73 protein-coding genes are annotated in these 85,969 nt (G+C 71.1%); 33 read left to right on the top strand and 40 right to left on the bottom strand.

All coding sequences use genetic code 11. The features are described from left to right. Window positions 1-123 precede the first annotated feature (123 nt). The 4 genes from IM770_RS17515 to IM770_RS17500 all read left to right on the top strand — a co-directional run bounded on the left by IM770_RS17515 (window position 124) and on the right by IM770_RS17500 (window position 4,470). Window positions 124-918 carry a sugar phosphate isomerase/epimerase family protein gene (locus IM770_RS17515; protein ID WP_203582433.1) on the top strand — a complete coding sequence of 265 codons (795 nt, stop codon included), beginning with the start codon at window positions 124-126 and terminating at the stop codon, window positions 916-918. Next, entirely contained in the window at window positions 915-1,781 is an 867-nt protein-coding gene (locus IM770_RS17510) for a phosphogluconate dehydrogenase C-terminal domain-containing protein (protein ID WP_203582432.1), read from the top strand. Before IM770_RS17515 ends, IM770_RS17510 begins: the two co-directional genes overlap by 4 nt. Window positions 1,782-1,809: 28 nt before the next feature. Then, on the top strand, window positions 1,810-2,565 hold the full coding sequence (locus IM770_RS17505) for an SDR family NAD(P)-dependent oxidoreductase (protein ID WP_203582431.1): 756 nt from the start codon (window positions 1,810-1,812) through the stop codon (window positions 2,563-2,565). Window positions 2,566-2,709: 144 nt separating this feature from the next. Next, the gene (locus IM770_RS17500; RefSeq protein ID WP_203582430.1) at window positions 2,710-4,470 is read left to right on the top strand and encodes a D-apionate lactonase family protein; all 1,761 of its coding nucleotides are present in this window, start codon (window positions 2,710-2,712) and stop codon (window positions 4,468-4,470) included. A gap of 65 nt (window positions 4,471-4,535) precedes the next feature. On the opposite strand, the gene IM770_RS17495 is transcribed toward IM770_RS17500, so the two are convergent. Genes IM770_RS17495 through IM770_RS17485 form a run of 3 tightly spaced genes read right to left on the bottom strand, consistent with a single transcriptional unit; the run spans window position 4,536 to window position 7,998 of the window. Continuing rightward, the gene (locus IM770_RS17495) at window positions 4,536-6,062 is read right to left on the bottom strand and encodes an apiosidase-like domain-containing protein (RefSeq protein ID WP_203582429.1); all 1,527 of its coding nucleotides are present in this window, start codon (window positions 6,060-6,062) and stop codon (window positions 4,536-4,538) included. A gap of 39 nt (window positions 6,063-6,101) precedes the next feature. Next, on the bottom strand, window positions 6,102-7,127 hold the full coding sequence (locus tag IM770_RS17490; RefSeq protein ID WP_203582428.1) for a LacI family DNA-binding transcriptional regulator: 1,026 nt from the start codon (window positions 7,125-7,127) through the stop codon (window positions 6,102-6,104). A gap of 1 nt (window position 7,128) precedes the next feature. After that, window positions 7,129-7,998: an NAD-dependent epimerase/dehydratase family protein gene (locus IM770_RS17485; protein WP_203582427.1), complete on the bottom strand. Its 870-nt coding sequence runs from the start codon at window positions 7,996-7,998 to the stop codon at window positions 7,129-7,131. Between the two features lie 125 nt (window positions 7,999-8,123). Between IM770_RS17485 and IM770_RS17480 the strand changes: the two genes are divergently transcribed. Together IM770_RS17480 and IM770_RS17475 are read left to right on the top strand one after the other, a co-directional pair. Beyond that, the gene (locus tag IM770_RS17480; protein WP_203582426.1) at window positions 8,124-10,736 is read left to right on the top strand and encodes a family 78 glycoside hydrolase catalytic domain; all 2,613 of its coding nucleotides are present in this window, start codon (window positions 8,124-8,126) and stop codon (window positions 10,734-10,736) included. A gap of 175 nt (window positions 10,737-10,911) precedes the next feature. Further along, window positions 10,912-13,317 (top strand): transglycosylase domain-containing protein, encoded by a 2,406-nt coding sequence (locus tag IM770_RS17475; protein WP_203582425.1) that lies wholly within the window; start codon window positions 10,912-10,914, stop codon window positions 13,315-13,317. A 110-nt stretch (window positions 13,318-13,427) separates the two neighbouring features. Here IM770_RS17475 and IM770_RS17470 read toward each other — a convergent pair whose 3' ends face one another. Both IM770_RS17470 and IM770_RS17465 read right to left on the bottom strand, forming a co-directional pair. Beyond that, complete coding sequence (locus IM770_RS17470; RefSeq protein ID WP_203582424.1) at window positions 13,428-14,435, bottom strand: LacI family DNA-binding transcriptional regulator; 1,008 nt, start codon at window positions 14,433-14,435, stop codon at window positions 13,428-13,430. 78 nt (window positions 14,436-14,513) lie between these two features. Beyond that, window positions 14,514-17,339 (bottom strand): alpha-L-rhamnosidase, encoded by a 2,826-nt coding sequence (locus IM770_RS17465; protein WP_203582423.1) that lies wholly within the window; start codon window positions 17,337-17,339, stop codon window positions 14,514-14,516. Window positions 17,340-17,605: 266 nt separating this feature from the next. Between IM770_RS17465 and IM770_RS17460 the strand changes: the two genes are divergently transcribed. From IM770_RS17460 to IM770_RS17450, 3 genes are all read left to right on the top strand, one after another. Beyond that, a complete protein-coding gene (locus IM770_RS17460) occupies window positions 17,606-18,919 on the top strand; it encodes an ABC transporter substrate-binding protein (RefSeq protein ID WP_203582422.1) in 1,314 nt (437 codons plus the stop codon). An 84-nt stretch (window positions 18,920-19,003) separates the two neighbouring features. Beyond that, window positions 19,004-19,924 carry a carbohydrate ABC transporter permease gene (locus tag IM770_RS17455; protein ID WP_203582421.1) on the top strand — a complete coding sequence of 307 codons (921 nt, stop codon included), beginning with the start codon at window positions 19,004-19,006 and terminating at the stop codon, window positions 19,922-19,924. Continuing rightward, entirely contained in the window at window positions 19,921-20,829 is a 909-nt protein-coding gene (locus IM770_RS17450; protein WP_239066397.1) for a carbohydrate ABC transporter permease, read from the top strand. The genes IM770_RS17455 and IM770_RS17450 overlap by 4 nt, the downstream gene beginning before the upstream one ends. A 12-nt stretch (window positions 20,830-20,841) precedes the next feature. Here IM770_RS17450 and IM770_RS17445 read toward each other — a convergent pair whose 3' ends face one another. Then, the gene (locus IM770_RS17445) at window positions 20,842-21,624 is read right to left on the bottom strand and encodes a nucleotidyltransferase domain-containing protein (RefSeq protein WP_203582420.1); all 783 of its coding nucleotides are present in this window, start codon (window positions 21,622-21,624) and stop codon (window positions 20,842-20,844) included. A gap of 182 nt (window positions 21,625-21,806) precedes the next feature. On the opposite strand from IM770_RS17445, the gene IM770_RS17440 reads away from it, so the two are divergent. The 6 genes from IM770_RS17440 to IM770_RS17415 all read left to right on the top strand — a co-directional run bounded on the left by IM770_RS17440 (window position 21,807) and on the right by IM770_RS17415 (window position 29,024). Further along, window positions 21,807-22,220: an L-rhamnose mutarotase gene (locus IM770_RS17440; protein WP_203582419.1), complete on the top strand. Its 414-nt coding sequence runs from the start codon at window positions 21,807-21,809 to the stop codon at window positions 22,218-22,220. Then, a complete protein-coding gene (gene rhaI, locus IM770_RS17435) occupies window positions 22,217-23,383 on the top strand; it encodes an L-rhamnose isomerase (protein WP_203582418.1) in 1,167 nt (388 codons plus the stop codon). The genes IM770_RS17440 and rhaI overlap by 4 nt, the downstream gene beginning before the upstream one ends. Before the next feature lie 106 nt (window positions 23,384-23,489). Further along, window positions 23,490-24,335: an alpha/beta hydrolase gene (locus IM770_RS17430; protein WP_307785498.1), complete on the top strand. Its 846-nt coding sequence runs from the start codon at window positions 23,490-23,492 to the stop codon at window positions 24,333-24,335. Continuing rightward, window positions 24,332-26,368, top strand: coding sequence for a bifunctional aldolase/short-chain dehydrogenase (locus IM770_RS17425; protein ID WP_203582417.1), 2,037 nt, complete (start codon window positions 24,332-24,334; stop codon window positions 26,366-26,368). The genes IM770_RS17430 and IM770_RS17425 overlap by 4 nt, the downstream gene beginning before the upstream one ends. Window positions 26,369-26,504: 136 nt before the next feature. After that, complete coding sequence (locus IM770_RS17420; RefSeq protein ID WP_203582416.1) at window positions 26,505-27,929, top strand: rhamnulokinase; 1,425 nt, start codon at window positions 26,505-26,507, stop codon at window positions 27,927-27,929. Window positions 27,930-28,034: 105 nt separating this feature from the next. Then, on the top strand, window positions 28,035-29,024 hold the full coding sequence (locus IM770_RS17415; protein WP_203582415.1) for a serine hydrolase domain-containing protein: 990 nt from the start codon (window positions 28,035-28,037) through the stop codon (window positions 29,022-29,024). Window positions 29,025-29,141: 117 nt separating this feature from the next. Here the strand turns inward: IM770_RS17415 and IM770_RS17410 are convergent, their stop codons facing one another. The 6 genes from IM770_RS17410 to IM770_RS17385 all read right to left on the bottom strand — a co-directional run bounded on the left by IM770_RS17410 (window position 29,142) and on the right by IM770_RS17385 (window position 36,879). Continuing rightward, window positions 29,142-30,146, bottom strand: coding sequence for a LacI family DNA-binding transcriptional regulator (locus IM770_RS17410; protein ID WP_203582414.1), 1,005 nt, complete (start codon window positions 30,144-30,146; stop codon window positions 29,142-29,144). 77 nt (window positions 30,147-30,223) lie between these two features. Further along, window positions 30,224-32,485 carry a beta-glucosidase gene (locus IM770_RS17405; RefSeq protein ID WP_203582413.1) on the bottom strand — a complete coding sequence of 754 codons (2,262 nt, stop codon included), beginning with the start codon at window positions 32,483-32,485 and terminating at the stop codon, window positions 30,224-30,226. Between the two features lie 153 nt (window positions 32,486-32,638). Continuing rightward, window positions 32,639-33,724: a LacI family DNA-binding transcriptional regulator gene (locus tag IM770_RS17400; protein ID WP_203582412.1), complete on the bottom strand. Its 1,086-nt coding sequence runs from the start codon at window positions 33,722-33,724 to the stop codon at window positions 32,639-32,641. Then, window positions 33,721-34,560, bottom strand: a complete 840-nt coding sequence (locus tag IM770_RS17395; RefSeq protein WP_203582411.1) for a carbohydrate ABC transporter permease — start codon at window positions 34,558-34,560, stop codon at window positions 33,721-33,723. The genes IM770_RS17400 and IM770_RS17395 overlap by 4 nt, the downstream gene beginning before the upstream one ends. After that, entirely contained in the window at window positions 34,557-35,507 is a 951-nt protein-coding gene (locus tag IM770_RS17390) for a carbohydrate ABC transporter permease (RefSeq protein WP_203582410.1), read from the bottom strand. Before IM770_RS17390 ends, IM770_RS17395 begins: the two co-directional genes overlap by 4 nt. A gap of 64 nt (window positions 35,508-35,571) precedes the next feature. Next, a complete protein-coding gene (locus tag IM770_RS17385; RefSeq protein ID WP_203582409.1) occupies window positions 35,572-36,879 on the bottom strand; it encodes an ABC transporter substrate-binding protein in 1,308 nt (435 codons plus the stop codon). 294 nt (window positions 36,880-37,173) lie between these two features. Here IM770_RS17385 and IM770_RS17380 point away from each other — a divergent pair, with 294 nt between their 5' ends. The 4 genes from IM770_RS17380 (at window position 37,174) to IM770_RS17365 (ending at window position 42,530) form a co-directional block, all read left to right on the top strand. Beyond that, window positions 37,174-39,828 (top strand): alpha-L-rhamnosidase, encoded by a 2,655-nt coding sequence (locus IM770_RS17380; RefSeq protein WP_203582408.1) that lies wholly within the window; start codon window positions 37,174-37,176, stop codon window positions 39,826-39,828. After that, window positions 39,825-41,942, top strand: coding sequence for an alpha-L-rhamnosidase-related protein (locus IM770_RS17375; RefSeq protein ID WP_203582407.1), 2,118 nt, complete (start codon window positions 39,825-39,827; stop codon window positions 41,940-41,942). The genes IM770_RS17380 and IM770_RS17375 overlap by 4 nt, the downstream gene beginning before the upstream one ends. Beyond that, window positions 41,939-42,244 carry a Dabb family protein gene (locus IM770_RS17370; protein ID WP_203582406.1) on the top strand — a complete coding sequence of 102 codons (306 nt, stop codon included), beginning with the start codon at window positions 41,939-41,941 and terminating at the stop codon, window positions 42,242-42,244. The genes IM770_RS17375 and IM770_RS17370 overlap by 4 nt, the downstream gene beginning before the upstream one ends. Before the next feature lie 124 nt (window positions 42,245-42,368). Then, window positions 42,369-42,530 carry a hypothetical protein gene (locus IM770_RS17365; protein WP_203582405.1) on the top strand — a complete coding sequence of 54 codons (162 nt, stop codon included), beginning with the start codon at window positions 42,369-42,371 and terminating at the stop codon, window positions 42,528-42,530. 31 nt (window positions 42,531-42,561) lie between these two features. Here IM770_RS17365 and IM770_RS17360 read toward each other — a convergent pair whose 3' ends face one another. The 3 genes from IM770_RS17360 to IM770_RS17350 are packed head-to-tail and all read right to left on the bottom strand — an operon-like array spanning window position 42,562 to window position 46,135. After that, window positions 42,562-43,407, bottom strand: a complete 846-nt coding sequence (locus IM770_RS17360) for a transglutaminase family protein (protein ID WP_203582404.1) — start codon at window positions 43,405-43,407, stop codon at window positions 42,562-42,564. Then, complete coding sequence (locus tag IM770_RS17355) at window positions 43,404-44,336, bottom strand: alpha-E domain-containing protein (protein WP_203582403.1); 933 nt, start codon at window positions 44,334-44,336, stop codon at window positions 43,404-43,406. Before IM770_RS17355 ends, IM770_RS17360 begins: the two co-directional genes overlap by 4 nt. After that, the gene (locus tag IM770_RS17350) at window positions 44,330-46,135 is read right to left on the bottom strand and encodes a circularly permuted type 2 ATP-grasp protein (protein WP_239066395.1); all 1,806 of its coding nucleotides are present in this window, start codon (window positions 46,133-46,135) and stop codon (window positions 44,330-44,332) included. The genes IM770_RS17355 and IM770_RS17350 overlap by 7 nt, the downstream gene beginning before the upstream one ends. A gap of 84 nt (window positions 46,136-46,219) precedes the next feature. Here IM770_RS17350 and IM770_RS17345 point away from each other — a divergent pair, with 84 nt between their 5' ends. Then, window positions 46,220-47,836, top strand: a complete 1,617-nt coding sequence (locus IM770_RS17345; protein ID WP_203582402.1) for a molybdopterin-dependent oxidoreductase — start codon at window positions 46,220-46,222, stop codon at window positions 47,834-47,836. Window positions 47,837-47,901: 65 nt separating this feature from the next. Here IM770_RS17345 and rocD read toward each other — a convergent pair whose 3' ends face one another. The 5 genes from rocD to IM770_RS17320 all read right to left on the bottom strand — a co-directional run bounded on the left by rocD (window position 47,902) and on the right by IM770_RS17320 (window position 51,960). Further along, window positions 47,902-49,128, bottom strand: a complete 1,227-nt coding sequence (gene rocD / locus IM770_RS17340) for an ornithine--oxo-acid transaminase (RefSeq protein ID WP_203582401.1) — start codon at window positions 49,126-49,128, stop codon at window positions 47,902-47,904. An 18-nt stretch (window positions 49,129-49,146) separates the two neighbouring features. Then, on the bottom strand, window positions 49,147-50,031 hold the full coding sequence (gene ddaH / locus IM770_RS17335) for a dimethylargininase (RefSeq protein WP_203582400.1): 885 nt from the start codon (window positions 50,029-50,031) through the stop codon (window positions 49,147-49,149). Between the two features lie 246 nt (window positions 50,032-50,277). Then, a complete protein-coding gene (locus IM770_RS17330; protein WP_203582399.1) occupies window positions 50,278-51,309 on the bottom strand; it encodes an NAD(P)-dependent alcohol dehydrogenase in 1,032 nt (343 codons plus the stop codon). A 1-nt stretch (window position 51,310) separates the two neighbouring features. Next, entirely contained in the window at window positions 51,311-51,526 is a 216-nt protein-coding gene (locus IM770_RS17325; RefSeq protein ID WP_203582398.1) for a helix-turn-helix transcriptional regulator, read from the bottom strand. Further along, window positions 51,526-51,960 carry a hypothetical protein gene (locus IM770_RS17320; RefSeq protein WP_203582397.1) on the bottom strand — a complete coding sequence of 145 codons (435 nt, stop codon included), beginning with the start codon at window positions 51,958-51,960 and terminating at the stop codon, window positions 51,526-51,528. The genes IM770_RS17325 and IM770_RS17320 overlap by 1 nt, the downstream gene beginning before the upstream one ends. Before the next feature lie 212 nt (window positions 51,961-52,172). On the opposite strand from IM770_RS17320, the gene IM770_RS17315 reads away from it, so the two are divergent. Continuing rightward, window positions 52,173-53,189 carry a LacI family DNA-binding transcriptional regulator gene (locus tag IM770_RS17315; protein ID WP_203582396.1) on the top strand — a complete coding sequence of 339 codons (1,017 nt, stop codon included), beginning with the start codon at window positions 52,173-52,175 and terminating at the stop codon, window positions 53,187-53,189. A gap of 133 nt (window positions 53,190-53,322) precedes the next feature. On the opposite strand, the gene IM770_RS17310 is transcribed toward IM770_RS17315, so the two are convergent. The 8 genes from IM770_RS17310 to IM770_RS17275 all read right to left on the bottom strand — a co-directional run bounded on the left by IM770_RS17310 (window position 53,323) and on the right by IM770_RS17275 (window position 65,338). Then, the gene (locus IM770_RS17310) at window positions 53,323-54,330 is read right to left on the bottom strand and encodes an arabinan endo-1,5-alpha-L-arabinosidase (protein WP_307785497.1); all 1,008 of its coding nucleotides are present in this window, start codon (window positions 54,328-54,330) and stop codon (window positions 53,323-53,325) included. Beyond that, a complete protein-coding gene (arfA, locus tag IM770_RS17305) occupies window positions 54,327-55,838 on the bottom strand; it encodes an arabinosylfuranosidase ArfA (protein ID WP_203582394.1) in 1,512 nt (503 codons plus the stop codon). The genes IM770_RS17310 and arfA overlap by 4 nt, the downstream gene beginning before the upstream one ends. Before the next feature lie 89 nt (window positions 55,839-55,927). Continuing rightward, complete coding sequence (locus tag IM770_RS17300; protein WP_203582393.1) at window positions 55,928-56,608, bottom strand: YesL family protein; 681 nt, start codon at window positions 56,606-56,608, stop codon at window positions 55,928-55,930. After that, the gene (locus tag IM770_RS17295) at window positions 56,605-57,915 is read right to left on the bottom strand and encodes an arabinan endo-1,5-alpha-L-arabinosidase (protein WP_203582392.1); all 1,311 of its coding nucleotides are present in this window, start codon (window positions 57,913-57,915) and stop codon (window positions 56,605-56,607) included. The genes IM770_RS17300 and IM770_RS17295 overlap by 4 nt, the downstream gene beginning before the upstream one ends. A 1-nt stretch (window position 57,916) precedes the next feature. Beyond that, the gene (locus tag IM770_RS17290) at window positions 57,917-58,876 is read right to left on the bottom strand and encodes a carbohydrate ABC transporter permease (RefSeq protein ID WP_203582391.1); all 960 of its coding nucleotides are present in this window, start codon (window positions 58,874-58,876) and stop codon (window positions 57,917-57,919) included. Between the two features lie 9 nt (window positions 58,877-58,885). Continuing rightward, entirely contained in the window at window positions 58,886-59,791 is a 906-nt protein-coding gene (locus tag IM770_RS17285) for a carbohydrate ABC transporter permease (RefSeq protein ID WP_203582390.1), read from the bottom strand. A gap of 125 nt (window positions 59,792-59,916) precedes the next feature. Continuing rightward, window positions 59,917-61,251 (bottom strand): ABC transporter substrate-binding protein, encoded by a 1,335-nt coding sequence (locus IM770_RS17280; protein WP_203582389.1) that lies wholly within the window; start codon window positions 61,249-61,251, stop codon window positions 59,917-59,919. Window positions 61,252-61,585: 334 nt separating this feature from the next. Continuing rightward, window positions 61,586-65,338 (bottom strand): proline dehydrogenase family protein, encoded by a 3,753-nt coding sequence (locus tag IM770_RS17275; RefSeq protein ID WP_239066394.1) that lies wholly within the window; start codon window positions 65,336-65,338, stop codon window positions 61,586-61,588. 185 nt (window positions 65,339-65,523) lie between these two features. Here IM770_RS17275 and IM770_RS17270 point away from each other — a divergent pair, with 185 nt between their 5' ends. From IM770_RS17270 to IM770_RS17255, 4 genes are read left to right on the top strand one after another with little or no spacing between them, the layout of a single operon-like run. Next, the gene (locus IM770_RS17270; protein WP_203582434.1) at window positions 65,524-66,432 is read left to right on the top strand and encodes a LysR substrate-binding domain-containing protein; all 909 of its coding nucleotides are present in this window, start codon (window positions 65,524-65,526) and stop codon (window positions 66,430-66,432) included. Window positions 66,433-66,441: 9 nt separating this feature from the next. Further along, window positions 66,442-67,110, top strand: coding sequence for a hypothetical protein (locus IM770_RS17265; RefSeq protein ID WP_203582387.1), 669 nt, complete (start codon window positions 66,442-66,444; stop codon window positions 67,108-67,110). After that, the gene (locus IM770_RS17260; RefSeq protein ID WP_239066392.1) at window positions 67,100-67,663 is read left to right on the top strand and encodes a DUF4352 domain-containing protein; all 564 of its coding nucleotides are present in this window, start codon (window positions 67,100-67,102) and stop codon (window positions 67,661-67,663) included. Before IM770_RS17265 ends, IM770_RS17260 begins: the two co-directional genes overlap by 11 nt. After that, entirely contained in the window at window positions 67,660-68,172 is a 513-nt protein-coding gene (locus tag IM770_RS17255) for a hypothetical protein (RefSeq protein ID WP_203582385.1), read from the top strand. Before IM770_RS17260 ends, IM770_RS17255 begins: the two co-directional genes overlap by 4 nt. On the opposite strand, the gene IM770_RS17250 is transcribed toward IM770_RS17255, so the two are convergent. Both IM770_RS17250 and IM770_RS17245 read right to left on the bottom strand, forming a co-directional pair. Next, on the bottom strand, window positions 68,076-69,446 hold the full coding sequence (locus IM770_RS17250; RefSeq protein WP_203582384.1) for a hypothetical protein: 1,371 nt from the start codon (window positions 69,444-69,446) through the stop codon (window positions 68,076-68,078). The two genes, IM770_RS17255 and IM770_RS17250, sit on opposite strands and share 97 nt — an antisense overlap. Window positions 69,447-69,517: 71 nt before the next feature. Further along, window positions 69,518-70,150, bottom strand: a complete 633-nt coding sequence (locus IM770_RS17245) for a hypothetical protein (protein WP_203582383.1) — start codon at window positions 70,148-70,150, stop codon at window positions 69,518-69,520. Between the two features lie 227 nt (window positions 70,151-70,377). Between IM770_RS17245 and IM770_RS17240 the strand changes: the two genes are divergently transcribed. After that, window positions 70,378-72,330: a diguanylate cyclase domain-containing protein gene (locus IM770_RS17240; protein ID WP_203582382.1), complete on the top strand. Its 1,953-nt coding sequence runs from the start codon at window positions 70,378-70,380 to the stop codon at window positions 72,328-72,330. Between the two features lie 37 nt (window positions 72,331-72,367). Here IM770_RS17240 and IM770_RS17235 read toward each other — a convergent pair whose 3' ends face one another. After that, window positions 72,368-72,670 carry a DUF7882 family protein gene (locus IM770_RS17235; protein ID WP_203582381.1) on the bottom strand — a complete coding sequence of 101 codons (303 nt, stop codon included), beginning with the start codon at window positions 72,668-72,670 and terminating at the stop codon, window positions 72,368-72,370. Between the two features lie 43 nt (window positions 72,671-72,713). Between IM770_RS17235 and IM770_RS17230 the strand changes: the two genes are divergently transcribed. Next, window positions 72,714-72,974 carry a hypothetical protein gene (locus tag IM770_RS17230; RefSeq protein ID WP_203582380.1) on the top strand — a complete coding sequence of 87 codons (261 nt, stop codon included), beginning with the start codon at window positions 72,714-72,716 and terminating at the stop codon, window positions 72,972-72,974. A 96-nt stretch (window positions 72,975-73,070) separates the two neighbouring features. On the opposite strand, the gene IM770_RS17225 is transcribed toward IM770_RS17230, so the two are convergent. Continuing rightward, window positions 73,071-73,853, bottom strand: a complete 783-nt coding sequence (locus tag IM770_RS17225; RefSeq protein ID WP_203582379.1) for an EAL domain-containing protein — start codon at window positions 73,851-73,853, stop codon at window positions 73,071-73,073. A gap of 144 nt (window positions 73,854-73,997) precedes the next feature. On the opposite strand from IM770_RS17225, the gene IM770_RS17220 reads away from it, so the two are divergent. Both IM770_RS17220 and IM770_RS17215 read left to right on the top strand, forming a co-directional pair. Then, a complete protein-coding gene (locus tag IM770_RS17220; protein WP_203582378.1) occupies window positions 73,998-74,312 on the top strand; it encodes a DUF7882 family protein in 315 nt (104 codons plus the stop codon). Window positions 74,313-74,374: 62 nt separating this feature from the next. Further along, window positions 74,375-74,686 (top strand): hypothetical protein, encoded by a 312-nt coding sequence (locus tag IM770_RS17215; protein WP_203582377.1) that lies wholly within the window; start codon window positions 74,375-74,377, stop codon window positions 74,684-74,686. 1 nt (window position 74,687) lies between these two features. On the opposite strand, the gene IM770_RS17210 is transcribed toward IM770_RS17215, so the two are convergent. Continuing rightward, window positions 74,688-75,248: a thioesterase family protein gene (locus tag IM770_RS17210; protein ID WP_203582376.1), complete on the bottom strand. Its 561-nt coding sequence runs from the start codon at window positions 75,246-75,248 to the stop codon at window positions 74,688-74,690. A 236-nt stretch (window positions 75,249-75,484) separates the two neighbouring features. On the opposite strand from IM770_RS17210, the gene IM770_RS17205 reads away from it, so the two are divergent. Together IM770_RS17205 and cofE are read left to right on the top strand one after the other, a co-directional pair. Then, the gene (locus tag IM770_RS17205) at window positions 75,485-75,991 is read left to right on the top strand and encodes a GNAT family N-acetyltransferase (protein ID WP_203582375.1); all 507 of its coding nucleotides are present in this window, start codon (window positions 75,485-75,487) and stop codon (window positions 75,989-75,991) included. Window positions 75,992-76,100: 109 nt separating this feature from the next. Then, window positions 76,101-76,907: a coenzyme F420-0:L-glutamate ligase gene (gene cofE, locus IM770_RS17200; protein ID WP_203582374.1), complete on the top strand. Its 807-nt coding sequence runs from the start codon at window positions 76,101-76,103 to the stop codon at window positions 76,905-76,907. Window positions 76,908-76,920: 13 nt separating this feature from the next. Here the strand turns inward: cofE and IM770_RS17195 are convergent, their stop codons facing one another. The 3 genes from IM770_RS17195 to IM770_RS17185 are packed head-to-tail and all read right to left on the bottom strand — an operon-like array spanning window position 76,921 to window position 79,747. After that, entirely contained in the window at window positions 76,921-77,778 is an 858-nt protein-coding gene (locus tag IM770_RS17195) for a DUF4097 family beta strand repeat-containing protein (protein ID WP_203582373.1), read from the bottom strand. Further along, window positions 77,775-78,494, bottom strand: coding sequence for a response regulator (locus IM770_RS17190; RefSeq protein ID WP_203582372.1), 720 nt, complete (start codon window positions 78,492-78,494; stop codon window positions 77,775-77,777). The genes IM770_RS17195 and IM770_RS17190 overlap by 4 nt, the downstream gene beginning before the upstream one ends. Next, window positions 78,482-79,747, bottom strand: a complete 1,266-nt coding sequence (locus IM770_RS17185; RefSeq protein ID WP_203582371.1) for a sensor histidine kinase — start codon at window positions 79,745-79,747, stop codon at window positions 78,482-78,484. The genes IM770_RS17190 and IM770_RS17185 overlap by 13 nt, the downstream gene beginning before the upstream one ends. A gap of 259 nt (window positions 79,748-80,006) precedes the next feature. On the opposite strand from IM770_RS17185, the gene IM770_RS17180 reads away from it, so the two are divergent. Beyond that, a complete protein-coding gene (locus tag IM770_RS17180; RefSeq protein WP_203582370.1) occupies window positions 80,007-80,690 on the top strand; it encodes a pentapeptide repeat-containing protein in 684 nt (227 codons plus the stop codon). A 22-nt stretch (window positions 80,691-80,712) separates the two neighbouring features. On the opposite strand, the gene IM770_RS17175 is transcribed toward IM770_RS17180, so the two are convergent. From IM770_RS17175 to IM770_RS17165, 3 genes are all read right to left on the bottom strand, one after another. Then, window positions 80,713-82,014 (bottom strand): cytochrome b/b6 domain-containing protein, encoded by a 1,302-nt coding sequence (locus IM770_RS17175; RefSeq protein ID WP_307785496.1) that lies wholly within the window; start codon window positions 82,012-82,014, stop codon window positions 80,713-80,715. Between the two features lie 470 nt (window positions 82,015-82,484). After that, a complete protein-coding gene (locus IM770_RS17170) occupies window positions 82,485-83,450 on the bottom strand; it encodes an electron transfer flavoprotein subunit alpha/FixB family protein (protein WP_203582368.1) in 966 nt (321 codons plus the stop codon). A gap of 13 nt (window positions 83,451-83,463) precedes the next feature. Further along, on the bottom strand, window positions 83,464-84,240 hold the full coding sequence (locus IM770_RS17165; protein WP_203582367.1) for an electron transfer flavoprotein subunit beta/FixA family protein: 777 nt from the start codon (window positions 84,238-84,240) through the stop codon (window positions 83,464-83,466). A 179-nt stretch (window positions 84,241-84,419) separates the two neighbouring features. Between IM770_RS17165 and IM770_RS17160 the strand changes: the two genes are divergently transcribed. Continuing rightward, window positions 84,420-84,956 (top strand): MarR family winged helix-turn-helix transcriptional regulator, encoded by a 537-nt coding sequence (locus IM770_RS17160; protein ID WP_203582366.1) that lies wholly within the window; start codon window positions 84,420-84,422, stop codon window positions 84,954-84,956. An 85-nt stretch (window positions 84,957-85,041) separates the two neighbouring features. Here IM770_RS17160 and IM770_RS17155 read toward each other — a convergent pair whose 3' ends face one another. After that, window positions 85,042-85,818 carry an enoyl-CoA hydratase gene (locus IM770_RS17155; RefSeq protein ID WP_203582365.1) on the bottom strand — a complete coding sequence of 259 codons (777 nt, stop codon included), beginning with the start codon at window positions 85,816-85,818 and terminating at the stop codon, window positions 85,042-85,044. Window positions 85,819-85,969: the final 151 nt, after the last annotated feature.

Below are 85,969 nucleotides of genomic sequence, written 5' to 3'. Positions count from 1 at the left end.
CCTCGCCACCGCCCGCCCCGAGCACCCCACCCCGAGAATCCATCCGAAGGACCAGACCACGGGCACGACCCAGCGTCTCGGCCTCCCGATGGATTCTCGCGAAAACCCCACCGGGGTCGACGCATGATCGGGCTCGGCACGTACGCCTTCTTCTGGCAGCACTCCGACCAGGTTCCGCAGCCGCTGTCGCTCGTCGGCGCGTTCGCGGCGACCAGGGAGCTCGGCGTCGACCTGTTCCAGATCTGCGACTACGCGCCGCTCGAGACCATGACGGAGGAGGAGCTGGCGGATGCCGCGGCCGCCGCCCGCGATCTCGGCCTCACCATCGAGCTCGGCACGAAGGGCATCGAGCCCGACCGCCTCGCCCGATTCCTCGAGCTCGCCGGCGTCTTCGACGCCAAGCTCGTCCGGAGCATGCTGTACTCCCCCGACAACCGGCCCACGCTCGCCCTGGCCGAGGACTGGCTGCGAGCCGTCCTGCCGGCGTACGAGGCATCCGGAGTCGACCTCGCGCTCGAGACCTACGAGCAGGTCTCGACTGCCGACCTCGTCGGGCTCGTCGACCGCCTCGGCAGCGAGCGCCTCGGCATCTGCCTCGACCCCGCCAATGTGGTGGCGCGCCTCGAGCTGCCCCGTGACTGCATCGACGCGGCGGCGCCGCACGTCAAGAACGTGCACGTCAAGGATTTCGCCTTCGCCCGCCAGCCCGGCTGGGTCGGCTTCACCTACGGCGGTGCGCCGATGGGCGAAGGTCTGCACGACTACCCCCACCTGCTCGAGACCGTGCGCCCGCGCGAGCGCGGCGTCAACGAGGTCGTCGAGCACTGGCTCTCCTGGCAGGGAGACGCCGAGACCACCATCCGCACGGAGCGGGAATGGACCCGCGCCACCATCGAATATCTGAGGAGCACGACATGAGCACCACCTCGACCGACACGTACAAGATCGCCGTCGTCGGCGCCGGCGGCAAGATGGGCATGCGCGTGTCCAACAACCTCGTCAAGACCGACCACACCGTCTGGTACGTCGAGAACTCGCCGGCCGGCCAGCAGCGCACGCTCGACGCCGGTCGTGAGCTGACGGATGCCGCGACCGCCGTCGCCGACGCCGACATCGTCGTGCTCGCGGTGCCCGACCTGGCCCTGGGCCCGGTCACCGCCGACCTCGTTCCGCAGCTGAAGTCGGGCGCGATCGTGCTGACGCTCGACCCGGCCGCCGCGTACGCGGGTCTGCTCACCACGCGCGAGGACGTCGTCCAGGCCGTGGCGCACCCCTGCCACCCCTCGGTGTTCCTCGAGCGCACCACCAAGGAGGAGTGGGCCGACACGTTCGGCGGCATCGCCGCCCCGCAGGACGCGATCGCAGCCGTCGAGAGCGACGACCCGGTGCACAAGCAGATCGTCGAGGCCACGGTCCGCGCGATCTACGCCCCCGTCATCGATGTGCACTTCGTCACGGTCAAGCAGCTCGCCCAGCTCGAGCCGACCCTCGTCGAGACCGTCGCCTGCATGATCGGCGCACTCCTGAACGAGGCCCTCGACGAGGCGATCAACACGATGGGGGTTCCCGAGGCCGCTGCCCGCAGCATCCTGTATGGCCACACGCAGGTGGCCCTCGCCAACGGCCTGCGCGGCGACAACCCGTTCTCGGACGCGTGCCTCATCGCGATGGACTACGGCCGCGAGTCGATCATCAAGGACGACTGGAAGAAGATCTTCCGCGACGACGAGCTCGACAAGAACCTCGCGCGCATGCTCCACCTCGACCACATCGAGCGCTGAGCCGCGCCCACGGCCGAAGGGACGAGACATGGGACAGCTCGAGGGCAAGACCGCGCTCATCACCGGCGGGGCACTGGGCATCGGCCTGGCGGTCGCCCAGCGCTTCGCCCGCGAGGGCGCGCGGGTGATCCTCGCCGACCGCAACGGCGAGGGGGCGGCGGCAGCGGCCGCCGAGATCGGTGCGAAAGCCCGCGCCGTCACGATGGACATCTCGGACGAAGCCGCGGTCGAAGCGGCGTTCGCCGAGGTCGAGGCGGACGGCTGGGCGCCCGACGTGGTCGTCGCGAACGCCGGCGTGCAGCTGTTCGGGCAGGACGCCCCGGCGGCCGACCTCGACCTGGACGTGTGGCGCCGCACGATCGACATCAACCTCACGGGCGCGTTCCTGACGGTCAAGCACGCTGTGCGCTCGATGCTCACGCGTGGAGGTGGGTCGATCATCCTCACCGGCAGCCCGACGGCGGTCAACGGCGAGGGCAAGGACTTCACCGCCTACAGCGCGTCGAAGGCCGGCATGCACGGCCTCGCCCGCACGGTGGCGGCGGCCTACGCCGATCGTGGGATCCGGGTGAACACCGTGCAGCCCGCCTACACCGAGACGCCGCTGGTGGCCGCGATCAGCGAGGACCCCGAGTCGCGCGCCGCGATCATCAGCCGCATCCCCATCGGCCGCGCCGGCACGCCGGACGACGTCGCGGGCATCATGGTGTACCTCGCCAGCGACGACGGCGCGTTCGCCACGGGTGCGACGTTCCAGGTCGACGGCGGGATGACCTCGCTCTGACCGCCCCGCTCACCTGTCACGATCGGCCGCCGCCCGTGGCCCGTCGTGACAGGTGAGCAGAGCCCCCGATGCGCACGAACAGTGCGCGAGCCACGAACGCCGGCATGCGTGGCACATCATGACCGGCCGGGCGAGGATGGGACGATGACGGACGTCTGGAACGGTGAGCCCGCACGGCAGTGGCGCAGCGGCCCCTGGTCGCTGGAGCTGCGGGACGACGAATTCGCCGATCTCGCGTACGAGGACCGGGTCGTGCTTCGCTCGGTGCGGGCGGTCGTGCGCGACCGCAACTGGGACACCGCGCGCCTTGTCGTCGACCGCGTCGACGCGTCGGGCATCGCGCTGACCCTGCACGTGCACTCCGAGGGGCTCGGCGCAGACCTGCGCGGCGTCGTGCGCGCCGAGGTGCGCGGCCCGGGGCGCCTGCGTGTGCTGACCGACCTCGAATCCGCTGCCGAGTTCTCGACCAACCGCACCGGACTCGTCGTGCTGCACCCGCCGGGACTCGCGGGGTGCGAGCTGCGCGTGCGGCACTCCGACGGCGGCGTCGAGCAGTCGAGGTTCCCCGAGCGCATCAGCCCGCATCAGCCGGCATTCGACATCGCGGGACTCGCCTGGTCGCACGAGGGTCTCGACGTCGACGTGCGCTTCGCGGGCGACGTGTTCGAGATGGAGGACCAGCGGAACTGGACGGATGCCTCGTACAAGACGTACAGCCGGCCGCTCGCGTCGCCCTTCCCCTACACGCTGCGCGCCGGCGAGCGCGTGGTGCAGTCGGTCGACCTCGCCGTCACGGGAACGCCCGCTGCGGTGCCGCACACGGAGGTCACCCGCATCCGTCTCGAGGAGGGTCCTGCGCTGCCCGCGATCGCGGTGTCGGCCTCGACGGCGCCGGGTCCCGCGCCGGCGGCGGACGCCGATCCCGCAGACCGCCCTCCCGCAGCGGTACTGGTCGAGCTCGATCTGGCGACCCGCAACTGGCGGGCGGCCCTCGCACGCGCCGCGACAACCGGCGTGCCGCTCGACGTGCGGTTCGTCCTCGACGAGGCCGACCCGGAGAGGATCCACGCCGGTGCTGCGGCACTGCGCACCCTGCCGGTCGCGCGTGCGACCGCTTTCTGGCCGACCGGCCCCGCGCGGCACGTCTCGGACCTCGAGGCCATCGCCCTCCTGCGTCACGCGCTCTCGGAGGCGGGAGTCGAGACCGACGTGGTGGGCGGCGCGCGCTCCCACTTCACGGAGCTCAACCGCGAGCAGCACCGCCTGCCGAAAGGGCTGGACGGCGTCGTGTTCAGCTGCACCCCGCTCTTCCACAGCCTTTCGACGGCGCAGCTCGTGGAGTCGCTGTCGATGCAGCGTCTCGTCGCGGCGCAGGCGGTGCAGATCGCGCACGGGGCAGCCGTGCACATCGGCCCGATCTCGCTGCGCCCGCACTTCAACAACGTCGCCACGACCGCGCCGCCGATGCCCGAACACGACGACCTGCGCGACGGCTACGGGCCGGCGCTGATCGACGCCGCCGACGCGCGGCAGCAGGCGCCCGAGCTGGCCGCATGGACCGTCGCGAGCGCAGCCGCGCTCGCGGTGCCTGGCGTCGCGACGCTCGCCTACTTCGAGGAGTGGGGCCCGCGCGGCGCGCGTGCGGCCGACGGGTCACCCCGCCCGGCTCTCGCGGCGGTGTCGGCGCTCCGCGGCCTCGCGGGCCGCACCGGCCTGCGCGGCGACTCGGCGGACGGCCTCGTGTGGGCGCTCGGCGCCCGCGACGGCGACGGCGACGGCGACGGCGACGGCGACATCGTGCTCGTGGCCAATCTCGACCGGTCGGCCCGACAGGTCGAGATCGAGCTCCCCGGCGGCACCCGCCGAAGCGCCGACGTGCCCGCCGGCGCCTTCGTGCGCCTCTGACCCGGCGCGCCGGAGTCCCGCTCTCCGCAGCCTCGGCGCCGGGTCCGCCCCGACGAACCCGCTGCTCAGCCCTCGATCCGCGTGATGCGCAGCGCGACGGCCTCTCCCGCGGGCAGTTCCACCGGCGCGGACGCGCGGTCGTACGCCTCGTTGCGCTGCACGTCGTCGAGCGTGAAGCGACGCCCGACCGGGGTGACCGTCATGTTCCAGGTGTCGATGACGTCGACCTCGAACGCATCGCCCGGCTCGGGGCGCTCGCCGGGGAAGCCGATCGGGAGGCGGAACGACCACGTCGCGGGCGCCGCGCTGCCGAGGTACTGCAGGTACGTGCGGCGAGGGATGCCGGCGACATAGGCAGGATCGTCCCACTTGTCGATGGGGTCGAGGCCCGGGCCGTCGACCTCATCGAGGATCCGGCGCAGGAAGCCGAGGCGCTCCGGCGACTCGCCCCGGAGCGGGCCACCCTCGACCATGTGGAGGCTTCCCGACTCCGTCAGGAAGCTCTCGCCGTGCGAGGCGTAGCAGCCGGCGACCGCCGACACCCAGAACTGGTGCACGAGCTGCTCCGCGTCCAGGTGCCCCCACCGGTCGGGGATGTCGCCCTCGTACTTGATCTCGTCGAGCACGACGGGCTTGCCCCACACGTCGCGGTACAGGTTGGCGCGGCCGAACTCCGTCGTGACCGAGCCGTTCTGCACCGACGCGTGCGTGACCCACGGCTGATTGTTGTCATAGAGCTCGATCCAGTTGTGGATCGAGCGCAGGTGGTCGTAGGGGTCGATCTCGGCCAGCAGGGCGCCGGTGCGGTGCCAGCGGTCGTCGGGACGCTCGAGCTGGTCGAACTCGTTGCACAGCGACCACCACACCTGCGGATAGGCGGCCAGGCGCGCGACGAGGTATCGCAGGTAGATCGCGTCCTCCTCCTCGCTGAGCTCGTTCAGCCCGAACTGGCCGCGGTCGTAGGCGTTGTAGATGAGCACGTCGGCCTGGATGCCCCGGTCGCCGAGGAGCTCGACGGCACGGTCGAGCCGCCGGAAGAACTCCGGCACGGGCCGGGTCACGTCCCAGCGTCCCTCGGTCTTCTCGAACGGCCAAAGCGCGGGGATGTGCTCGATGTACCCGCCGCCCTGCGGGAACACCATGAAGCGGAACTTGTTGAAGCCGGCCTCGGCGATCGCGTCGATGGTCGACGAGAACAGCGGCTCCTCCTGGTGCAGCCAGTTGTAGGCCGTCGCGCCGACGGGCCGGAACGGCGTGCCGTCGGCGTGGGCGAAGTGGAAGCGGTGCGCCACGCGCACGGGCCCGTGCTCGCCGCCCCGGACGACCTCGAACGTGCCCGTGTGAGCGGCGAGTGCGGCATCGGCGCTCTCGCTCGACCAGGTCCACTCGCCCTCGAGGTCGGGACCGAACCGGACGCGGTACGTCGTGCCGCCGTCCCAGAAGCCGGGAACGATGCGCTCGGCACCGGACTCGTCGTGCCGGGCCCGCAGCGTGAGCGGCGTGCGGTCGGCCGGGATCGCCTCGGTGCCCTCGAACGTCAGCTCGATCGGGCGGTACAGCTCGCGGGGCGGCGCGGGGGCCTCAGGGGACACGGGAGTTCTCCTTCGATGTCGTATCCATGGGGGTCAGGTTCAGCGGGCGGCGCGGCGCGAGCTCTCGCGCACGATCAGCTCGGGCTCGTAGACGCGCTGCGCGACGGTGCCGCGCTCGATGGCCTCGAACAGCAGGTCGACGGCGGTCGCGCCGAAGTCCTCGTGACGCGCACGCACGCTCGTGAGCGGGATGAGGGAGGCCTCGGCGAACTCGTTGTCGTCGTAACCGACGAGCGCCAGGTCGTGCGGCACAGAGACGCCGCCCGCGACGAGCGCCTGCAGCACGCCGAGCGCGAGCACGTCGTTGGCGGCGAAGACGCCGTCGGGACGCTCCCCGGGAGGACGGGCGGCGAGCGCGGCTCCGACGGCCCGACCCGCGGCGATCGAGCGCTCGGCGACTTCCACGACCTCAATGCCGGCGGATCCACCCGCCGCGGCCCGGCGGGCGCCCGCCAGCCGGTCCGCCACCTGCTCCACGGGCAGCGGGCCGCCGACGAAGGCCAGGCGGCGGCATCCGTTCGCCACCAGGTGCTCCGCCGCCTGCCGGCCACCCGAGACGTCGTCGATCGAGACGGACGGCTGGCTCGCCTCGCGCGCGCGGCGCCCGACGAGCACGGAAGGGGTGCCGCGCTCGCGCATGGCCGCGAGGCGGCTCTCGATCGGCTCGAACGACGACACCAGCAGGCCGCGCACCTGCCGCTGCTCGAAGGCTTCGAGGTACGCGTCCTCGCGCTCGCGGTCGCCGTGGGAGTGCGCGAAGAACACCGTCATGCCGAGCCGTTCGGCGCGGTACTCGACCTCCTGCGCGATCTCGCTGAAGTGGGGGTTGCTCACGTCGGGCGACAGGTAGCCGATGAGGCTGCTGACCCCCAGACGCAGCTGGCGTCCGGCGCTGCTGGGCACGAACCCCAGTCGGTCGATCGCCTCGCCGATGCGACGCGCGCGCTCGGCCGAGACGCGGTCGGGATGATTGAGGTAGGCCGACACCGTGCCGACGGCGACGCCCGCCAGGGCGGCCACCTGGCGGATCCCCGGGCGCCCCGGCGCAGTGCCCTGTCGTGTCATCTCAGGCCTGTCGTGCCATATCTGCGCCGGTCGCGTCACGTCGGCGCCAGTCGTGCTCGGCGGCGAACCCGAGCCGCTCGCGGATCTTGCGGGTCGACATGAGCGACTCGAACTCTCCGAGGTCGTCGGCGACGGGCGTGCCGGGGAACCAGCGCCCCGCCACCCGGCGTGAGGGTTCGGCGTTGCCCGACCCGGGAGCGGCGACGTTGTACAACTCGAATCCCGGAGCGGCCGCATCGAGGGCGAGCGCGACGGCCAGCGCGCCGTCGCGGGCGTCGACCCACGAGCCGACGAGGTCGCGGCGGTAGCCGGGTTCACCCGCCCGCTCGAACGTCGAGTACTCGTCGGGGGCGACGACGTTCGTGAAGCGGAGCGCGGTGATGGATGTCTCGGGGTGCCACCGCACGAGTTGAGCGGCGATCGCCTCTTCGGCCACCTTGCCCAGGCCGTAGGTGTTGTTCGCGGCGGTGTACGCCTCGTCGACGGGCAGCGCGGGCGGCGCCTCGTCGAAGGGGAACCCCATCGCGGTGATGCTCGATGCCAGCACGATGGTCCTGATGCCCGCGCGGTGCGCAGCGAAGAGAGCGTTGAACGAGACGGTGACGTTGTTGTGGAACGTGGCGGCGTCGGGCACGAGCCCGTTGACCGGGATCGCGGCGAGGTGGACGAGGGCGTCCAGGCCGTCGTGGCGGGCGGTGATGGAGAGGAACGCGTCGAGCGTCTGCCCGAAGTCGGTGAGGTCGACGCGCGTGAAGCCGGAACCGGCGGTGCCCGCGATGTCGAAGCCCATGACGTCGTGGCCGTCGGCGAGCAGCCGCTCGACGCTGGCGCGGCCGAGCTTTCCGCCGCTGCCGGTGACGCCGATCCGCATGCCGTACCTCCTCGTGCCGCACTCTTCGCCCTCGTGGCTGCGAAACTTGAAACGTTTCGAGTTCGATGCGACACTCACTGTACACGTCGAAACTGAAACGTTTCGTTTTCTCAGAGAGGACGCCGATGTCCGTCATCGTCGAGGCACCCCGCATCGAACACCACCGTGAGCCGCTCGGGATCGGAGAGCGGATGCCGCGCCTCTCGTGGCGCGTCACCTCGGCGCCGACGGGCTGGCGTCAGCACGCGTACTCCGTGGAGGTCGCCCGCGACGGCGGCGTCACGACGTACATCGTCGACTCCCCCGACCAGGTGCTCGTGGCGTGGCCCGGCGAGCCGCTGCGCTCCCGTGACGTCGTTGCGGTACGGATCGCGGTCCGGGGGAACGACGGCGCGTGGTCCGAGGCATCCGCCCCCACCGTCCTCGAAGCGGGACTGCTCGAGCCCTCGGACTGGAAAGCACGGCCGGTCGGCGCGATCCGCAACGAGAACCCGCACTCCGACGAGCGCCGGCCCTCGCTCGTGCGCCGCGGCTTCGAGGTGCGCGACGGGCTCGTCCGCGCCCGCCTCTACGCCACCGCACACGGCGTCTACGAGGCCGAGCTCAACGGGCAGCGCGTCGGCGACGACACCCTCTCCCCCGGCTGGACCGTGTACGGCACCCGCCTGCGCTACTACACGTACGACGTGACCGACCTCGTGCGTCCGGGCGCCAACGCGCTCGGCGCCTGGCTCGGCGACGGCTGGTACCGCGGCCGCCTCGGCTGGCGCGGCGGCTTCCGCAACCTGTACGGCGACGACCAGTCCTTCCTCGGCCAGCTCGAGCTCACCTATGCCGACGGCACGCGCGACGTCGTCGCGACCGGCTGGTCGTGGCGCTCGGCGCCGAGCCCCATCATCGCGAGCGGCCTCTACGACGGCGAGGACTACGACGCCCGCGAGGAGCAGCCCGGCTGGTCGACCGCCGACTTCGACGACTCGGGCTGGGAGGGCGTGCAGGAGCGGCACCGCGACCCCGCCACCCTCGTCGCGCCGACCGCGCCGCCCGTGCGCGCGACCCAGGAGCTGCTCCCGGTCGAGGTGCTCACGGGGCCGAGCGGCTCGCGCATCCTCGACTTCGGCCAGAACCTGGTGGGCCGCGTGCGCATCCGGGTGTCGGGCGACGCCGGCACGACCGTGAGCCTGCGCACCGCGGAGGTGATGCAGGACGGCGAGCTCTATACGCGACCGCTGCGCGGTGCGCGGTCGACCGATAACTACACCCTCGCCGGTCGCGAGGTGGAGGAGTGGGAGCCGCGTTTCACCTTCCACGGCTTCCGCTACGTCGAGGTGACCGGCTGGCCCGGCGACCTCGACGCCGATGCGGCCGCGGGTGCGCTGGTCGCGCTGGTCTACCACACGGATCTCGAGCGGAACGGCTGGTTCGAGTCGTCGGATCCGGCGCTGAACCGCCTGCACGAGAACGTCGTGTGGGGCATGCGCGGCAACTTCGTCGACATCCCCACCGACTGCCCGCAGCGCGACGAGCGCATCGGCTGGACCGGCGACATCCAGATCTTCGGGCCCACCGCCTCGACCCTCTTCGACGTCTCGGGGATGCTCTCGGGCTGGCTGCGCGACGTCGCGATCGAGCAGCTCCCCGACGGCACGGTGCCCTGGTACGTGCCGGTGATCCCGGCCGACAAGATGTGGACGCCGATGCGCCCGGGTGCCGCGTGGGGAGACGTGGCGACCCTGCTCCCCTGGACGCTGTACGAGCGCTTCGGCGACATCGGCGTGCTGCAGGCGCAGTTCGACAGCGCCCGGCGGTGGGTCGACCTGATCGAGCGGCTCTCCGGGCCGTCGCGACTGTGGGACACGGGCTTCCAGCTGGGCGACTGGCTCGACCCGGCGGCCCCGCCGGACGACCCTGCCGACGCCCTCACCGACCGTTACCTCGTCGCGACGGCGTACTTCGCGAAGTCCGCCCGCACGGTGGCGCGGATGGCCGAGGCGCTGGGCCTCGACGATGAGAAGGCGCACTACGACGCCCTCGCCGACGAGGTGGTGACCGCGTTCGGCGCGGCGTACGTGAACGACGACGGCACCATGACCAGCGACGCGCAGACGGCGTATGCGCTGGGCCTGCAGTTCGACCTCATCACGGATCCGGTCAGGCGGGATGCCGCTGCCGCACGCCTGGCGCACCTCGTGCGCGACGCGGGCAACCGCATCGCGACGGGCTTCGTGGGCACGCCGCTGGTCTCCGACGCGCTGAGCGCGGGCGGCCACGTGTCGACGGCGTACGACCTCATCCTCGAGCGCGAGTGCCCCTCGTGGCTGTACCAGGTCGAGCAGGGAGCCACGACGGTCTGGGAGCGCTGGGACTCGCTGCTGCCCGACGGCACCGTGAACCCCGGGCAGATGACCTCGTTCAACCACTACGCCCTCGGAGCCGTGGCCGATTGGATGCACAGGGTCATCGCCGGCCTCGCGCCCGACGCCCCGGGCTACCGGCGCATCCGCTTCGCCCCGCGCCCCGGCGGCGGACTCACCTCGGCGTCGGCGCGCCAGCTCACCGCCTACGGCGAGGCGGCGATCGCGTGGCGCGTCGAGGACGGACGGCTGCACGTCCAAGCGACCGTCCCGGTCGGTGCCGAGGCTGTCCTCGACCTCGAAGGCCTCGACGAGGAGACGCTCGCCCCCGGCACGCACGCACGAGCGGTCGACCTCCCGGCCGCCGTCTCCGCCCTGCGCTGAGGCTCGGCCGCGCCCCCGGGGGGCGCGGCCGGGATCCGTCCCGGAGGTCTCGCGGATTGCGGAGTGGTCTGTCATGATTTCTCCCACCGCACAATTGGAAGCTGTCGTGAAAGCGTCATCAGGGGTTTCTCCGGAGGTCGCGCAAATTCCGCCCTACGCGCGAACTCTCGCCGGGGTGCTCGGCGGTCTGGTGGGGCTCCTGGCGCTCAGCGTGATCGCCGGCGTGCTGGTCGTGGCCCCGCTCGCACCGGTCCTGACGGTCTCGGGCCACGCCGCGCGCAGGGCCGTGTCGCTGTTCGACGGGATGCCCAGTTACCTCGAGATCGACCGCCTGATGCTGCCGACGACCATCTACGCACGCGACCCGGCGACCGGCGCGGACGTCGAGCTGACCTCGTTCTACGACCAGAACCGGGTGCCTGTCGAGTTCGAGCAGGTGGCGCTGGTCATGTACGACGCGATCCTTGCCTCGGAAGACCCGCGCTACTACCAGCACGGCGGCATCGACATCCTCGGCACGACGCGCGCGCTCATCAAGAACGCGCAGGGCGGCGCGACGCAGGGCGGGTCGTCGATCAGCCAGCAGTACGTCAAGAACGTGCTGATCCAGAAGTGCGAGAAGAGCGCAGAGACGGTCTACGAGACGGACGAAGCCGGTGAACAGATCCCCGGGCCGGACGGTCAGCCCATCATCAAGATGACGCGCGACGACGTGCTCCTGAAGTGCTGGACGGACGCGACCACGGCCGAGGGCAACGAGGGCTACACCCGCAAGCTGCAGGAGATGCGCTACGCGGTCGCGCTCGAGCAGAAGTACTCCAAGAACGACATCCTGCTCGGCTACCTCAACATCGCAAACTTCGGCGGCACGACCTACGGGATCGAGGCGGCGGCCCGGTATTACTTCAGCACCACGGCGGCGGCCCTCACCCTCGGCCAGGCCGCGACGCTGGCGGGGATCGTGCAGAATCCCAACACGTTCCGCATCGACCGCCCGCAGGGCTCGATCTTCGGCGACGACGGACAGCGGTACAACAAGGCGGCCGACGGCACCGTCGACGATGTCACCCCGGGAACCCTCGAGGGGCTCGACACCCTTCTCGCCGAGGGCGCGATCACGCCGGAGCAGCACCTCGCGGCCGGCGACGCCTACAGCGCGACCAAGGGGCGACAGCTCTACGTGCTCGACCGCATGCGCGAAGACGGCCGCATCACCGCCGACCAGTACGTCGCGGCGGCGATCGAGCCGATCGTCCCCGCGCTGCAACTGCCGCCGACCCGGTGCGCGGCCACGGCGGCGCCCTTCTTCTGCCAGTACGTCGTCAACACCGTGAGTCTGGACCCGGACTACGCGCAGGCGTTCGGCGAGACGCCGGACGAGAGGCGCAAGTCGCTGACGCGCGAGGGCCTCAAGATCTACACCACGCTGGACTGGCGGCTGCAGAATGCCTCGCAGGACGCCATGCGGCGCTACGCCCCCGAGGTCGCACCGGGCATGAACTTCGGATCCGCCTCCGTCAGCATCGACGCCACGACGGGCCGGATTCTCGCGGTCAGCCAGAACAACCGGTTCACGGAGGACCGCGATCTCTCCGCCGCAGATCCGGCGTACACCTCGCTGGTCTACGCGGGCGACTGGGCGCACGGCGTATCGGACGGCTTCGCGACCGGATCGACGTTCAAGCTCTTCACGCTGATCGACTGGCTGGAGAAGGGACACACGCTCACCGAGAGCGTCAACGGCGGTCTCCGCCCCATCCCCCGCATCGCGGACCGCTGCGAGGGCACTTGGGTCAACCGCGAGAACCACGTCGTCCGCAACTTCGGCGGCGCCCGCGGCTACACGGGAACCCCGCTGCAGTTCACGGCCCAGTCGCTCAACAGCGGCTTCCTGGCCATGGCCGAGAAGCTCGATCTCTGCGACATCGAAGAGGTCGCGGCGCGGATGGGAGTCACGCGCGGCACGGGCACGCCGATCGACATCGAGGGCGGCGCGGGCATCATCGGCACCAACAACATCGCGCCGGTCGCCATGGCCGCCGCGTTCGCCACGGTGGCGAACAACGGCGTCTACTGCGTGCCGCGCGCGATCGAGCGAGTGGTGAACGCGGACGGAAAAGAGCTCACCGTTCCCGGCGACCGGTGCTCGCAGGTGCTCAGCCCCGAGGTGGCCGCCGCCACCGCCTTCGCACTGCAAGGCGTCATGGTGCCGGGCGGCACGGGATCGGGCGGCAACCCGAACGACGGCACCCCGATGCTCGGCAAGACGGGGACGCATCAGCAGATCCACACCTGGCTGGTCGAGTCGAGCACGCGGGTGACGACCGCCGTGTGGGCAGGCAACGCCGTCGGCGAGGGCGACGTGTTCCGCACCTTCCACAACGGTCGCGCGCTCTCGACGATCCGCCTGCCCATGGCCCGCGACATCCAGGCCACGGCCAACCAGCTCTATCCGGGCGGCGCGTTCCCCGCCCCTCCGCCCCAGCTGCTGCGGCGCAGCCCCGCGCCCGCCCCTCGCGACCCGGCACCCGAGCCCGAACCGGCACCGCCGCCCGCGCCCGCCGCACCCGCGCCCGGGTGAGGCTCCCGGGCGATGGAGCCCGCCGTGCTGTCGCCCGGCCGCGGACTCAGCAGCCGACGATCCCGGCCACCGGGCGACGGCTCTGATCGCCGGGCCACCCCACCGCGGTCTCAGCCCCCGGTCGACTCCCGCACCACGAGCTCCGGCCGGAACCGGACCGTGCGCTCGTGCTCGCCCTCGGGCTGCTCGAGGTCCTTGAGGAGCAGGTCGACGGCGGTGTAGCCGATGAGATGCGCCGGCTGGCGGATCGAGCTCAACGGCACCACCGTCGCAGAGGCGAAGTCGATGTCGTCGTAGCCGATCAGCGCGATGTCGCGCGGCACCTTGAGGTCGGCCATCAGGGTGAAGGCCTGCAACGCGCCCACGGCGAGGAGGTCGTTGGCCGCGAACACGGCGTCGGGACGCTCGGCTACCGGTCGCCCGCGAAGGAGCTCGCCGGCCTCGCGCCCCTGCAGCACCGACAGCGCCGACATCTCGACGACCTCGAGGCTGGCCCCGACGACCTCGTCGACCGCGCGTCGCGCGCCCTCGAGGCGATCGGCGACCTGCCGGATCGTGTGGGGCCCGCCGATGAACGCGATGCGCCGGCGGCCCGTGGCCAGCAGGTGCGACACGGCGAGGTAGCCGCCTTCGACGTCGTCGACCGAGACCGACCCGAACGACCGCTCGGCGTCTTCGTGGTCGACCAGCACCACCGGCACGCCGCCGCCGTGCAGCCTCTCGAGCCGGGTGAGATCCCCGCCGACGGGGGTGACGAGCACGCCGTTGACCCGCTGCTCGCGGAACAGCTCCAGGTACGCGTCCTCCCGGTCGGGGCGCTCGTCACTGTTGCCCAGCAGCACGCTCATGCCGGCCTCGGCCGCGCGATCCTCGGCACCGCGCGCGACCTCGGCGAAGAAGGGGTTGCCGGCGTCGAGGACGATCAGCGCGATGCTCCGGCTGCGCCCGGCGCGAAGCTGCCGGGCCGCGTCGTTGCGCACGAACCCGAGCTCCTCGATCGCCTGCGTGACCCGCTCGACGGTGGCCGGCGACACCTTCTCCGGCCTGTTCAGCACGTTCGAGACGGTGCCCACCGAGACGGATGCCGCGGCCGCGACATCCCGCACGCTCACCACCATGACACCCCCAGTGCCTCTCTCTGCCTTTCGCGAGTGTAGGGCACCGGGGAAGCGTTGCCCCGCTTCCCCGGTGCGGGATCAGGCATCCGCGGGCGCCTCCTCGCGCCGTGCGGACAGCTCGGCCAGACGTTCGGCGATCTGCCGCTTCGTGTCGGGACCGGCGTGCATGGACAGCGCCTCTTCGAGCTCGCGCCCGGCGGACCACTTCGTGTCGGCGCGGAAGGCGTGCGCCTTGGCGGGGTCGACCGCCTCAAGAACGCTGCCGATGGCCTCGTACGCCTCCAAGTCGTCGATGACCGCAGCGAGGGTCGAGTCCATGCCGATGCGGGACGCCGCGACCACGGGTGCGGCATCCGTCACCTCCCATCCGTGGGTTCCCGAGCCGACCTCCAGCTCGCGGCCGTCCGGCAGCACGACCACGGCCGTGGTGTTCGGCGGCACGACGGCTTCGACGCGGAGGACGCCATCCGGTCGCGTCCACCCGGCGCGGGCCGTGCCGTAGGGCGTCAGGTGCTCGGCCCAGGCGTGATCGAACTCCGCGAGCGGATGGGGCTGGATGCGGATCCGCTCGTACCCGGGCGCATCCGGAGCGAGCCCCGCCACCACGCGGTGGAGCCAGTCGCCGATCGCGCCGAGGGCGTAGTGGTTGAACGAGGTCATCTCGCCCGGGTTGATCGAGCCGTCGGGCAGCATCGAGTCCCAGCGCTCCCAGATCGTCGTCGCGCCCATGGTGACCGGGTACAGCCACGACGGATTCTCGGTCTGCACGAGCAGGCGCCGCGCGATCTCGAGGTGGCCGGTGCGGGTGAGGGCGTCCTGGATGATGGGCGTTCCCACGAACCCCGTGCCGATGCGATAGCCCGACAGACGTGTGAGCTCGGCGAGCCGCGTGCCCAGCGCCTCCTGCTGCTCGGCGGGGGCGATGTCGAAGACGATCGCCATCGCGTACGCGGTCTGCGCGTCCGACATCATGCGCCCGGCCGGAGTGACGTACTCGGCGAGGAACGCGGCCCGCACCTCTTCGGCGATCGCGGCGTACTGCCGCGCCTCGTCGTCCTTGCCGAGGAGGGCGGCGGCCCGGGCCACGGCATCCGTCGACCGGAAGAGGTACGCGCTCGCGACGACGTCGGCGTCGGTCTTGGCGTTGGCGGGCAGGTGCGGCGGCGCATCGGGGTCGAGCCAGTCACCGAACTGGAACATGCCCTCCCAGAGTCGCCGCGGACCGGCGAGCTCGATGAGCGCGTCGGCCCATCCCTTCATGCTGTCGTACTGCCGCTCGACCGTGGCGGTGTCGGCGTAGCGCTCGTGCAGCACCCACGGCACGATGGTCGCGGCGTCACCCCACGCGGCCGCCGGGCGGGCGGCGCCGAGCGCGTTGGGAACCACGAACGGCACGACGCCGTCGACCTGCTCGAGCGCGAGGTCGCGCAGCCACGAGTCGAGGAATCCGCGCACGTCGTAGAGGAACGCCGCGGTCGGCGCGAAGACCTGGATGTCACCCGTCCATCCCAGGCGCTCGTCGCGCTGCGGGCAGTCGGTCGGCAGATACAGGAAGTTGCCGCGCAGGCCCCACACGATGTTCTCGTGCAGCTGGTTGACGAGGGGGTGGGATGCCTCGAACCAGCCGGTGCGCTCCATGTCGCTGTGGATCACGACCGCCGTGACAGCCGAGGGGTCGAACTCGCCGGGCCAGCCGTCGATCTCGGCGTAGCGGAAGCCGTGGAACGTGAACTCGGGCTCCCACTCCTCCACACCGTGCCCCGACAGCGTGTAGTGGTCGGTCGCGGCGGCCGCGCGGAGGGGGCGTGTGCCGAGCTCGCCGAGCTCGAGCACCTCGGCGTGGCGCAGCGTCAACTTGGTTCCCGCCGGCCCCGAGACGCGCAGCCGCAGCCTGCCCACGAGGTTCTGGCCGAAGTCGAGCACGGTGCGGCCGCCGGGGGTCGTGATGACTTCGCGGACGGCGAGCTCCTCGACGCGCCGCACGAACGGCGACACGCGTGCTTCCGGCGGGTGGACCTCCTCGAGCTCGGCCGCAGGCTCCCAGCCGTCGGCGCTGTAGCCGGCCTGCGCGAATCCGCGGCCGGCCGCGTCGACGAGCGCGCGGCGGGCGTCGTAGTCCTCGCCGGCGTAGAGCCCGCTGGCCGTGATGGGTCCGGTCGACGCCTGCCACGAGGCATCCGTCCTGATCCACTCGCTCGAACCGTCCGCGTACTCGATGAGTAGCTGTCCTGCGAAGCGAGGCTGCTCCGCGTAGAGCGGACGCGCGTTGTCGCGGAACCCGTAGCGCTCGGTCGCCCACGCGCCCGCGAGGCGCACGCCGATCGCGTTCCGGCCCGGGGTGAGAAGCGCGGTGACGTCGGTGGTCTCGTGGATCGTGCGCTGCGCATACGGCGTCCACCCGGGCTTCATCACCTGGTCGTCGACGTCGACGCCGTCGATCGCCACCTGGTAGACGCCGAGCGCCGTCGCGTAGAGGGTGGCGCGCGCCACCGGGCCGGTGACGTCGAACTCGGTGCGCAGGTACGCCGGCTGGGCGGTCCCGGCCGGCGACGCCAGGCCGATCGCCGCGGCCTGCCATTCGCGCTCGCCGAGGAAGCCGGCGACGACGCGGCGCGGTTCGCTCCACTCCCCCGTGACGCCGTCGGTGCCGGTCACGCGGACGCGCAGCGTCGCCTCTTCGCGCGGCGCCAGCGCGGCGAACGGCCACGCGATCCGGGTCGAGGGGGCACCGTCGATGCGGTACGTCGACGTCTCTCCGCTGCGCACAACCTCCACCTCGGCGGCGGCCTGGCGCCAGTCCGGGGTGTCGGTCTCGGTGCGCCACCCGAACTCGGGCGACGGCGAGGCGACGACGTCGCTGCGGTACGGCGCGTCGATGACGATGTGAGGGACGGGGCTGCTCATGCCTGATCCTTTCGGCGATCGGCATCCTCGCCGGATCGCTCGACCATCGTGAAACGATTCATGGCTCCCTGTCAACCAGCGTGTAGAGCGTTACACGATCGTGACGCGACGTTGTGGAATCGACTGTTGACCTGCAACGCGGAAGAGTCGTACCTTACGAGGGTTGAATGGTTTCAATGCCCGACGCGGCGAACACCATCGGCAGAAGCACCAGGGAATCCGGCAGCGTGGGCGGATCATCCGCTCGGCTTTACAAGGAGGTAAAGATGAAGAGCTCCCCGACCAGGAGAGTGCTCGTCGCAGGCGCAGGCGTACTCGCTCTCGCCCTGCCGCTGGCTGCGTGCAGCGGCGACGGCGGCGGGTCCGCCGACGGCACGACCGAGATCTCGTTCCTGACGCAGAACACCGGCACGAACGTCGAGGTCGCCGAGGCGCTGATCGAGGCGTTCGAGGCGGAGCACGACGACATCACGGTGCGACTGGAGACCCAGCCGGCGGGCACCGAAGGCGACAACCTCATCAAGACCAAGCTCGCCACCGGCGAGATGGAAGACGTGTTCTACTACAACTCCGGCTCGCTGTTCCAGGCCATGAACCCCGACCAGAACCTCGTGCCGCTCGACGACGAGCCGTGGGTCGGCGACCTGATCGACACGATGACGGCCGTCGTCTCCACCGACAACGGCATCTACGGCGCTCCCTTCGGTGCCACCCAGGCGGGCGCTGTCGTGTACAACAAGCAGGTCTACGCAGACCTGGGCCTCGAGGTCCCGACGACGTGGGACGAGTTCGCCGCCAACAACGAGGCGATCAAGGCGGCCGGGATCACACCGGTGATCCAGACCTACGGCGACACGTGGACCAGCCAGCTGTTCGTTCTGGGTGACTTCGGCAACGTCCTCGCGCAGGACCCGGACTGGGCCGAGGCCTACACCGAGGGCGACCGCAAGTACGTCGACGAACCGGCGCTGGCCGGGTTCGAGAACCAGCAGGCCGGCTTCGACGCGGGCTGGTGGAACGAGGACTTCGCCTCCGCCCTGTACGACGACGGCGCACGGATGGTCGCGACGGGCGAGGGCGCGCACTACCCGATCCTGACGGGCATCGTCTCGACCTTCCAGCAGAACTACCCCGACGAGCTCGAGAACATCGGCGTCTTCCCCCTGCCCGCACAGAATGCGGAGGACACCAAGCTCACGGTCTGGCTGCCGAACGCCGTCTACATCCCGAAGACGACCGAGGGCGACAAGCTCGAGGCCGCGAAGACGTTCATCGAGTTCCTCAACTCCCCAGGTGGCTGTGAGATCCAGACCACGGTCATGACGCCGAGCGGCCCGTTCGCCACCAGCGCCTGCACGCTGCCCGACGACGTGCCCGGCCTGCTGAAGGACATGCAGCCGTATTTCGACGAGGGCAACACCAACCCGGCGCTCGAGTTCCTCTCCCCCATCAAGGGGCCGAACCTCGAGAACATCACGGTGGAGGTGGGCTCCGGCATCCGCGGCGCCGAGGAAGGCGCCGCCCTGTACGACGAGGACGTCGTCAAGCAGGCCCAGCAGCTCGGGCTAGAGGGCTGGTGAGCCCCGCAGCCTGATCCGGCTCGAAACTGATGGGGGCCGCGTCGTCCACGGCGCGGCCCCCGACTCACATCAACGGAGATGAACATGACGAGCACCGCGGCACGCCCGCTCGAGAAGACCGCCTCACCGCCGACCAGCAAGCGCCGGCCCATCAAGAGCATGTACCCGACGTGGTTCTACATCCCGTCCGCGGTGCTCTACATCGTGCTGTTCGCGATCCCGACGTTCGCGTCGTTCTACTTCTCGCTGACCCGGTGGACGCTGTTCGACTCCACCTTCATCGGTCTCGACAACTTCGTGACGTTCTTCACCGAACCCATGATGTTCCAGAGCCTCATCAACACCTTCATCTACGCCTTCCTCACCTCGGGTGCGAAGGTGGTGCTCGGGCTCGCGCTCGGCGTCCTCCTCACCGGGACGATCCTCGGCCGCGGGTACCTGCGTTCCACGATCTTCTTCCCCGTGCTCGTCTCGACCATCGGCGTCGGCGTCACATTCAAGGTGCTGATGGATCCGTTCGACGGACTCATCAACAAGTCCCTGGCGGCGTTCGGCATCGACGGGCCTGACTGGCTGACCGACCCGTCGCTGGCGCTCTACTCGATCGCACTCGTCGACATCTGGAAGGGCGTCGGCATCGCCACCCTCATCTACATCGCGGGCATCGTCGCGATCCCGTCGGAGTACTACGAGGCGGCCAAGGTCGACGGCGCCGGGGCGTGGAAGAACTTCTGGCACATCACTCTGCCCCTCGTCCGCCCGGCCACCGCCACCGTCGTCCTGCTGTCGCTCATCGGCGGACTGCGCTCCTTCGAGCTCATCTGGGCGATGACCCGAGGTGGCCCGGGATTCTCCAGCGACGTGCTCGCCTCGGTCGTGTACAAGCAGTACCAGGCCGGGTTCTACGGCCTGTCCACCGCCGGCAACGTCGTCCTCTTCCTCGTCGTCGCCGCGATCATCATCCCCGTCCAGTACATCCTCACTCGCCGGCAGGTGGAATCATGACCCTCACCCGCGCCATCACCACCGCCGACGCCGGCCGGCGCGCACCCCGCCAGGACCGCCGGCCGATGACGGTCAAGCGGTTCCTCCGCAAGTACCTGCTCGGCATCATCGCCATCCTCGCGTCGATCGTCGTGTTCATCGTGCCGTTCGTGTTCATCTTCCTCACGGCCGCGAAGAACTCGCAGGAGTCGTCGCTCCTCGAGTTCTCGCTCCCCCAGCAGGGGTGGTACCTGTGGGAGAACCTGATCACGGTGCTCGAGACGCGGGACTTCATCCTCGTCCGCGCCTTCATCAACAGCACGATCCTGACGGTGGCGAGCGTCGCCATCATGGTGATCCTGGCGGCGATGGTCGGCTACGTGCTGCAGCGGCGCAAGTCGCGGTGGAACCACCTCATCAACTTCTTCGTGCTGGCGGGCCTCATCGTCCCGCCCGCGGTCGTGCCGACGATCTGGGTGATGCAGGGCCTGGGACTGTTCAAGACGATGCCCGGCATGATCCTCATCGAGGTCACCTTCGGCCTGTCGTTCTGCATCCTGCTGTTCCGGGCGTTCGTGGCCACGATCCCGCGTGAATTGGACGAGGCGGCGACGATCGACGGAGCAGGTCCCATCCGGCTGTTCTTCCAGGTCGTGCTTCCGCTGCTCAAGCCCGTGGTGATCACCGTGATCGTCGTACAGGCGGTCAACGTGTTCAACGACTTCACGAACCCGCTGTACTTCCTGCCGGGCGATGCCAATGCCACCGTGCAGCTGACGCTCTACAACTTCTCGAGTCAGAACCTGAGCCAGTGGAACCTGCTGTTCATGGACATCCTGCTCATCACGATCCCGCCATTGATCATGTACATCTTCTTCAACCGGCAGATCGTCGCGGGCATGACCAGCGGAGCGGTCAAGGGGTGATGCCGGGTGCGTTCACCAGAACTCCGCGGGGACGGTCCCCCGGAGCCAGGCGAGTTCGTTGTCGCGGATGAACGTCGACAGCGTCTCGTCGGGGGTGAGCTCGCCCGCCAGCCACTCGTCGAGGATGCGCAGCAGGTCGCGGCCGGAGCCGGTGTCGGGGTCGTCCACGACCCGGCTCCAGGCCTCGACGAATCCTTCCGGCGTCGCCACCGTCCGCACCAGCTTCGAGATGTACTTGGGCCCCGGCAGCATCACGCGGTTCGCGGCCAGCGCCGCCCGCGCCGCCGCCAGGGCGAGGTGCAGTCCGGCGTGCCGGCGGAGGAACTCGTCGCCGCGCTCGTCCGCCTGCCGCAGGAAGTAGCCGCCGTACAGGCGAGCCTGCGCCACGTGCGATCTCACCCGCTCGTCCCACACGCCGTCGGAGAGCTCAGCGATGCGGGCGACCGTCTCGTCGAGGCCCTCGAGCACGCTCCAGGCGACGCGGGCGCCGAGGAACGATGCCCGCGTGGGGTCGTCGGCCCTGTCGACGGCAGCGGCGAGGTACGCAGGGCTGGCGAGCTTGATGTCGATGTAGGAGCCCGGGTAGTCCTCGTCGCGGCGCTCGATCCAGGCGAACCGGCCGGCCGCCGTCTCGGCGGCGAACCGCGCGTCGTCGACGACGAGGTAGACGTCGACGTCGGAGTCGTCGCGCTCCCGCCCCTGCGCGACCGAGCCGACCAGGACGACGGCAAGCGCGCCCGGCTGGTCCCGCACCGAATCCACATAGGCGGCAAGCGCCCGCTCCTGCTGCTCCATCCGTGCTCCCTCGCGTCGAATCGGCTTCCACGCTATCGACACCCCGGAGCGCAGCGCGTACGATTCGATGGGAAGCGCTTTCCGATTTGCATAAAACGACTCGAAGCTCTAGCGTTGAAACGATTCACGATTGCGGTAGCCGCGCCCTCCGCATCCCCCGAGCACAAAGGACCATCCGCCACATGACGAGCACCACCGCGACGACGCGGGTCTGCTTCCAGCTGCTGATCCGACCCGAGCTGCTCGACGAGTACGTCGCCCGGCACACCCCGGTGTGGCCCGAGATGCTGGCCGAGATCGAGGCCGCGGGTCGCCGCAACTACTCGCTGTTCCTCGGCGAGGGCGGACGCCTCATCGGCTACTACGAGACCGACGACGACGAGGCCGCCCAGGCGTACCTCGCCGGTTCGGAGGTGGCCGCCCGCTGGGAGGCCGAGATGGGCCGCTTCTTCGTCGGACTCGACGGGCGGCCCGACCAGGCCGCGACCCCCCTCGCCGAGATCTTCAATCTTCACGACCAGCTCACCGCCGCACGGGGCGCGGCCGAGCCCACCTCCCCGACAGACCCCGCCCACGAAGAAGGCAACGCATCATGACGACGCTGTCACCAGACATCCTCACCGCTCTCGAAGGCCAGGGCATCGAACTGCCCTCGTGGGCGTTCGGCAACTCGGGCACGCGCTTCCGCGTGTTCACGACGCCCGGCACACCTCGCGACCCCTTCGAGAAGATCGCCGACGCCGCGCAGGTCAACGCGTACACGAAGCTCGCGCCGAGCGTCGCGCTGCACATCCCGTGGGACAAGGTCGACGACTACGCGGGTCTTCGCCGCCACGCCGAAGACCTCGGTGTGAGCCTCGGCACGATCAACTCGAACACCTTCCAGGACGAGGACTACAAGTTCGGGGCGCTCACGCACCACGACGACCGCATCCGCCAGAAGGCGATCGACCACCACTTCGAGTGCATCGACATCATGGGTGCGACCGGCTCGCGCGACCTGAAGATCTGGCTCGCCGAGGGCTCGAACTACCCGGGCCAGGCCGACATCCGTGCCCGCCAGGACCGCCTGCAGGACTCGCTGCAGAAGATCTACGACCGCCTGAGCGACGAACAGCGCCTCGTGCTCGAGTACAAGTTCTTCGAGCCGGCGTTCTACCACACCGATGTTCCGGACTGGGGCACGTCCTACGCCCAGGTCGTGAGCCTCGGCGACAAGGCGATGGTGTGCCTCGACACCGGTCACCACGCTCCGGGCACGAACATCGAGTTCATCGTGATGCAGCTGCTGCGCCTCGGAAAGCTCGGCTCGTTCGACTTCAACTCGCGCTTCTACGCCGACGACGACCTCATCGTGGGCGCGGCCGACCCGTTCCAGCTGTTCCGCATCATCTTCGAGGTGGTGCGCGGCGGTGGCCTCAACAACCCCGATGTGGCGTTCATGCTCGACCAGTGCCACAACGTCGAGGACAAGATCCCCGGCCAGATCCGCTCGGTGCTCAACGTCCAGGAGATGACGGCGCGCGCCCTGCTCGTCGACCGCGACGCCCTCGCGGCGGCTCAGCAGGCGAACGACGTGCTCGGTGCGAACGCGGTTTTCATGGACGCGTTCTACACCGACGTGCGCCCGGCGCTGGCCGAGTGGCGCGAGTCGCGCGGACTCGCTGCCGACCCGATGGCCGCGTACGCGGCATCCGGCTACCAGCAGCAGATCGCCGCAGACCGCGTCGGCGGCACGCAGGCCGGCTGGGGCGCGTAGGCACCCGCCACCAAGCCCACCGGGGGCGTGGGATGCCGATCCCCGCGCCCCCGGTGCACCACTTCGATCCCGGCACCGCTGCCGGCCCGATCCCCCGAGGACCCAGATGAGCGAGCCCTACTCCGCCGCAGACGGACTCGTCCGCGTCTACCCGGCGCGCGAGCCGAACGGCACCGGACTGGTGTGGGCCCACGGCGGCGGCTTCGCCGGTGGCGACCTCGACATGCCCGAGGCCGACTGGGTCGCGCGCGAGCTGGCGTGGCGCGGAACGACCGTGGTCTCGGTCGACTACCGGCTCGTCGGTGACGGATGCCGCTACCCGGCGCCCTCCGACGACATCCTGTCGGCGTGGGCCTGGGCCCAGGACAGCGCCGCGCGGCTGCGCGTCGACCGCGGCCGCCTCGCGATCGGCGGCGCGAGTGCGGGGGCGAATCTCGTCACCGGCGCCACGCTGCGCCTGATCGAGGCCGGCGCCGCCACGGTGCCGGCGCTCGTGCTGCTGGCGTACCCCACCCTGCTCGCGGTGCAGCCCGCCCCGGATGCCGCCCTGCGCGCCGCGCTCGACGCGACGCCCGCCTTCGACCGCTTCGGTCCCGACGTGGTACGCGCGATGTACGAGAACTTCCTCGGCGGCCCGGTCGACGTGGCACCGCTGCCCGCGGTTCCGGGACTCGCCACCGCCGGCGACCTCGCCGAGTTCCCGCCGACGCTCATCGTCAACGGCGACGTCGACGAGCTCCGCGTCTCGGGCGAGCTCTTCGCCCGCACGCTGCGCGCGGCCGGACGCGACGTCGAGGCCGTGGTCGAGACCGGCACCGACCACGGACACCTGAACCGCCCGCATGCCGGGCCCGCGGCATCCGTCACCATCGACCGATTCGCGAGCCGCCTCGCCGCCCTCCGCACCCCCGACCTTGCTTCTGTGACCCTCGACGAAGGAACCGCATCATGACCAACCCGGCCGTCACCGACCTGATCACGCGGTCGAACCGCCTCGGCGCCGACCCGAAGAACACGAACTACGCCGGCGGCAACACGTCGGCCAAGGGCACCGAGACCGACCCGGTCACCGGCGAGCCCGTCGAGCTGCTGTGGGTGAAGGGCTCGGGCGGCGACCTCGGCACGCTGAAGGAGCAGGGCCTCGCGGTGCTGCGCCTGGACCGCATGCGCGCGCTCGTGAACGTCTACCCCGGCGTCGAGCGCGAGGACGAGATGGTCGCCGCGTTCGACTACTGCCTGCACGGCAAGGGCGGCGCCGCGCCGTCGATCGACACCGCGATGCACGGCCTCGTCGACGCCGCGCACGTCGACCACCTGCACCCCGACTCGGGCATCGCCATCGCGACCGCCGCCGACGGCGAGGAGCTCACGGCGAAGATCTTCGGCGACAAGGTCGTCTGGGTGCCGTGGCGCCGACCCGGCTTCCAGCTGGGCCTCGACATCGCGGCGATCAAGGAGAAGAACCCGCAGGCGATCGGCACGATCCTCGGCGGCCACGGCATCACTGCGTGGGGCGACACCTCCGACGAGGCCGAGCAGAACTCGCTCTTGATCATCGAGACCGCCGCGGCCTACATCTCCGAGAACGGCAAGGCCGACCCGTTCGGCGGCGAGCGCGCCGGCTTCGAGGCGCTGCCCGAGGCCGAGCGTCGCGCGAAGGCGGCCGCCCTGGCGCCGACCATCCGCGGCCTCGCCTCGACCGACAAGCCGCAGGTGGGCCACTTCACCGACGCCGACGTCGTGCTCGAGTTCCTGGCCTCCGAGAAGGCGCCGGCCCTCGCCGCGCTCGGCACGAGCTGCCCCGACCACTTCCTGCGCACCAAGGTCAAGCCGCTGATCCTCGACCTGCCGGCGTCGGCGTCCGTCGAAGAGAGCATCGCGCGCCTGCACGAGCTGCACGAGGCGTACCGTGCCGACTACCAGGCGTACTACGACGCGCACGCGACCGCCGAGTCCCCCGCGATCCGCGGCGCCGACCCGCTCATCGTGCTCATCCCCGGCGTCGGCATGTTCTCGTACGGCGCGAACAAGCAGACCGCGCGCGTAGCCGGCGAGTTCTACGTCAACGCGATCAACGTGATGCGCGGCGCCGAGGCGCTGTCGACGTACACGCCGATCTCCGACGCCGAGAAGTTCCGCATCGAGTACTGGGCGCTCGAAGAGGCCAAGCTCCAGCGCATGCCCAAGCCCAAGACCCACCAGGGCCGCATCGCACTGGTCACGGGCGCGGCATCCGGCATCGGCAAGGCCATCGCCGTCCGTCTGGCGGCCGAGGGCGCGTGCGTGGTCGTCGCCGACCTCGACCTCGAGAAGGCGCAGGCCGCGGCGGCCGAGCTCGGCAACACGGATGTCGCGATCGGCGTGGCGGCGAACGTCGCCGACGCCGATGCGATCCAGGCCGCCTTCGACGCCGCGGTGCTGGCGTTCGGCGGCGTCGACCTCGTCGTCAACAACGCCGGCCTGTCGCTGTCGAAGCCGCTGCTCGAGACCACCGAGAAGGACTGGGACCTGCAGCACGACGTGATGGCGAAGGGCTCGTTCCTGGTGTCGAAGGCCGCCGCGAAGATCCTCATCGAGCAGAAGCTCGGCGGCGACGTGATCTACATCTCGTCGAAGAACTCCGTCTTCGCCGGCCCGAACAACATCGCGTACTCGGCGACCAAGGCCGACCAGGCCCACCAGGTGCGCCTGCTCGCGGTCGAGCTCGGCGAGCACGGCGTGCGCGTCAACGGCATCAACCCCGACGGCGTCGTGCGCGGCTCGGGCATCTTCGCCTCCGGCTGGGGCGCCAACCGCGCCGCGACCTACGGCGTCAAGGAAGAGGACCTCGGTCAGTTCTACGCCAACCGCACGATCCTCAAGCGCGAGGTCGTGCCCGAGAACGTCGCCGACGCGGTGTTCGTGCTGACCGGCCCCGAGCTCTCGCGCACCACGGGCCTGCACATCCCCGTCGACTCCGGCGTCGCGGCCGCCTTCCTGCGATGACGGCCTCCACATCCACACCTCGTCGAGAAACCGCGATCTCGTCGAGACAGCACGTTGTGGGCGCCGACGGCGTGGTCGCTCGACGAGAAACCGCGATCTCGACGACCGACCGGCGTCGCACGACCGGGGTCGCACGATGACCTCCGGCGGCGTCGTCGCGGCGGTCGACCTCGGCGCGACCAGCGGGCGCGTCATGCTCGGCTACGTGGACGACGGGATGCTGCGCCTCGAGCAGGTCGCGCGCTTCCCGAACGGCCCGGTGCCCGGGCCGGACGGCGGGCTGCACTGGGACTTCACCGCGCTGTACCGGCACATCGTGGAGGGCCTCACCGAGGCGCTGCGCCGCGAGCCCGGCATCGCGAGCATCGGGATCGACTCGTGGGCGGTCGACTACGGTCTCGTCCACGGCGGCGAGCTGCTCGACGAGCCCTTCCACTACCGCGACGAGCGCACCGCGCGCGGCGTCGAGGCCGTGCACGGCGAGGCGCCGTTCGAGGAGCTCTACCGCCGCAACGGCCTGCAGTTCCTGCCGTTCAACACGCTGTACCAGTACGCCGTCGAGGAGCGCCTGAGCGACGCCGAGGTGTCGCTCCTCGTCCCCGATCTGGTCGCGTTCCTCCTCACCGGCGCCCGGTTCGCCGAGCGCACGAACGCCTCGACGACCGGGCTCGTCGACGTCCGCACGGGCGAGTGGGACCTCGAGCTCGCCGCGCGGCTCGGCATCCCGGCATCCGTCCTCCCCCCGCTCGTCGACCCGGGAGCCGTGCTCGGCTCGCTGCACGGCGAGGCGCGCGAGCGCATCGGCGCCCCGCTCGAGGTGATCGCGGTCGGCTCGCACGACACGGCCTCGGCCGTCGTCGCCGTGCCGCTCAGCACTCCCGACGCGGCGTACATCTCGTGCGGCACGTGGGGCCTCGTCGGCGTCGAGCTCGACGGCCCCGTGGTCAGCGACGCTGCCCGCGAGGCGAACTTCACGAACGAGGGCGGCGTCGACGGGCGCGTGCGCTTCCTCCACAACGTGACGGGCCTGTGGCTGCTGAGCGAGGCCGTGCGCACGTGGGAGGCGGAGGACGGCGCGGCGATCGATCTGCCCGGATTGCTGGATGCCGCAGCCGCCGTAACCGGAGACATCCCGCTGTTCGACGCCAACGACCCGCGCCTGTCGGCGCCGGGCGACATGCCCGCCCGCATCGCGGCGGTGCTGAGCGAGACGGGCGCGCGGGTACCCGCGACGCGCGAGGCCTTCGCGCGGACCATCGTGGAGAGCATCGCGCAGGCGTTCGCCGGCGCGGTCGCGACCGCCGGACGTCTCACCGACCGCGACATCGACGTGATCCACATCGTCGGCGGCGGCGCGCTCAACCGGCTGCTCTGCCAGGCGACCGCCGACCGCTCGGGTCTTCCGGTGCTGGCCGGCCCCGTCGAGGCGACGGCGCTCGGCAACGTGCTGGTGCAGGCGCGCGCCCACGGCTGGTTCGGCCCCGAAGCGACCCTGGAGGACCTCCGGCGCGTGGTCGCGGCATCCGTGTCTCCCGAACGCTACGAGCCGCGCGCCGAGTGAACACCTGCGCTACGAGTGCACGGCATCGCTTCGCGGCGACGCCGTGCACTCGGTGCGACGCCGCATGTTCGGGGCCGGACGGCCCCACGATGAAGGAGTGACGACATGACCGGGTACTCGGCGGCGTTCGACTGGGCGCGCCGGCACGTCGAGGCGGGGCGCCTGCCCACCGCGGTGCTCGGCGTCGCGACGGCCGACGGCGTCGCCGCGCTCGACGCGTTCGGCGCGACCGACGGCCGACCGGCGCGCGTCGAAGACCCGTACTGGCTGTTCTCGATCACCAAGGTGCTGACCGGACTCACCGCGGCGCGCGCCATCGAGCGCGGGCACCTCACCACCGAGACGCCGCTCGCCGACGCGGTCCCCGGCTTCGGCCGCGACCGTGACGACGTCGTGCGCCTTCGCCACCTCGTGAGCCACACCGCCGGCATCCCCGAGCCGAGCCTGGACCCGGCCGGCGGGCTGCGCGCCGCACTGCTCGCGCCGGGCCGCGACTTCGCCGCGGGCACGGTGTCGCGCTACTCGACCGTCGCCTTCGACGGCATCGCCGAGCTCGTGCGTGCCAAGAGCGGACGGGAGTGGGACGCCGACATCGCCGCGTGGGCGGCGACCATCGGCGCCGGCGGATTCACGCTCGACCCCGACGCCGATCCGCACACGGTCGTCGATGCGGAGCGACTGGGTCTCGACATGCGCGGGTTCGCGAGCCACCGCAATCCCGGCGCGGGGATGATCGGCACCGCGCACGACCTGCTCGCAATGGGCTCGGCGCTCCTCCGCATCACGGGCGGCGAGCGCGGCGGAGTCGTGCAGCCCGAGACCCTGGCGATGATGCGGCGCCCGCTCACCGTCGGGCTCCCCCGCCTCGAGCCCTACCCCGCCGAGCGCGGCAACGACTGGGGCTTCACCTGGAACCTCCGCACGCACGCGCCGGGCCTCGTCGACCGCGACGTCTTCGGCCACGGCGGCTGGGCGGGCACAGAGTTCTGGGTGCACCCGTCCGCCGGCGTGGCGTTCGTACTGCTCACGAACCAGGCCGAGCGGCCCGGCGTCGACCTCGACGAGCTCGACAACGCGGTGGTCGCAGCGGTCTGAACCGCCGACCGGAGCGCCGCGTCACCGCACCGACCGCTTGCTGCGTCACCGCGGGGCTCGCGTGCTGCGTCACCGCGCGGGCCGCCTGCCGCGTCACGGAGCGGGTGGCACTGAGCGTCACCGCGGGGGTCGCGTCGAGGTCCTCACGCGAAGCTCGGGCGTGAAGACCTCGCGCACGGGGTCGGTACGCCCAGCGACACGCTCCAGGAGGAGCTCGATCGCACGGACGCCCATCTCGCCGCCCGGCTGATGCACCGTGGTGAGGCCCAGTGCAGGGTGCGCGGCGATCGGGACGTCGTCGTAACCGACGATCGACAGGGCGCCGTCGGTCTCGGCCACGGCGCGGAGAGCGCCGATGGCGAGTTCGTCATGAGCGGCGAAGACCGCGGTGACGTCCACGCCGTCGCTCAGCGCCGTCGCGACGGCGTGGTACGCGGCGTCCTGCCCCTCGTCCGTCCGCAGGACGACCTCGTCGAGCCCGGCAGCGGCCATGATGCGGCGGTACTCCCGCAAGCGCGCGCCGTGGGGCGACGTGTCGGTGTCGTCCGACTCGCGCAGGGTCAGGTGGGCGATCCTCGTGTGGCCGAGGCCGAAGAGGTGCTCCATGGCGGCAGCCGTGCCGTGCACGTCGTCGCCCGCGACGGTGTCGTAGTCGTCGGACGTGTCGTACCGGCCGAACATGACCACGGGCGTGAAGGCCGCGATGCGCTCGAGCGCCTTCTGGTCGACGCGCGGCGAGACAGCGATCACCCCGTCGACCTGCCGGTCGACGAGCGCCTCGATCGCACGCAGGCCCTCTCGGGATCCTGCCTCCGCCGGTGCGATCACCACTTGGTACGGGGTGCCGGCGAGGGCCTTCATCGCTCCGGCCAGCATGCGCGTGAAGAACTGATTCCCGAAGTCCGGGATCTCGATGCCGATCGTGTAGGTGCGGCCCCGCATCGCGCGCGCCGCGACGCGGGGGCGGTACTGCAGCTCGGTCATCGCGGCGGTCACCCGCTCGCGCATCGCATCGCTGACGCCGTAGGCGTTGCGGAGCACCTTCGACACGGCCGCGCGGGAGACGCCGGCGGCAGCCGCGACGTCTTCGATCGTCGCGCTGCGACCTGGACTGAGTGTCATGAGACGAGGGTAGTGCGCACGACGCGCGGTGCCGGACGGGAGGTGGGGAACCCCCACCCCCCGCCCGGCATCGGGCCTCAGCGGATCGAGAAGCTCGCCGCGGCGTCGGCGTCGATCGAGCCGCCGACGGTCACCGTGTAGGCGCCGGACGCGGTGGCCCATGCCGAAGCGTCGGCGTCCCAGTACTCGAGGAGGTGCATGTCGGCCAGGTCCTCCGGCGACAGCTTCACCTCGACGTTGCGGTGCTCACCGGGCTCGAGCGTCACGCGCTCCCACCCGATCAGGCGCTTCGACGGCTCGCCCGCGGCATCCGGCAGCTGCAGGTAGACCTGCGCCACCTCGGTGCCCGCCACGTCACCCGTGTTGGTGAGCTTGAACCGCACGCGGATCTCCTTGTCGCCCGTCGTCGACCGCGGGGTGACGTTGACCTTGTCGTACGAGAACTCGGTGTAGCTCAGGCCGTGACCGAACTCGAACAGCGGCTCGATCCCCTCTGACTCGTACCACCGGTAGCCGACCTTCAGGCCCTCGGCGTAGTCGACCTGGAGGATGCCCTCCTCGTCGGCGATGCCGGGGTACTGAGCCTCGGATCCGGCCGTCGGAGTGTCGTCGACGGACACCGGGAATGTCATCGGGAGCTTGCCCGACGGGTTCACGTCGCCGAACACGAGCGCTGCGAGCGCCGGCCCGAACTGCTCGCCCGAGTGCCACGCGTGGAAGACGGCGTCGACGTCGTCGATCCACGGCATCTCGACCGCGGAGCCGGCGTTGAGCACGGCGACGGTGGAGGGGGCGGATGCCGCGACCGCTTCGATCAGCTGGTCGCCGTTGCCGTCCAGCCGCAGGTCGGCGAGGTCCTGGGTCTCACCCATCGTGTAGTGACCGAAGACGATCGCGACGTCGGCGGCCGCTGCCGCTGCGGCAGCCGCCGCGGGGTCGGCGCCGTTGTCGTACACGACCTCGCCGCCCGCCTGCGTCACGCGCTCGGTCAGAGCGGTGAGCGGGTCGACCAGTGCGTCGCAGTTGAGGGCGATGCCACCGGGAGGGCCGAACGGGAAGTCCCACGCGCAGCCGGTCTTGGCGCTCACGCCGCCGGTCGGGACGGTCGACGCGGTCTGCCCGATCACCGCGACGGTGAGGCCGTCGCCGGCGAGAGGCAGCACGCCGTCGTTCTTCAGGAGCACCGTGCTCTGCTCGGCGATCTCACGCGCCAGCGCCTTGTGCTCCGGCGTCGAGACGTTCGCGACGGCGGTCGTCGGCACCGGGTGGTCGAACAGCCCTCCCGCGATGTAGGAGTGCACCACGCGATAGGCGGCCTCGTCGATCCGCTCCTGCGTGATGTCTCCGGCGGCCAGCGCGGCGTCCAGACGCGCGGGGGTGAACCACACCGGACGGTTCAGCTCCTGGTCCAGGCCCGCGTTGAGCGACGGGGCGGTCGAGTGCACCGAGCCGAAGTCGCTCATGACGTAGCCTTCGAACGGGTAGTCCTCGCGCAGGCTCGTGGTGAGGATGTCGTTCTCGCACGCGTAGACGCCGTTGACCTGGTTGTACGAGCACATGAGGCTGCCCGGGTCGCTCTTGCGGACGGCGATCTCGTAGGGGAGGTCGTAGATCTGCTTGAACGTGCGCTCGTCCATGTTCGACGAGCTCTCTTCGCGCGCGATCTCCTGCTCGTTCGCGACGTAGTGCTTGAGGTTCGCGATGACCGGCTTGTCGGGGTTGCCGTCCTCGAGGCCGCGGACGTTCGCCGCCGCCATGAGGCCGGAGAGCACCGGGTCCTCGCCGAAGTACTCCGAGCCGCGGCCCGAGAGCGGTGTGCGCCCTGAGGCGATTCCCGGTCCGAGGACGACGGCGCTGCGCTTGTCGAAGGACTCGCTGCCGTGCGCCGTCGCCTTCTGCTCGCCGAGCTCGAGGTTCCATGTCGCGGCGACCGCGATCGGGCCGGGCCAGGCGGTCGTCCCCGCGGAGAGGTAGACGCCGTCGGGCCCGTTGGCATAGACGACGGCCGGCGTGCAGGCCACCTGGGCCGGATAGACCACGGGCGCCTCGCCCGGGAACCCGGGGTTCCACTGGGTGCGGGTCGGGTCGTTGGCCGGCTGCTCGACGAGCCATCGGTACTTCTGGTGCTGGCTGCTGGCATCCAGCAGCGCCTCGGCGCGCTCGGCCGCCGACTTCGTGGTGTCCATCCACGGCACGGTCGAGCAGTCAACCGCGGACGCGGCCGGTGCGCCGACCGCGACGACACCTCCCGTCGCCAGCAGCGTCGCGCCGAGCAGCAGCGCGGTCGTGCGTCGAGAGCGCCGGCCAGGCGCCGCGACGGCTCGTTCAGACAACGTCATCGTCAGATCCCTCTTCCTTGCGGGCGGTCTTGTAGACCGATCTACGTCGTGTAGACCGGTCTACCGTCTCAGGCTGCCGACGACGTGTCAAGTGTCGATTGAGGGACCGCTCCCACGCGCGCGCGATGACCTCCGCGATGCCGGGTCAGCGGGTCAGGAAGCGGATGCCGGCGGCACGAAGCCCGCCGTGGAGCCCCCGGTGACGAGCTCGGGCTCGACGACGACGCGCTGGTGCACGTGGGTGCGCTCGCGCCCCATCTCGTCGATGAGGAGCCGCATCGCAGCCCTGCCGAGGTCCGACCCGCCCATCGAGACGGTGGTCAGGCTGACCCCCCGCCGGGGCGCGGCGGAGTTGTCGTCGCACCCCATGACCGCCATATCCCGCGGCACCTCGATCCCGTGCTCGCGGATCCGTCCGATGAACCCTGCGGCGAGGGTATCGGTGACGGCGACGACGCCGTCGGGGCGCGTACCCGGGCCCCGCCCGCCGATGCGATCGGCCAGCAGCTCGCCCGACTCCACGGTGAGGTCGGGCATGGCCACCTCCTCGACGCGCACCCGGCCGGGCGCCTCGCGGACGGCGCGGCGGAAGCCCTCCAGCCGGAGACGCACCGGCTGCATCGCGAGCGCTCCGTGCACGAACATCAGCCGCTCGCAGCCCAGGTCGATCATGTGGCGGCCGGCGAGATAGCCCACCTGTTCGTTGTCCACGATGACGCTGCAGGTGTCGTCGGCCTCGGGGTCGTAGTTCACCAGCACCACCGGTCGCCCGCGAGCCCGCAGACGACGCGTCTGCTCCGACGAGTCCTGCATCGGCGCCAGGAGCAGCCCTGCGACACGCGCTTCATCGAAGAAGTCGACGTTGGCCTTCTGGAGCGCGAAATCGTCCTGGCTGGCGGCGAGCAGCAGCTTGAGCCCGGCGGCAGTCGCCACGTCCTGCGCGCCGAGGGCGACGTCGACGAACATCGAGTTGCCGAGGTCGATGACGACGAGGCCGATGCTGCGCGAACCCCCCGCGGCGAGCGAGCTCGCGTTCGCGTCCCGCACGAATCCGAGCGCCTCGATCGATGCGCGCACGCGTGCGATCGTCTTCTCGCTCACCTTGTCGGGGTGGTTGAGCACGTGTGAGACGGTGCCGACCGACACGCCGGCATGTCGCGCGACATCACGGAGCTTGGGGGTACCGTCCACAGCCGGCACGGCATCCTCCCCTCGTCGCTCCGTCGCAGGTGCGCTCATCCCTTGATGGCTCCCGAGGTCATGCCCGCCACGATCTGCCTGTTGAAGAAGATATACATGATGAGCGGCGGGATGGTGATGAGCAGCACATCCATGAACAGCAGGTTCCACTGGTTCAGGCCCTGCGACTGGTAGTTGTACAGCGTCAGCTGGACCGTGGCGTTCTCCTCACCGGGCAGGAAGTAGAGCGCGTAGGTGAAGTCGTTGAAGACCGTGACCGCCTGCACGACGATGACCGTGACGATGACCGAGCGCAGCAGCGGGAAGATCACCTGGAAGAACAGCCGGATCGGGCCGGCGCCGTCGATGAGCGCCGCCTCGTCGAGCTCGCGCGGGATGGACGCGACGAAGGCGCGGAACAGCAGCACGCAGAACGACAGGCCGAACGCGACGTGGATGAGGATGAGTCCCCACAGCGAGCGGTACAGCCCCGTGCCCTGCAGCACCCAGATCGTCGGCACCACGGCCGGCGGGATGATGAGACCGGCGAGGACGAGGAAGTTGATCAGGCCGTTCCAGCGCGACCGGCGGCGCTGCAGCACGTAGCCGACCATCGCGGCGAGCACGACCATGATGGCCACTGCCGCGACCGTCAGCACCGTGCTGTTGACGAACGCGCGCACCAGGATGTGGTCGTTGGTCTCGAGGACGGCGACGAGGTTGTCCCAGAAGGCCCATTCCGCGGGCCAGCTGAACTCGAGGAGCGACGCCTCCTGCTGCGTCTTGCCGGCCGTCACGAAGATGAAGGCGAACGGCACCAGGAAGACGAAGACGCTGGCGATGATCGCCACGACGCCGACGACGACGCCCCGGCGCTTCTGCTGAACGGTGCTCACGACTCGGTGCTCTTTCGGTTCAGGAAGTAGAAGATCGGGATGATGATCGCGGCGACGACCAGGAAGAGCACGACGTTGCCGGCCGTGGAGAGACCGAAGAAGCCCGCCTGGTACTGCTTGTAGATCACCGAGGCGATCACGTCGCTGGAGAAGCCGGGACCGCCCCGCGTCATCGCCCAGATCAGGTCGAACGAGCGCAGGCCGCCGATGAGCGACAGGATGACCACCGTCACGGTCGCGGGCCGCGCCAGCGGAAGGGTGATGTTCCAGAAGTTCTGCCACGCGGTCGCGCCGTCGACCTTGGCCGCCTCGAAGTACTCCTGAGGGATGGCGACGATGCCGGCGATGTAGATGAGCGTCGCGAGGCCCACGCCCTTCCAGACGTCGACGAAGGCGACCGAGAGCAGCGCGAGGCTGGGGTCGGTGAGCCAGCCGGGACCCTGGATGCCGAACACGGCGAGCGCCTGATTGACCATGCCGTCGAACGGGTCGAGGAGCACCTTGAACGTGACGCCGATGCCGATCGTCGAGACCAGCACCGGGAAGAAGACGACGGAGCGGAGGTATCCCCGGCCGATGATCTGCGACGTGAGGAGGATCGCGAGGAGGAGGCCGAGGACGACCTTGAGCCCCGACGTCACCACCGCGTAGATGAAGGTGTTCGTGAAGCCCTGTACCAGCGAGGGCTCGCGGAAGAACTGCACGAAGTTGTCGAGCCCGATGAACTCGACGTCGAACAGCGTCCACCGCGTCAGGGAGAAGTAGAACGACGCCACCGTCGGCACGATGAACAGGACCAGGAACAGGACTCCTGCGGGCACGTGGAACCACAGGGGGTACGCGCCGTTCAGCACGCGCTGGCGCCGTCTGCGCGCAGCAGCGGTGCCCGAGGGCGTGGCGGCGGCCGGTGCCGGCGACGGTGCGGTCGCCGTGGGCGTGGTGGTCATGGTGTCTCCTCCTCGTGGCGGTGGGGCCGATCGCCGCGGCGATCGGCCCCACCGGCGCGAACTGCTACCAGTCGAGCCCGAGCTGCTGGGCCTGCTTCTCGACGTCCTGGTCGTAGAGAGCGGCACCGTCGACGGCCGGACGGATTCCCGAGCCCACCTCGACGGTGAGCTGCTCGAGCGCCGGTCCCTTGATGGGCGACAGGAACTCCAGGGCCAGGCCGGTGTCGCCCGAGTCGAAGTAGGGCTGCATGTCGGCGACCAGCGTCGCGGCGTCGGCCGGCAGCTCGCAGCCGTCGACCACGAACGGACCGCCGAGCGTGATGGCCTCGGCCTGGACCGCGCACGCCTCGGGCGTGGCGAGCCACTCGAGGAACTCCTTCGACGCCTCGAGCTGCGCGCCCTCGGTCGTCTTCGGGATGTAGACGCCGTTGGGCATCCAGACCGTGAGGCCGTTGGCCTCGGCATCATCGCTGGGGATCGGGAACACGCCCACGGACGCGTCGGCGTCGGGGTAGTTGGCACCGAGCGCCTGCGCCACGTTGCCGGTGAGCATCGGGTAGTGCGCGCCCTCGCCCTGGGCGATCATGCGCACGCCGTCGTCGTAGGTCGACGAGGCGAAGTCCTCGTTGAGGTAGCCCGCCTCGTAGATCTCCTGCAGGTGCTCGAAGCCCGCGAGCGCCGGCTCCTCGGCGTAGCTGCGGTTGCCCGCCGTGTACTCCTCGGCCCAGTCGGCGTCGGCGGCGCTGACGTTGTAGAAGTCGCCCAGCACGAACAGCTGCGAGGTCCACGTGTCGGCGAACGTCTGCACGACCGGCACCTTGCCCGCGTCCTTGATCGCCTCGTTGTTGGCCATGAACTCGTCCCACGTGGTGGGGACCTCGAGGCCGAGCTCGGCGTAGATGTCCTTGTTGTAGATCATCGCGCCCGCCGCGGAGGCGCCGATCGGGAAGCCGTACAGCCCGTTGTCGGTGGAGACGACGGTCTTGTAGTTGTCGTCGAGCGAGTCCACCCACTCCTCGTCGTCGAGCGGCACGAGGGTCTGGTCGGGGTTGAGCGCCTGGAAGAGCGAGCCCGGGTTGTACCAGAACATGTCGTTCATGTCGCCCGTCGACAGACGGGTCTTGATCAGGTTGTCGCCCTCGCTGCCCGACGGGTGGGTCTCGACATCGATCGTGACGTCCGGGTTCACCTCGGCGTACGCCTCGACGAGCCCCTCCCACAGGGCGACCGACGACGGGTCGCTGTCGATGTAGATCGACAGCTCCGAGCCGTCCCCTCCGCTCGAGCCGCCGGCCGAGCAGCCCGCGAGCGCGATCGCCGCGGTGGCGGCGGTCGCCCCCACCAGCCAGCGACGAGTCTTCGTACCTCTCACAATTACCTCCCTGTAAGTTCGACTGCCGTCTTCGGATCGAACAATTGAAGCGGTTCACTCAGTGTGTCACCGTATGTTGCGAGCGAGGCGATGTCAAACGCGTGATGCGACACCGGCCGCCGTCCGGCAGCGACGCCCCGATCCCGCCTGATTGCCTGAGCACTTGCGCGCCGGGGGCGTCTGGTTGACTTCCTCATCGCCGCTTCCTAGAGTCGTCCGGTACGAGTGAAGCGGTTCATGCCGCATCATCATCGCGACGCCGCGATCGCGGCGCCGCGGCCAGGAAGGAACCCCGTGACGCTCCCCGCTCTCGACGCCCTCGACTCCGCCGTGCATGTCAGCTCCGTGCGCACGCAGCACGACCCCCGTCTGCTCGGCGTGCCGGCCGGACCCGTCCGGCTGCGCTGGTCGGCGGTCGCCTCCGTGCCGGGCGCGCAGCAGCAGGGCTACCAGGTGCGCACACGCCGGCAGGGCGAGGACTGGTCCGAGCTCGATCCGGCCGCCTCGAGCGCGGCCATCGACGTGCCGGCCGGAGAGGTGCTGCCGCGAGAGCGGCGCGAGTACGGGGTGCGGCTGGCGACCGCGAGCGGATGGACGGAGTGGAGCGAGTCCGCCGTCGTCGACGCGGGCGTCGGCGGCGCGGAGCTCGAGGCCGTCGTCATCGACGTGCCGAGCGAGACGGCCGGTCCCGTGCCGACTCTGCGACGCGAGTTCGACCTCGACCGGGCGCCCGAGCGCGCACTTCTGCGCATCTCGGCGCTGGGGGTCTACGACGTCTGGATCAACGGCACGCGGGCGACCGACGGCATCCTGAATCCCGGCTGGAACGCCTACCAGTCGCGCGTGCTGCTCGACACCGTCGACGTGTCGTCGCTCCTGCGACCCGGGCGCAACGCGATCGCCATCTCCGTCGCCGACGGCTGGTTCCGCGGGCGCATGGGCTTCGCGGGGCGCAGCGAGATCTACGGCGACCGCATCGGTGCGATCGCGCAGGTGGAGATCACGGATGCCGCGTCCACGCGTATCGCCGTGGCCACGGACACCTCTTGGCGAGGGGGCTTCGGCGCGATCCGCTCGGCGAGCATCTATGACGGCTCCGAGGTCGACTTCACGCGGGCCGAGGGTGACCCGAGCGCGGTCGGCTTCGATGACGGCAGCTGGACGACCGCGCGGATCGTCCCCGCCGATGCCGGAGTCTTCGAGCCGCGCGCCGTGGCGCCGGTCCGTGCCGTCGCCGAGTTCCCGATGGTCGCGACCGACCGCGACGGCGCCACGGCGCTGGACGCCTCACAGAACATCTCCGGGTGGGTGCGGCTGACCGTCGAGGGCCGCCGTGGCGACGTCGTCACCATCCGCCACGCCGAGGTGCTCGAGCCCGACGGGGCGCTTCACACCGCCGCATTACGCAGCGCCCGGGCGACCGACACGTACGTGCTCGGGCATGATGGCGTGTCCGTGCTCGAGCCGCCGTTCACGTTCCACGGATTCCGCTACGCCGAGGTGACCGGCGCAGCCGTCGTGGAGGCGTCGGCGGTCGCCATCTCCACCGACCTGCCGCAGCGGTCGAGCTTCCGCAGCTCGCACGAGGCGCTGAACCGCTTCCACGAGAACGTCCGGTGGTCGCAGCTCGACAACTTCGTGTCCCTCCCGACGGACTGCCCGCAGCGGGACGAGCGCCTGGGCTGGACCGGCGACGCCCAGGCGTTCGCGCCCACGGCAGCCACGCTGTTCGACACCGAGACCTTCTGGCTGTCGTGGCTGCGCGACCTCGAGATCGAGCAGACCGACGAAGGCGGCGTGCCCTCGATCGTGCCGAACATCATCTTCGAGGACGACATGCGGATGGGCGGCGAGCTCACCGACACGATGGGCCGGGCCGGATGGGCGGATGCCGCGACCATCGTCCCGCTCGCCGTCTTCCAGGCGTACGGTTCCGTGGACGTGCTGCGCGCTCAGCTGTCGAGCATGACCCGCTGGGTCGAGCACCTTCGCCGTCGCGCCGGCGAGGAGACCCTGCTTCCGGCGGAGCCCTTCCAGTACGGCGACTGGCTCGACCCGGACGCGCCCGCCGACCAGCCGTGGTCGGCGAAGGTCGATTCGCTCTTCGTCGCCAACTGCTTCTACGTGGTGTCGGCCCGCCTGCTGGCACGGGCGCAGGCCGAGCTCGGGCTGCGCGCCGAGAGCGACGCGACCGTCGAGCTGGCCGACACCGTCGCACGAGCGGTGTGGGACCGGTGGGGTGCGGAAGCGGGCGACACTCAGACCGGTGCGGCCATGTGCCTCGAGTTCGACATCGTCCCCGCGGCTGAGCGCGCCGCCCTGGCGGCAAAGCTCGCCGACGCGGTACGGTCCGAGCACGGACGCATCGCGACAGGCTTCCTCGGCACGCCCCTCGTGCTCGACGCGCTGAGTTCGAACGGCCACCTCGCCGAGGCGTACCTGATGCTGCTGCGGCGCGATGCGCCGTCGTGGCTCTACCAGGTGGACCGCGGGGCGACCACCGTGTGGGAGCGATGGGACGCGATCAAGGTCGACGGCAGCATCCATCGAGGCGAGATGGACACGAAGGAGGGCGACAGCATGATCTCCTTCAACCACTACGCCTACGGCGCGATGGTCGACTGGGTGTACCGGAACGTCGCCGGGCTCTCACCCGCGCAGCCCGGCTACCGCGTCTCACGGGTGGCTCCACGGCCGGCCGACCAGCTGCGCAGCGCCGCGGCCACGATCGCGACCGGCTACGGCGAGCTCTCGACCGACTGGCACCTCGACGACGACGGCACACTGCAGCTCACCGTGACCGTTCCGTTCGGCACCGAAGCGCGACTGGACCTCCCGACGACCGACCGCTCGAGCGCGACGGTCGACGGTCGGCCGGCGCCGGAGCGACTGACCTCCGGCACGCACCGCGTGGTCGTGACCTCTCCCGCCGTCGTCACCGTCCGATGAGCACCGTCGACGACCGGCAGACGCCCGCCGCCGAGCGGCCCCACCGGGACCGGCTCCGCGACGACCTGCTGCGGTTGTCGCGGAGTGCGGGCGCCGACCGGCTGCCCGACGAGGTCGCACGACCCACGGGGCGGCAGTGGCTCTATGCCGCCGGCGACTACGAGTCGGCCGCCCTCGCCCGCGTCGTGGCAGAGGGGCACGCCGCGAACCGGTTCGTCGACTACGCCCTGAACTTCGCCGAGCCCGGCAGCCACGCCCGTTTCCGCGCCGAGGTGCCCGCCGCGCTGCCCGTGCTGCGACTGTCGGCCACCGGGCGCGCGCGGGTGCTCGTCGACGGAGGCGAGCAGATCTTCGACCTCGGCGCCTTCGACCTCGGCGCCGGAATCGAGATCCCGGGCCTCGCTGCGGGTGCCACGATCGAGGTCCGCGTCGACTCCGCGCCGGGCGAGCCGCCGGCGCTCGGGGTGGCCGACGACGGCGCGACGCCGCTGATCTGGCACAGCTCGCGGGACGGCGAGGAGTGGACCCGTGCCGCCGGGCGCACCGGCGGCGATGAACCTCCGCATCTGCTCGGCGAGGGTGAGGTCGAGGTGCCGATGACGGAGATCGCACCCGGCCTCTACGCGGCACCGGCTCCGCTCCTCGGCCGTGTCGTCGTGCACGCGCAGGGCCGCCCGACGCTCGTGACGGGCGAGTCCGTCGACGAGGCCCTCGCCGACCCCGCCTTCGGTGAGAGCGACTTCACCCTCGACGAGACGACCGCCGGCGAGTACCGCAGCCGGCACCGGCTCGGCCTCCGGTTCGCCCGCATCACCGGCGCCGACGTCTCGGCGGTGGCGATCCATGCGGCGGTCCGCCCGGCGGCCCACCGCGGCGCCTTCGTCACGGCGGATCCGACGCTCAACGCGGTGTGGGCGACCAGCTCGTACACGCTGCGGCTGTGCCTGCAGACGTTCCTGATCGACGGCATCAAGCGCGACCGCATGCCGTGGATCGGCGACCACGCCCTCGGCGTGCTGACCAACGCGTACGCCTTCGCCGACGCCGGCATCATCCGCGACACGCTCACCGCGCTCGGCCGCCCGCGCCACGGGTACATCAACGGGATCGCCGACTACTCGCTGTGGTGGGTCATCTCGCAGGGCCTGTACCAGCGGTTCTTCGACGACCGCGACTACCTCGACCGCGAGAGCGCACACATCGACGCCTTCCTCGCGGACCTCGCGACCCACGCGGCGGACGACGGCGTGCTCCGCCCCGCCCGGTTGCCCGACTCCTTCGCGCAGGCGGGCCCGGGTTCGCTGTTCCTCGACTGGGGCGTGACCCTCAATCCCGACGGCGACGCCACCGCGGTCCAGATCCTCTGGTTCTGGGCGCTTCGCTCCGGCGCCGAGGTGCTGGCCAAGGCCGGCCACGACGGCGCCGCGCGCTGGGCCGATCTCGCCGAGCGGGTGCGAGCGATGCTGCTGGCGCGCGCGTGGAGCGCACACGACGGCTGCTGGCGCGAGTACCTCGACCACGATGGCCAGGCATCGGCCTACCCGAACTTCCTGGCGGCACTCGCCGGCCTGACGGCTGACGAAACCGCCGCACCGTCGGATCGGCGCGCCGACATCGTCGCGACCACCGCCGCCGGCACGCCCTTCATGCGCTCGTTCGCACTGCTGGCGCTCGGCCGTCTGGGGCGGCGACAGCAGGCCGTCGCCGAGCTGCGACGCCTGTGGGGTCGCATGATCGACGCCGGTGCTGCCACGTTCTGGGAGGAGTTCACCGACGCCGCGGCATCCCCGTACGAGATGTACCGGCGGCCGTACGGCAAGAGTCTGTGCCACGCGTGGTCGGCGGGGCCGGCGGCGGTGCTTCCGCAGCTGGTGCTCGGCCTCGCGCCGCTCACCGACGGGTGGCGCGAGTTCACCGTGGACCCCGAGTTGGGCGACCTGCCCTGGGCCGGCGCGGTGGTGCCCGTTCCGCACGGCGACATCGTCGTGCTCGCCGACTCCGAGAGTGTCGTCGTGGACGTCCCCGCCGGCACGACCCTCGTTGCCGGCGCCGCCCGCCACCACGGGCCGGCACGGGTCGAACTGCCCGCACCCCGGCCCTCTGTGCCCGCATGACCGCGATCATGCACGTCGTGCTCGTCGCCTTCGCCCCGGACGCGACCGCGACGCAGCGCGACGGCATCCGTGACGCGCTCCGGCGTCTTCCCGAGACGGTCCCCGGCATCCTCGACCTCGCCGAGGGGCCGAGCGTGAGCCCGGAGGGCCTGGAAGACGGCTTCGATTTCGGCTTCACGATGCGCTTCGCCTCCCCCGCGGACCGTGATGCCTACCTCGCGCATCCCGACCACCAGCGGTTCGGCGGGTCTCTCGGCGCTCTGGCCGCGCGGATCGCGGTGTTCGACCTCGCCGTTCGGTGAGGGACGGATGCCGCGACCCGCGCCCGCTCGGATCCGCCGCGCCCGCCGGCCGTCAGGCGGCAGACCAGCCGATCTCTCGTCAAGCCCTCACCCGGCGCGAGGTCGCGCGCGTAGCGTGTGCCCCATGAACGAGCGACGCGAAGACCAGACACCGACCGGCGACAGCCCCACGGGCGGGGGCAACCCGGTCGGAGGCGACGAGACGACCGAGGACCAGCTCGAGGCAGACAACCCGGTCGAGCAGGACACGCTGGAGACCCTGGACCCCGACAACCCGCCCGCGTGACACATCGGACCCGACGCGGAGCCCGAGGGGTTCAGGCCTCGCGGGTGATCGTGACCTTCACGTGGAGGTTGCTCTTGAACGGGCCGGCGTAGACGCCGCGCAGCGGCGGCACGTCGCCGTAGTCGCGGCCGCGGCCGACGAGCACGTGCCGGTCGCCGATCTCGATGTTGTTGGTGGGGTCGAAGCCCTGCCACTCCCCCGCGAACCATTCGACCCATGCGTGCGACTCGCCGGTGACGGCGACGCCCACCTCGGCCGACGGGCGCGGATGCAGGTAGCCCGACACGTATCGCGCGGGGATGCCGACCTCGCGCAGCGCGCCGAGCGCGATGTGCGCCATGTCCTGGCAGACGCCCTTGCGCGCCTCCCACGCCTCGGCCGCGGTCGAGTGCACGCCGGTGATGCCGTGCATGTACTCGACGGCGTCGCCCACCGCGACCGCGATCGCGTGAGCGGCGCGACCCGGGTGATCGTGCTGCGCGGCGATCGAGCGCGCGAGCTCGGCGACCTCGGGGTGCGGCACGGTGCGGCGCGTCTGCGACAGCTGCTCGACGGTCTCGAGCGACCGGCCCGCCTCGCGGGCCAGGCCGTCCCACGTGACGTCGATGTGCTCGAGCGGGCGCGGGCGCACCTCGACCAGCGAGCGCGCCGTGATCGTGAGCGACGAGTGCGGCGACAGCACGTCGAACGCGGCGACGCGCGTGCCGAAGTAGTCGACGTACTGGTTGACCGAGGTCGACGGCTCGATGTCGAGCGATGAGTTGAGCACGAACTGGCTGTCGGTCGAGCCGGGCAGCATGCGCGCCTCGTTGTACGACGCGGTGACGTCGCCCTGGTAGCTGAAGCCGGTCTGGTGCTCGATGCGGAGTCGCTTCACGAGATCTCTCCGATCCAGCTGGGCTCGGCCTGCGTCGGGAAGAACCGGCCGCGGATGGCCTCGGAGGCCTCGCGCGTGACCTTCTGCACGCGGTCCATGTGCGTCGGCAGCTCGCCGAGGATCTCTGAGATCGGCCGGTACTCGAGATCGTTGCGGATCTGCCCCAGCGCGCGGAGCACCGTGTTGGAGTGGCCGACGCGGTCGGCACGGGGATCGATCGCGCTCATGCACTCCTCGGCGCGCTGGATCGAGTAGATGATCGAGCGCGGGAAGAGCCGGTCGAGCAGCAGGAACTCGGCGGCGTTGCGCGCGCTCGGCATGCCGCGGTAGGTGCGCAGGTACGCCTCGTAGGCGCCGCACGAGCGCAGGATGGTGGTCCACGACGGACCGGATGCCTCGGTCAGCGAACGCGTCGCCAGCAGGCGTGCGGTCATGTCGGTGCGCTCGATGCTGCGTCCGAGCGTGAAGAACTGCCAAGCCTCGTCGCGGCTCGTCGACGAGTCGACGATGCCGATCGAGAGCGCCGCGCGCTCCCGCACCCACTGGAAGAACTCGTGCACGCGGTCGTTCTGCAGGCGGCGCGGCATCCGTGCGTTCGTGGTGTTGAGGGTCTCCCACAGCTCGCTCGACACGATCTCGCGCGCGCGGCGCGCGTTCTCGCGGGCCGCGGTGAGCGCGTAGGCGATGCTCGACGGGTTCATGCGGTCGACGGCGAGGCGGGCGAGCACGTCCTCGCGGCGCACCTGGTCCACGCCCTGCGGCGGCAGGGAGCCCATGACGCTCAGGAGCGAGCGGCACGCGGTGTCCTCGTCGATCCAGGGGTCCTCGAGGAGCAGCTGCAGGTGCACGTCGAGGATGCGGGCGGTGCCGTCCGAGCGCTCGATGTAGCGCCCGATCCAGAACAGTGATTCTGCGATGCGACTCAGCATGTCGCACCCCCATCGTGGCCCAGCTCCGGCTCGCGAGACTTCATGCGACGGCCGAGACTCCGATCCGCGTCTGCAGTCTCGGCGCCCGGGTGGAGTCTCGCGGACGAAGGACGGACGGATGCCGCGACCCCGGCGACCTCCGAGGTCTGCTGCTGCTGCTCCTGCTGCTCGACGCGCGAGCGCGGGCGGTCCTGCGGCGAGTGCGTCGGCTCGGTCTGCGGGTCGTAGATGATCGGGATCGCCTCGGTGACCGTCGCCGCCTGGTCGGCGACGAGGCCGGCGACGCTCTGCCCCTGGCCGTACTCGACGTGGCCCGGCGCGGCACCGCCGACGATCCAGGTGTCCTTCGAGCCGCCGCCCTGGCTCGAGTTCACCACGAGCTGGCCCTCGGGCAGCGCGACCCGCGTGAGGCCGCCGGGAAGCACCCACACGTCCTCGCCGTCGTTGACCGCGAAGGGGCGGAGGTCGGCGTGGCGCGGGCGCATGCCGTCCTCCACGAGCGTGGGGATGGTCGACAGCATCACGACGGGCTGCGCGATCCAGCCGCGAGGGTCGGCGAGCAGGCGCTGGCGGAGCTTCTCGAGCTCCGACGGCGAGGCATCCGGTCCCACGACCAGGCCCTTGCCGCCCGAGCCGTCCACCGGCTTCACCACCAGCTCGTCGAGGCGGTCGAGCACCTCCTCGAGCGCGTTCGGGTCTTCGAGGCGCCACGTGTCGACGTTCTTGAGGATCGGCTCTTCCGCGAGGTAGTAGCGGATGAGGTCGGGCACGTAGGTGTACAGCAGCTTGTCGTCGGCGACGCCGTTGCCGACGGCGTTGGCGATCGTGACGTTCCCCAGCCGCGCGGCGAGCATGAGCCCAGGGGCGCCGAGCATCGAGTCGGCGCGGAACTGCAGCGGGTCGAGGAAGTCGTCGTCGACGCGGCGGTAGATGACGTCGACGCGCTTGGGTCCGCGCGTGGTGCGCATGAAGACCTTGCCGCCGATGCACAGCAGGTCGCGGCCCTCGACGAGCTCGACGCCCATCAGGCGGGCGAGCAGCGTGTGCTCGAAGTAGGCGGAGTTGTAGACGCCCGGCGTCAGCACGACGACGTTCGGGTCCTCGATGCCGGCGGGGGCCGATGCGCGGAGCGCCGCGAGCAGCTTGTTGGGATAGTCGCCGACCGGCCGCACGCGCATCGAGACGAACAGCTCGGGGAGCGTCTGCGCCATCACCCGGCGGTTCGAGATGACGTAGCTGACGCCCGACGGCACGCGCACGTTGTCTTCGAGCACGCGCATCTCGCCGTGCTCGTCGCGGATCAGGTCGATGCCCGACACCTGGATGCGTACGCCGTTGGCGGAGTGGATGCCGGCGGCCTGGCGGTAGAAGTACTGCGAGCTGGCGATCAGCCCGGCCGGGAGCACCTCGTCGCGCACGCAGTACTGGTGCCCGTAGGCGTCGTCGAGGAATGCCTCGAGCGCGCGCACGCGCTGCTTGACGCCGGCCTCGATGCGCGACCACTCGTCGTACGTGATGACGCGCGGCACGGCGTCGAGCGGGAAGGGCCGCTCCTCGCCCGCGAAGTCGAAGGTCACGCCCTGCGCGAGGTACGAGCTCGCGAGGGAATCGGTGCGGCCGCGCAGCTCCTCCTGGGTCATCTGCGCGAGCGCCTGGTACAGCTCTCGATAGGCCTCGCGCGACTCGGCCGGGGCGCCCGGGTGCGACGGGCTCCCGAACATCTCGTCGAACGCGGGAACCCCCGAGGGCGTCTTGCGCGGCGCCAGCGTGGAGCCGTAGCCGTCGAACAGATCACCCATGCCAAGAGCCTAATGCGGGGTTCGTTGCGCTCGTGTTTCCGAGCCCGTCTGCCTGCGTCCGTCACCCGGACGTACTCTTGCTGCATGGCGGCGAACGCCTCGGCCCGCGGCATCCCGGCTCCCCTCGCGGGAGTGGCGGGGATCGCCGCCGTGGTGCTCGGAGCCGGCCTCGGCGAATTGGCGGCCGCCGTGCTCGCGCCGTCGTCGAGCCCGGTCGCCGCGATCGGCGCAGCGCTCATCGACCTCGCCCCGCCGTGGGCCAAAGACACCGCGATCGCGCTGTTCGGCACCGCCGACAAGATCGCGCTGCTCGCCGGGATCGCTCTGGTCATGCTCGCGCTCGCCGCGTTCGCCGGCTGGCTCGAGGTGCGCTTCCCGCCGTGGGGCGCGGTGGTCGTCGCCGGGTTCGGCGTGGCCGGCGCCGTCATCGCCGCGACGCGGCCTGGTGCGGGAGCTCTGGCGTGGCTGCCGTCCGCCGTCGCGGGCGCGACGGGCGCCGTGGCCCTGTGGCTGCTGGCCCGCCTCCTCCGCCGTTCTCTCGCATCCCCGACCAGCGCCGCACCCGCGGATCCGCAGGAGCGGACGGATGCCGCGACCGCCGGTCCGCCCGACGCAGACACCCCGCGGCCCCCGAGTCGGCGCGCCTTCTTCGCGTGGGCGGGGGCCGCCACCGCGGTGGGCATCGTCGCCGTGGGCGTCGGGAGCCTCCGCTCGACGGCGTCGGCCGGCGTCGCCGCGGCGCGGCGGGCGCTGCGGCTTCCGACGCCGGCGGTCGCGGCATCCGCTGTCCCCGCCGGTGCGGAGCTGGGCCTGCCGGGGCTCGCCGAGGTCGTCACGCCGAACGACCGGTTCTACCGCATCGACACCGCCCTCATCGTGCCCGAGGTGGACCCCGCCGACTGGCGGCTGCGGATCCACGGCATGGTCGCGAACGAGGTGGAGCTCACGTGGGACGACGTGCTCGCGCTGCCGCTCGAGGAGTCGTGGACGACGCTCGCGTGCGTCTCGAACGAGGTCGGCGGCACGCTCATCGGCAATGCGCGCTGGCTGGGCTATCCGGTGCGCGAGCTGCTCGCGCGGGCGCGTCCCGACACCGACGCCGACATGGTGCTGTCGCGATCGATCGACGGGTTCACGGCATCCACTCCCCTCGAAGCACTCACCGACGCGCGCAACGCGATCCTCGCCGTCGGCATGAACGGCGAGCCGCTGCCGCTGGAGCACGGATTCCCGGCGCGCCTGGTCGTGCCCGGGCTCTACGGCTACGTGTCGGCGACCAAGTGGGTGACCGACCTCGAGGTCACGCGCTTCGACCGCGCGACCGCCTACTGGACGACGCGCGGGTGGTCGGAGCGGGGCCCGATCAAGCTGCAGTCGCGGATCGACGTGCCGCGGCGCGGACAAGGGCTCAAGGCCGGCGAGGTCGTCATCGCGGGAGTCGCATGGCAGCAGCAGGTGGGCATCGAGGCCGTCGAGGTGCGGATCGACGAGGGCGAGTGGATGCCGGCGACCCTCGCCGCCGCGATCTCCGACGACACCTGGGTGCAGTGGAGCCATCCCTGGGACGCGACGCCGGGAGACCACGTGATCCAGTGCCGAGCGACCAGCCGGACGGGAGAGGTGCAGACGGAGCAGACCGCTCCCCCTGCCCCCGACGGCGCGACCGGCTGGCACTGGCGCACGGTGTCCGTCTTCGACTGAGCGAACGCGGCGTTGCCGCGAAGTGGGCGCCGAGCCGCGAGCCGTCCGGCAGGCGTGTTCGCGGGTCAGCCCGCGAGCACGACCCGCAGCTGCTCCACCGCCCAGTCCAGCTCGGTCGCGCGCACCACGAGCGGCGGCGCGATGCGGATGGTCTGACCGTGGGTGTCCTTGACGAGCACGCCCCGACCGATGAGCCGCTCGGCGACCTCCCGGCCCGTGCCGACGGCCGGGTCGATGTCGATGCCGGCCCACAGCCCCACGATGCGCACGCCGGTGACGCCGTGGCCGACGAGCTCCTGCAGCTTGGTGCCGAGGTGCTCGCCGAGCAGCTTCGCGCGGCTCTGGAACTCGCCGGCCTTGAGCATCTCGACGACGCGGAGGCCGACCGCCGCGGCGAGCGGATTGCCGCCGAAGGTCGAGCCGTGCTCGCCGGGGTGGATCACGCCGAGCACGTCGCGGTCGGCGACGACCGCCGACACCGGGAGGACTCCGCCGCCCAGCGCCTTGCCGAGCAGGTAGACGTCGGGCACGACCCCCTCGCGGTCGCACGCGAACGTCTCGCCCACGCGGCCGAGGCCGGACTGGATCTCGTCGGCGATGAGCAGCACCCCGCGGCGCGTGCAGATCTCGCGCACCGCGCGGAGGTATCCCTCGGGCGGCACCACCACGCCCGCCTCGCCCTGGATGGGCTCGATGAGCACGGCGACGGTGTCGGGAGTGATGGCGGCGTCGATGACCCTGGCGTCGCCGTAGGGCACCGAGATGAAGCCGGGCGTGAACGGGCCGAAGTCCTGCCGGGCCTGCGGGTCGTCGCTGAAGCCGACGATCGTCGTCGTGCGCCCGTGGAAGTTGCCGTGCGCGACCACGATCTTCGCGGCATCCGGCGCCACGCCCTTCACGCGGTAGCCCCACGCGCGCGCGACCTTGATCCCCGTCTCCACGGCCTCGGCGCCGGTGTTCATCGGCAGCACGAGGTCTTTGCCGCACAGCTCGGCGAGCGCCGCCGCGAAGGGGCCCAGGCGGTCGTTGTGGTACGCGCGGCTGGTGAGCGTGAGCCGGTTGAGCTGCTCCTGCGCGGCCGCGAGGATCGCCGGATGCCCGTGGCCGAAGTTGAGCGCCGAGTAGGCGGAAAGAAGGTCGAGGTACCGCTTGCCCTCGACGTCGGTGACCCACGCGCCCTCGCCGCGGGCGATGACCACGGGAAGCGGGTGGTAGTTGTGCGCGACATGCTCCTCTTCGGCGGCGATGAGCTGGCCCATCGCCGCATCGATCGAGGCGGAAGTGGCGGTCATGGTGATGGTCCCCTCTCGTCAGCGCCGCAGCTCGAGCGTGCAGCACTTGATGCCGCCGCCGCCGAGCAGAAGCTCGGACAGGTCGACGAGCACCGGGTTGTACCCCCGCTCCCGCAGCTGCGCCTCGAAGCCCTTCGCGCGCGGCGAGATGATCACGTTCAGGCCGTCGCTGGCCGAGTTGAGCCCGAAGACCGCCCCGTCGGCATCCGCGACACGGATCGCGTCGGGGTAGCGCTCGGCGAGGATCGCCTGGCTGCGCTCGTCGAACGCGTGCTCGAGGTAGGCGATGTTCGCCTTCTCGACGCCGCCCGGGCCTTCGACCGGGTCGAGCACCGAGATGGCGGTGTCGAGGTGGTAGAACCGCGGGTCGACGAGATCGAGGCTCACGACTTCCTTGCCGAACACGTCGGCCAGCTCGCGGTGGCTGTCGCCGGTCGAGCGGAAGCCGGTGCCGGCGAGGATCGTCTCGCCGACGAGGAGGAAGTCACCCTCTCCCTCGTTGACCTCGGCAGGCTCGGCCACCTCGAAGCCGTTCGCCCGGAACCACTCCATGAACGCCGGCCCCTCGGGAACGCGCTCCTGGAACCGGAACTTCGCGCCGTAGGCGACGTTGTCGATCACGAACCCGCCGTTGGCCGTGTAGACCATGTCGGGCAGGCCCTCGATCGGGTCGATGAGGTGCACCTCGTGCCCGAGGGCGAGGTAGGTGTCGTACAGCGACTGCCACTGGCGCACCGCCAGGGCGGTGTCGGTCGGGTTGGTCGGCACCATCCAGGGGTTGATGGTGTAGCTGACCGTGAAGTGCTCGGGCCGGCACATGAGGTAGCGGCGGATCTGCTGGATCCGACCGCCCTCCGCTGCGGTGGCGGACGTCGTGGCGGGCGCGGTGTTCTGCGTGGACATCTTGCTCCTGTAGAAGGCGCGGCGGACGCTGTCCAGAGGCCCGGCGGGGTCGAGACAACCGACGACCGGGCACGCCGCGACCATTCTCTCACGATCGCTGTGCACCCCCTGGGAATGCCGAAAGCATGGCCGGTCGTGCGACACGCCGTGGCGCGGCATCCGTCACCGGCGTGTCGCGGTGACCGACCATGTTTTCGGCACCCGGCACCGTGATGGAGCGGATGCCGCGGGCCGGCGTCGTCGAGCTCAGGGGGCCGCGAGCACCACGACCTTGCCCACCGTGTGCCCGGCGTCCACGTGGGCGAGCGCGGCGCCTGCCTCGCCGAAGGCGAAGCGGCGCTCGATGACCGGCCGCAGGCTGCCCTCGACCGTGAGCGCGATCAGCTTCTCCAGCACCGCGGGCTTCGCGGTCGCGGCGAGCGGCCGGAGCGGTCGCTTCGAGCCGATCGAGCGCAGCACCGCGCCGGCGATGCGCCCCATCGGCCCGAGCACGCGCCCGCCCTCGCCCGACACCAGAACGACACCGCCGCCCGGCCGCACGAGGCTGCGCAGCACGCGCAGCGGCGACGTGCCGGCGATGTCGAGCACGACGTCGAACGATCCCGTCGGCAGCTCCGGCGAGCCCGGCTGCACGGTGCGGTAGTCGAACGTCCGCGCCGCGCCGAGACCCTCGACGAGCGCGCGATTGCGTTCGCCGCAGAGCGCCCACACCTCGGCGCCGCGCAGGGCCGCCAGCTGCACGGCGAACGTGCCGACGCCGCCCGACGCGCCGATCACGAGTACGCGATGGCCGGATGCCGCTCCCCCGCGTTCGAGCGCCTGCCACGCCGTCCCGCCGGCGATCGGCAGAACCGCCGCCGTCGCCGGGTCGAGCTGCGCCGGACGGCGCACCAGCCGCGAGGCCGGGCAGACCGCGTACGCCGCCAGCCCGCCGCCTCCCGGCAGCTCGCCCACGACCTCGTCGCCCACCGCGAACCCGTCGACGCCCTCGCCGCGTGCCACCACGGTGGCCGCGGCATCCATCCCCCGCACCGGCTGCTTCGGACGCCGCAGGCCGAACGCGAGGCGCACGAGGCGGGGCTCGCCGCGCATCACGCGGACGTCGCCGTTGTTGAGCCCGGTCGCCCGCAGCCGCAGCAGCACCTCGCCGCGGCCCGGCGCGGGCACCTCGGCCTCCCCGAGCGTCACCGCGTCGACCCCGCCGTACCGCTCCTGCCGCCACGCGGGCATCCGGTCGGTGCGCAGCGCCCGCGCCGCCGGCTGTGTGTTGTCGGACATGTCATTCCTCCGGGTAGTCGAAGAGGTCGTCGAGGCTCACGCCGAACGCGCGGGCCAGCTGGAAGGCGAGCTCGAGGGTCGGCGAGTACCGTCCCTGCTCGATGGCGATGAGGGTCTGGCGGGTCACTCCGACCCGCCGCGCGAGATCGGCCTGGGTCATGCCGGCCGTCTCGCGCACGGCGCGGATGGAGTTGGTGACCTTGGTGGGCTTGACCATCACACGAGTCCCCGGCGGTATGCGATCACGCTCGCGACGCCGCCGATGATCGATGACAGCGCGAACCCGAAGAACATCGTGTTGGCGATCCAGAACCAGTCGGCCTCGAACGCGCACAGCACGATCACGCCGAGGCCGGCGATGACCATGAACGCCTGACCGACCCTCGTCGACATGTCGGCGATGTCGCGGTCGCGCTGATCGCTCTTGCCCACCCCGTCGGGGTCGTGCATTCCGGCGACGATCCCCCACGCGATGCTGATGACGATCCCGCCGACGATGCCCGCGCCGATCGTCCACAGCATGAGCGGCACCCAGTCGACGTCGGCGAGCGGTCCACCGCCGGCCTGCTGGAGCACCAGCACGACATAGACGCTCACGCCGATCACGCTGACGATGAGACTCGCCCACGCGTTTCGCTCCTCGTAGACCATGGCTCCGCCCTCCGGCCTCTCGGGACCCTGTAAAGAATCTTTGACACATCGAAAGGTACGCCGATGACCGAACGGTGTCAAGGATTCTTTACATTGCTTCGCATGCCACCCCTCGGCCACAATGAGGATCGGTGAGCCGACGGAGAGTTACAACGTTGTAGGCTCGACTCAGGTCGACGCCGGTCGCCGACCGCGATGCAAGGGGGTGCGGGATGGCTGCCACGCTGCACGACGTCGCGCGCCTGGCCGGGGTCTCGATCAAGACGGTGTCGAACGTCATCAACGACTACCCGCACATCCGGCCCACCACCAAGGAGCGCGTCGAGGCCGCGATCGCGGAACTCGGGTACACCCCGAACCTCACGGCGCGGAGCCTCCGCTCCGGCCGCACCGGCGCCATCGCCCTGGCCGTGCCCGACCTCGCGCTGGCGTACTTCGCCGAGCTCGCGGCATCCGTCATCGCCGCCGCCGAGGCCGCCGGCGTCGTGGTCACGCTCGAGCAGACCGGCAGCGGCGGACGCCAGCGCGAGCTCGACCTGCTGACCAGTCCGCGCCGCAAGATGAGCGACGGCCTGATCTTCAGCCCGCTCGAGATGAGCCAGGACGACGTCGGGCACCTGAACGTCGACTACCCGCTCGTGCTGCTCGGCGAGCGCATCTTCGAGGGGCCGACCGATCACCTCACCATGCGCAACGTCGAAGCCGCGCGCGCCGCGACCGAGTACCTCATCGGCTCGGGACGGCGCCGGATCGCGATCGTGGGCGCGCACGAGGGCGAGCTGATCGGCTCGGCCGCACTGCGTCTGCAGGGATACCGCGAGGCGCTCGAGGCCCACGGCATCCCGTTCGACGGCCGTCTCATCGGCGGATCGATCGAGTGGCACCGCGCCAACGGCGCACGCTCGATGCGGGACATCATCGAGCGCGGCGTCGACTTCGACGCGGTGTTCGCCCTCAACGACACGCTCGCCTTCGGTGCGATGCGCGCCCTGCAGGAGGCCGGGCTGCGCGTACCCGACGACGTCGCCGTCATGGGCTTCGACGACATCGACGAGGCGCAGTACTCCATCCCCTCGCTCACGACCGTGGACCCCGGGGCGGACTGGATCGCCCGCACGGCCGTCTCGACGCTCCTCGAGCGCATCGAGGGGCTCGACGTCCCGCCGCGCCTGCTGCTCGCGGACTTCTCGATCGTGCAGCGCGAGTCGGCGCCCGCCGTCGCCCGCTGACCCGCCCCCGCGCCCGCCGTCCGCAGCCGCTTCGCGCCGTGCCGCCGCTGCCCGCGCCGCCACACGTGACCGCGGACGGCGGATGCCGCGACCCCCGGCGCGCTGAACGCGCGGCCAGGGGCCGGCATCCGCGTCAGTCCGCGACGGGCCACTCCACGTGCGGCCAGCCGTCGCGCCACTGGATCGGCAGGAGGCCGAGGCGGAACTGGCCGTCGAGGTCGGCGTCGTAGTAGTGGAACGCGAGCAGCCCGCCCGAGACCGACTGTCCGCCCGGGCCGATCCGCGCGCCGTCCGAGGCGAGCACCGGGGTGCCGCCGTCTTCGAGCAGCGGCACACCGTCGGCGTCGACGTAGGGGCCGGTGACGGACTCAGAGCGGCCGACCGCGATCGAGTACGTGCTGTCGACGCCCTTGCAGCAGAAGTCCTTGGATACAAAGAGGTAGTAGAAGCCGTCGTGGGGCAGGATGAACGGCGCCTCGATCGCGTTCGGCGGCAGCTGCCGGTCGGCGATGGCCAGCGGCTCTTCGTCGTCGGCGCGCAGGCCGCTGGGCCACTCCAGCGGCACCATGCGGATGCCGCTCCAGAACGATCCGAACGCCATGAACGGATCGCCGTCGGCGTCCTCCACGATCCCCGGGTCGATCGCGTTGAAGTCGGTGCCCGCAGACTCGATCACGACGCCCTGGTCGACCCACTCGTACTCGGGGTCGTCGGGGTCGAGCGTCGTGTTCGTGGCGAGGGCGATCAGCGAGGTGTTCTTGCCGAACGTCGACGCCGAGTAGTACAGGTACCACGTGCCGTCGTGCTCGTAGAGCTCCGGCGCCCACAGGTTGTCGACGCCGGGGATCGCCTCGACGAGCCACGCCGGCTTCTCGTCCCAGACGGTGCCGGCATCCTCCCACTCCGCGCCGTCGGCCGAGCGGCGGATCTGGATGTTCCCGTCGCCGATCCGCCCGTTGCCGGTGGAGTAGAGGAACGACGGCTCGCCGTCCTCCCCTGCGACGAACGCCGGGTCATGGACGAGCGTGTCGCCGCTGAGCTCCGGCGCCGCGGGCGCGGCCGCGCATCCGCTCGCCGTCAGCACGACGGTGAGGAGAGCGGATGCCGCGGCCAGCGCCCGCGCGCGCCACGAGCGGCTCACGCGAGGGCGATGGCCGACCACGACACGGGCGGCAGCGTGACCGTGAGCGTGCCGCCGTCGAGGACGACGCCCTCGAGGGACTTCAGGCCCACGCGCTCCTGGTCGGCGAGCGTGTTCTTGGCGTACACGTCGTCGTCCCACAGGGCGACGGCCTCGGAGACCGCGGCGACGCCGAGCTCGGAGACGTCGACCGTGACCTGGATCGCGTCGGTCTGGCTGCGGTTCACGAGGAAGACCGCGGCCGACCCGTCGTCCACCGTGACCACCGAGTCGACGAGCGACGCCTCGCCGTAGACGTCGGTCGTGTACGTGCCGGCGTCGATGCGGGGCTTCAGCACCTCGCCGCGCGCGAGGCGCGAGGTCACCGAGAACGGGAAGAACGTGGTCTGGCGCCACGCGGCGCCGCCCGGCTCGGTCATGATCGGCGCGATCACGTTCACGAGCTGCGCGAGAGAGGCCGAGGCCACCCGGTCGTGGTTCTTCAGCAGCGTGATCATGAGGTTGCCCAGGACCACGGCATCCGCCACCGAGTACACGTCCTCGAGCTGACGCGGGGCGTAGCGCCACTCGTCGTTGACCTCGTCGGACTCGCGGTGCTCGTCGAGGTACCAGATGTTCCACTCGTCGAACGACAGCTTGATCTTCTTCTTCGACTTGAGCTTGTTGCCGACGTGGTCGGCGGTCGAGACGACGGTCTCGATGAAGTACTGCATGTCGATCGACGACGCGAGATACGAGGCGAGGTCGCCGCCGCGCTCCTGGTAGTACGCGTGGCACGAGATGAAGTCGACGTGTTCGTACGCGTGCTCGAGCACGGTGCGCTCCCAGTCGCCGAAGGTCGGCATGGCCGAGCCCGACGATCCGCACACCACGAGCTCGAGGTTGCGGTCGGCCGCCTTCATCGCCTGCGCGGTGCGGGCCGCGATCTTGCCGTAGTCGTCGGCGGTCATGTAGCCGGTCTGCCAGGGGCCGTCCATCTCGTTGCCGAGGCACCACATGCGGATGTCGTGCGGCTCGACGGTGCCGTTGGCGATGCGCTGGTCGCTGAGCGCGGTGCCCGAGGGGTGGTTGCAGTACTCGAGCAGGTCGAGGGCGGCCTCGATCCCGCGGGTGCCGAGGTTGACGGCCATCATCAGCTCGGAGCCGGTGAGCTTGAGCCAGCGCGAGAATTCGTCGACGCCGACCTGGTTGGTCTCCAGCGAGTGCCACGCGAGGTCGCGGCGCACGGGGCGCTGGTCGCGCGGGCCGACGGAGTCCTCCCAGCGGAAGCCCGAGACGAAGTTGCCGCCGGGGTAGCGGATCGTGGTCGAGCCGAGCTCGCGCACGAGGTCGACGACGTCGAGGCGGAAGCCGTCCTCGTTGGCCGTGGGGTGTCCGGGTTCGTAGATGCCGTCGTAGACGCAGCGGCCGAGGTGCTCGACGAACGAGCCGAAGATGCGGCGGTCGATCGGGGCGACGACCGCTTCACGGTCGACCGAGATGCGGGCGGTGGCGGGTGACGTGGTCACGTTTCTCCTCCTGGGGCAGGCCGGCTGCGGACAGCACGGCAGGGACGTTCCGGCGCGGGTGCGCCGTGAGCGGGGGGGTCGAGGCGGGATCAGCGCGTCGCAGCGGATCCCTCGGCGAACTCCGCGCGGTGGGCGTGGCGGTCGCCGGCGCGCGGGTGGTCGGGGTCGATCGCGGCCAGTCGGTGATCGGCGAACCAGCCCGCGACGAAGAGCACGACGGCGACGCCGACGAGCGGCACGAGCATCGGCAGCAGCGCGAGTGCGACGCCCACGACCCCGAGGGTGAGCAGCATCGCGAGGCTCATGACCGGCGAGGTGAACGGCAGCACGGCCGAGTAGCGGAGCACCGCGCCGGCCGTCTCGTCGTATCGCACCGCGACCGTGAGCGTGCACGCGAACACCAGAGCGGCGATCGCGCCCACGATCCACGTGAAGCCGGCGAGCGCCGCCGCGGCCGGGCCGTCGAGCGCCGGGAGGACCATCGTGTCGGCGGCGATCAGCACCGCCACGATGCCGAACGGCAGGCCGATCAGGTTGGCACGCCAGAAGTCCGCGCGGTATGCCGCGACGAACGCGCGCACCACGCCCTGGTCCTCGCCGTCGCGCAGGCGCGTGAGGCACGCGGTCGCGGCGAGGGCTGCGGGTGCGATCCCCAGCACGACGAGCCCGGCGAGTGTGCCCGCGACGAAGAGGAGGTTCACCACGATGAGCGCGGAAACCACGCGCAGCCACGCCATCACGCGGCCGGTCCAGCCGTACTCCGAGATCACGGGGCCACCGCCTTCGAACCGGTCCACACGGTGCCCGACGCGTCGAGTCCCGCGAACGCGAGCACCGGGCGCTGGGCGACCGGATCCCACGCGCCGAACACCACGGCGTCGAGCACGAGGTCGCCGCCTTCGGCCTGCACGATGAGCGGGGTCGTCACGGCCTGACCGTCGGTGTGGGCCGCGCCGCGGACGCGGAGGGGGACGGATGCCTCGACCCCGCGCTTCGCCGGGTCGAGGTGGACGACATGCCACTCGCCGTCGACGCTTTCGGCGTGGGGCAGGCGCTCGGCGTGGTCGCCGGCGTACGGATGCGGCGAGACCAGCGGCCACCCCGATGCGGTGACGTGCACGCGGCGGATCTGCGCCTCATGGCGCGTCGGGTCGTCGGCGCGGCGCACGTGGTGCACGAGGAAGAGGCGCGAGCCGTCGCGGAACACGGAGTTGTGGCCGGGCGCGATCCACGCCGTGCCGCCCGGGAACCGGTGGCCGCCGAGGATCTTCGTGCCCACGGCATCCGGATCCGAATCCGCCGTGTCGGTGAGGGCGCGACCGTTGGCGTCGAGGTACGGGCCGGTGACCTCGTCGGCCACGGCGACCCGCACGCTGTAGCTGTCGAACAGCGAGTCGTACGAGACGAAGAGCACGAACCGGTCCTCTTCGGGCCGGTACACGATGTACGGGCCCTCGACGGCGCCGTCGACGCTCGCCGGGCGACGCGCGATGAGCGTGCCGGTCTCGCCGGGCTGCTCGGCGAAGCCGGTCTCCGCGTCGAGCGGGAGGATGTGGATGCCGCCGAAGAACGACCCGTACGTGAGCCACGGGCGTCCCGCCCGGTCGAACACGACGGCGGCGTCGATGGCGTTGTGCCCGTCGACGTCGTGTGTGGTCGCGACGACGGGTCCGGCATCCGTCCACGGTCCCGCCGGCGAGTCGGCGGTCGCCAGTCCGATCACGGAGGTGCGGGAGCCGAAGGTCGACGCGGAGTAGTACATGTGCCAGCGGGGCGCGCCGTCTGCGGTGGGCCAGCGCAGCACCTCGGGCGCCCACAGCCCGTGGGCCCCGGTGTGGGCCAGCGCCCGCGAGGGCACGCCGTCCAGAGCCGTGCCGACGAACGTCCACTCGACGAGGTCGGGCGACGTCCGCACGTGCACCCCCGCGGGGATGGCGTCGACGCCGACCGCGGCATCGGTCGAGAACATGTACCAGCAGCCGTCGTCGCCCCGCACGACCGTCGGGTCGTGCGCGTTGCGCGCACCCCACGTCGTGGGATCCGACGTGGCCTGCGCCGGTTCGGCCGGGAGAGTCATGTCAGCCCTTCGCTCCGGTGAGGGCGACCGACTCGATGATCTGCCGCTGGAAGATCACGAACACGGCGAGCACCGGGATCAGCGCGATGAACGACGCCGCCATGATGAGCGGGTAGTCGGTCTGGCTCGCGTAGGTCGCGTTGAAGCTCGCGATGACGAGCTGCAGCGTCTGCTTCTCGGGCGAGTTCAGGTAGATGATCGGGGCCAGGTAGTCGTTCCACACCGCCATGAACCACAGGATGAACTGCGCCGCGATCGCCGGCCGGATGGCCGGGAAGATCAGCGTGAAGAAGATCCGGAGGTAGCCGGCGCCGTCGATCTTGGCGGCCTCGATGATCGAGTCGGGCACCGAGTCGAGGTACTGGCGGATGAAGAAGATCATCACGATGTTGCCGAAGACGCCGGGGAGGATCAGCGGCCAGAGCGTGTCGACCATGCCGAGGTCGGCGAACAGCTTGAACTGCGGGATCATGATCGTCGGGAACGGGATCATGATCGCCGAGAGCAGCATGAGGAACAGCAGGTTCTTCGCCGGAAGCCGCAGCTTGGCGAACGCGAACGCCGCGAGCATCGAGGTGACGGTGCCGATGATGGTCACGGTCGCCGACACGATGATCGAGTTGACGATGCCCGACAGCAGGGGCCCCGCCGACCACACGCGGACGTAGTTCTCCCACACGACCGGATCGGGGATCCACTGGGGCGGGAGGGCGAAGACGGCCTCGCGGGTCTTCAGCGACGTGCTGAACGTCCACAGCAGCGGTGCGATCATCACGATGCCGCCGATCGACAGCACGACGGTGAGGACGATGTTCACGAGCCGCCGCGACGACGACGAGCGACGGGGCGTGCCGGCGGAGTTGCCGGTCGGGCGGCCCAGTCGGCGTCTGGGAAGCCGGCGGTCCTTGCCGGTCACCTCGGCGTCGAGGGCGGACAGGGTCTCGGGGGTGGTGAGCGTCATGATGGTGCCTCAGTCGATCGAGAACTGGAAGCGGCGGTTGAGCCGGAACTGGATCGCGGTCACGACGAAGACGAGCAGGCCGAGGACCACCGACATCGCCGTCGCGTAGCCCATCTGCAGGTAGTTGAACGCCTTCTGCCAGATGTACCAGACGATCGAGGCCGAGCTGAACTCGGGACCGCCGGTGGGGGTCATGATGTTGATCTCGATGAAGATCTGCGCGCCGCCGATGATGCTCGTCACGACGAGGAAGAACGTGACCGGGTTGAGCATCGGCACGGTGATGTGGCGGAACTGCTGGAACGCGCCGGCCCCGTCGAGGGCGGCCGCCTCGTAGAGGTGGCGCGGCACCGACTGCAGCGCCGCGAGGTACAGCAGCATCGAGTAGCCGAGGCCCTTCCAGACGGCCATGATGATGATCGCCGGCTTCACCGTGTCGGGGTTCTGCAGCCAGTTCGGGCCTTCGATGCCGAACAGCGCGAGCACCTGGTTCACCAGGCCGAAGTCGCCGTTGTAGGCCCACTGCCAGAGGATCGCCACCGCAGCCAGCGACGAGATGACCGGCACGTAGTACACGGTGCGGAAGAAGGTGGTGCCGCGCATCTTGCGGTTGAGCGCGAGCGCGAGCATCAGCGAGAGGATCAGGCCGATGGGGATGCCGATCATGTAGAAGATCGTGTTGCCCATGGACTGCCAGAAGTACGTGTCGCCCACCATCTCGACGAAGTTGTCGATGCCGTTGAAGGCGGGCTCGCTCAGGCCGTTCCACTTCGTGAACGACGCGTAGACCGAGAAGACGAGCGGGTAGCCGGTGAACACCAGGAACCCGACGACGGGGATCGCGACGAGCGCGAGTGCCACGCGGTGCTCGCGACGGTGGAGCCGCGAGCGGCGGACGGGTGTCGTCGTCGACATGAGGGACCTCGATTCGAGAAGGACGGCAGGAAGGGGACGGATGCCGCGACCCGGCGCGGCCGGTGCGCTCGGCGCGGCCGGGGCCGCGGCATCCGTTCTCCGATCAGGCTTCGGAAGACTCCCGCTCAGCCGATGCCGGCATCGGCGTTGGCCTTGTCGAGCATCTCCTGCATGCGGGGCTGGACTTCCTTCAGGTAGTCCGCGGCCGTCTGGTCACCGTCCAGGACGGGCTGGATGTTCTTGAACAGCTCGTCGTACCACTCGGGGCTGTAGGTGGTGTTCGCCGGGAGCGCGCGGCCGTAGTCCTGGACGATGTCGAGGAACTCCTGCTTGTTGTTCGGCGGGAGCGTCGAGGACGCGACCCACTCGTCGGCCATGTCGATGAGGTTCGGGATCTGCACGCCGGCGTCGACCAGCGACTGCTGAGCCGTCGGGTCGGTCGAGAGGTAGATCGCGAGCTTCGCGGCGGTGTCGGGGTCCTTCGTGGACTCGCTCACGGCGATGCCGAGGGTGCCGGTCCAGGTGGCGGTCTCACCGGTCGCGCCGACGGGGTAGGGGATGAGATCCCAGTCGAACTCGAGGGTCTCGTACACGGGGACGTCCCACGGGCCGACCGGGAAGAAGCCGATCTGGCCCTGCATCCAGCGCTGGTAGGTGTCGAGCGTCTGCGCGTCGGTGGTGGACGGCGTCACGCCCTCGACCGTCGACAGGTCGGCGAACCACTGCAGCGCCTCGGCGAACTCGGGGCTGTCGACGGTGACCTCGGTGCGGTCCTCGTTCAGCCAGTCGCCGCCGTTCGACCATACGAACGGCTGCAGGTTCCACATCACGTTGAGGCCGGTGCCCCACTGGTCGAGCGTGCCGTCGCCGTTGAGGTCCTTCGTCAGCTGCTTCGACACCTCGACGAACTCGTCCCAGGTGTACGGCTCGTCGGTGCTGGGCAGCGGGATGCCCGCCGCCTCGAACATCGAGCGGTTGTAGCCGAACGAGAACGGGCCGACGTCCTTGGGCATCGCGTAGATCGCGCCCTGGCCCATGAGCTTTCCGTCGAAGCGGTAGCTGTCGACGCCGTACTGCCAGACGTTGTCGAGGTCGAGGTCCTCGTCGTTCTCGACGTACTCGGTGATGTCCTTGATGATGCCGGTCTTGACGTACGCCTGCACGCTGCCCGGGTCGATGTAGAAGACGTCGGGCACCTGCTTGCCGGTGATCGCGGCCTTGAGCTTGGTGCTGTACTCGTCGGCCGTCGTCATGATGATCTTGACGTCGACGTCGTTGTCCTTCTCGAACTGCTCGATCGCCGCGGTGTACGCCGCCTTCTCGGCGTCGCTGCCTCGGAACATGAAGGTCAGCTGCTCGCTGCCGCCGTCGCCCGAGCCGCCCGCGCAGCCCGACAGCATCAGGCCGCCGACGGCGAGCATCGCCGCTGCGGCGACGACCGACTTCCGTGACTTCGTCATCACGTTTCCTCTCATAGTGCTGTGTGGCCAGCGCGCGAGGGATCGATCGCCGCTGACCGTGGGGTATCACCGTTGATTTACAACGTTGGAATTGTTCGGTGGAAAACAGTGTGCGACGCACCCCGAGCCGATGTCAAGCCGAAACGGCAAGAAAGTTCCAACGTTGTAGAACGGTGACCCTCGCGGCGCCCTCCAGCCGCCGCAGCGCAGAACGTGACTGCGGAGCGCGGAGCGCGGAGCGCCAAGCGCGGGCGTGGGACGAGCGGGCGGGCGGGCGCCGTCGTGCGAGGGCTGCGGAGAGCGGATGCCGGCACCGCCGGCATCCGCCATCGCGTCAGATGACGGACTCCGACCAGGGATCGGGGTTGCCGAAGCGGTGCGCGGTGATGGTCACGGACTGCTCGCGGAGGAACGGCAGCAGCTCGAGACGCCCGGCCGTGGTGACCTCGCCGTCGTAGATCGCGAGGTCGGGGTCGCCGCCCATCGCCCTCGCGACGAGGGAGTGGAGCGCCGCGACCGACTCCGCGGCGCCGATCAGCCGCACGCGCGACGGCCGCGGCGCCGGGTCCGCGTCGGCGGCCGCGGCGACCAGGTCGGTCGCGGTGAGCCGCTGCAGCCACTCCTGGTCGGTCTCGACGAAGACGGCGACGTCCTCCTGGGCCAGCACGCGCCGCACGGCCGCAGGCAGCCCGACCGGAGCGCTGAGCGTGAGCGCCGACCCCGCGCGCAGGCCGGCGACGACCACCCGGAGCACCGCCTGCCACGGGGCATCCGCCGTCGCGCGGAGCGCGACCGCGGGGATCGGCCGGTAGCGGAAGAGGTTGCGCTCGATCCCCAGCCCCGACACGTCCTTGACCTGGCCGAACTCACGGTCCCACGAGATCGCGTCCGACAGGGCGCCGCGGCGCAGCCACTCGAACGCGTCGTAGTCCAGCGAGGGCTGCGCCGCCTCGATGAGCGCCGCGATGCGGGTGTCGAGGCCTCGCAGGTGCAGGGTCGCCGACGACGGAGCGCCGGAGGTCGCGCGCCAGCGGCCGAGGCCGACGAGATAGTTCGGGCCGCCAGCCTTGGCGCCGGCACCGACGGACGAGCGCTTCCAGCCGCCGAACGGCTGCCGCTGCACGATCGCGCCGGTGATGCCGCGGTTGACGTACAGGTTGCCTGCCTCGACGGCATCGAGCCACTGTGCGAGGTCGTTCGGGTGCTGCGTGTACAGCCCCGCCGTGAGTCCGTAGTCGACGGCGTTCTGCAGCTCGATCGCGTGCGAGAGCGACGACGCGTGCATGATGCCGAGCACGGGGCCGAAGAACTCCTCGCGGTGGAACCTCGACCCGGGCTGCACGCCGGTGCGGATGCCGGGCGTCCACAGCCGCCCGGCGTACTCGGGCGAGGTGTCGAGCCGGCGCGGCTCGACGAGCCACGACTCCCCCTCCTCGAGCGTGGTGAGCGCCCACTCCAGCTTGCCGCGGGGCACCTCGACGACGGGCCCGACCTCGCTGAGCGGGTCGGAGGGCGGTCCGACGCGGAGCGAGGTCGCGGCATCCACCAGCTGACGCGCGAAGCGCTGCGAGTGACCCACCGGCCCGACGAGGATCGCCAGCGACGCCGCGGAGCACTTCTGGCCGGCGTGCCCGAAGGCGCTCTTGACGAGATCGGATGCCGCGAGGTCGAGGTCGGCGGTCGGCATGACGATCATGGCGTTCTTGCCGCTGGTCTCCGCGAGCAGCGGCAGCTCGGGGCGCCACGAGCGGAAGAGCGCCGCGGTCTCCCACGACCCGGTCAGGATCACGCGGTCGACGTCGGGGTGCGACACCAGCGCCTGCCCCAGGCCGCCCTCGTCGATGTCGACGAGCGCGAGGACGTCGCGGGGCACCCCCGCCTCCCACAGTGCCTCCGCCACGACGGCGGCGCAGCGCCGCGCCTGCGGGGCGGGCTTGAAGACGACCCCCGAACCCGCGGCGAGCGCCGCGAGCACTCCCCCGGCCGGGATCGCGATGGGGAAGTTCCAGGGCGGCGTGACGACCGTGAGGCGCGCCGGCTCGAACACCGCACCGCTCACGCGGTCGAGCTCGCGAGCCGTCGCCGCGTAGTAGTTGGCGAAGTCGACGGCCTCGCTGACTTCGACGTCGGCCTCCGCGAACACCTTCCCGGTCTCGGAGGCAGCCACCTCGATCAGCGCGCCGCGGCGCGCTTCGAGCGCCCGAGCTGCTGCGACGAGCACGCCCGCGCGGTCCGCGGCGGGCAGGGCGCCCCACGCCGTCGCTGCGGTCCGCACCCGTGCGACGATCGCCTGCAGCGTCGGCTCGTCGGTCACGAGCGCCTCCGCGATCGTGGCGTCGCCGGCGCGAGAGGTCTCGATGCGGGACAGGATGCCGCGGGCCCAGGCGCGATTGCCCGGCAGGGCGGGGTCGCTGTCGGCGCTGTTGCGGAAGCCGGGTGCGCCGCTCGCTCGCGCGGAGGACTCGCGGGGCGCGAAGACCGCGGTCTCGACGAACGCCTCGGCCCCGAACACCTGCTCGGGCACCGAGCGCTCCAGCGGAGCCGTGTCGCCGGGCACCGCCGAGCGGGCGATGCCGATGACAGCCTGGGTGAGTCCCGACTCGCCCGCGGCGGCCGCGCGGCGCAGTCGCGCCTGGGCGCGCGGCGAGGCCGGCCGCACCTCATCTCCGGCGGCGAGGTCTGCTCCGGCCTCGGCGGCACGGTCCTGCGTGCGATTCGGGCCCGTCGTCAGAGCGGGATCGTCGGCACGCGTGAGGGACGCGAGGAACCGGTCGCGCTCGCGCTCGAACATCGCCGGGTCGTCGGCGAGGTCGAAGGCGGCAGAGAGGAAGTTCTCGCTGGAGGCGTTCTCCTCCAGGCGTCGCACGAGGTAGCTGATCGCGACGTCGAACTCGTCCGGGCGCACGACCGGCACGTACAGGAGCACGTGGCCGACCTCGCGCGTGACGGCTTCGACCTGGCCCTGCGCCATGCCGAGCAGCATCTCGAACTCGACCGCGTCGCGCACGCCGGCCTCGCCCGCGAGGAGCCACGCGTAGGCGATGTCGAAGAGGTTGTGGCCCGCGACGCCGATGCGCACCGCCGGGGTGCGCGAGGGCTCGAGCGCGAAGCGCAGGCAGCGGACGTAGTTCGCGTCGGAGTCGACCTTCGCGTCGTACGTGGCGAGGTCCCAGCCGTGCATGACGGCATCCACCCGCTCCATCGCGAGGTTGGCACCCTTCACCAGCCGCACCTTGATGCGCGCGCCGCCGGCCGCGACCCGCTGCTGCGCCCACGCGGTGAGCTGTTCGAGCGCCGGCAGCGCGTCGGGGAGATACGCCTGCAGCACGATGCCGGCCTCGAGCCCGCGCAGCCGCGGATCTTCGAGCAGGCGGGTGAACACCGCGATGGTCAGATCGAGGTCCCGGTACTCCTCCATGTCGAGGTTGATGAAGGTCGGGCCCGTCGCTGAGCCTGTCGACGCGGCGGTGAGGTACAGCGGCCTCAGCCGCTCGACGACCGAGTCGACGACCTCGTCGAACGCCCACATCGAGATGTGGCTGGCGATCGCCGACACCTTGACCGAGACGTAGTCGACGTCGGGGCGACGGATGAGCTCGTGAATGCCCTCCAGGCGCCGCAGCGCCTCCTCTTCGCCGAGCACGGCCTCACCCAGCAGGTTGAGGTTGAGCCGCGCCCCGCTCTCGCGCAGGGCGGCGATCGCCGGGCCCAGCTTGTCGGGCCGCGCGTCGACGACCAGGTGCCCGACCATCTCGCGCAGCACGCGTCGCGCGATGGGCACGACGGGCGACGGCAGCACCGGCGCGACCGCGCCGCCCACGCGCACGGCGCCGCGGAGGTACCACGGCAGGAACTCCGGCACGAGCGGCGCGACGCGATGCAGATGGGATGCCGCTGCCGAGAGGCTCTCGGGCCGCATCACGCCGTCGACGAAGCCGATCGTGAAGGGCAGGCCGTTCGGGTCCTTGAGGACTCCGGCCAGACGCTCGGCCGCCGGATCGACCTCGACCTCGGCGCTCTCGGCGACCCACCGCTGGGCGAGGGCCACCGCGTCCCGGGCGAGGCGCTGCTCGGATCGGTCTTCCATTCGCACTCCCGATGTCACGTCGTCGGACTCCGTGCTTCCAGCCTGCACCTCGATGTGCCCGACAGGCGCCGGATTGTGGACGGTCGGCTCGACTTGCTGCATGAGGTCAAGGGTGCGGCATCCATTCATTCGTGAAAAGCGATGATCTACGATGGATATCGTTCGGGATTATCGATGGGATGCCGGTGTTCGAACTGCGACGGCTGCGTCTGCTTCACGAGCTCGCACTCCGCGGCACCCTGGCCGCGGTCGCCGAGGCGCTCTCGTACAGCCCCTCCACGATCTCGCAGCAGCTCGCCCAGCTGGAGAAGGAGGCGGGCGTCGCCCTCCTGGCGCCCGAGGGCCGCCGGGTGCGCCTCACCGAGCACGGGCGCGTCCTCGCCGCCCACGCGACCCGCGCGCTCGACCTCGACGAGCAGGCGCGCGGAGAGCTCGAGTCGCTGCACCCGGGGCTCGCGCCGGTGCGCGTCGCCGTCATGCAGACCGCGGCGCTCGCCATCGTGCCCGCCGCGCTGCGCCTCCTCGGCGAACGTGCTCCCCAGCTTCGTGTCGAGCTCGTGGAGCTGCCGCCCGAGGTCGGTCTGTTCGAACTCACGGCCCGCGGCGTCGACCTCGTGATCGCGGAGCAGTACCCGGGGCACACGCGCGCACACGCGGACGGCCTCGAGCGCGAGACGCTCGGGACGGATCCGATCCATCTGGCGGTGGCTTCGGGCGATCTCGCACGGTCGCTCGAGGACCTGCGCGGCCGCGCGTGGGTGATGGAGCCTGCGGGGACCGCTTCCCGCCTGTGGGCGGTGCAGCAGTGCCGTGCGGCGGGATTCGAGCCGGACGTCCGCTACGAGCTGGCCGACCTCTCCGCCCACGCGCGGCTCGTCGCCGCCGGTCAGGCGGTCGCCGTGCTGCCCGACCTTCTTGGGGAGGGCGCGTCGCCGGCGGTGTCGCTGCTCGACTTCCCCGGTCGCCCGACCCGCGAGATCTTCACGGCGCAGCGCACCGCGTCGAGGGGTCGTGCCGGCATCCTCGAGGTGCGCCGCGCCCTGCACGATGCCTTTCCGGCCGCCGGACGCGATGCCGCGCAGCCCGCGCCCTAGGCTGGGCGGGTGTCCGAGTCGCCCGATGCCGCCCGCGCGCCGAAGCGCCGCTTCGAGTGGCTGCGCGCGGCGAGCGATCGGGTGCCCACGGCCTGGTTCGCCGGCATCGCGACAGCCCTCTTCCTCGTCGCGACGGCCGCGTTCGGGGGCCTCGCGACGGCCGCTCCCGCCGAGCTCGTGCGTCTCGAGGCCGGTGAGGAGCACGTGACGGCGCAGCGATCGCTCACCGTGCAGCGCGCCGTGCTGATCGACGAGCTGCCGGGGACCGGACTCACCCTGGAGGACGGCCAGCGGGTGCTCGCCGTCGTGGTCGACGTGGAGAACGCCTGGGACCGCCCCCTGCCGTCGACGGGAGACAGCGGCGTGGAGGCCTCGTTCTCGGTCGAGGGTGTCGAGTCTGCGACCAGCAGGTCGGTCGCTCGCATCGACGACGTCACGATCGCACCGGCGCTCCAGCCCGGCGTGCCGGCCGAGCTCGTCTATGTCTGGGCCGTCGACGCCGGCGCCTTCGCGGCCGAGGACGAACTGGTCGTGACCCTCAACGAGCTGTCGCTGTACACCGGATCCGTCGTGATGTCGGGGACGAACTGGACGGATCCGGTCCCCGACGCCCGCATGACGCTCGTCGTCGAGGACGTCGGCGCCGGTGCCGATCAGGAGACCGACGGTGACGGCTGAGCGGCGGCTTCCCGCGTGGGCGGCGTGGTCGCTCGGCGTGGGCTTCATCGTGATCGCGTGGTTCGTCACGCTCGCGACGCCCGGCGAGGATCAGGCGCAGTCGGCGTTCACGGTCCCCGCGACGGTCGGCGAGGAAGCGACCGGCCGCAACCTCGCCGTGACGATCACCGATCTCCGCCGCGCCGCGGAGGTGCGAGCCGACGGCTGGTCGGCAGAGGGCAACTGGCTCATCGTCGACCTCGATGCCGCCGCCGTCGTCGCGGAGCGTGGCGCGAGCCTGAGTCACGCCATGCTCGAGGTCGACGGGGTGCGCTTCAGCGCGAGCGATCGGCCCGACTCGCTCACCGATGCCACCCTGTCGGCGGGCGTCCCGCTCTCGGGGAGCCTCGCGTTCGAGCTGCCGGGCGGCCTGGACGCCGGCAGCGCCCGGCTCGAACTCGCCCTGAACGCCGACACGCGGCTCGACTCGATGGTCGTGCTGGCTGTGGATCTCGCCGACGTGCCCGACGCGCCCTCCGCAGAGCTGTCGCCGACGGATTGGACGAACCCGTGACCGGGTGGTGGCGCGCCAACGCCCTCGCCCTCGGCGCCATCGCCCTCCTCGTTCCGGCTCTCATCCTGACGATCTCGTGGAACGAGGGACCGGCGGGCGACGCGACCCTTGGCACCCGACCGCTCACGCTCGACGCCGGCGAGTCCATGTCGTACGCCGGCGCGACCGTCGGCCCCGCGAGCGCCGCGTTCACGGACCTCCCGCTGGCGCCGCAGGACACCCGCGTGGTCTCGATCACCCTGCGGATCGAACCCGGTTCCCGCGCGTTCGGCTGCACCACGCCGGTGCTGCGCGAGACGACCGGGACGCAGCGGCAGTGGAACGCGACCGACGATCTCGGGCGCGAGTGGGACCCCGACGTCCAGACGTTCTGCGACCCGGACGACACGGCTCCGTATGAGCTCGAGCTCGACTACCTCGTGCCGGCCGACGCGTCGGGCCCGTTCGCCGTGGAGCTCGCCTCGGCGACCGCGCTGCCCGAGTTCGTGCGCGCGATCGTCGAGCCCTGATCCGGGACGGATGCCGCGGCATCCGTCCGCTCTTCCGGCACCGCCGCGCGCCCCCGCAGCGTGCCGATGACGCCGTCGTACCCGCCGGCCACCAGCGCGATGCGGATGGGCTCGATGACGATCGGCGCGATCAGGAAGATCAGCTGATCGTTGACGAACCAGAAGTCGTCGACGTCCTGCGGGCCGAATGCGCGCGGCACCGCCCACTCGAGCACCCCCTGCAGTGCGAGGAGGAGCGTGTACAGCAGCACGAACCCGCCGATGAGCACCGGACCCGACCGCCACATCAGCACCAGCGCCCTGCCGATCGGAGCGAACCGCGACACGATCTCGCCCCACAGGTCGGCGAGCCGCGCCCGGAGGCGCTGCGGCAGCGACCGGTAGCGCGAGCGGATGCGTCGGCCGACCTCGCCCCCCAACTCGTCGACCGCGACGGCCTTCGGCGCGACCGCCTGGCCGTACACGACGCCCGCGATCGTCAGCCAGGCGACGGGAAGCAGGATGATGCCGCCCGCCTCGCCGAGCAGCCATTCCACCGCTTCCCACAGCCAGGCCAGTGGAACGAAGGCCGACGCGATCGTCTCGCGGAGGTCGGCGAGCCACACCATGCCCTGGCGCGTGGCCACCCACGACGTCACGTAGCCCACGCCGATCGAGATGACGACGGCGGCGAAGTACACCCACACCGCTTCCAGGTAGGCGGCGAAGATGCCGAACCAGCGCGGCAGCCGGTCTTTGTAGCGCTTGAGCAACCAGCGCAGCGCGAAGGCCACCACGACGATCGCCACAGTGATCGGCGTCAACGTCAGTTCTCCGGCGAGGCCGTCGCCCCCGGCATCCGTTCCCAGCACCGCCTCCGCGATGTCCCGTCCCGTGCTCAGCTCCAGCACGCGGTTGGCGTACGCGGCGGCATCCTCGCGGAGGTACCCCCACGCGGCGTAGAAGGCGAAGAACGGCAGGATGCCGGCCATCAGGGCGGCGAAGAACTCGCGACGCCGTGCGGCCGCGTCGGGCGGAAGGGGGGCGATGGCGCGCAGCTCGCGCATGCCGTCGCGCAGCACCAGGAACATCGCGACGAGCGCGATGAGACGGGCGAGGATCGCGACCGGGAGGAGCAGCGATCCGGCGACCGCGTTGTACGACCCGACCCAGCCCGCCGCTTCGATCACGACGTACCGCGCGAGGATCGCGGCGAGGTACAGGGCGAGCAGCACCGGCCAGTGGCGCCACAGCAGGCGGCCGGCGGTGCGCGGCACGGCGAGCAGGGCGGTCACGCACCCACGGTAGCGTCCCCGCACGCCAGAGTGCCCGGGCCGGGGCCCGGGCACTCATCCGGCGAGGCCGGTCAGACGTTGTCGGCGCGTCGCGTGCGCGGCGGGTCGTCGACCTGGTCGACGGTGCTGCGCGACGCCGCGTTCGCGTCATCGACGCGGTCGTCGCGGTACTCGCGACGCACGCCGTCGTCCGACACGCCGACCGGCGCGTCGGTGCGGGCGTCCGCCGCTCGCTGATCGGTGCGGGGGTCCACCCGCGGGTCGGTGCGGGCGTCGGTCCGCGGGTCGGCGTCGGCCGTCCGCGTCGCGGTGCCCGACTCGGTCGCGTACGGGTCCACCTCGTCGGCCTTGCGCAGGGTCTTCTCCTGCTCGGCGCGGTACTTGGCGGCATCCGCCTCGTGCTCGTCGATCGTGCTGCGGCGCTTGTCGGCGTCGATCAACGCCTGCGCGGCGCGCGCCTTCGCCTGTTCCGCGGCTGCGGACGCCGACGCGGCGTCCGCGCGAGCCTGGGCGACCTGCGCCTCGTGCTCACGCGCCTGCAGCTCGGACTCGCGCGCCTCGGCACGCAGCTTCTCGGCGCGGTCGTGCTGCGCCTGCGCGCGACGCTCGCGGCGTCCGCGCGCGCTGAGCAGAAGCGCCACGACGACGATCGCGACGACGATCACGATGCCGACGATGATCCAGATGAGGGTGGTTGTGTCCACGGCCCCTCCTTCTCCCTCCGGCGCCGGTGGGGGTACCGGCGCCACCACCGTCAGAGAACCGCGCCGCGAGTGCCCGGCACAACCCATTGCGCGGCCGTCGCGGGTGCGCTACTACTGCGCGGCTCGGCGCCTGTGGAGGGATCCTGCGGTTCTCAGGGGCGCCCCGCTTATGATGTAAGCCTCGCCGACGCAGTATCCCCTGTCCCCCGCCATCTTGAAGGGCAGCGTTGTCTGACGTACCCGCTCTGACTTTCGACGGAGATCGCTCACGCGACGACGCCGAACTCCTGCGACTCCAGGAATGCGCCACCGAGCCCATCCGGACCATCGGTCGCATCCAGTCGCACGGAATCCTCTTCGGACTCGATGAGGTGACCGGCGCCGTCGTCGTCGCCAGCGAGAACGGCGAGCACTGGCTCGGCCGCGACCTGAGGGAAGCGGGGAGCGAAGTCCTGACGTGGGCGATCGACCACGGTGTCGCGATCGACCCGGTCCGCGCCGAGTTCGAGGGCCGGACGTACGACGTCATCCCTCACCGGGAGACCTCTCCGCTCCTCCTGGAGCTCGAGCCGGTCATCCCGGAGCTCGACTACGTCCGCACGGGCGTCGTCGGCGCGATCCAGCGCCTGGCGGGGATCACCGATCCCGACGAGCTGCGTCAGCGTGCGGCTCGTGAGATCAAGGCCGTCACCGGCTTCGACCGGGTGATGTGCTACCACTTCCACGACGACGGGCACGGTCAGGTCGTCGCCGACGAGCGCGAGCCCGACATGGAGTCGTACTTCGGACTCCACTTCCCGGCCTCCGACATCCCGGCGCAGGCACGGGCGCTCTACATCGAGAAGCGGTCGCGCGTGATCGCCTCCACCGAAGATCAGGGGCTCGCGATCCACACGCTGCTGCCCGAGGCGGCGCCGGTGGATCTCGGCGTGACCGAACTGCGCGCCGTGTCGCCGCACCACCTCGCGTTCATGCGCAATATGGGCCAGGCGTCCACCGTGTCGTTCGGCCTCATCATCGACGACCGCCTCGTGGGCATGTTCACCTGCGCGCACCGGACCCCCCGGCGCGTCCCCGTGCTGCTGCGGCGCGCGATCGAGGTCATGGCCTCCCAGGTAGCCAGCCAGCTCGCCGCTGCCGACCAGATCCGCAAGCTGCGCCGCCAGCTGGAGGCCCGCGAGCGGCGGATCTCGATCATCGCCCCCCTCTACGGTCGCGCCGACGTCGGGACCGTTCTGCTGTCGGGAGAGCGCACGGTCCTCGACGTCGTCCCCGCCGACGGAGCGCTGCTGCGTCTCGGTGACGCCATCCACACCGTGGGCGTGGTGCCGCCTGCCGACAGGCTCTTCGCGGTGGTCGAGGAGCTCGGCGCCGGACGCCTCCTCTGGGAGGCGCTCCCGCTGGATCGGCCCGAACTCGCGGTCGAGGTCCCCGGCGTGACCGGACTCCTCGTCGTGCCGCTGGGCGGCGACGGCGACATGCTCGTCTTCGTGCGTGGCGAGGTCACGCGTGCCATCGACTGGCTGGGCGACCAGCGCCCCGAGAACCGCGACTCCCCGCTGTCGCCGCGGCGGTCGTTCTCCGCGTGGCGCGAGAGCGTCACCGGGCGGAGCTTCCCGTGGGGTGAGCACGCTCAGGACGCCTTCGATCTCGGCGAGGAGATCCGGGCAGCCATGGTGGCGCGCGCCCAGGCCGAGCTCGCCGAGCTCGCGCTGCGCGACGCCCTGACGGGTCTCCACAACCGCCGGTTCCTCGACGATCGACTCGACGACCTGCTCCGCAGCTCGGAGAAGCCGGTCTCCCTGGTGTTCCTCGATCTCGACGGCTTCAAGCTGGTCAACGACACCCACGGCCACGAGATGGGCGACGCCGTGCTGGCGGCGATCGGCAAGAGGCTCAGCGGCGTGGCGCGGACGTCCGACGTGGTCGTGCGCCTCGGCGGCGACGAGTTCGTCATCGTGTGCGTCGGCGCGGGACCGGCCGAGGCAGCCGCCATCGCTTCTCGCGCGCTGGGGGCCATCACCGACCCGATCGTGGTGCGCGACGTCGAGATCACGGTGAACGGCTCCGCCGGGGTGGTCGCCGCCGAGCGCGGCATGTCGCCCGCCCAACTGCTGGACGCCGCCGACGCGGCGATGTATCGCGCGAAGCGCGAGGGCGGCGGCCGCGTCTCAGCGTGAGAAGCGGCCGCGTCTGAGCGTGAGAAGCGGCCGCGGCTCAGCGCGAGGGGAGCTCGGGCTCCGGGACGATGCGGAGCCCGCTCGACGAGTTCGCGGTGTCGACGAGCTCCTGCAGCCACAGCCGGTTGATCTCGGGCATCGGCGCGTCGTACTCGAAGCGCAGCGTGGTGACGGGTGAGATCCACACCGCCTGGCGCAGCGACGTCTTCTCGTCCACGAGGGCGAACGACAGGTTCTCGCGACGCCGGAGCTTGGCCATGATGACGAGCTCGACGTGCGCGAGCGTGCGGTCATCGATCTTGAAGGAGGCCGGAGGCGACCCGTAGTGAAGTGTGCCCACGCATCGATCCTACGGGTCGGTTCGCGCGGGGTAGTGTGGGGCCATGGCGATCGTGAACCGACTCACCGTCGACGGACGCGACTACTTCCTCCCCGACCCCGTGACCGAGCTCAAGGGCAAGATCCTCGAGGCGATCAAGGCCGGGGGCGGCTATGTGAACGTCCCGCCGCTGCGCGGCGGCCCCGGCGTCGACATCCTGTTCTCGCCGGGCATGCCCGTGACGTGGTCGCAGTTCGAGGTGGGCGACTCCAACCCTCCGGCCGACGAGCCCCCGCTCGACGACGTCGCCGATTACGAGCTCTGACGCCGGAGTCTCTGGCGCCCGCGCCCCTCTTCGAGGCGCACTACGGCGCGGTGTCACCCCGTGCTCCGCGCGGCATCACACCGCGTGCCGGCGCCGTCACGCCCGCGTGAGCAGTTCGTCCATCTCGGCGACGGGCAGCGGCAGGCCCCACAGGTAGCCCTGGCCCCGGTGACAGCCGCGGCCCCGTGACCGCTCCAGGTCGGCCAGGGTCTCGATGCCCTCGGCGACCACCCGCCAGCCGTGATCGTTGCTGCTCTCGACCACAGCGGCGACGGCGTCGTCCGCGGCCGCGTCCGAGCGCTGGGTGAGCGACCTGTCGATCTTCACCTCGTCGATCGGCAGCACCTCGAGCATCGCGACGGTGGTGTCGCCCGCGGCGAAATCGTCGACCGAGATCGCGACGCCCACCGAGTGCAGCGACTCGATCGCCGACAGCATGGGCGGCCGCAGCTGCGGCGACGGCGCCTCGGTGATCTCGATCGTCAGGACGGACGGCTCCAGCCCGAGCGTGTCGAGTCTCGCGACCACGGCATCCGCATACCGGCTGGAGAAGTGCGCGGGCGACGCGTTGACCGCCAGACCGACCTCGTGACCGGAGCTGCGCCACAGCGCGACCTGGGCGGCGGCCCGATCGAAGACGTGGGCGTCGAGCTCATCGAGGAACTCGCCGTCCTCCGCGAGCCGGATGAACCGTTCCGGCGAGACCTGCCCCTCCTCGGCATGCCTCCAGCGGCAGAGCGCTTCGACCGAGACCGGCGCCGACACGGTTGCCTGCGACAACGGGGCCGTCAAGTCGAATTGGGGCTGAAAAGCGATCGACAACTCACCTGCGGAGAGAGCCGCGCGCAGATCCCGAGTGAGCTGGGGCGAGCTGACCATGCTCCAACATTCGGGGACTGCGCGAAGTGTACGCAACACCGGACAAGATCGCGCCGAATGCGTATAATGCGCCCGCGCATTCCCGGCGAGCAGGTTTTCCACCGGGCCACGACGACCGCGGAGAGGCGGACTACTGTAGAGGCGATGGGCACGCTCACCTACGACTCCCGAGTCACTGCATCGTTCGACGATCGCATCCTCGCGCACCTTCAGGCGGTCATCTGGGCGAAGCTGCGCCGGGGCGAATCGTTCCCCTTCACATGGACCGACCCCATGCGCAGCGGCCTGGGCCGCACGTCGATCTGGCTGAGCCCGAGCGTCTCGCTCACGTTCGAGTACTTCGGCGGGCGGCAGCCGCGGCTGAACCCCGGATGGGTCGACGCGCTGACCAAGTCGGCCAACTCGCCCGGCGGTCTCACGCTCGTCCCCGAACCCGACCCGCCCACCGGCGCCTCTTAGTCGCGACCCTCGGATGTGTCAAGGGCCGACATCGGCCCGCGTCGCCTGCCTAACGTCTACGCATGACACAGCACGTCGACGACATCGCAGCGGACTGGGGTGTCCACTGGACCAAGCCGTCCCGCGGTTCGTGGGCCGCGGACCGCAACGGCCGCTCCCTGGGCGAGGTCCGCCGCGACGCGGACGGATTCACCGCCACTCGCGGCGGCCGAAACCTGGGGACGTACCGGTCCCTCGGAGCGGCGCTCGACGCCGTCGACCACCACCACCTCGCGACCGTGCAGCCCGGCCGCTTCTGGACACTGCTGCTCACGACGGTCAACGTCGGCATGGTCGCGGCGATCTCGCTCATCGCGACCGCGATCCTGCGCTGACTCAGTTCCAGACGCTGGGCGCCTCGGCGCGCGTGGGCGGAAGAGCTGATGCCGCAGCCCAGTCGTGGACCCACGCATCCACTTCACGGATCCCTTCCGGCCGTCCCACCGCGGCGAGCAGCTCCTCGTGCGAGAGAGTGCCGCCGGACCGCTTCATCATGCGGGCGCGGATGATGGCGCGCGCGTAGACCTCGCCGCCCACCACCGCGCGATGCTCGAGGTACACGGCCTTGTCGTCGTGGCCGATCATGCGCGACTCGACGTCGAACTTCTGCCAGAGGTTGAGCGACTTGCGGAACGTCACGGTCTCGCTCGACACGACCGCGTACCAGCCGCGCGTCCTCATGACGTCCCAGAGTCCCGTGCGCACCAGCAGGTCCCACCGGCCGAGGTCGAACAGCGACAGATAGCGCCCGTTGTTCATGTGGCGCAGCAGGTCGATGTCGGTCGGCAGGGTGGTCAGCCGGATGCGGCTGATGCCCGTCGGGGCGAGCCGTCCGGCGCGCCGGAGGCGCCGCCGCGCGGTCAGCATCACGATCAAGGTTCGCCACATCACGTTCACGAAGTGCGATGGTAGCGATCGACCACGCGCGCACCGATTCGGTTGTCGATTCCCGACACGAGCGCTCGCTCCACCCGGTGCGCGGTGCACAAGACGGGCTGCCGGCATCCGCCCGTCCGGCTCTCGACCCGCGCACGAGGCGCCCGACACGCGGCGGCGCCCGCGCTTGTCAACCCCTGTTCACCGCCCGTTCGCCCGATTTCGGGTCTCGGCCGCACCCGCGTAGAGTCTGGCCCATGGAAGCCGAAACCCAGACCGACATCGTCGTCCGTCCGGTGCGCGACGTCGACGCCGAGGCCCTCGGGCGCGTCCACGCGACCGCCTGGCACGAGACGTACGACCACCTCATCAGCAAGGCCGCCCTCGAGGCCGTCTCGCCCAAGCGGCTCGCAGAGCTCTGGACGCACTGGGCCGTCCAGGGTCCCGAGTTCAAGATGTTCGCCGCGCTGGTGAACGGCGAGATCGTCGGGTTCGCCGGCTCCGGTCCCGCTCGCGACAAGGACGCCCCGCGTTTCCGGGAGCTGTACTTCATCTATCTGCTCGACGCCCACCACGGCACCGGCATCGGCCAGAAGCTCTTCGACAGCGTCGTCGAGCCGGCTGAGGGTCTGTACCTCTGGGTCGCCGACGACAACCCCCGCGCGCACCGCTTCTACACGCGCAACGGCTTCGCGCTCGACGGCGCCACGCACACCGAGCCGTTCCTCGGCGAGACGCTCACCGAGGTCCGCTTCGTGCGCTGACGGCCCGCGTCGCGAGAGGGCGTGTCCGGTTCACCGGGCACGCCCTCTCGGCGTTCCGAACGCCCGTCGGGCGACGCGCAGCCCCGCCCGGATCGGGAAGACTGGACCCATGCCGTCTCGCACCGCGCTCACCGTCTGGCCCCTCGAGGGCATCCCCGAGATCGAGGCGGGCGCCGACCTCGTCGACATCATCGCCGCCGTCGCGGACGGCGAGCTGGCGGACGGCGACATCCTCGTCGTGACCTCGAAGATCGTGTCGAAGGCCGAGGACCGGTTCGTCATCGCCGACGACCGCGAGGACGCCATCACCGCGGAGACCGTGCGCATCGTCGCCTCACGCACGGGCCCGAACGGATTCACGACCCGGATCGTCGAGAACCGCCTCGGCATGGTGTCGGCGGCAGCGGGCGTCGACACCTCGAACACCCCCGACGGCACGGTGCTGCTGCTTCCGATCGACCCCGACGCGTCGGCCCGCACGATCGCCGCGGGGCTGCGCGAGCGCCTCGGCGTGAAGGTCGGCGTCATCGTGTCGGACACCCTGGGCCGCGCCTGGCGCGAGGGCCAGACCGACCACGCCATCGGCGCCGGCGGCGTGCACGTCTTCGAGGACCTGCGCGGAGGGACGGATGCCGAGGGCCGCCCCCTCGTCGTCACGATGCCGTGCGTCGCCGACGAACTCGCCGCCGCCGCCGACCTCGTGAAGGGCAAGGCCTCACGGCGCCCGGTCGCGGTGGTACGCGGACGCGCCGACCTGGTCGGCGACCTCGACCTGCCGGGCGCGCGGTCCATCGTGCGTCCGCTGGAGCGGGACATGTTCCGCCTGGGCGCCGACGAGGCATACGCCGAAGGCCTCGCCGCCGGCCTCGCGCAGGGACGCGCGGCCGGCGACGAGGCCTTCTCGTCCAGCAGCTAGGCTGCCGGGCGGGTCAGCGGCCGGCGGAGAGCACGGCCTCCCCCGCCGACACCTGCACCTGGACCGTGCTCGAGGCGCCCGGCGTCGAGCCGATGCGGTTGTCGAAGCCGCCGGCCGAGACGTCGGAGGTCACGTCGTATTCGCCCTCGGGGACTGTCACGCGCAACGATCCCGCGCTCACGTCGAGCTCGATCGAGTCGGGCTGGCTGCCGGTGAGGGTCGCGTCGAGCGAGCCGGCACTCACCTGCAGGGCGGCCTCGCCCACGTCGGCGAGCTCGAGCGTGCCCCGGCCCGCGCTGACGTCCGCGTCCACCGACTCGGCCGAGCCCGACACGTCGAACGATCCGGCCGCCAGCGACAGGTCCAGCACGCCGAAGTCGCCCTCCGTCACGAACTCGCCGGCCGCGAGCGACACGTCGGCGTCGAGGCCTTCGAGCGACGACGGCAGACGGAGCACGGCATCCGTCGCCCGCTCGCCGAACCATCCCCGCCAGCCGAACCAGCCGAACCGGTCGGGCGACGAGACCTCGAGGGTGTCGCCGCGGCGCTCGAAGCGCCAGTCATCGGCGCCCCACGAGCCGGTCACCTCGAGTTCGGCCTCCGAGACGTCGCCGAACTCGACGCGGAGGACGCCGGCCGCGGCGTCGACGGCGAGCAGGTCGACGCCCGCGGCGTCGAGCGTGCGGGTGGTGGTGTGGACCGACGCCGAGGCGACGGTGCCGACGGCGGCCGAGATCATCGTGCCCAGCAGCACCAGGCCACCCAGCACGATCACCACGATCGCCACGGCCCGCGATCCGCCGGCCGGCGGACGCGGCGCCTCGGCGACGCGATCGGGGGCGGCCGGAGGAGGAGTCAAGGTCGTGCTCATCGGTTCGTTCCTGTCTGCGGCCCGCGGCCGCTCGGAGTGGGAGGAGTCGGAGGAGCCGGCGGTGCGGGTGCGCCGTGCTCGAGGTGGGCGAGGGCCGCCAGGACGCGGCGGTTGCCCGACTCGTCGGGTTCGAGGCCCAGCTTCTGGAAGACCGCCGTGATGTGCTTCTCGACGCTGCCCTCGGTCACGTGGAGGGTCTTCGCGATCGCCTGGTTGGACCGACCCTCCGCGATGAGGGCGAGAACGGATGCCTCGCGTTCGGTGAGCCGTTGCATGCGGTCGTCGCGCGTGCGCCTGCTGAGCAGCTGTGCGACGACCTCGGGGTCGAGGACGGTGGCTCCGGTCGCGATCCGCTCGATCGCCTCGAGGAAGTCGGCGACGTCGGCCACCCGGTCTTTGAGGAGGTAGCCGAGCGCACCGCCGCTGGACGAGATGAGGTCGGCGGCGTAGCGCTCCTCGACATACTGCGACAGCACCAGCACCGCGAGCTCGGGCAGCCGCGCCCGGAGCGACAGCGCCGCCCGGATGCCCTCGTCGGTCCAGGTCGGGGGCAGCCGCACGTCGAGGATGCACAGGTCGGCACCGGTCCGGTCGACGGTCTCGTCGAGGTGCGCGGCATCGGGGAGGGCTGCGACCACCTCGTGGCCGGCGTCTTCGAGCACCCGCACCAGTCCGGCGCGCAGCAGGGCGGAGTCCTCGCAGATCAGGATGCGCACGGGATGCTCACCTCCACGCTCGTCGGTCCGCCGGCGGGACTGTCGATGCGGGCCTCGCCGCCGGCGGCGAGGACGCGGTTGACGATGCCGTCCAATCCGCCGCCGGGGATCACCCGGGCGCCGCCCACGCCGTTGTCTTCGATCCGCGCCCACAGCACGCCGGGCTCGCGCAGTCGCGCGACGAGCCGCACCTCGGTCGCCCGCGAGTGCTTGGCGGCGTTGGTCAGGGCCTCGGCGATGGCGAAGTAGGCGGCCGCCTCGGTCTCGCGGCTGCAGCGGCCGTCGAGCCGCACGTCCATGTGGACGGGCACGACCGAGCGGGCGACGAGCGCAGACAGCGCCGCGTCCAGACCCCGGTCGTCGAGGACGGAGGTGTGGATGCCGCGGGCCAGCTGCCGGAGCTCGGTGATGGCCGCCTTCGTCGAGGTGTGGGCCTCGGCGATGAGGGCTTTCGCGGCCTCGGGGTCGGCTTCGATCTTCTGCTGCGCGAGGCCGAGCGTCATGCCGACCGAGACCAGCCGCGGCTGGACGCCGTCGTGGAGGTCGCGCTCGATGCGCGTGCGCTCGACGTCGGCCGCGCGCACCGCGCCGGCGTGCTGGCGGCTGGAGGTGCGAGCGGCCTCGGCCAGCTGCGCCTCGCGCGAGGGCACCATGATGGCCCGCGCGAGGATGCCGTGCAGCACGCCGAGCCCGATCATGCCCGCGGCCGACACCAGCACCGCCACGATGCCCACCGGAACGGCCCACGAGATCGGCACCTCGATGCCGGTGCGGGCGAGGCGCACCGCGCTCGCGTCGGCGAACAGCGGCGCGAAGGCGAGCACGGCGCCCGACACCAGCAGACCGGCGAGAGCGACCACGACCCACCCGAGGATGGTCGCGATGGCGAGGTTGGCGATCGCGCGCCAGGTCGCCGCGTCGATGGCCTGGATCCACACGGTGCGCAGGAATCCGCCGAAGCCGGGGCGCCCGCTCGAGCGCGGACGCAGCGGCGGGAGGCCGAACCGATACAGCCCGTCGACGCGCTGCGTCTCGAGCCAGCCGAGCGCATAGAGCACGTAGACGAGGGCGAAGAGGACGACGAGGCCGATGCCGATCACGAACAGCAGGCCGATGCCGAGGCCCAGCAGGGAGAACAGCAGTGAGAACGCGGCCGCGCCGATCACGCCGAGGGCGGCGAGCTGCGCGATGGCGCCCGCCACCTGCGCCGGCCGGGTCACCGGGCGGACGGAGGGAGAGTCCGGAGAGGTCATGCCACTTACGGTAGGCGTGCGGCGCGCCGAGCGCGCCTGAGCCATCCGGAGTCTTCTCTTCGGGTTATCCCCCCATCTCCGGGGTTCCCTCGCTCCCGGCCCCGGTCGGGTTTGGGGGCGGCGCGTGCGTTCGGGGCGTGCGCCGCGCGCTCCGAACGCACCCGGCGCGCCCCAAACCGTACAGACGCCGAACCCGAGGCGGTGACGCCGAGTCCAGAGAGGCGGCACAGGGTCGGCGGCACGGGCTAGGGTGGCCGCGATGCCAGCAGCCAGATCACGCAAGAGCCGGGGCGCGCAGCCACCCCTGTTCGACTTCGACGAATCCGCGCTCGACCCCCTCGAACCCGGTGACGGCGCGATGCTCGACGCCGGCCGCCTCGACGGCGTCGCCTACACGGCGATCGAGCGCGATGCGTGGGAGCTGGAGGTCGGTGCCACGGTCGAAGCCTGCCGCTTCGACGGCCTCGTCCTCGACACGTGGACCCTGCGCGGCGCGCGGATCGTCGAGTCCGTCTTCTCCGGTGCGAACGTCCCCGCCGTCTCGGCTGCACGCGGCGGGTGGCGCGATGTCGAGATCCGCGACAGCAGGTTCGGATCGGTCGAGGTGTACGACGCCGAGTGGCGCGGCATCCGTCTCCTCCGCTGCAAGCTCGGCTACGTCAACCTGCACGCGGCGGAACTGCTCGACGTCGCGTTCATCGACTGCACGATCGACGAGATCGACCTGATGGATGCCGCAGCCCGCCGCGTCGCGTTCGCATCGACGCGCATCGGCACGCTCAACGCGAGCGGCGCACGACTGCACGACGTCGACCTGCGCGGCGCCGACGTCGGTCAGGTGGTCGGGCTCGAGGGCCTCCGCGGCGCGACGATCTCGCCCGAGCAGCTGCAGCTCATGGCGCCGGCACTCGCCGAGCTCGCCGGCATCGTGGTGGAGCCCTGAGCCCACCGCGAGCCGCGCGGGGTCAGCGGCCGGACACCTTGCCGAACAGGCGCGCGATCGGCGCCAGCACGAGGGGCCGAGCGGCCACCCACGCGACGGCGATCACTGCGAGCGACGCGACGAAGAACCAGAAGCCGGTCCAGTTGTCGGCGTACGCGTTCGGGTCGGTCGAGCCCTGCGCGGCGTACATGTGGTTGAGGTTGCGCAGCGCACCCGTCGCGAACACGAGGAAGACGTGGATCGCGATGAAGACGACGAAGTAGAGCATCACCGGGAAGTGGACGGCCCGCGCCCACTCGACCGGATACGCCTTGTTGAGGCCCGCCGCGTTCTTCGGCCACACCCCCGACATGCGCACGCCGGTGATCGCGGCCAGCGGCGCGGCGAGGAACACGGTCGCGAAGTACGCGAGCTGCTGCAGCGAGTTGTAGTTCACCCAGCCGTTCTCGGTCGGCCAGTCCAGCGAGACGTACTGCAGCCCTGCCGAGACCGCGTTGGGGAACACCTCCCACGACGTCGGCACGATCCGCATCCACTGGCCGGTCACGAACAGCAGCACCACGAAGACCACGCCGTTGACGAGCCACAGGATGTCGAGCGACTGGTGGAACCACAGGTTGAGGCTGATCTTGCGCCGGTTGTTGGTGCGCGGCGACCAGAACACGGTCGGCCGCTTCTCGGTGCGCACCTGCAGGCCGGTGCGGATGATCAGCACCATCAGGAACACGTTGAAGAAGTGCTGCCACCCCAGCCACGCCGGGAGGCCGACCGGCGCCCCCTCGGGCAGGTGATACTCCCCCGGATAGGCGGCCAGGAAGTCGACGCCCCACTGCGTGCTGAGCAGCCAGCGGACGAGCGCGACGGCCATGCCCGCCGCGATCAGTAGACCGGCGCCGCCCACGATCACGGCCCCCGCCCACTGCAGGCGCGTGAACGGGCCGATCCGCTGCGGCTCGGCGGGTGCGGCCGGACGCGTCTGCGCACCGGCGCCGGCCCACACGGTGCGGGTGAACGGCAGCGGCTGCGACAGCGGCACCCCGGTGGCAGTGGCCGGCGCGGCCGGCGCAGGGGCGGGGGTCGTCGAGCGCGCTGCCGAGGAGGGGACGGATGCCGCGACCTCGGCCGGCGCGGTCGCCGGTGCTTCCGCGACCGGCGCGGATGCGGCATCCGTCACCGCCGCCGCGGTCGCAGCCGGCGCGAAGGCCGCGGGCGGCCAGGGGTCGCCGCCGGCCACGCGCGGAAGCCCGCGCCGCAGCGGCTTCGCGCCCTCGCTCGCGGGCGCAGGTGTCACTTCGTGCCGGGTTTCGGCGTCCGAGGCGGCCACAGGTGCCACCTTCTCGGCCGGCGCCGCCGGCGAAGGTGTCACTTCGGGTCGCGTCGCGGTGCCAGAAGCGGCCACTGCTGCCACTTCCGGTGCGGCCGGCGCGGCAGCCGGGACGACGGATGCCGGGGGCCATGGCTCGCCGCCCGGCACACGCGGCAGACCCCGGCGGATCGCCCGGCCGCCGCTGCCCGCTCCCCCGGTCTGCCCAGCGCCCGAGACCTGCTCAGCGACCGAGGTCGCGACTGCTGCAGTTTCCTGCAACTGCGGCTCCGATTTCTGCAGCGGTCGCAGGGAACTGGCGCGGTCGGCATCGGCGGCGGCCTCGGCCGCCGCGGCCGGAGCGGATTCGACGACCGGCCCGTCACCGTTCGACCCGGGCACCGGCGCGGAGCCGGCGGGCGGCCACGGCTCGCCGCCGGGCACGCGCGGCAGCCCGCGCCGCACCGCTGAACCGTACGTCGCCATGCGGGTTACGCCTTCTTCGCCTCGAGCGCGGCGATCAGCTGCGGCACGACCTGGAAGAGGTCGCCGACGACGCCGAAGTCGGCGATCTCGAAGATCGGGGCGTCGGCGTCCTTGTTGATCGCGACGATCGTCTTGGCGGTCTGCATGCCGGCCTTGTGCTGGATCGCGCCCGAGATGCCGAGCGCGACATACAGCTGCGGCGACACCGAGACGCCGGTCTGGCCGACCTGGTACGAGTAGGGCACGTAACCGGCGTCGACGGCGGCGCGCGAGGCGCCGATCGCGGCGCCCAGCGTGTCGGCGAGCTGCTCGACGAGCGCGAACTTGTCACCCGAGCCGAGACCGCGGCCGCCCGAGACGACCTTCGTCGCACCGCGCAGCTCGGGGCGCGACGACGACACCACGGCCTCGTCGACCGACGTGATCGTCGCGGCCCTGCGCCCGGAGGCGCGGACCTCGAGGCTTTCGACCTCCGGGCTCGCCACGGCTTCCGCACGGGCGTCGATGGACCCCTGGCGGATCGTGATGACGGGCGCGCCCCACGTGACCGCGGAGTCGACGCTGTACGCCCCGCCGTAGACGGAGTGGTTCGCGACCACGCCCTCCGCGTCGCGCGAGACGCCGACGGCGTCGACCGCGATCCCGGAGCGGGTCCGCGCGGCGTACCGGCCGGCGACCTCGCGGCCCTCGATCGAGTGCGACACCAGTATCGCGTCGGGCCGCACCTGGTCGGCGGCGGCGGTGAGCGCGTCCACCGTCGGGACGTTCAGGCCTTCGCCGGGCGCGGCGACCAGCACGGTGGCAGCTCCCAGGGCTGCGGCATCCGTCGCCAGCGCCGCGTCGCCCACGATCAGCGCGACCGGCGTGCCGACCGACGCAGCGGCGCCCAGCACCTCGGCGGCCGATTTGGCGAGCCCGCCCGAGGGGGTCGTGTCGAGGAGGACGAGGATCGAGTCATCGTTGAAAGTCATCACACACGCACCCTCACGCGAGCCGGTTCTGGAGGAGGAACTCGGCGAGCTTCTCGCCCGCGTCGCCCTCGTCGACGATCTTGACGCCGGCTTCGCGCGGCGGCTTCTCACCGAGCGAGATCACGATCGACCGCGACGCGTCGGGGTCGTGCGGGTCGATCTCGAGCTCGGCGAGCGACAGGGTCTCGAACGGCTTCTTCTTGGCCGCCATGATGCCCTTGAAGTTGGGGAAACGCGCGTCGGGCAGCGCCTCGGTGATCGAGATCACAGCCGGCAGCTGTGCCGACACGTGCAGCGTCGCGCCGTCCGAGGCGCGAGTGCCCGACACCTCGCCGTCGCCGATCTCGACGGCGCTGAGGTACGTGGCCGAGGGCACGTCGAGGATCTCGGCCACCATCGCCGGCAGCACTCCGCCGACGCCGTCGGTGGATTGGTTGCCCGCGATCACGAGGTCGAACCCGGTGCGCTGCAGCGTCGCGGCGAGCACCTCGGCGGTGAGTCCCATGTCGGCGCCGAGCAGACCCTCGTCGATCACCTGCACGGCGGACGCGGCGCCCATCGCGAGTCCCTTGCGCACCGTCGCGGACGCCGACTCGGGAGCCATCGACAGCACCACCACCTCGGTGCCGGGCGTCTTGTCGGCGTACGACAATGCCACCTCGAGCGCCCGCTCGCCGATCTCGTCGAGCACGGTCTCGCTCGCACCGCGATCAGCCAGGCCGGTCTCGAGCGACAGCTTGCGATCCCCGTAGGTATCCGGGACTTCCTTGACCAGGACGACGATCTTCATGACGATCTCCTCACGCTGGGCACGAGTCTAGGGCGCGCGGCGCAATGTACCCAATCCAGCGACATGAACCGACGATGACCGACCGTTGACGGCCCGTGTGTATACATAAACGCCGTTTTGCGGCATCCGTCGTCCGTCTCTCCACCCGCGGACCGGTACGGTGGGACGAGGAGGTCGTCATGGCAGCACCCAAGCGTCTTCCGGTCGACCCGATCGCCGAAGCCAAGCGTCAGTGGATCGCCCATGGCTGGGAACCGGCCGCCGCCGGAATGACCGCCGTCACGTCGATCATCCGCGCGCAGCAGCTGATGTTCGCGCGCATCGACACGGCCCTGAAGCCCTTCGGCCTCTCGTTCGCACGGTACGAGATGCTGCGCCTGCTCGGATTCACGCGGGAGGGACGGATGCCTATGGCCAGTGCCATCGCCCGCCTGCAGGTGCATCCGACCAGCGTCACGAACACCGTCGACCGCCTCGCCCGCGACGGTCTGGTGTCGCGCGAGCCGCATCCGGCCGACGGCAGGGCGGCGATGCTCGTGCTCACCGACTCCGGCCGCGAGCTGGTGGAGCGGGCGACGACGGCGTTGAACACGGAGGTGTTCGAGGATCCCGGCCTGACCGGCGCCGACACGACCGAGCTCGTGCGCATCATCGCGCGCTTCCGCAAGGACGCCGGCGACTTCACCGAGCCGCGCCCGCAGCCCGACCCCCTCTGACCCCGTTCGCTGAGCGGAACGCGCCGGGTTCGGGGCGTTTCGTCTCGCTCGCTCGCTCCTCGCTCCGCTCAACGGCCGGGGACGGTCAGCGGCCGCGGAACTCGGGGGCGCGCTTCTCGCGGAAGGCGGCCATGCCCTCCTTCTGGTCGTCGGTGTCGAAGAGGCTCGCGAACACGTGGCGCTCGAGCCGCAGACCCTCGGCGAGCGAGGTCTCCTGCGCAGCGTCGAGCACGGCCTTCGCCGCGTACAGCGACGGCAGGCTCTTCGACGCGATCGTCTCGGCGGTCTTCTGCGCCTCGGTCAGCAGGTCGGCCGCGGGCACGACGCGCGAGGCGAGTCCGGAGCGCTCGGCTTCGGCGGCATCCATCATCCGTCCCGTGAGGATCAGCTCGGCGGCCTTGTAGTAGCCGACCGCGCGGATGAGCCGCTGCGAGCCGCCCATACCGGGGATCACGCCGAGGTTGATCTCGGGCTGCCCGAATTTCGCGGTGTCGGCGGCGAGGATGATGTCGCACATCATCGCGAGCTCGCATCCGCCGCCGAGGGCGTAGCCCGCGACCGCGGCGATCACCGGCGTGCGCACCGCGGCGAACTGCGCCCAGCCGCCGAAGTGGTCGCCCATGAGCATCTCGAGCCCCGACTTGGACTCCATCTCTTTGATGTCGGCGCCCGCGGCGAAGGCGCGCTCCGAGCCGGTCACGACGATCGCGCCGATCGCCTCATCGGCGTCGAAGGCCGATGCCGCGGCCACGACATCGCGGCAGACCTGCGTGTTCAGCGCGTTGAGCGCCTCCGGGCGGTTCAGGGTGATCCATCCGACGCGTCCGCGCGTCTCGACGAGGATCGTCTCGTAGTCGGTCATCTTCGTCCTCCGGTGTGCCAGTTTTCCATATGGGGAATGGTCCCCATCGTGGGGGCGTGGCGGGTGGCGCTAGCCTGCGGGAGGACCTGATCGGGTCCGCTGGTTTCGAAGGGATGGATCATGGCTGATTTCAAGGCGTCGTATGGCGAGA

It is taken from the genome of Microbacterium hibisci (genome assembly GCF_015278255.1).
Lineage (GTDB): Bacteria > Actinomycetota > Actinomycetes > Actinomycetales > Microbacteriaceae > Microbacterium > Microbacterium hibisci.
This window is presented reverse-complemented; position numbering and strand designations above follow the sequence as displayed.

What these genes read in the sequence shown, in the direction of transcription:
- IM770_RS17425 (WP_203582417.1), top strand. Translation starts at nt 24,332, where the DNA reads ATGACCAACCCGGCCGTCACCGACCTGATCACGCGGTCGAACCGCCTC.
- ddaH (WP_203582400.1), bottom strand. Translation starts at nt 50,031, where the DNA reads ATGTCCACGCAGAACACCGCGCCCGCCACGACGTCCGCCACCGCAGCG.
- IM770_RS17510 (WP_203582432.1), top strand. Translation starts at nt 915, where the DNA reads ATGAGCACCACCTCGACCGACACGTACAAGATCGCCGTCGTCGGCGCC.
- IM770_RS17330 (WP_203582399.1), bottom strand. Translation starts at nt 51,309, where the DNA reads ATGTCCGACAACACACAGCCGGCGGCGCGGGCGCTGCGCACCGACCGG.
- IM770_RS17445 (WP_203582420.1), bottom strand. Translation starts at nt 21,624, where the DNA reads ATGGAGCAGCAGGAGCGGGCGCTTGCCGCCTATGTGGATTCGGTGCGG.
- IM770_RS17170 (WP_203582368.1), bottom strand. Translation starts at nt 83,450, where the DNA reads ATGACTTTCAACGATGACTCGATCCTCGTCCTCCTCGACACGACCCCC.
- IM770_RS17320 (WP_203582397.1), bottom strand. Translation starts at nt 51,960, where the DNA reads ATGGTCTACGAGGAGCGAAACGCGTGGGCGAGTCTCATCGTCAGCGTG.
- IM770_RS17215 (WP_203582377.1), top strand. Translation starts at nt 74,375, where the DNA reads ATGACACAGCACGTCGACGACATCGCAGCGGACTGGGGTGTCCACTGG.
- IM770_RS17205 (WP_203582375.1), top strand. Translation starts at nt 75,485, where the DNA reads ATGGAAGCCGAAACCCAGACCGACATCGTCGTCCGTCCGGTGCGCGAC.
- IM770_RS17450 (WP_239066397.1), top strand. Translation starts at nt 19,921, where the DNA reads ATGACCCTCACCCGCGCCATCACCACCGCCGACGCCGGCCGGCGCGCA.
- IM770_RS17390 (WP_203582410.1), bottom strand. Translation starts at nt 35,507, where the DNA reads ATGACCACCACGCCCACGGCGACCGCACCGTCGCCGGCACCGGCCGCC.
- IM770_RS17365 (WP_203582405.1), top strand. Translation starts at nt 42,369, where the DNA reads ATGAACGAGCGACGCGAAGACCAGACACCGACCGGCGACAGCCCCACG.
- rocD (WP_203582401.1), bottom strand. Translation starts at nt 49,128, where the DNA reads ATGACCGCCACTTCCGCCTCGATCGATGCGGCGATGGGCCAGCTCATC.
- IM770_RS17280 (WP_203582389.1), bottom strand. Translation starts at nt 61,251, where the DNA reads ATGACGAAGTCACGGAAGTCGGTCGTCGCCGCAGCGGCGATGCTCGCC.
- IM770_RS17500 (WP_203582430.1), top strand. Translation starts at nt 2,710, where the DNA reads ATGACGGACGTCTGGAACGGTGAGCCCGCACGGCAGTGGCGCAGCGGC.
- IM770_RS17180 (WP_203582370.1), top strand. Translation starts at nt 80,007, where the DNA reads ATGCCAGCAGCCAGATCACGCAAGAGCCGGGGCGCGCAGCCACCCCTG.
- IM770_RS17410 (WP_203582414.1), bottom strand. Translation starts at nt 30,146, where the DNA reads ATGACACTCAGTCCAGGTCGCAGCGCGACGATCGAAGACGTCGCGGCT.
- IM770_RS17290 (WP_203582391.1), bottom strand. Translation starts at nt 58,876, where the DNA reads ATGACGCTCACCACCCCCGAGACCCTGTCCGCCCTCGACGCCGAGGTG.
- IM770_RS17455 (WP_203582421.1), top strand. Translation starts at nt 19,004, where the DNA reads ATGACGAGCACCGCGGCACGCCCGCTCGAGAAGACCGCCTCACCGCCG.
- IM770_RS17465 (WP_203582423.1), bottom strand. Translation starts at nt 17,339, where the DNA reads ATGAGCAGCCCCGTCCCTCACATCGTCATCGACGCGCCGTACCGCAGC.
- IM770_RS17420 (WP_203582416.1), top strand. Translation starts at nt 26,505, where the DNA reads ATGACCTCCGGCGGCGTCGTCGCGGCGGTCGACCTCGGCGCGACCAGC.
- IM770_RS17375 (WP_203582407.1), top strand. Translation starts at nt 39,825, where the DNA reads ATGAGCACCGTCGACGACCGGCAGACGCCCGCCGCCGAGCGGCCCCAC.
- IM770_RS17440 (WP_203582419.1), top strand. Translation starts at nt 21,807, where the DNA reads ATGACGAGCACCACCGCGACGACGCGGGTCTGCTTCCAGCTGCTGATC.
- IM770_RS17195 (WP_203582373.1), bottom strand. Translation starts at nt 77,778, where the DNA reads ATGAGCACGACCTTGACTCCTCCTCCGGCCGCCCCCGATCGCGTCGCC.
- IM770_RS17185 (WP_203582371.1), bottom strand. Translation starts at nt 79,747, where the DNA reads ATGACCTCTCCGGACTCTCCCTCCGTCCGCCCGGTGACCCGGCCGGCG.
- IM770_RS17505 (WP_203582431.1), top strand. Translation starts at nt 1,810, where the DNA reads ATGGGACAGCTCGAGGGCAAGACCGCGCTCATCACCGGCGGGGCACTG.
- IM770_RS17430 (WP_307785498.1), top strand. Translation starts at nt 23,490, where the DNA reads ATGAGCGAGCCCTACTCCGCCGCAGACGGACTCGTCCGCGTCTACCCG.
- IM770_RS17415 (WP_203582415.1), top strand. Translation starts at nt 28,035, where the DNA reads ATGACCGGGTACTCGGCGGCGTTCGACTGGGCGCGCCGGCACGTCGAG.
- IM770_RS17345 (WP_203582402.1), top strand. Translation starts at nt 46,220, where the DNA reads ATGGCGGCGAACGCCTCGGCCCGCGGCATCCCGGCTCCCCTCGCGGGA.
- IM770_RS17275 (WP_239066394.1), bottom strand. Translation starts at nt 65,338, where the DNA reads ATGGAAGACCGATCCGAGCAGCGCCTCGCCCGGGACGCGGTGGCCCTC.
- IM770_RS17470 (WP_203582424.1), bottom strand. Translation starts at nt 14,435, where the DNA reads ATGGTGGTGAGCGTGCGGGATGTCGCGGCCGCGGCATCCGTCTCGGTG.
- IM770_RS17160 (WP_203582366.1), top strand. Translation starts at nt 84,420, where the DNA reads ATGGCAGCACCCAAGCGTCTTCCGGTCGACCCGATCGCCGAAGCCAAG.
- IM770_RS17405 (WP_203582413.1), bottom strand. Translation starts at nt 32,485, where the DNA reads ATGACGTTGTCTGAACGAGCCGTCGCGGCGCCTGGCCGGCGCTCTCGA.
- IM770_RS17490 (WP_203582428.1), bottom strand. Translation starts at nt 7,127, where the DNA reads ATGACACGACAGGGCACTGCGCCGGGGCGCCCGGGGATCCGCCAGGTG.
- IM770_RS17485 (WP_203582427.1), bottom strand. Translation starts at nt 7,998, where the DNA reads ATGCGGATCGGCGTCACCGGCAGCGGCGGAAAGCTCGGCCGCGCCAGC.
- cofE (WP_203582374.1), top strand. Translation starts at nt 76,101, where the DNA reads ATGCCGTCTCGCACCGCGCTCACCGTCTGGCCCCTCGAGGGCATCCCC.
- IM770_RS17325 (WP_203582398.1), bottom strand. Translation starts at nt 51,526, where the DNA reads ATGGTCAAGCCCACCAAGGTCACCAACTCCATCCGCGCCGTGCGCGAG.
- IM770_RS17460 (WP_203582422.1), top strand. Translation starts at nt 17,606, where the DNA reads ATGAAGAGCTCCCCGACCAGGAGAGTGCTCGTCGCAGGCGCAGGCGTA.
- IM770_RS17230 (WP_203582380.1), top strand. Translation starts at nt 72,714, where the DNA reads ATGGCGATCGTGAACCGACTCACCGTCGACGGACGCGACTACTTCCTC.
- IM770_RS17285 (WP_203582390.1), bottom strand. Translation starts at nt 59,791, where the DNA reads ATGTCGACGACGACACCCGTCCGCCGCTCGCGGCTCCACCGTCGCGAG.
- IM770_RS17220 (WP_203582378.1), top strand. Translation starts at nt 73,998, where the DNA reads ATGGGCACGCTCACCTACGACTCCCGAGTCACTGCATCGTTCGACGAT.
- IM770_RS17155 (WP_203582365.1), bottom strand. Translation starts at nt 85,818, where the DNA reads ATGACCGACTACGAGACGATCCTCGTCGAGACGCGCGGACGCGTCGGA.
- IM770_RS17400 (WP_203582412.1), bottom strand. Translation starts at nt 33,724, where the DNA reads ATGAGCGCACCTGCGACGGAGCGACGAGGGGAGGATGCCGTGCCGGCT.
- rhaI (WP_203582418.1), top strand. Translation starts at nt 22,217, where the DNA reads ATGACGACGCTGTCACCAGACATCCTCACCGCTCTCGAAGGCCAGGGC.
- IM770_RS17480 (WP_203582426.1), top strand. Translation starts at nt 8,124, where the DNA reads ATGTCCGTCATCGTCGAGGCACCCCGCATCGAACACCACCGTGAGCCG.
- IM770_RS17515 (WP_203582433.1), top strand. Translation starts at nt 124, where the DNA reads ATGATCGGGCTCGGCACGTACGCCTTCTTCTGGCAGCACTCCGACCAG.
- IM770_RS17355 (WP_203582403.1), bottom strand. Translation starts at nt 44,336, where the DNA reads ATGCTGAGTCGCATCGCAGAATCACTGTTCTGGATCGGGCGCTACATC.
- IM770_RS17165 (WP_203582367.1), bottom strand. Translation starts at nt 84,240, where the DNA reads ATGAAGATCGTCGTCCTGGTCAAGGAAGTCCCGGATACCTACGGGGAT.
- IM770_RS17295 (WP_203582392.1), bottom strand. Translation starts at nt 57,915, where the DNA reads ATGACTCTCCCGGCCGAACCGGCGCAGGCCACGTCGGATCCCACGACG.
- IM770_RS17350 (WP_239066395.1), bottom strand. Translation starts at nt 46,135, where the DNA reads ATGGGTGATCTGTTCGACGGCTACGGCTCCACGCTGGCGCCGCGCAAG.
- IM770_RS17225 (WP_203582379.1), bottom strand. Translation starts at nt 73,853, where the DNA reads ATGGTCAGCTCGCCCCAGCTCACTCGGGATCTGCGCGCGGCTCTCTCC.
- IM770_RS17370 (WP_203582406.1), top strand. Translation starts at nt 41,939, where the DNA reads ATGACCGCGATCATGCACGTCGTGCTCGTCGCCTTCGCCCCGGACGCG.
- IM770_RS17315 (WP_203582396.1), top strand. Translation starts at nt 52,173, where the DNA reads ATGGCTGCCACGCTGCACGACGTCGCGCGCCTGGCCGGGGTCTCGATC.